Genomic DNA, 113034 nt, shown 5'->3' on the forward strand with positions numbered 1-113034 from the left:
CTGGAAAAACTCCAAAGTTGAGGAGGGGGAGCAATGCAGTGGCGTAACACATGGAGCCGATGGGGGATTGTCAGCGTTGGCCTGCACTGGCTGATGGCGGCTGCCGTCATCGGGCTTTTCGGGGTCGGCCTTTACATGGTCGATCTCGGATACATGGACCCGTTGCGCAACGTGCTGCCGGACTGGCACCGCAGCGTTGGCCTGCTGCTGGGAGCGGCTCTGGTGCTGCGGCTGCTGTGGCGGTTCGTTTCGCCCCCTCCCGCACCGGTGCCTGAACACACCAGGGTGGAGCATCTCAGCGCCCATGCCGTGCACTGGCTGCTTTATGGGCTGATGCTGGCCATGGTGATCAGCGGCTATCTGATCTCCACCGCTGATGGGCGCGAAGTGGCCGTCTTCGACTGGTTCAGCGTGCCTGCTGTCACAGGCGATGTGCAGGGCATGGAGGATCTGGCCGGTGACTGGCACCGCTGGCTGGGCTGGACCCTGATCATACTCGCGGGCCTGCACGGACTGGCCGCTCTCAAACACCACTTCTGGGATCGTGACGACACGCTGCGACGGATGCTGTGCATGAAGCTGCGTCAGTCACGCTCCCCGGACAGGCAGTAGACAACACACAGAAGGAGAACACCATGAATCACCGTACAAACCTGACCCGCAGTTTCATTGCATCAGCTGTAACTATGGCCGTTTTGGGTACCGGCCAGGCACTGGCGGCGGATCCCAGTGGCACCTATGCCTTTGACCGGGAGGGCCAGCACCAGTTCATCCAGTTCCGCATCAGCCATCTTGGTTTCAGTACCCTCTACGGGCGTTTCAATGATTTTGATGGCAGCTTCGAGTACGACGCGGATAATCCGGAAGAATCCTCGGTTCAGGTGACCGTCGACACCAGCAGTGTGGATTCCAATCATTCGGAGCGGGATAAGCACCTGCGGGAAGAGGACTTCCTGTACGTGAGCGAGTACCCGGAGGCCACCTTCGAGAGCACGTCCGTTGAGATGGAGGGTGAGGATACTGCCACGGTAACCGGTGATCTGACCCTGCGCGGCGTCACCCGTGAGATTGACCTGGAGATGGAGCTGATCAATCACGGCGAGGATCCGTGGGGCAATTACCGGATGGGGTTCGAGGGTACAACGACCCTGACACTGGAGAACTACGGGATCGACTATGATCTGGGGCCGCAGGCGGAAGAAGTGACCCTGATGCTTTCCGTGGAAGGCATACGTCAGTGACGGCGGCGTAGCCGGTCATCAGTGGCGCCTTCATTGTTTGGGCGTCGCTGGTGTCGGGTCCAGAACAGGTTCAGGAACACCAGCACACTCACCCCGAGGCTGGTAAGTCCGTACAGGCGCAGATCCACCAGAGCGCCAGCCCACATGTATTCCACTACAATGATCAGCACGAAGGTGACAAAGCCCACCATGAGTCCCTGGGCCGCAGCCCGGCGCGCAGCGCGTATTCGACTCGATGCCATAAGGGGTATCGGTTCCACCGTGATAACAGGATCGTCGCTGAAGGTGGATTCACGGTAGCCCCCGGCGCTCCCGGCCCACTATTCGGGAAATCCACTACCGCTGGTTTGGAGTCCAGCGCAAGCCTCCCTATAATGGCGCTTTGCCCGAAAGGGGCACCCACCCATGACGGAGCACAGAGGGCCTATGCCGGAATTCGAGACCACCGACGAGGGCTATGAGCGCGTCGCGCTGCGTGATTATACGGAGAAGGCGTACCTGGACTATTCCATGTACGTCATTCTCGACCGCGCGCTGCCGCACATCGGGGACGGCCTGAAGCCCGTCCAGCGTCGGATCGTCTACGCCATGTCCGAGCTGGGTCTCTCTGCGACCGCCAAGTACAAGAAGTCCGCGCGCACCGTGGGCGATGTGCTGGGCAAGTTCCATCCCCATGGCGACTCCGCCTGTTACGAGGCCATGGTGCTGATGGCCCAGCCCTTTTCGTATCGCTACCCGCTGGTGGACGGCCAAGGCAACTGGGGCAGCCAGGACGACCCCAAGTCGTTCGCGGCCATGCGCTACACCGAGGCACGGCTGGCGAAGTTCTCCGAGGTGCTGCTCAGCGAGCTGGGGCAGGGCACGGTGGACTGGCAGCCGAACTTCGACGGGACCCTGAATGAGCCCGCGACCCTGCCGGCCCGGGTGCCGCACGTGCTGCTCAACGGCACCACCGGCATCGCCGTGGGCATGGCCACGGACATCCCGCCGCACAACCTGCGGGAAGTGACCTCTGCCTGCATCCGGCTCCTGGACGACCCCGGGGCGGACGTGGATGCCCTCTGTGACCATATCCAGGGCCCGGATTTTCCGGCGGGTGCTGCCATCGTCTCCTCTCGGGAGGATCTGCGCCAGCTCTACCGTACCGGCCGCGGAACCCTGCGCATGCGGGCCCGCTGGCAGCTGGAGGGGGGCGACATCGTGATCACGGCCATGCCGCACCAGGTCTCCGGCAACCGGATCATGGAGCAGATCGCGCAGCAGATGCAGCAGCGCAAGCTGCCCATGGTGACCGACCTGCGCGACGAGTCCGACCACGAGAATCCGGTGCGGCTGGTGATCTCGCCGCGTTCCAACCGTGTGGACACCGATGGGCTCATGGAGCACCTGTTCGCCAGCACGGATCTGGAAAAGAACTACCGGATGAACCTCAACGTCATCGGTCTGGACGGCCGTCCGATGGTCCGCGACCTCCGTGGGCTGCTCTCCGAGTGGCTGGAATACCGCCATGAGACAGTACGCCGCCGGCTCGAGCACCGCCTGGGCAAGGTGACGGCCCGGCTGCATATCCTCGAGGGGCTGCTGGTGGCCTACCTCAATATTGATGAGGTCATCCAGATCATCCGCGATGAGGACAAGCCCAAGCCGGTACTGATGGACCGCTTCGGGCTCTCGGACGAGCAGGCCGAGGCCATTCTGGAACTCAAACTGCGCAATCTCGCCAAGCTCGAGGAGATGAAGATCCGGGGCGAACAGGACGAGCTGCAGCAGGAGCGCGACAGTCTCCAGGCCACCCTGGGCTCCGAGGACCGCATGCGCGAGCTGATCAAATCCGAACTCGAGGCCGACGCCGAAACCTTCGGCGACGACCGCCGCAGCCCCATCGAGGCCAAGGGCGAGGCCAAGGCCTTCAGCGAGACGGACCTGGTCTCCGGGGATCCGGTTACCGTGGTGCTTTCCGAGAAAGGCTGGATACGGGCGGCCAAGGGGCATGATGTCGACCCCAGCGGGTTCAGCTACAAGGCCGGGGACCGCTTCGCCCTGGCGGCACGCGGGCGCAACAACCAGCAGGCGCTGGTGCTTGACACCACGGGGCGCAGCTATGCCCTCAATACCCATACGCTGCCATCGGCGCGGGGCCAGGGCGAGCCGCTGACCACCCGCATCAATCCGCCCACCGGCGCCGGTTTTGCCGGCCTTATGATGGCCGGTGAGGGGCGGGTTCTGCTCAGCACCACCGCCGGTTACGGGTTTGTGACGCCGCTGTCGTCACTGGTCAGCCGCAACCGTAACGGCAAGGCCGTTCTCAACGTGCCCCAGGGCGCCGGGATACTGCCCCCTCAGCGGGTGCGCGAGGGCGACAGCGTCTGGCTGGCGGCGGTGTCCAGCGAGGGCCGCCTGCTGGTTTTCCCGCTCAGTGAACTGCCGGAACTGGCCAAGGGCAAGGGCAACAAGATGCTCGGAATTCCGCCAGCGCGCGTGAAAAGCGGTGAGGAATCCATGGTGGCGGTCACCACCTTCTCGGAGCGGGACCAGCTGGTGCTGCACGCCGGCAAGCGCCACCTGACGCTGCGCTTCAGTGATCTCGAGCACTACCGGGGCGAGCGGGGCCGGCGTGGCCACAAGCTGCCGCGCGGGCTCCAGCGGGTTGACCGTATGGAAGTGATTGAACACGACAACGCCGGGGAGGCGTCTTCAGCGGATGAGTGAACTGGTACTGATCAATGTCTCCGGGCGCGACAAGCCCGGCCTTACCTCCGAGATCACCGGCATTATGGCGCGCTTTGATGTGCGCATCCTGGACATCGGCCAGGCGGTGATCCACGACCACCTGACCTGGGGCATCCTTGCGGAGATTCCCGAGGAAAACAACGCCCCCCAGGTGTTCAAGGAGCTGCTGTTCCGTATCCATGAGCTGGACCTGCAGGTGCGCTTCGAGCCCATCACCGAGGAGGCCTACGGCGAATGGGTTCAGGGCAAGGGCCGCGGCCGCTATGTGGTCACCCTGATGGCGCGGGACATCACCGCGGACCAGATTGCGCGGGTCTCCAGTATTACCGCACAGCACGGGCTTAATATCGACAACATCGCCCGCCTTTCCGGGCGCACCAGCCTGGAGCGCAGTGACCGTATCGCCTGTGTGGAATTCTCCGTGCGCGGCACGCCCCAGGACCTGGAGGCGCTGCGCTCGGATTTCCTGCATATTGCCACGGATCTCAACGTGGACATCGCCTTCCAGGAGGACTCCATCTACCGCCGCAACCGCCGGCTTGTGGTGTTTGACATGGATTCGACCCTGATCGAGGCAGAGGTGATCGACGAGCTGGCCGCCGAGGCGGGCGTGGGCCACAAGGTGGCTGAGATCACGGAAAGGGCTATGAAAGGGGAGCTGGACTTCAGCCAGAGCTTCCGGGAGCGGGTGGCGCTTCTGGAGGGAATGGAGGAATCCGTGCTCGAGCGCGTGGCGGAACGGCTGAAGCTGACCGAGGGCGCCGAGCGGCTCATCACCACTCTGCGTAACCTGGGCTACCGCACCGCGATCCTCTCCGGCGGCTTCACCTACTTCGCGCGGCATCTGCAGCAGCGGCTCAACATCGACTATGTCTACGCCAATGATCTGGAGATCGAGAATGGTCGTGTAACCGGCGAGGTGGCCGGCCGGATTGTGGACGGTCAGCGCAAGGCCGAACTTCTGGAGCAGATCGCGGATGAGGAACGCATCCGCCTGGAGCAGGTGATTGCCGTGGGCGATGGCGCCAACGACCTGCCCATGCTCAGCAAGGCCGGACTGGGCGTAGCCTTCCGGGCTAAGCCGCTGGTTAAGGAGTCCGCCCGCCATTCCATTTCCACCCTGGGGCTGGACGCGATTCTGTACCTGCTGGGGTACCGGGAATCGGACAGGGCGCCGGACCTGGTGGCCATGAACCGGGACCAGTAGAAGCGCCCTTAGCGCTTCTCAGTCCCCCTCGCCAAAGTCGTAGTCCATATCCGGCGTCGGCGCCTGCAGGTAGTAACCCTGGATGTAGTTGACGCCCGCCTGCCAGATGGTAGCCAGCACCGAGGCACTTTCGACCAGCGGCATGACTGTTAGACGGCCCTGCTGGTGCAGGGTCTGGATCATTTCCTTCACCGTCTGGCGTGATTCCTCGTTTTTCTGGATTTCGTCGGTGTAGGAGCCGTCCAGTTTCACGTAGTCCACGTCCAGATGCTTGAGGGTGTTGAACGGATTCAGCGCGCCCCCGAAGTGGGTGATGGACAGGGAACAGTGCAGTTCACGCAGCGCGCCGCAGAAATCGCGTGCCTGCTTGAGGTAGGTGGTGGCATCGCGCTCCGCGATCTGGAAGATCAGCGAGTCCCCGGGCAGCCTTGCCGCCTTCAGGGCCACGCCCAGCCATGACGGGAAGGTCTGGTCCTGGACGGTTTCCGCGGTTACGTTCAGGAACAGCCGGGTCTCGTGCCCCTTGGAGCGGTGACTGGCCAGCTGTTTGATGGTCTGCAGGACCACCCAGCGGTCGATCTTGGCCGCCGTGTTCACTGGCCCGCCCGGGGGCAGGAAATCGTAGGGCGAGACCTCTTTGCCATGCTCATCCAGCATCCGCACAAAGGCTTCGTAGTGCTCCTCGCCCTCGCCGCGCAGGTTGATGATCGGCTGGAACAGCAGCCGGAACTGGTCGTTGTCCAGTGCCTGCTGGATGGCGTCGGCAGTGCCATCCGCACTGCCCTGGGACTGCAGCTGCGGTTCGTGGACGTTGATGCCGTTACCCGCCTCATGGCCTTCCTGCTGGCGCACCTCGTCGGCGGCGGTGTGGGCACGCCCCACCAGATCCTCCGCCTGCGGGGCGTTCTCGGTGATGGCGGCAATACCGATGCTGACCGTCAGCTGCAGGGTTCGGCCTGAAACGTCGAACAGGTGATCCTCAACGCGTTTGCGCAGCGTCTCGGCAACCTCCTTCATGCTCTCAACCGTGTCCTGGGGGCCGAGGATGCAGAAGGCGTCGTCACTGAGTCGTGCCACTACCTGGTCTTCCCGGGCACAGGCAGCGATCAGCCCGGCCATGTCACCGATCACCAGATCCGCTCCGGAAATGCCGATCTGGGTTTTCTTGTGCACGAACTCATCCAGGGCGATGTAGGCCAGTGCCGCATCCGAGCCGTCTTTCTGCACCCGGGCAATGGTCTGGGACAGCGTATCCATCAGGTGATGCCGGTTATAGAGCCCGGTGAGTACATCCTTGCTGCTGATCTCCCGCAGCTTCTCCGCCAGCTCCGCACTGTCCTGGACGGGGCGGGCCACGATCTGGATGCAGGGCTCACCGTCATAGGTGGCGGCGGAGAGTTCGGCCGTGACCTCGATGGTTTCGCCGTCCGGGCGCTCAATGGTGACGGTGAGCGGTTCCTGCGGTTCCTCCCCTTCGCGGAACTGCTTCATGGCCTCCTTGAAGTGCTGTTGGCTGCCGCTGTCAAGGGTGTCCAGAACCGGCAGGGCCAGAAGGTCGTCCGGGTCCTCATAGCCCAGCAGTTCCAGGTAGGACTGGTTGGCGTAGACGTGCAGGCCGTCATTGATATAGGCAATGGCGTCCTTGGAGCTTTCCAGCAGCAGGTGGCAACGCTGCTCCGCATCCCGCAGGTGTCCGGAGAGAGAGCGCCGCTGCCGCCGTTCACCGAGGTTGGCCAGCTCCCGGTCGATGACCTGGCGCAGCAGGGTGCTGTTGTCGAAGGGGACGGCGTCCTGGGCGCCGCGTTCCATAACGGCGCTGCGGCGTTCGCCGTCCTCGCCGGCGGCCATCAGGATGGCGGGCAGATCCTTATCCTGGCGCCGGATCTGGTCGAGGGCGTCCTCTGGCGAGGGTTCCTGCTCCGCATCCCTGATAAGCATCAGGTCCCAGGTTCCGCTGCCAAGAGCGTCCTGCAGATCTTCCGGCGACGTGACCCGGTGCGCCCGTGTTGCGCGCCCCGCGTTGCGCAACAGGCTGACAACCTGCTCCGCATCATTCTGGGAGGGGTCAAGGAGAAGCAGGTGGATGGTTTCAGTCTTCTGGGGCATGATGCCGCGCGAACTCCCTGAATTGATTGCAGGCCACAGTTTTACAGCGATTGCCAGAGTGAAGCAAAGTCATCGTCGTCACTGGTGCCGGATCGGTCTTTGCCTGATGGGCCACGGAATCGCAGCTCAAACTGACTGATGCTGCTGGTGGCGGATACACGCCGGCTGAGCTGGGCTGTTTCCTGCTCGCCGTCACGCAGCAGCGTGATGCGGTGCCCGGTCTGGAAGGGCATGCGTGGCGTCAGCAGGGTTGCCGGCTGGCCGATGGCACTCAGTTCCGGCAGCAGCAGTCCCCGCAGGAACTCACTGCCACTGCCGCTCTTGTTGTCGAGGCGCAGCGCGCAGGGCATCGCGCCAGGGCCCAGCAGTTCAATACCGAGCTGGGCACTGCGCTGACCGCCCTGGCGGATCCACCGGATCAGGGCGACGCTCCAGGGGTGATCGACATTTTCGCGCACGCCCAGGATCTCGCCAGTCTGAAGGCTGGACGGCATCTCCGCATCCCAGTTGATGCAGTAGCCGCCAGGGCTGGTGTTCTCCAGGCTGACTTCGTAAAGCGGGTAGGCATGCTCGCTGTCACCGGCCATATCGCCGCCCGAGCCCCGGAAATTGATTGGCGCATCCGGAGAGGTCATGGATTCATGGTGTCCGGCGTCGAAGGCGCTGGCCCAGGGATCATTGCGCCGCTGCGCCGCGCCCAGGAAGACGTTCTGCGACGGCTCTGTGTCCTGGCTGTCCACGAAGCGGTTGAAGGCCACCTGGCCGGCGGAAAAATAGTGTACGGAGGTCATGCCAACCGCGACCTGCAGGCTGCCGGAGCTCTCGATACGCCTGTAGGAGCGCTGGGTCAGGACCCCCAGAGCCTGGCCCAGGTGCATGAGCAGTGCATCACTGACCTTCACGGGCAGTTCAGGGGCATCCGCCGGTGGGGCGGCGTTCCGGTTGTTCGCCAGTGCGGCCAGGCCCTCCGCGAGTTCGGTGCTGTCGAAGCCGATGTGCTGCGTGGTCAGCGGTGTCCGGAGCAGGTTGCGGTAAGTCGGGGGAGCATCCTGGCCGAGATTGATCACAAAGAGCGCGTCATTCATGCCGCGCTGGAGGATCCGGGTATGGGCGGTCCAGCACTCGAACAGGCTGTAAACTTCCGCCAGCTCCTTCTGGCGAAGCTGATTCGGTCGGCAGCAGCCAAGCAGCAGCAGCCGTTTGTAGGCATCCTCAACAGTAGTCCTGCGGTGGTGCTGGTTGACGGGATCCTCGATGGCAATGCCTGTGATCTGGCGCGCGAGCGCCCAGCTGAAGATCTGGTGGGCTTCGTACCAGGTGCCACCGGGGCTGGGCGCGTACAGTTGGCTGGCCCGCAGAAGCGTGCTGCCGAGGCTGGAGATCGCCCGATGGCAGGCCTGGGCATTGGCCATCTTCTGTTTGTCCGGATTGGGCGTATCGGCGAGCTGGCTCACGACGATCTTGTAGCCCGTGGCCAGGTGGCGCTGCAGGGCCTGAGCAAGGTTGGCGACTTTGCGCTGCTTTTCCGTCAGAGCGATGGATCGCCCCAGAAAATGCTGGGACAGCTGGTCACAGATGAAGTTCAGCTGCGGGCGAAGCTGACCCAGCAGCTTCATTCTCAGGGCCGGGCTGATGTCGAGCTGGTTGAGCTCAATGGCGGCATGGTAGAGCTGGCGTGCGGACTCACCCACATTGGCGATCGGCAGCCCGTCGACCCATTCCCTGAAGGCGCGTGGGGACGCCTCACAGAAGGATAGACTGCTGAGCTTCTGTTCCGGAAGCGCGAGATCCGGCTTTCCTGCTTTGCCCGCCATTGATCATTACCGCTGGTTTCTGGGTGTCCGCTTACAATACAAGTCCAGGGTCGGGAGAATAGCAAGCGCAACAGGCTTTTGCCGTTGATTTCACAACGACTTTAAAGATTCAGGGGCTGTTTGGCAGGTTGGCCGGGGACTTCCCGCACCAGCTTCGGTACCAGAAAGCCGGGGAGCCGTTCCAGCAGGGTCCGGGTCAGTGCCCGGGCCCTTTCATCACCGGGGTCATAGTGTGCAGCGCCCGCGATGGGGTCAAACGCGTGCAGATAATAGGGGAGAACACCGCACTCGAACAGGCGCTCGCTGAGCTGCTCCAGGGTATCGGCGTCATCGTTGATCCGGCGCAGCAGAACCGCCTGGTTCAGTAGCGTGGCCCCGGCGCCGGCCAGTGCCCTCAGCGCAGCATGGACGTCGTCGTCGATTTCCGCCGGGTGGTTGATGTGCACCACGATCACCTTCTGCAGTGGTGATCCACCAAGCCAGTCCAGCAGGTCGGTATTCACCCGCTGGGGGATGACCACGGGAAGCCGGGTGTGGATGCGCAGGCGGCGCACATGGTCGATACTGGCCACCGCCGCAGCGAGCCGGGCCAGGAGCCGGTCCGGGCTGGCGAGCGGGTCGCCGCCGCTGAAGATCACCTCGTTGATCGCCGGGTCGGCATCGATCCGGTCCAGGGCAGCCTGCCAGTCGGAGCCGCCCAGCTGGTGTTCCTCATAGGGGAAGTGGCGCCGGAAACAGTAGCGGCAGTTGATGGCGCAGGCACCGGTGACCATGAGCAGGGCCCTGGAGGCGTACTTGTGTACAAGCCCTGAGGTGGCGCTGGCACTGTCGCCACTGACTTCCTCCAGTGGGTCACTCACATAGCCGGGCTGGTCCTCGCCTTCCTCGGGCAGGGGCAGGATCTGGCGCAGCAGCGGGTCGTCCGGATTGCCGGGCTCGATCCGCCGCAGCCAGGGTTCCGGCGCCCGGACCGGGAACTGGCGGTGACCGGGTGCCATGCCAGCTAGCATGGATTCCGGTAGCGCCAGGCGCTGGCACAGGGCTTCAGGCGTGGTAACGGCCTGCCCCAGCTCTTTCTGCCACCGGGGGCGGTCGCTGGCGATGGTTGTGGTTTCGACAGGCGCGTGACCGGACTGTATCATTGGCATCCCAAGTTTACTGGCAATTCGAGCGAGGCATCGATGGCGACCTATTCTACCAACGAATTCCGCGGCGGGCTGAAAGTCATGCTCGACGGCGACCCCTGCGTGATTGTTGAAAATGAGTTCGTCAAACCCGGAAAGGGCCAGGCGTTCAGCCGCGTGAAGCTGCGCAACCTGATGACGAACCGGGTCTGGGAACGCACCTTCAAGTCCGGGGAGACCCTGGAGGCGGCGGATGTGCTTGAGTTCGACATGGAGTACGTCTACAGCGACGGCGAGTTCTGGCACTTCATGAAGACTGACGGTTCCTTTGAGCAGTTCGCTGCGGACGAGCGCGCCGTGGGTGATGCCGCCAAGTGGCTCAAGGAACAGGACGTCTACACCGTCACACTGTACAACGGTGCCCCGCTGAACGTCACACCGCCGGCCTTCGTGGACCTGGAAGTGGTGGACACGGATCCGGGCGTTAAGGGGGATACCGCCCAGGGCGGCTCCAAGCCGGCGACCCTGTCCACCGGTGCCGTGGTGAACGTGCCGCTGTTCATGGAAATCGGCGAAGTCATCCGCGTGGATACCCGCAAGAACGAGTACGTCTCCCGCGTCCGCAACGGATGAGCTGGGAGCCGGGCGCCACCCCCGCGATGCTGCGCGCCCGGGCCCACCTGCTCCGGGCGTTGCGGGATTTCTTCGACACACGCGGGGTGCTTGAGGTCCAGACGCCGGTTCTGGGCCGCCATACCGTTACCGAACCCGCCATTGAGAGCCTGCCGGTGACTGTTGATGGTCTGGAAGCCTGGCTTCAGACCTCCCCGGAATACTTTATGAAACGCCTGCTGGCCGCTGGATCCGGCTCCATCTACCAGATCGGGCCGGTCTTTCGCGCAGGTGAGCAGGGCCGGCGCCACAATCCGGAGTTCACGCTGCTGGAGTGGTACCGGGTCGGTTTCGACCTGGAGGCCCTCGTTGTGGAGGTCGGTGATCTGGTGCAGGAGGTGCTGGAGAGTCCGCGTCCCCATGTCGCGGAATACCGGGAGCTGATGCAGGCGCATGCCGGTGTGGATCCATGGCGGGACGAGCCCGCCCGGCTGGCGGAACGGGCTTCAGCGGTCAGCGGCATTCCCCGGGAGCAGCTGAACCGGGGGGAGGCTCTGGATCTGCTGATGAGCGGCTGTGTGGAGCCGGCCCTGGCAGAGCAGGGCCCTGTGATCGTTCAGCATTATCCTTCCGACCAGTGTGCACTGGCAGCGGTTACCGAGGTCGGCGGTGTCCCGGTAGCACGCCGGTTCGAGCTCTATCTGGACGGGATCGAGATCGGCAACGCCTACGAGGAGCTTCTGGATGCCACGGAGCAGCGTCGGCGGTTCGAGGCGGATAATGCGCGCCGCCGCGAGGCGGGTCAGCCCATCCCAGAGCCGGACGTCAGGTTTCTGGAGGCGCTGGAGGCAGGTCTGCCTCCGTGCAGCGGTATGGCCATGGGGGTGGACCGCCTGCTCATGCATCGGACTGGAGCTGGTTCCCTGGATGAGGTGATGGCCTTTTCCCGGGAACGCCTCTGAGGCCGGGGGTCAGCTGGCGCGGAACAACGACTCGCCCATTCGAACGCTCTGCTCTGGGGTCAGTTCACCCGTCGGCTCAAAGGCGCCCCTGGGCAGCATCAGTATGACCGTGCTGCCCAGATAGAACCGGCCCATCTCGGCGCCGCGTGCCAGGTGAGGTCCATCGTGTGCGGCATGGCGGATGCTTCGCGCCCCGGGCGCAACCCGGCCTCCCCAGACCGTTTCGATGCCTGCCACGATCATGGCACCAACCATCACCACCGCCATGGGCCCGTATTCGGTACGGAACCAGGCGACCAGCCGCTCGTTGCGCGCAAAGAGCCTCGGCACATTACGGGTGGTGGCCGGGTTCACCGAGAACAGACGACCTGGGATGGTGGTGGTTGCCTCAAGGGTGCCGGTCACAGGCATATGCACCCGGTGATAGTCCTTCGGAGACAGGTAGATGGTGGCAAACCGGCCCTGCTCGAAGGCAGCCAGTTCGGGTTCGGGCCGGGCGGTCAGCTCCGCCGCGGAAAAGCTCTGGCCCTTGGCCTGGAACAGGCGCCCACGGCTGATGGTGCCGCTCTGGCTGATGGCCCCGTCTGCCGGGCAGACCAGCGTGCGCTCGTCGCCTTCGATGGGGCGGGCGTCATCGCGCAGAGGCCGGGTGAAAAAGTCATTGAAGCTGGCGTAGGCCTCCGGATCCGGGTCCGCTGCCTCGCTCATGTCCACACCATAGCGGCGGATGAAGCCATTGATCAGGCGCCGGCGCAGGGCGGGATGCCGGGAGTCCGCCACGCGTCCGGCCAGGCGTGACAGGCCGTGCTGGGGGGCCAGGTGCTGGGCGGCGATGAAGCCGCTGTCGAGCAGGGAATGCATCATTCGACGGGGGTCTCCGTGCGGTTGCCCCATTCCGCCCAGGAGCCGGCGTAGGCGCGCACGTCGTGGTATCCCAGGGCACGGGCGGCGACGTAGGTGAGCCCGGAGCGGTGATGGCTCTGGCAGTGGGTGATGACGGGTTTCGAGGGTTCAATACCGAGCGAGGTCAGGGTTTCCCGGAGCCGGTCTTCCGGCAGCAGGCGGTAGTTGCGCTCCGGGTCCATGATCTCGGTCCATTCCAGGTTGGCCGCGCCGGGTATGTGACCGGAGCGGGCCGCGGACTGGCGCTCGCCACGGTATTCCGCAGGGGCGCGTGCATCCCAGATGGCGGTGTTGCCGGCTCTGACGGCCTCGAGCACTTCTTCGAGATCCGCTGTTGTCGAGGGGTCCAGGGTGAGGGCCGGACGCGAGGATTCGGTGGCCTCTGACACCTCGGTGCTGGTTGGGTAGCCTTCGCGGATCCAGGCGATGCGCCCGCCGTTGAGAAGGCTCCAGTTGCGGTGACCCACGGACTCCAGCAGCCAGATGAAGCGCCCGGCCCAGCCGCCACCCTCATCATCGTAGGCGACCACGTGGTGCTCCGGTTTGAGACCGATCCGCCCAAGCAGCTGTTCGAGCTCCGCCTTTTCCGGCAAAAGACCCGGTACGGGTGAGGCAGCGCCCCGGGTCTCGCGGGGGTGAACGTGGATGGCACCCGGGATATGGGCTTCCGTGTAATGCTCCGGGCCGGAAAGATCCACCAGCAGCAGGTTCTCATCATGGAGGTGCTGATGCAGGGTATCCGGCTCAAGAATCATGGGAAGGGATGGCATTGGGGCCTCGGTATCGTCCGTATTCGGCCGAAGGATACCAGAGGCCCCGGGTGCGGACGAGACTATTCGATCTCGACCAGTACCTCACCGGGGGTGACCCGGTCGCCCTTGCTGATGTGCACGGCCGTCACCGACCCGGCCACCGGGGCCTTGACCTCGGTTTCCATCTTCATGGCCTCGATGATCAGCACGGGATCGCCGGCGGCGACGCTGTCGCCCTCCCTGACCACCACATCCACGATGTTGCCGGGCATGCTGGTGGTCACGTGGCCCTCCCTGGTGGCTCGGGCCCGCTGACCACCGCCCGGGGCGGACTCACCGACGGCTTCCAGTTCGATCTCTTCGGGGACACCATCGACGGTCATGTAGAACCGACGCCGGTCATCGCCACCGGGGCTTACCCCGGTCACCTGGATGTCGTAGGTCTCGCCATGGACCTGGATGCGGAACTCGGTGGGGACGTGGCCGGAGGCGTTCTCCGAGGGTGCCGGCTCCAGGACTTCCGGCTGGAGAGTGCCGTCGCGGCGCTGTTCCAGGAAGGTCCGTGCCTGATCCGGGAACATGGCGTAGGTGAGCACGTCCTCCTCGGATTCGGCGACGTCGGAGACCTCATCCTTCAGTTTGTGGAACTCGTTGGCCAGCAGGTTGGCCGGGCGTTCCTCGACCGGCTCCTCCTTGCCCACGGCACGCTGCTGCAGATTCTGGTCCACGTCGCCCGGCGCCTTGCCGTACCAGCCCTGGAGGTACTTTTTCACCTCGTTGGTGATGGTGCCGTAACGGCTGTCCGAGAGGACGTTGATCACCGCCTGGGTCCCCACAATCTGGGAGGTCGGTGTGACCAGAGGGGGATAGCCCAGCTCCTCCCGGACCTTCGGGATCTCGCGGAACACGTCCTGGATGCGGTCCAGCGCGCCCTGTTCCTTCAGCTGGTTGGCAAGGTTGGACATCATGCCCCCCGGGACCTGGGAGAGCAGGACAGTGGTGTCCACGCCGTTGTACTCGCTTTCGAACTGGTGGTACTTCTTCCGGACTTCCCGGAAGTGGCGGGCGATGCTGTCCAGCTTCTCCAGGTCCAGCCCGGTTTCGTACCCGGCGTCATGGAGTGCGGCCACTACGGACTCGGTGGGCGGATGGCTGGTGCCGCCGGCGAATGAGGAAGTGGCGGTATCCAGGTGGTCCACGCCCGCCTCCACGGCGGCCCACTGGCACATGCTGGCCATGCCCGAGGTGTAGTGGGAGTGCAGGAAGACCGGCACGTCGAAGCGCTGCTTCAGGCCGCTGACCAGCTCGGAGGTGGCGGCGGGCGTGAGCAGCCCGGCCATGTCCTTGATGGCGATGCTGTCCACCCCGAGGTCCACCATCGTCTTCGCCTGCTCCAGGAAGGCTTCAGTGCCGTGAACCGGGCTGACCGTGTAGCAGAGGGTGCCCTGGGCGTGTTTGCCGGTTTTCTTCACCGCGCGGATGCTGGTTTCCAGGTTGCGGACGTCGTTGAGCGCGTCAAAGATGCGGAAGACGTCGATGCCGTTGTCCGCCGCCTTCTGCACGAATGCCTCGACCACGTCGTCCGCGTAATGGCGGTAGCCCAGCAGGTTCTGCCCGCGCAGCAGCATCTGCAGCCGGGTATTGGGCAGCGCCTTTTTCAGCTGGCGCAGCCGCTCCCAGGGGTCTTCCTTGAGGAAGCGGACACAGGCGTCAAAGGTGGCGCCGCCCCAGCATTCCAGGGACCAGTAGCCGGCCTGGTCCAGCCACTCGCAGGCAGGGAGCATGTCCTCGGTCCGCAGGCGCGTGGCGATCAGGGACTGGTGGGCGTCGCGCAGGATGACGTCGGTGATGTGGATCTTGCGTTGGCTCATGATGTTTCTCCTGATTCGGGGCTCACAGGCCAGCCTGGGCGGCAATGGCCGCGGCGATGGCGGTGGCGACGGATTCGGGCCTGGACTTGGTGCTGTATTCGAGCAGTTCCGGATGGTTCTCGACGAAGCTGGTGTTGAACCCGCCCGCGCGGAACTCCAGGTTCTGGAGGATCTGCTGGTAGTAGGGGATGGTGGTGGTGACCCCGTAGATGCCCATGTCGTTCAGGGCACGCCGGCTGCGTTCCAGCAACTCCTCCCAGCTGAGGGCCCAGACAATGAGCTTGGCGCACATGGAGTCGTAGTGCGGCGGAATCTCATACCCCGTGTACATGGCCGCGTCCGTCCGCACCCCAGGGCCGCCGGCGGAGTAGTAGCGGCTGATGCGCCCGAAGCTCGGCAGGAAGCCGTTCTGCGGGTCCTCGGCGTTGATCCGGAACTGGGCGGCGAAGCCCCGGTAGCTGATGTCGGACTGGCTGTACGGCAGGGGCTCGCCCGCGGCGATGCGGATCTGGGTCTTCACGATGTCCACGCCGGTGATTTCCTCGGTGATGGTGTGCTCCACCTGCACCCGGGTGTTCATCTCCATGAAGTAGAACTCACCACTGTCGTCCAGCAGGAATTCCACGGTACCGGCGTTCTCGTAGCCACAGCCCTTCGCCACCCGTACGGCCAGATCGCCAAGGTACTCGCGCTGCTGCTCGGTCAGCTGTGGCGATGGTGCGAGCTCGATCAGCTTCTGGTTGCGCCGCTGCACGGAGCAGTCACGCTCGTAGAGGTGGATGGCGTTGCCCTGGCGGTCGACCAGGACCTGGACCTCGATGTGGCGCGGGTTGACGATGCACTTCTCGAGGAAGACCTCGGCACTGCCAAAGGCCTTGGTGGCCTCGGAAATGACCCGCTCATAGTTCTGGCGCAGTTCCTTCTCGCTGTCACAGCGGCGGATACCACGGCCACCCCCGCCGGAGGTGGCCTTGAGCATGACCGGGTAGCCGATGCGCCCGGCCTGGGCAACCGCGTCTTCCACGTCCTCCAGGTTGCCCTCGGAGCCCGGTGTTACCGGAACGCCGGCGCGGATGGCCGTGTTACGCGCCTCGGTCTTATCACCCATGCCGTGGATGACTTCCGAGGCCGGGCCGATGAACTGGACCCCACGATCCCGGCAGACGGCAGCAAGGGTCTCGTTCTCGGACAGGAATCCGTAGCCGGGGTGCAGGGCATCGCACCCTGTCTCCACGGCCATGTTCACCACCTGATGGGGATTGAGGTACCCGGAGAGCGGATCCTGACTGATGCAGTGGGCCTCATCGGCCTTTTTGACATGCAGCGAATAGCGGTCCGCTTCCGAGTAGATGGCGACCGCCGTGATGCCCAGCTCCTGGCAGGCGCGGGCAATACGGACGGCGATCTCGCCCCGGTTGGCGATCAGTACCTTTCTGATGGGCATTGATGATCTCCTCAGTCGAACTGGCCGTTGACAGCCTGGACGATCTCCGCGAACGAGGTTGCACGGGCCCGGCTGTCCAGCGACACCCTCAGGCGCCGCGTGAGATGACTGGCCGTGATGACGCCCCTGAGGGCAACGCTGTCGCCCTCAGGGGTATCCTCAATGACCAGCATATGCTCTTCGTGGACATCGTTGAAGGTATACACCAGGTCGCCGACCCGTGCCGCCTCCAGATCCTCGATGGTGATGGCGGGCAGGCGTCCGATGGGACGCATGATGTCGTGGATGGGCACTTCCTCCGGAGGGAGTGCCATTTCGTGGGCGCGGGACATGGCCTTGCGCCCGAGAACATCCTTGAGGGTAAGAAGCCCGATGCAGTCTTCCGCCGGGTTGAGGACCAGCTTGAGGGCGGAGTCGGCCATCCGCATACGGATTTTGGCCTCCCCGGCCTCAAGGTGGCCGTCGATCACCGGAGGACGCTGCTCGCGGAAATCAATGAGCAGTGACCTGGCGGGGGCATCGGTGCTGAGGTCCGCGTGCATCTGGGGGTGTGCAATATGCTGCGCCTCCAGCGCACGGACCGTGGGTATGGGTTGGTAGGTGCTCATGGCACACTCCTGAATCGTGATGGGACAGAATCGCCTTGTGGGCGTCGTGTCGGAACGTTCAGGCGTGGCTGGGCGGGCCCTGGGCAAGCTTCGGAAAACGGGTGAGGTGATGGCGGGCCTCGAGTACCCTCTGGGGCGTGCCGGGCAGGGCTGTCTGCTCAGTGGCAGACAGGCTGGAGGCAGGCAGCGGGTCTGTGACGTCTCCCTGTTCAGGGGTGTCGTTGCCGTCGGAGCCACTGTTGGTTGTTTCGCTGTATTCCGCAATGCTGAGCCCGAACGAGTCCAGCGCGGCAGATGGACCATGCGTGATCGCCCCCGCGCTGGTCAGGCACAGCGCCAGCAGGGTGATCAGTGTCAGTTGGACGGTGCTCGGGCGCATTGAAGGATGATTCCGGAACATGACGTTTATCAATAATACCCTACCATGCTCCGCTGCTCAGGCGCGAAACTGCTGCTGTCAGCCGCCACGCAGTTTGCGGGGGGCGCTGGTCTGGTCCAGAATTAGCGGCGGGTCGTATCCCCACCCGAGACCAGTCCAGCAGGAGTTACGCTAACCCATGCTCATCATCATCGGCGCGGTAGTGGTCACGTTCAGCGTGCTGGTCGGGTATGTGCTGCATGGGGGCAATCTGCCCGTACTGTGGCAGCCCACCGAGCTCCTGGTCATATTCGGCGCTGCTTTCGGCGCCTTTCTGATGGGCAACAGCTTCCACACCGTCAAGGCGACCTTTGCCGCCTGGCCGAGGCTCATCATGGGCACGCCTTTCAACAAGGCGTTCAACATGGATCTCCTGAGCCTGATGTATGACGTGTTCGACAAGTCCCGGAAGCAGGGCATCATGGCCATCGAGGCGGATGTGGATGACCCTGAGGAGAGCCAGATCTTCACCCGGTATCCTGCCATCATGAAGATGGAGGAACTGCTCCATTTCATTACCGATTACCTGAGAATCATGAGCACCGGCAACATGGCGGCCCATGAACTGGAAGGGCTGATGGACCAGGAGATCGAAAAGCGTGAGGAAGAGCTCAAGGAACCCGCGCACGCGGTCGGCTCCGTCGCGGATGCCCTGCCGGGGCTCGGCATCGTGGCCGCGATCCTTGGAATCATCATCACCATGGGCTATCTGGGAGGAGAGACCTCGCAGATTGGCAGCCTTATTGGCGCGGCGCTTGCTGGTACCCTGACCGGTATCTGGGCGGCGTACGGTTACGTGGGGCCAATCAGCAAGACCATGGAGCGCCAGGTCGACGAGGAGATGAAGTGCTACGAGTGCGTGAAGAACTCACTGCTCGCCACTGTCTCCGGCCAGGCACCACAGATGGCCATCGAATTCGGGCGCAAGGTCCTGCCAACCGAATCGCGGCCCAGCTTCCAGGAGCTGGATGATCATGTCCGTTCGCGCTGATACCGGCGCAGGTGATCGGGGTCGGAGGTAAGCAGTGGAAGATCGACCGATCATCGTCAAGCGCGTCAAGAAAAAGGGTGGCGGCCATCATGGCGGTGCCTGGAAAGTGGCGTTCGCAGACTTCGCCATGGCCCTTATGGCGTTCTTTCTGGTGATGTGGGCGACCAACCAGGCCACACCGGAACAGAAGGAAGACATCTCGCGCTATTTCTCCGACCCTGTTGGTTACGAGGAGGGTGGCAATCCGAACCCTGTGGATCTTGGCGGAGCGCCGGCGGTGACGCGCAATGAGGGGCCGAGTGACGTCGCGCCCGAGCCGCTGAGCCTGAACGAGGACAACGTTAAAGAGCTGGCGGAGGCCATGGAGCGTCGCCAGACCGAGCAGCTCATGCAGGAACTGGATCAGAAACTTGAGGAAAGCGAGACCCTTCAGAAGTTCAAGGATCAGCTCCTGATCGACATTACCGATGAGGGGCTGCGGATCCAGATCGTGGATCGCTCCAACCGACCCATGTTCGCCAGCGGCAGCGACGAGCTTCAGCCCTACTCCCGGGACATTCTGTTCGAACTGGCGGAGCCCCTGGCGAAGGTCTCCAACAGGCTCAGCATTACGGGCCATACCGATCGCACGCCCTTTGCCCAGACCAACGAGCAGTACACCAACTGGGAGCTGTCCGCCGACCGCGCCAATGCCGCCCGGCGCACGCTGGTGGCCGGTGGCGTTCCCGAGAGCCACATCGGCCGGATCGTGGGGCTGGCGGACTCAGTACTGTTCAACAAGGAAAATCCGCAGGCTCCCGTCAATCGCCGGATCTCGATCATTGTGCTGACCGAAGCCGCGCAGAAAGCCATCGAGGAGCGTGAGTCCAGCGATACAGCGAGTGCCGAGGATCGCGAGACCATGGCCAATGATAACTGGATGGAGCGCGCCCGGGAGAGCCAGGTGAAAGAATCCGAGGTCAACTGGTAGTCCTGCCGGCCTCGGCCTCATCCCGGATCATGAGGTAGTGTTCCATCCGCTGGGGATCCAGCTCCCCGTTTTCCACGGCTTTCTGCAGGGCACAGCCCGGTTCCTTCTCGTGCCGGCAGTCCCGGAACCGGCAATGGCCGATCCATTCCCGCACGTCCGGGAAACCGTCGATGACCACCTCCGGGTCCATGTGCCAGAGGCCGAACTCCCGTATGCCGGGGGAATCGATAATGGCGCCGCCGTTGGCCAGCCGGTATAGGCAGGCCGTGGTTGTCGTGTGGGTGCCCTCGCCGCGGCGGGTGAGGTCACCTGTGCGGATCTCGGTGCCGGGAAGCCAGCGGCGGATCAGGCTGGATTTGCCGACCCCGGACTGCCCGGCAATGATGCTGGTGACCGCGTCATCCAGCGGCTCGGGCAGGGCGCTGTCCGAGCCGTCAGAGGCTGAGGTAAGTGCCACTTCATAACCGAGGTCCTGGTAGGGAGCGAGGACTTCCTCCAGAAGCTCCATGCTGTCCTCGTCCAGCAGGTCCGCCTTGTTCAGCAGGATGACCACGGACAGCCCGTGGATCTCCGCCGCCGCCAGGTAGCGGTCCATCAGCGCCGGCTGGGGTGCCGGTGCTGGCGCGATGACCAGCACCAGCCGATCGATGTTGGCGGCCATGGTCTTGAGCCGGCCGTAGCGGTCCGGGCGCTGGAGCTCGCGCTCGCGTGGCTGTCTTGCTACGACTACGGCAGTACCGTTTTCCTCCTCGCGCCACACGATCCGGTCGCCGGCGACCAGGCCGCCCAGATTGGCTCTCGGCTGGGCACGGCGCTGCTCCCAGCCGGCCTCCACGGGATAGTCGATCAGCAGCTCGCCCCCGAAGTGGGCCACGACGGTCCCGTCATGGCCCTCCTCGCGCGCGGCGTCCTGCCACTGTTCCTGACGGGACTGGATACGGCGCTGCTGCTGGTGGGAAAGGTTGCGTTTGCGGGGCACTGGGTCTTGTCTTGATGCTGTGAGAAGATGACGCCAAACCAACAGCCTATCGGAAAAGGAGCGCCTCAGCCATGGCAGAGCAGAATGAACGGGCCCAGCGACTGATCTGGATCGACCTGGAAATGACCGGCCTGGACCCGGACAGCGACCGCATCATCGAAGTAGCCACCATCGTTACCGATGCGGACCTCAATGCCCTGGCCGAAGGCCCCGTACTGGCCGTCCACCAGTCCGATGCAGTGCTTGGGGCCATGGATGAGTGGAACACCACCACCCACGGCAATTCCGGCCTGACCCGGCGCGTGCGCGAGAGCAGCCTCACCGAGCGCGACGCCGAGCTGGAAACCATCGCCTTCCTGAAGGAGTGGGTGGACGCGCGCACCTCGCCCATCTGTGGCAACAGCATCTGTCAGGACCGGCGCTTTCTCGCCCGCTACATGCCGGAACTGGAAGCCTTCTTCCACTACCGCAACCTGGACGTGAGCACCGTCAAGGAGCTGGCCCGGCGCTGGAAGCCCGAAGCCCTGGAAGGCTTCAAAAAGAAGGGGGCGCACCAGGCGCTGGACGACATCCGCGAGTCCATTGCCGAGCTTCAGCACTATCGGAAGACGTTGTTTGAGCTGTGAATGCGATTCCGTCCGCGTTCACGTTGAAGTGCGTCCTCGCATAACTCGCTCAGGATGACGTTGTGGCTTCCAGATCCTGCAGGATCTCATCCACATGCGCTTCCGGCTTCACCTTGGCGTAGTGCCTGCGGATCACGCCCTGTTCGTCGATCAGGAAGGATTCCCGGTTCACGCCCAGCGCCGGCTTGCCGAACATGGTCTTCTCTTTGAGCAGGTTGTAGGCCTTGAGGACCTCATGTTCCGGGTCGGCAAGGATCGGGAAGTTCAGTGATTCCTTGTCCGCGAACTTGCGGTGGGACTTGACGGTATCGCGGCTGACGCCCAGGACCTGTACGCCGTGCGCCTGCAGCTCCTCAAGACGGTCTCGGAATTGCTGCGCCTCCACGGTGCAGCCCGGTGTATTGTCTCTGGGGTAGAAGTAGAGCAGCACCGTCTGGCCGCGGTAGTCCGCCAGGGAGTGTTCGTTTCCGTCCTGATCCGGAAGCCGGAAATCCGGCGCCTGTTGTCCTTCCCAGCTCATGATTCAGTGTTCCTCCGTTGGTGGTCAGGTATGGGAGCTCGGTATGGGGTCAGATCATACCTGAACGATGCCGTGTCTGCGCAGGGCCCACTGCACATGCTCCCGCACCAGCTCTGACGGGCAGTCCTCCCGTGCTCTTAGCGCCTCGATCACCGGAATGGTGCTCGGGGCATTGCCCAGCCCCACGGCCAGATTCCGTAGCCAGCCCTCGTAGCCCGCCCGCCGGATGGCGGAGCCCTCGGTGCGTTTCAGGAAGGTTGCCTCGTCCCACAGGAAGAGCTCTGCCAGGGTGCTGTTGTCCAGTCCGTGGCGGGGCTGGAAGTCGGGTTCCTCGGTGGATTCACTGAACTTGTTGAACGGGCAGACCAGCTGGCAGTCGTCGCAGCCGAAGACGCGGTTGCCCATCAGCGGTCTTAGTTCTTCCGGGATGGGGCCGTTGTTCTCGATGGTGAGGTAGGAGATGCAGCGGGCCGCGTCCAGCACATAGGGTTCCGGGAAGGCGTTGGTGGGGCAGACGTCCAGGCAGGCGGTGCAGCTGCCGCAGTGGTCGGTGGTCCAGGGCTCGTCCACCGGCAGTGGGGCGCTGGTGTAGATCTCGCCCAAGAAGAACCAGGAGCCCGCCTGCGGGTGCAGCAACAGGGTGTGCTTACCCTGCCAGCCCAGCCCTGCCTTCACGGCGATGGGCTTTTCCATCACCGGGGCGCTGTCGACGAAGGCGCGGTGGTAGTAGCCGGGTAGTGCCTCGTCGATCCACTTAGCCAGCTTCGCCAGACGCTTGCGCATGAGCTTATGGTAATCCCGCCCGAGGCTGTAGCGGGTGATGTAGGCCTTTTCGTCGTCGGCCAGGACCGCGTCCGGGGCGTCGGGCTCGGGGCGGTAATCCAGGCGGACCGCGATGATCCTTTCGGTGCCTTCCACCAGTTGCGCCGGCCTGTAGCGCTTCTCGCCGTGCTGTGCCATGTAGCTGAGATCGGCGTTCAGCCCCCTGTCCAGCCACTGGTTCAGTCGCTGGCCGGTTTCCTCCAGCTCCGTATCCGTAATGCCAACGGCCTGGAAGCCCAGTTCGTGGGCCCAGTCACGGATTTGTTCAGCGGTGGCGGTAAGATCGTTGGTCATCCGGTCCTATGGCGTTTGAGTCGGAATTTGCTATGCTTATCAGAGTTCTGTGCGGATTTCTTAAACCGCATTGTGATAACTGGTTCATTTTTGAGCGAAAATATGCCCAACCAGCCACTGCCATTGTACACCGCTGAGCAGGTACGCAACCTGGATCGAGCCGCCATCGAGGACTTCGGGGTGGACGGTTTTGACCTGATGAAGCGGGCCGGTAAAGCCGCATTCCGGCTGGCGCGCCGGCGCTGGCCGGAGGCGCGTCAGCTGCTGGTGCTTTGCGGTGGTGGCAACAACGGGGGCGATGGCTATGTGGTGGCCGGGCTGGCCGCCCAGCAGGGGATCGCCTGCCACTGTGTGGCGGTATCCAATCCCTCGAAGCTCAGCGGTACGGCGGCATCCGCCTTTGCCTTTGCCCGTGAGAGCGGCGTTGACGTCATATCATTTGAATCTCTGGACGAAGGCCAGTTCGGTGCGCTGTTGGCGGAATCGGACCTGGTTGTGGATACCCTGCTCGGAACCGGCCTTGCCGGTGAGGTCCGTGCGCCCTATGCCGGGGTGATCGATCAACTCAACGCCTCACCAGTGCCAGTGCTCGCCGTGGATATCCCGTCTGGCCTGTGCAGTGGCACGGGTCGGGTGCTGGGGACGGCCGTCCGGGCAGCGGCCACCATCACCTTTATCGGGCGCAAGGCAGGACTGTACACGGGGCGGGCGCGGGACTGCACCGGGCCTGTGAGTTTTGACGATCTTTCAGTGGATCCGGCGGTCCATGACGCGGAACCGGAACCTGCTGCGTGGCTCTGGTCGCCGGAAGCCGCGCTCACCCATCTGCCCCGGAGGCATCCCACCACCCATAAGGGCGAATGCGGTCGCGTGCTCGTCGTTGGTGGTGATGAAGGTATGGGCGGTGCCGGAATCCTGGCTGGTGAGGCGGCGCTGCGCTGCGGTGCCGGCCTGGTGTTCCTGGCAACACGGGGTGCCCATGTGCCGGCGGCACTGGCGCGACGCCCGGAAATCCAGGCGCGGGCCGTGGAGCATGGTAATGATCTGGACCCGTTGCTGGAGCGCGTGGATGTGGTCGTGGTTGGGCCCGGTCTTGGGAGCAGCGCCTGGGGGCAGCAGATGCTGCAGCGGGTGGCGGGTTTTTCCGGGCCTGTGGTCGCGGATGCGGATGCTCTGGCACTGATGCAGCAGCAGGGGGTGCCGGCGGATGCTGGCCAGTGGATACTGACGCCGCACCCCGGCGAGGCGGCCCGGTTGCTGGGGGCCAGCGTTCCGGAGGTCGAGGCCGACCGCTATCAGGCCCTGGCGACACTGGTTGAGCAGCAGGGGGCGACCGTGATTCTCAAGGGGGCCGGCAGTCTTGTGGGCGCGCCCGGGCGAACGCCGGCTGTCATCGAGGGCGGTAATCCCGGCATGGCTACGGCCGGCATGGGAGACGTCCTCAGTGGCGCCCTGGGGGCGCTTCTGGGCCAGGGTCTGGGGCCGTTCGGCGCTGCCGTTACCGGTGCCGCATGGCATGCGGCGGCTGCGGATCACGCACTGGAATGGACCGGCTCGCATGGTCTCCTGGCGGGTGACCTGACGGAGGCGTTCGGCGTGGCCACCGCTGCTGTGTTTCCGGAGGTGGAGCGTGACTGAGCCAACGGTTCTCGAGCTGCCGGATGAGCAGGCCACGGAAGCCCTGGGGGCAGCCCTGGGGCGGGCCTGTTCCACCGGCGGTGTGATCCACCTGATCGGGGATCTGGGCGTTGGCAAGACGACCCTGGCGCGCGGACTCATGCATGCGTTGGGGCATGAGGGCGCGGTACGCAGCCCGACCTTCACGCTGGTGGAACCCTATGAAGCGCTGTCGCCGAAGGTCTATCACTTTGACCTCTATCGGCTCGGTGACCCTGAGGAACTGGAAATGATGGGTATCCGCGACTACATGGAAGAAGGGGCTCTGGTTGTAATCGAGTGGCCGGAGCGTGCCGGGGGCGTGCTTCCGGCGCCGGAATGCCGGGTTGAGCTGTCGGATGCGGGCAGTGGGCGCAGCGCCCGGATTCATACGAATGATCGGATTGCCGGGGCCGCCAGGCAGGCCCTGGCCGGCAGGAGCAGCAGTCAATGAGTACCTGGATGACACGTTTTCTGGCAGGTCTGACCCTGATGGTGGCAGCCGTGGCCCAGGCCGGCACTCCGGTCGATAACGCCCGGATCTGGCCGGCGACGGATCATACAAGGCTGGTGCTTGAGACGGGCAGCTCCGTGGAACACCGGCTGTTTGCCCTGGAGTCGCCCCGCCGGCTGGTGATCGACGTGGAGCAGGCGGATCTTGAGACCGACCTCGGCGCGCTGGACCTTGATGAGACGCCCATCCGCCGTATCCGCACCGGCCGCCGGAAGAACGGCGACCTGCGCGTGGTGCTGGATATGAAGGAGGATGTGGAACCCCGCAGCTTCCAGCTCAAACCGAACCAGAAATACGGTCACCGCCTGGTCGTCGATCTCATGGATCTCGACAAGACCCGTGAGCAGGAGCAGGAAGCGGTTCTGGAAGACCAGAGCGAGAGCAAGCGCCGGAACATCATTGTGGTGGTGGACGCCGGTCATGGGGGCGAGGACCCGGGGGCCATCGGTCCCTCAGGGGTTCAGGAGAAACACGTCACCATGGAACTGTCCAGGCGGATGGTGGACCGGATCAATGCCATGGAAGGCTACGAGGCCTATCTGACCCGCAAGGACGACTATTACATCGGTCTGCGCAAGCGTACCGAGATCGCCCGGGACTATAACGCGGACCTGTTTGTGTCCGTGCATGCGGATGCCTTCCGCTCCCCGCGGCCGCGCGGTGCATCGGTCTATGCGCTGTCGACGGACGGCGCCAGTAGTGAGGCCGCGCGCTGGTTGGCGGAGAGTGAGAACAGCGCTGACCTGATCGGCGGTGTTGGCGGTGTCTCGCTCAAGGACAAGGACGAGATGCTGGCGGGCGTGCTGCTGGACCTTTCCATGACGGCGAGTATTGAGTACAGCATGGGGGTCGGGTCCAATGTCCTCGATCAGCTGGACACGGTGGGCAAACTGCACAAGTCATCTGTTGAGCAGGCGGGATTTGCGGTGCTCAAGAGCCCGGATATTCCGTCCATCCTTGTTGAGACCGGGTTTATTTCCAACCCGACGGATGAGCAACGCCTGACCCAGGCATCCCATCAGCGCCAGATTGCGGACGCGGTTGTCTCGGGTCTGGGTCGCCACTTCCGTGACTCGCCGCCACCTGGGACCCTGATCGCCCACCGTCAGGGGAGCGCAGGGGACAGGCGCGAGTATGAAATCCGGCGTGGCGATACCCTGTCGGCCATCGCCCGGCGCAATCAGGTGTCGGTGCAGAAGCTCAAGTCAGCCAACAACATCAATGGTGAGACGCTGCATATCGGGCAGGTGATCAGCATCCCCTCGTCCTGATCTGGTACCATTCCGATCATGGCAGCCATCCAGACCCTACCCCCCCGTCTCGCCAACCAGATCGCGGCCGGCGAAGTCGTTGAACGCCCGGCCTCGGTTACGAAGGAACTCATCGAAAATGCGCTGGATGCCGGCGCCTCCAGGGTTGAAGTGGAGGTGGAGCAGGGCGGGGCGCGCCTGATCCGGGTGCGCGATGATGGCGACGGTATTGCCCATGATCAGATGCCGCTGGCGCTCAGCCGTCATGCCACCAGCAAGATTCACAGCCTTGATGACCTGGAGGCGGTGAGTTCCCTGGGGTTCCGCGGTGAGGCACTGGCAAGCATCAGTTCCGTGGCGAGGCTGACGCTGACCTCCCGCGCCAGAGGAGAGACCGAGGGGTGGTGCGTGGAGGCCGAGGGGCAGGACATGCAGACTCGGGTGTCACCGGCGGCCCACCCCCAGGGCACCACCGTCGAGGTTCGGGATCTGTTCTTCAACACGCCGGCCCGTCGCAAGTTCCTGCGCACCGAGAAAACCGAGTTCAATCACCTGGAAGAGACCCTGAGGCGCCAGGCGCTGAGTCGCTTCGATGTGGGCTTCACCCTCCAGCACAATGGCCGGGCGGTGCAGTCCCTGCGGCCGGCAACCACCGAGCGTGACCGGCAGCAGCGGGTGGCCAGTCTCTGCGGCAGCCAGTTCATGGAACACGCCCTGAGTATTGATGTGGAGGCGTCGGGCCTGCGCCTGCAGGGCTGGGTGGCGCTGCCGACGTTCTCGCGCAGCCAGGCGGATCTGCAGTATTTCTTCGTCAACGGTCGCCCCATCCGGGACCGGCTGGTGGCTCATGCAGTGCGCCAGGCGTATCGCGACGTGCTCTATAACCAGCGCCATCCGGCTTTTGTGCTCTATCTGGAGGTTGATCCGGCCAATGTGGATGTCAACGTCCACCCGACCAAGCACGAGGTCCGTTTCCGAGACGGCCGCCTGGTCCATGATTTTCTGTTCCGCAGCCTGCACCGCGCCCTGGCTGAAGTGCGACCCGGCGATGACAGCACGGAGCCGGGGCAGGGTGAGGCGGGTGCCCCGGCCCCGTCCGGATCTGCTGTTGCAACGGGGGCGGCTGATGAGCCTGCGGTGAGCGGTCCGGCGCAGAGCCGGGACAGGCCCGCCAGTCCCTCGGAGACCGAGGCCCAGATGGCCTTCTACGGCGGGCTGCACCAGGGCGGCGGCCCCTCCGCCAATGCCGTGCGGGAAGCCTCGCCTACGCCCTTCATCCAGAGCCGCACCACGGCTCCCTCCACTATGCCTGAGAGCCCGGAAGGGGAAATGCCGCCACTGGGCTATGCCGTTGCCCAGCTCCATGGTGTGTACATCCTTGCCCAGAGTGCCGAGGGGATGGTGATTGTGGACATGCATGCCGCCCATGAACGCATTGTCTATGAACGCATGAAGCGCGGTGTGGCAGGGGAAGGCGTGACCTCCCAACCGATGCTGGTACCGCTGACGCTCAACGTGAGCCAGCGTGAGGCGGATCACGCCGAACAGTACGCCGACGATATGGCAACGCTGGGTCTGCAGCTGGACCGTATGGGGCCGGAGACGGTGACCGTGCGCCAGGTTCCGGCGCTGCTGCGGGACGCGGATATGGAGCAGCTGGTGCGCGATGTTCTCTCGGATCTGGTGACCCATGGCCGCAGTCAGCAGGTGGAGGCCCGCATCGAACACCTGTTGGGCACCATGGCCTGCTACGGCTCAGTACGGGCCAACCGCCAGTTGACGATCCCGGAAATGAACGCACTGCTGCGCGATATGGAGGCCACGGAGCGCAGCGGTCAGTGCAACCATGGTCGGCCCACCTGGACGCGGCTGAGCATGGGGGATCTGGATAAGCTCTTCATGCGGGGGCAGTAGCCATGGTGTGGCGGCCTCCCGCGGTTCTGGTCATGGGGCCGACGGCCTCGGGCAAGACGGACCTGGCTGTTGAACTGCGTGAGCGCCTGAATGGTGAGCTCATCAGCGTGGACTCGGCACTGGTCTACCGGGGCATGGACATCGGCACCGCCAAACCGGATGCGGCCACCCTGCGCCGGGCGCCCCATCACCTGATCGACATCCGTGATCCGGCGGAACCCTATTCGGCGGCGGAGTTCGCGGCCGATGCCAGGGCCCTGATCGGGCGCATCCGGGGAGAGGGCCGGGTGCCGATTCTGGTGGGCGGCACCATGCTCTATTTCAATGTGCTTCGCCAGGGCATGGCGAGTTTGCCGCAGGCCGATAAAGGCGTAAGGGCGGAACTGGAACATCGCTTTGACACCGAGGGGGGTGACGCCCTCTATCGTGAGCTGGAAGCTGTGGATCCGGTGGCCGCCGCCGGGCTGCATCCGAACAACCGCCAGCGACTGATCCGTGCCCTGGAGGTCTATCGCCTCTCAGGGCGACCGATATCCGCGCACTGGGCGCAGGGCGCCGGTGAGGATCAGGGTGGCGGGCTACCGGAAGGCACCGTCAGCCTCGCGCTGGCTCCGCCGCAGCGCCGCGATCTGCATGAACGGATCGAGCGCCGGTTCAGGGCGATGCTGGAGCAGGGGCTGCTGGAGGAGGTGCAGACGCTTTATGCGCGCAGCGACCTGTCCCCGGATCTGCCGTCCATCCGGGCGGTGGGGTATCGTCAGGTGTGGGACTACCTGAGCGGCGCAACCCAATATGATGATATGATTGAGCGCGCGCTGGCAGCCACCCGTCAGCTGGCCAAGCGCCAGCTGACGTGGCTTCGCAGGTGGCCGGATGCGCACTGGCTGGACAGTCAGGGCAAGGATCCGTTGGCCGATGCCTTGAAAATCGTCAAAGGCGGCACCACTGTCTCCGGTGATCCAGACACCACGCCGCATGGTATGAAAGGAACAGCGCCCGGGGATCGCCCCGGGGGCGAGCAATCATAAAAAACAGGAGCAGCCTCATGTCAAAAGGGCATTCCCTACAAGACCCTTACCTGAATTCCCTGCGCAAGGAGCGGATCCCCGTGTCCATCTTTCTGGTCAACGGCATCAAGCTCCAGGGGCAGATCGAATCGTTTGACCAGTTCGTGGTCCTGCTGCGCAACACTGTCAGCCAGATGGTCTACAAGCACGCCATTTCCACGATTGTGCCGTCGCGTAATGTGAAGGCGCCCCAGCATCCCGGTGACGAGGGCGAGGCGGTCGATCCCGAATGAGGAGCAGCACCTGATTGTTTGAGCGTCCTGAGGTCGGTGAACGGGCCCTTCTCGTTCACATTACGCTGGCGTCCGAGATGGAGCCGGAAAATCCGGATGAATTCCGCGAGTTGGCAGAGTCCGCCGGAGTGACCTGTGCAGCCGTTGTCACCGGGACCCGGAATCAGCCCAGTTCGCGCTTCTTTCTGGGCAAGGGCAAGCTCGAGGAGCTGCGTGCGACCCTGAACGCCGAGGGCGCGGACGTGGTGCTGTTCAATCACCAGCTCAGCCCCAGTCAGGAGCGTAATCTCGAGGCCGAACTCAAATGCCGGGTACTGGACCGCACCGGGGTCATTCTCGATATCTTCGCCCAGCGCGCCCGCACCTATGAAGGCAAGCTGCAGGTGGAGCTTGCCCAGCTGGAACACATGTCCACGCGGCTGGTCCGGGGCTGGACGCATCTGGAGCGCCAGAAGGGCGGTATCGGTCAGCGGGGGCCGGGTGAGACCCAGCTTGAGACCGACCGACGGCTGCTGCGCTCGCGCATCAACCAGATCAACCGCAGGCTCGAGAAGGTCCGGCGCCAGCGCGAGCAGGCGAGGCGGTCGCGTAAGCGTGCCGAGATCCCAGTGGTCTCGCTGGTGGGCTATACCAATGCGGGCAAATCCTCCCTGTTCAACCATCTGACTGATTCCACGGTGTTTGAGGCGGACCAGCTGTTCGCCACCCTGGACCCCACGGTGCGCCGTGTGAGCGTGCCGGACGTGGGCCCGGTGGTGCTGGCGGATACGGTTGGGTTCATCCGGCATCTGCCGCACACCCTGGTCGAGGCGTTCCGCGCCACTCTTGAGGAGACGGTCGAGGCCTCGCTGCTGCTTCATATCATCGACAATACCGATCCGGCCCGTGATGACACCATCCAGCAAGTTGAGTCGGTGCTGGGTGAGATCGGAGCCGGTGAAGTGCCGGTTCTGCAGGTGTGCAACAAGATTGATCTCATCCCCGGCGCGCAGCCGGGGGTGGAACGGGACGAGAGCGGTCGTCCGGTGCGCGTCTGGCTTTCAGCCCATACCGGGGCTGGCATGGAGGAGCTGCGCGACGCCGTCGCGGAGCGTCTGGCCGAAGACGTCGTCCATCGCTACGTGAAACTCTCCCCCGCGGACGGCTGGTTGCGGGCCCAGTTCTACCAGAGCGGTGCCGTGGTGGCGGAGCGCATGTCCGACAGTGGCGAGCCGGTGCTGGAGGTGCGCATGGAAGCCCGCGACTGGCACCAGCTGCTTGCACGGGCGGGCACGGACGAGAATCGGCTGGCCTGTCTCGACGGCAGTGACTGGATGGCGGTTGAGGCGGTGTAGTGCCCCCGGTTGTCGCGGCCTGTCAGAACACCTACTATTTGCATCTGTTGTGCCCGGCAGACCCGGGCCGCTGCAGCGTATAATCTCAGACGGAGAACACTATGGCCTGGAACGAACCGGGTGGTAACCGCAACAACGACCGCGACCCCTGGAGCTCGGGCAATCGCGGCGGCAACGATCAGGGGCCGCCGGACCTCGATGAGGCCCTGAAAAAGGGCCTCGACAAGCTGAACCGGCTTTTCGGCAACAAGGGCGGTTCCGGTGGCAGTGGCGGCTCGGGCAGCAGTGGTGGTCAGGGCGGTGGCGGCTTTGGCCTGATCCTCGCCGTGGTCGGTCTGCTGGTTTTCGGCTTTCTGGCCTGGCAGTCGGTCTACATCGTGGACGAGCGGGAAAACGGCGTTGTCCTGCGCTTCGGTGAGTACCACAAAACCACCATGCCAGGTCTGAATTTCAAGATTCCGCTGCTGGACGATGTCCGCATGGTCACAGTGACCGATGTGCGCTCTTTCAAGTCCACCGGTCACATGCTCACCGAGGATGAGAACATCGTCAGTGTGAATCTCGGCGTCCAGTACCGGGTTCAGGACCCCAAGAACTTTGTGCTCAATGTGCGCGACCCCAGCAGGACCCTGCAGTACGCTACGGACAGCGCCCTGCGTCACGAAGTGGGGAGTTCGACCCTGCATGGGGTGCTCACTGAGCGCCGCGCGGAGCTTGGGCAGCTGGTTGAGAAACGCCTGCAGCGTTTCCTTGATACTTACACGGTGGGCATGCAGATCCTGCGCGTGAACGTCGAGAGTACCCAGCCCCCGGAGCCGGTTCAGGAAGCTTTCCGTGATGTCCAGCGTGCCCGTGAGGACATGCAGCGCTTCGTTGACCAGGCGGAACAGTACCGTAACCGTGTGGTTCCGGAAGCACGGGGGCAGGCGGAGCGTATCCGCGAGGATGCGAAGGCCTACCGCTCCAAGGTGGTGGAAGCCGCCCGGGGTGAGACAGCCCGCTTCCTGGACGTGCTTGGTGTCTATGAGCAGGCTCCGGAAGTCACGGCCAGCCGGCTCTATATCGATACCATGCAGCAGGTGCTTACTGGAACGAGCAAGGTGGTTGTTGACATTGAGAAGGGCAATAACCTGATGATGCTGCCGCTGGATCAGATGATGAAGGGCGGTGCGAAGGCCATGGCGGATGATGCGCCGGACGGCAGTGGCTCCGGTGATGGACAGCATCAGGGTATTGGCTCCACCAATGACCGCATTGACCGGATCAGCGATCAGGTGATCGATCGCATCCGTGATCAGCAGAACAGCAATTCCGGCCGGGAGAGGCGTTAAGCATGAACACTAAGGGTCTACTGGCGATCATAGCCGGTGTCGTGGTTCTTTACCTCGTGTCGGCGACCGTCTACATCGTGCCGGAAACCCATCGTGGCGTCGTTCTGCGGTTTGGCGAACTCGTCAAGACAGGTGTGGAGCCCGGGCTGCATTTCAAGCTTCCCTGGGTTGAGACGGCAGAGGAATTCGATACGCGGATTCTGACACTCAACATCGACACCCAGCGCTATCTCACCATTGAGAAGAAGCCGTTGGATGTGGACTCCTACGTTACCTGGCAGATCATCGATGTGGCCGACTTTTACCGGGCCACCGGCGGCAGTGAGATGCGGGCTGAAGGACTTCTTGCCTCCCGTATTGAAAACGGGCTCCGGGATGAATTCGGGGTGCGTAACATGACGGAGGTCGTTTCCGGCGCCCGTGATGAGCTGATGAAGAAGATCCAGGGGAGCGTGGACGAGCTCACGCGCAAGGAGTTCGGCATCCGCGTTCAGGATATCCGGATCAAGGGGATTGAGCTCCCGGATGAAGTCAGTGAAACGGTGTATCAGCGCATGCGCACTGAGCGCCAGGCCGAGGCGCAGGAATACCGCTCCCGTGGGCGCGAACAGGCCGAGGGCGTGCGCGCTGCGGCGGACCGTAAGGTGACGGTGCTTCTGGCCGAGGCGAACCGTGAAGCCCAGGAAACCCGTGGTGAGGGTGACGGCAAGGCCGCGACCATCTACGCGGAGGCCTACGGGCAGGACCAGGAGTTCTATGAGCTCTATCGCACGCTTGAGGCTTACCGCAGCACCTTCAACAGTCGCCAGGACGTGTTCCTGATGGATTCCCAGAGCGACTTCATGAACATGCTGGACGGACCCATGGGCGGGCAGTAACACCTGCAGCCCCAGTGAACCGGAGCTTCGGCTCCGGTTTTTTTATGGGCGCGATGGGCGTAGAATCCCGGCTCTGTAACAAACCCGAACGGTGCCTGGTATTGCCATGTGGCAGGATCTGCTGACAGCTCTGGCGCTGGTGCTCATCATTGAGGGCGTCATGCCGTTTCTGTGTCCGCAGCGCTGGCAGCGGATGGTGGAAGTTCTGGCACAGATGGCGCCCTCAAGCATGCGGTGGGCGGGGTTTGCGAGCATGCTGGTGGGGGTGACCCTGCTCTATGTTGTTCGCTAGGTTCCCCCGGAACCGCTTGAAACGTTCCTGCTCAGTCAATCAATTACGGGTTCAAGCGTCATGAGTACGTCTGATCGATGGTTGCTGCCCGATGGGGTGGCCGATGTCCTGCCGCCCCAGGCCCAGAAGGTCGAGGCCCTGCGCCGCGAGCTGATGGATACCTATCGGCGCTGGGGCTATGAACTCATCATCCCCCCGATGATCGAATACCTGCAGTCGCTTCTGACCGGTACCGGCAATGATCTGGATCTGCAGACGTTCAAGCTGACGGATCAGCTGACCGGTCGGATGATGGGCGTGCGCGCCGACATGACCCCGCAGGCGGCGCGGATGGACGCGCACAGCCTGCGCCGCCCGGGTGTCACGCGCCTGTGTTATGCCGGCCATGTTCTGCATGCCCGCCCGAGCAGCATGCTGGCCAGTCGTACCCCGCTGCAGGTCGGGTGCGAGCTTTTCGGCAGCCGCAGCAGTGGCGCCGACCAGGAAATCATCGATCTGATGCTGGAGACCCTGACTGCGGCTGGCGTTGAAACGGTTCACCTGGACATCGCCCATGTGGGCATTTTCCAGTGCCTGGCGGAAGAGGCGGCCCTGGGGGGCGATCTGGAACAGCGGGTCTTTGATGCCCTGCGCCGGCGCTCCATCCCGGAGCTGGACGAGCTTCTGGGCACTGCCGAAGCCGGCTCCGCCCGCGCCATGCTGCGGGAGCTGGGCCGGCTCAGTGGTGGCGAAGGGGTGCCGGATGCCGCTCGGCAACGGCTGGCGGGAGCGCCTGCGCCCGTGCTCGAGGCCATTGACCAGCTGGAGCAGACCGCCGCCCGGGTGCGTGAGCGTCACCCCGGCGTGGCCATCGGGTTCGATTTCAGCGAACTGCGCGGCTACAACTATCACACCGGCCTGGTGTTCGCCGCCTACACACCGGGGCAGGAGGAAGCGCTCGCCCAGGGCGGTCGATACGATGCCGTGGGCGAGGATTTCGGCCGTGCCCGGCCGGCAACCGGCTTTAGTGCCGATCTGAACCGGCTTCTGGAAGCGGGGCGGCGGGCCTTCGGTGCCGGCGGGGGCGCCATCCTGGCCCCGGCTGGAACGGACGCGGCGCTGCGCCGGCGCATCAGCGAGCTGCGCCAGAGTGACACGGTCATCCAGCAGCTGGACGACGAGGCCGATGACCGGCTGCCGCCCGGCTGTGACCGCCAGCTTGTCCTGAAGGACGGTGACTGGAAAGTGGAGCCGCTGTAGCCGCAGCGGCGTGAACGTCAATCATGAGTTTGTGAACGGATCAGCGAGCCATTCATGGGTAAGAACGTCGTAGTGCTGGGCACCCAGTGGGGTGACGAAGGCAAGGGCAAGATCGTGGATCTGCTCACCGAGCAGGTATCCGCCGTTGCGCGGTTCCAGGGCGGACACAACGCCGGCCATACACTGGTGATCGATGGTGAGACCACCGCGCTTCACCTGATTCCCTCCGGGATTCTGCGCAAGCACATCACCTGCATGATCGGCAACGGTGTGGTGCTGGCACTCCAGGCCCTGCTTGAGGAGATCCGCAAGCTGGAGGCGCGCGGCGTGGATGTGCGTTCACGGCTGCGGGTCAGCGAGGCCTGCCCGCTGATCCTGCCCACCCATGAGCGCCTTGATCAGGCCCGTGAGCGTGCCCGAGGCAAGGACTGCATTGGTACCACCGGGCGTGGTATCGGCCCTGCCTATGAGGACAAGGTATCCCGTCAGGGCCTGCGCTTCGGTGACCTTGCGGATCCGGAAGCCTTCGAAAGGGGCCTGCGCCACCTGATGGGCTACCACAACTTCGTACTCACCGAGTACTACGGCGAGGAGCCGGTGGATGTGGAAGCCACCCTGGCGGATTTCCGCGCCTACGCCGAAGAGCTGCTGCCCATGGCGGCGGATGTTACGGACATGCTGCATGATCTGCGCAAGCGCGGTGAGCACATCCTGTTCGAAGGGGCCCAGGGGGCGCTGCTGGACATTGATCACGGCACCTACCCATTCGTCACCTCGTCGAACACCACTGCCGGTGGCGCGGCAACGGGCACCGGTTTCGGGCCCCAGTACATGGACTATATCCTGGGGATCACCAAGGCCTACACCACCCGTGTTGGTTCCGGTCCCTTCCCGACGGAGCTGTTCGACACCTGCGGTGAGCACCTGGCGCGCCAGGGGCACGAGTTCGGCACCACAACCGGGCGCGCCCGGCGCTGTGGCTGGTTTGACGCGGTAGCGCTGCGCCATGCCATCCAGGTGAACAGTGTCTCCGGCATCTGCCTGACCAAGCTGGATGTTCTGGACGGCCTGGACGAGGTGAAGGTCTGTGTGGGTTACATCACCCGTGAAGGACGCGTAACCCGGCCGCCGATCCGCGGCGCCCAGTACGAAGCCATTGAGCCGGTGTATGAGACGCTTCCCGGCTGGTCGGAAAGCACTTCGGGCATCACGGCCCTGGATCAGCTTCCCGAGAATGCGCGCAATTACATCCGCTTCCTCGAAGAGCAGATCGAGGCGCCCATCGACGTCATCTCCACAGGGCCGGACCGGATCGAGACCGTTACCCTGCGCCACCCCTTCAACGCCTGACTCTCAGGCCGGCTTGCGGGCCACCAGGGTGGCCCGACGGGGCGCCGGATAGCCTTCAATGGTCCGGTGCTCGTCCTCCGGATCCAGGAAATCGGGCAGTGACTGGAACTGCATCCAGTCCGTGGCGCGCTGTTCGTCCGTGGTGGTGCGCGTTACATCCACACACTCAACCTCCCGGTAACCGGCACGCTGCAGCCAGCGCTCCAGGGTGGGGACGCTGGGAATGAACCAGACGTTGCGCATGCGCGCGTAGCGGTCTTCCGGCATCAGCGTCTCGCCCATTTCGCCCTCAATCACCAGTGTCTCCAGTACCAGCTCGCCGCCGGGCTTGAGCGTGCCCTTGAGTTCGATCAGGTGGTCGATGGGCGAGCGCCGGTGATAGAGCACCCCCAGTGACAGGGTGGTATCGAACAGCTGGAGCTGGTGGGGCAGGTCCTCCAGCCGCTGTGGCAGCAGGTGGGCATGTGGATCACCCAGGTAGGTACGCACCGCCTGGAACTGCATCAGGAACAGCATGCCGGGGTCGATGCCGACCACCCTCTGGGCCCCGGCTCCCAGGATGCGCCAGCAGTGGTAGCCGGAACCGCACCCAACATCCAGTACGGTACGGCCGCGCAGGTCACTCAGACCGGGCCGGACCCGTTCCCACTTCCAGTCGGATCGCCACTCGGTGTCGATATGGGTCCCGAAGAAATCGAAGGGCCCCTTGCGCCAGGGCATCAGGCCCCGCAGCCCCTGTTCAAGCTGCTCCCGTTGGGCCTCCGTCAGGGGCTCGGGTGTTGTGAGCGTGACCGTCGGTTGATCGAGGTCCGCTTCGGCGCCGGGGATCCGGGGAAGCTGATTGAGCGCCGCCATCCAGCGCGGCAGGTCGCCGTGCGGGTGGGTCTCGAAGACGCTGGTCAGGCGCTGTTGCAGCTGCTCGTGCCACTCTGTTCGGCCGCTGTCGCGCAGCCAGTCCAGCAGGTTGGCGTATTCGCTGCGCCAGTCAAAGTCCGTGCTCATGCCGTCGCCTCCGGCGCAATGGCGAGGATGGAGACAAAGTTCAGCGACTGGTGCCAGAGCGTGACCTGCTCAAAGCCGGCCGCTTGCAGCCGCTGGCGGTGCGTCGCTATGGACTCGGGGATCAGCACTTCTTCCAGCGCGTTGCGTTTGCGGCTGATCTCCATCTCGGAATAGCCCTGGGCACGCTTGAAGTCCAGGTGCAGCTCCTCCAGCAGTGACTGCTCGGCGGCATCCGCGAACGCCACCTTCTCCGAAAGCACCAGGGCGCCGCCCGGTGTCAGGGCCTGGCAGAGGCGCGCCAGAAGCGCGTCCCGGTCCTCCGGGGGCAGGAACTGGAGGGTGAAGTTCAGGGCCACCACGCTGGCGGGCTGGTAGTCGATGTCGCGGATGTCGGCGCACTGGAGAGCCACCGGCAGCTGGCCGTCGTCCAGGGCAATGTAATGGCGGCAGCGCTCGACCATGGAGGCAGCGTTGTCGACAGCCACAATGCGGGCGCCATGGACTTTCACGCTGTGGCGCATGGCCAGGCTCACGGCCCCCAGTGAGCACCCCAGATCATAGAGCGCCGTGTCCGGCCGTGCGAAGCGCGCGGCGATCACCCCGATCATGGGCACAATGGTGGTGTAGCCGGGCACAGAGCGCCGGATCATGTCCGGAAAGACGCGTGCGACCGCCTCGTCAAACCGGAACGGGTCATCGGAGGCGCTGGCGCCGGCATACACGGCATCGGTTTCGGTATCGAAGCGACCGGTTGGATCATTCATGGTGCGGTTTCCGTTGTTCGTGGGCGCTGTCAGGGCCCGGGTGGCCGGACCGGTGGCTGCTGCAGGCTGGCGAGCTGTTCGCGCAGCATCAGAATATGGTCGGACCAGAATCGTGCCTGGCCGAACCAGGGGAAGTGCATGGGGAAGGTGGGGTCGTCCCACCGCCAGGCCAGCCAGGCGGCCTGGTTGATCAGTCGCATGGTGCGAAGAGGCTCAATGAGGTGGCATTCCGCCGGGTTGAACTGGTTGAACTGCTCGTAGCCCTCGATGAGCTCTCCCAGCTGCCAGCGCTGCTCCTCGGCGTCGCCACTGAGCATCAGCCAGATGTCCTGGACAGCCGGGCCCTGACGGGCGTCGTCAAAGTCCACGAACAGCAGCCGTTCCTCGCGCATCAGGATGTTGCCCATATGGCAATCCCCGTGCAGCCGCTGGATCGTCACCTCGCCGGCGCGCTCCTGGCAGGCGCGGATGGCATCGAGCAGATCCGGGATCAGGCTGCGGTAGGCCGCCACCAGATCGTCCGGCACAAATCCGGCATCCAGGACATAGCGCTGCCCCTCATCAATCACCCGGACCGGGTCAATGGTGGGGCGGTGCTGGAAGTCCCTGCGCGCGCCAACCTGATGGATGCGCCCGAGCCACTGGCCAATGCGGAACAGTGTGTCCGGAAGCGTGATGTCCGGGGCCTGGCCGCCGCGCTGGGGGTAGAGCGCCAGCGTGAAACCGCCGTAGTCCGCCAGGTAGCCGCCGCCGGGCATGGGGAGCGCACCAACCGCCGGGATCTCGGCGGACTCCAGCTCGGCCACAAATCCGTGCTCTTCCTCCAGCTGCGGTCGGGACCAGCGTCCCGGGCGATAGAACTTGGCGATCAGCGGCTTCTGGTCCTCAATCCCGACCTGGTAGACACGGTTCTCATAGGAATTAAGCGGGAAGAGTCGGCCGTTAACCGCGTAGCCACAGGCCTCTACCGCATCGAGAACCAGGTCGGGGGTGAGGTGCTGGTAGGGGTGCGCCATCGTCTCCATGGGTCAGCTGCCTGTCGCGGGGTTGATGGGGGCCGCGTGACCGGGGGTGCGACGGGTCTCCATGTTATTGAGGTAGTACCAGTTCTCGTCCAGCTCCCAGCGTACCCGGCGGATGCTGCCCGAGGCGGTGACGGTCTCACTTGCCCGTGCCTGAAGGCGGGCGTACTCCTGTTCAGCGCGGCGGAATTCGCGGCTGGTTTCCGGTATCCGGCGCAGGTCAGGGAACAGTTCCCGCATGGCCTGGGCGGTGTCCACACGGGGCGAGCGAAGTGTGCTCATGACGGCCGTGTCTCCTTCCACGCGCAGCACGCGGAAAGGATAGGGGTAGTCCGCCAGCGCGGACTGTTCGCGCAGCGTTTCATTGAGTTCCATCACGGTATAGCCGCGCCAGCCCAGCCAGCTTACAAACAGGGCTGCCACGATCATGACCGCAATGAACTGGCGGATGTCCGACATACTTCCCCCGCTGAAATGGCCAGGTCACCAGTATAACCGCTTGGGCGTTTCAATCAGAGTCCCGGCTGGTATCCTTTGCCCATGGATTCAGAACAGGTTGATGCGGTCGTCATTGGTGCGGGGGTTGTGGGGCTGGCCGTGGGGCGGGCCCTGGCCAGGGCCGGACACGAGGTACTGGTGCTTGAGCGCCACGCTCTCCCCGGTGAGGAGGTCTCCTCGCGCAACAGCGAAGTCATCCACGCGGGCATCTACTATCCGCCGGGGTCGCTCAAGGCGGAGCTGTGCCGTGAGGGCCGGGACCGGCTGTACGCTTTCTGCGAGCGTCGCGCTGTCCCCCACCGGCGCTGCGGCAAGTGGCTGGTTGCCACCGGTGAGGCTGAAATTCCCGCCCTGGAGCGACTGCGCCGCAATGCCGCGGACAACGATGTGGTACTAGAGTGGCTCAGCACCCGTGAAATCGCCCGGGAGCCGGGGCTTCACGCGGCGGCCGGGCTGGCGTCCCCGATGAGCGGCATTGTGGATTCCCACGCCTTTATGCAGGCTCTGCTCGGGGATATGGAAGCCCATGGCGGCTGGCTGGTGCGCCAGGCGCCGGTGGAGCGGATTGAAACCGTGCAGGGGCGCCACCGCGTCCAGGTGGGCGGCGATGCACCCTGCGAACTCAGCGCCGCCATCGTGGTTAATGCCGGTGGGTTGGGTGCTGTGCCCGTTGCCCGGCGATGGGAAGGGATGCCTGCAGAGGCTGTGCCGCGCCAGTGGTTCGCCAAGGGCCACTACTTCGCCTACAGCGGCCGTCACCCCTTCCAGCGCCTGATCTACCCGTTGCCGGCTGCAGGTGGGCTTGGCGTGCACCTGACCCTTGATATGGCCGGTCAGGCCCGGTTTGGGCCGGACGCGCACTGGGTGGATGCCCTGGAATGGTCCGTGCCGGAATCACTGGCTGCCACTTTTGCCGACGCCGTCCGCCAGTGGTGGCCCGGGCTGGACCCCGCGCGCCTGACGCCCGCCTATGCCGGCATCCGTCCCCGCATTCACGGCCCTGACGACAAACCGGCGGATTTCATGATCCAGGGGCCGGGGGAGCACGGCCTGGCCGGGGCGGTGAATCTGTTCGGTATTGAGTCCCCGGGGCTCACTGCTTCCCTGGCGCTCGCCGACCGTGTGCTCCAGCAGCTGTACTGACGCCTAGGGTGTTCTTGCCAGTGCCCAGACCTCCAGGCGTTGCACTCCCGCCCGGCGCAGGCAGTGCCCCATGGCCTCCGCTGTCGCGCCGGTGGTGACCACGTCCTCGATCAGGGCGACATGCTCCGGAAGGGGCGCGCTGCCGGCAACGAAGAAAGCCTCCCTGAGGTTGCGCCGTCGCTCGGAGCGCGACAGGCTGGCCTGGGCACGATAGCCGCCATGGCGCTGGAGCCGGCCGGGCAGCACCGGTATCCCTGTGGAGCGACCGAGCCAGTCCGCCAGCTCCGCCGTCTGGCTGAAGCCGCGCTCGCGCAACCGTTCCGGATCCATGGGCGCCGGAATCAGGGCCAATGGTCGCGGCTCGGGCATGCCAGCGGCCCGCAGCCAATTGCGGGCCAGAGCGGCGCCCTGGGCGCGTGTGCCGTGGTACTTGTAGTTCTGGATCATGCGGTCCACGGGGCACTCGTAGCGCCAGGGAATGCGGCTCCGGTCCTGGGGTGGGTCGGTGCGCTCGCATTGCCGGCACAGGCTTGCTCCGCGTTCCCCAATGGACAGTGGCAGGGCGCAGCGCCGGCAACAGGGACCTGTTGCCGGAAGGTCAAGAAGGCATGCGTGGCAGAGTCCGCCGCCCTGGTCCGGGCCCAGGCAGATGACGCACCGGCTCAGCCTGGGGCGGGTTGTGTTCACCCTGTTAACCATCAGGGTTGCTCTGGTTGACAGCCGTCTGGCCATCCTTATCATGGTTTCCATTCCGTCTGGACACCTCCGTGTGGCAGACCATTGATCAGCAGGATAAGGACACCAGTATGACCACTTCCGATGCCATCCGTCACGACTGGACCCTGAAGGAGGTCCGTGAACTTCTGGATATGCCGTTCAACGACCTGGTCTTCCGGGCCCAGCAGGCGCACCGCCAGTGGTTTGATCCCAATGAAGTGCAGGTTTCAACCCTGCTCTCCATCAAGACCGGTGCCTGCCCCGAGGACTGCATGTACTGCCCGCAGAGTGGCCATTACAACACCGGTCTCGAAAAAGAGAAGCTGATGCAGGTCGAGAAGGTCCTGGAGCAGGCGAAAGCGGCCAAGGAAACCGGTGCAACCCGCTTCTGCATGGGCGCGGCCTGGCGCAGCCCCACGAAGAAGGATCTGCCGCACGTGCTGGAAATGATCCGTGGCGTGAAGGACATGGGGCTCGAAACCTGCATGACCCTGGGCATGCTCACGGAGGACCAGGCCGGTGAGCTGGCGGAAGCAGGGCTTGATTACTACAACCACAACCTCGACACCTCCGAGCGCTACTACAACCAGATCATCACCACCCGGACCTACCAGGACCGTCTGGATACCCTGGAGAACGTGCGTAATGCGGGCATGAAGGTCTGCTGCGGCGGCATCATGGGTATGGGCGAGGATGAGGATGACCGGGCAGGGCTGCTGCTGCAGCTGGCCAACCTGCCGGATCACCCGGAAAGTGTGCCCATTAACATGCTGATCAAGATTCCGGGTACACCGCTGGAAGACGTCGAGGACCTCGATCCGTTCCAGTTCGTGCGTACCATTGCCGTGGCGCGCATTCTCATGCCGAAGAGCCATGTCCGCCTGTCCGCGGGGCGTGAAGAGATGAACGACCAGATGCAGGCACTGTGCTTCATGGCCGGCGCCAATTCCATTTTCTACGGCGATCAGCTGTTGACCACGGAGAACCCGCAGGCCGAGCAGGACAGGGCGCTGTTCCGGCGCCTTGGCATCGTGCCGGAGCCGCTGGCCACGGACCGTTCGGACGAGGACGAGGTCGACGAGCTGACCCGCCGCATGGAGCAGGAGCGCCAGAGTGCCCTGTTCTACGACGCGGCCAATGCCTGATTACAGCGCCGAGCTCGAAACACTGCGGCAGCAGGGGCTGCTGCGGGATCGCCGGGTTCTGGATTCCGCCCAGGGCCCGGAGATTGTTGTGGATGGCCGCAGCATGCTGGCCTTCTGCAGCAATGACTACCTCGGGCTTGCCAACCACCCCGGTGTGATTGAGGCGCTCACAGACGCAGCCCGTGAACACGGGGTGGGCAGCGGTTCCTCGCATATGGTGAATGGTCACCACCGGCTCCATCAGGAGCTCGAAGAGGCACTGGCGGCACATACCGGCCGGGAAGCGGCGGCGCTGTTCTCCACGGGGTATATGGCCAATCTCGGTGTCACTGCCGCCATGGCCGGGCGCCATGACGTGATCCTGCAGGACCGCCTCAACCACGCCTCACTGCTGGACGGTGCCCGTCTCGCGGGTGCCCGCCTGAAACGCTATACCCACGCCGACACCAGCGCCGCCGCCCGGCTTCTGGAGGCGGAGTCGCGCTGTGCGCTGGTGGCAACGGATGGGGTTTTCAGCATGGACGGCGACCTGGCACCGCTGGACGGTCTGTCCGCGCTGTGCCGGGAGCAGGGTGTGCCCCTGATGGTGGACGACGCCCATGGTCTGGGCGTGCTGGGCAGCAAGGGCGGCGGTATCGCCGAGGTCCGCGGTCTTGACCAGTCCGCAGTGCCCATACTGGTGGGCACACTGGGCAAGGCACTGGGTGTTGGTGGCGCTTTTGTTGCCGGCTCACGTGAATTCGTGGATTACCTGGTGCAGAAAGCGCGCACCTATATCTACACCACCGCCATGCCGCCGGCGATGGCGGCCGCAACCCGGCGCAGCCTGGAACTTTGTCGGGAAGAGGGCTGGCGGCGTGAACGCCTGGCGAAGCTGGTGGCGTGGTTCCGGGATGAGGCAACCGCGCTCGGCTACCGGCTGATGGAGTCCTGGACGCCGATACAGCCCCTGATCGTGGGGCCATCGGACCGTGCCATGGCCCTGAGCGGGGCACTGGCGCGGCGGGATATTCTGGTGCCGGCGATCCGTCCGCCCACGGTTCCCCAGGGTGAAGCGCGTCTGCGCCTGACCTTCAGCGCCAGCCATACGGATGAACATATGGAGCGGCTCCTGGAGGCGCTCAGGGCGGCGCGCAGCGAAACGGGGGCGGCATGACCAGGGCGGTTGTTGTCGGCGGCTGGGGTATCCCGGCGGAGGCGCTGCGGCCACTGCTGCCCGCTGAGGTGGAGCCCGTGCTGCTGGAGCCGGCACGGATGGCGATCGGGCATCAGGATCTGGAATCCGCGCTGGACGCTGTTATGGCCCGTGTTCCCTCGGGAGTGCCCTGGCTGGGCTGGTCCCTGGGCGGACAGGTGGCCATGGCGGCCCGTGAGCGCTTTCCTGGAAAGGTGAGCGGTGTGGTGACCCTCTGTTCGACTCCCCGCTTTCTGGAGGGGTCGGACTGGTCCGTGGGTATGGCGGATGCCGACTTCCGTGGTTTCCGGGAGGGTATGCGGGTGGATGTGGAGCAGACGCTCGGTCGTTTCTGCGCCCTGGTCAGCCAGGGCAGCGCATCTCCCCGGCAGGTACGCCGTGAACTCCAAGCCCTGGATTGGCCGGAGCTGACCCTGGACTACCGGCAGGGTCTTTCAGACAGTCTGGAGTGGCTTGCCCGGCTCGATCAACGGGCGCTCTGGCAGCAGGCAGGGGCATGGGCACAGCACCTGTTCTGCGGGCGTGATGCGCTGGTCAGCGGGGCGGTACCGGAAACACTTGGCCTGGCCGGTGAACGCTGTCATCTGGCGGCTGAATCCTGCCACTGGCCGGCTTCCGCCGCTGGGGCAACGGATTGGATCAGCGGGGCTATGGAGCAGGTGGCACCATGAATGCGCGGCAGTTCAACCAGGTCAGTCGCCAGCGCGTATCCGATGACTTCGGCGCGGCCGCTGAGAGCTATGACGCGGCGGCACGGCTGCAGCAGCGCGTGGCGCTGGATCTGCTGGCCCGCATGGAGGCTCCGAGCGGTGGTGTGGGACTTGATCTGGGCTGCGGTACCGGTTTCAGTCTGCCGGAGCTGGAGCGCGAGCTGGCCCCCGAGGAACTGATCGCCGCCGACCTGTCTCCCGGAATGGTCGATTATGCCCGGGCGCACCGGGGCGTGGATGCGCGCTGGCTCGTGGCTGATGCCGCGAATGTGCCGCTGGCCCCGGGCAGCCTGGATTGGATCCAGTCGAGCCTGATGATCCAGTGGTGCGAGGACACCGGTGCCGTTGCCCGGGAGATGGCAAGACTGCTTAAGCCCGGGGGCGGGGCCCATCTCGCGACCCTGGTGGACGGAACCCTGACCGAACTGGAATCCGCGTGGGCGGAGGCCGATCCCGGCCGTCGCCACGTCAATCGTTTCCTGACCCGGGCGGAGCTGGAGGCGCGGCTGGCCGAGGGCTTTGAGAGGGTGACTGTTGATGTTGAACCGCTGGTACTGTGGTACCCGGATGTCATGGCGCTGCTGGGAGAGCTCAAGACCCTCGGGGCCCGCTACAAGGATGAACACCGCCACCGGGGTGCGCTCGGCCCCGGGCGCCTGAGAGCCATGCGCCGCGCCTATGACCGCCACCGGGATTCCCGGTATGGTGTGCCCGCAACCTGGCAGGTGGCTTTTGCGCACCTGACCGGCCCCAGGCAATAACCGGAACCTTCCATAACGCCCATGCCACGACAATCCTACTTCATCACAGGTACTGACACGGACTCCGGCAAGACGGTGGTCACGGCTGGCCTGCTGCGCCTGGCAGCCCGCAATGGCCTGCGTACCCTGGCCATGAAGCCCCTGGCTTCCGGCTGTGAGCAGACCCCTGAAGGCCTGCGCAATGCCGATGCCCTGGCGCTGTCACAGGCCATGACCGAGTCCATGCCCTATGAGTCGGTGAACCCGGTGGCGCTGGAACCGGCAATCGCGCCCCACGTAGCCGCCCGGGAAGCCGGGCGCCGGGTCAGTGCCGAGCGCCTGGCGGGGTTCTGTCGGGGTGCCATGATGCGCCCTGCGGACCTGTTCCTGGTTGAAGGCGCCGGTGGCTGGCGTGTGCCGCTCAATGACCATGAAACCTGGGTGGATCTGGTGAGCGATCTCCAGTTTCCCGTCATCCTGGTTGTCGGATTGCGCCTGGGCGCCATCAACCACGCGCTGCTCAGTGCCGAGCTGATCCAGCGTGACGGCTGCCGCCTGGCGGGGTGGGTGGCCAATCGCTGCACTCCCGAGCCCATGGCGCGGGAAGATGAGACGTTCGAGACGCTCTGCGAGCGCATGCCGGCGCCGTGCATGGGGCGTGTGCCCTGGCTGGCTTCGCGGGATCCCACCGCCATGGCGGAAGAGGCCTCCCGGCACCTTTCGCTGCCCCTGCCTGGAGCGTAAACAGGCCTGCTCCGTCTGTTTGAATTTTAAACACTGCTGTGGTGTAATGTTCATGAACGTTCTGGGCGGGAGGTGTGCCCATGATCAGTAATGCCCTGTCCATTGGTGTGAACGGTGTTCAGGATGCCCAGCGCGGCATGCAGGATGCGGCCAGCCGTATTGCGCGTTCGGGAACCACAGAGGCGCCTCCCCGGGAAGCCGCTGCTCCTGATGGTGCTGGTGCCGTCGAGGACAGCCTGGCGGGCTCCATCGTGGATCTGAAGGTCAACCAGCGGAATGCCGAGGCTTCCATTGAAGTGGTTCGGACAGCGGACGAGATGGTAGGGACGCTGCTCGATGAACGTGCCTGACCCCGGAATGGAATCGCCGTGCAGCTTACGTCCATCCAGCCCGCGATCAGCAACGCCGGCGGCGCTGTAACACGAAGCGCCGCACCTCCCGGCACGGCCTCAGGCAGCGTGCCGCAGACCAGTACGCCCAGCAACAGCACGTCACCCTCCTATTCCCGGGCAACTGTCAGCCCAGCAACACCTGCCGGCCCGACAGGTCCATCCAGGCCAGCATCTCCCTCCTCGCGTGGTGAGAGCGGTAGCAGTGGTGTCCAGGTCTCCATCAGTGAACAGGCCCGCCGGCAGAGCCCGGAGGAGGGGGATCGTTACGCCCGGGGCGCGGGCGAGGAGGCTTCGCCGCAGCGCCCGGCACGTCCCCGCGGTGAGGCAGGGCCGGAACCCGGATCGGAGAACCGCCAGGGTGAGCGGCGGCAGCCGGAGCAGGGCTCTGAGGGGCCATCAGCGGAGCAGCAGACGGCCGCTCAGGAGCTGAGAGGCCGGGACCAGGAAGTGCGCCAGCATGAACAGGCGCATCAGGTCGTGGGTGGCCAGTACGCCGGGGCGCCTACCTACACCTACCAGCGCGGACCGGATGGCCAGCTCTATGCCGTCGGCGGGCAGGTCTCCATTGATACCAGCCCCATCCCTGATGACCCGGAAGCCACCATCAGCAAGATGCAGACGGTGCGCTCGGCCGCGCTTGCCCCGGCTGAGCCATCGCCCCAGGATATCCGGGTCGCCCAGGAGGCAACCCGTCAGCTTCTTCAGGCCCAGTCGGAGCTGCGCTCGTCCCGCCAGGAAGAAAGTGAGAGTGACAATAACCGGGTGCAGACCACTCCGGAAACGGAAGCTTCCGCTTCTGATCGTCCCGGCAGGGATGATGCCCGCATCAGCCTCTTCCGTGACGTGGAGGAACTACCGTCCACAGAGGCCGCTACCGCCACCGATCCAGGCTTCCGCGCCACAGCCTGAACGCCCCTCGTAAAATGCTTGTACCGCAGTGTATCTCCCTTGACATGGGACCCACTCCAAACGTATGTTTCAAACAGCCGTTTAATTGCATGAACCGAGGTACGAGCCATGCCCCAGTACAAAGCACCGCTGCGTGATATCCAGTTTGTCATGAATGAATTTCTGGATGCCGAAACGCACTACCAGCAGATCCCCGGCGGCGAAGAAGCCACGCCGGATATGGTCGATGCCATCATCCAGGAAGGTGCCAAGTTCTGTGAGCAGGTGCTGTCGCCGCTGAACCAGACCGGTGACCAGGAGGGCTGTCGCCTGGAAAACGGCGAGGTGAAGACGCCGACGGGCTTCAAGGAAGCCTATAAGCAGTACATCGAAGGTGGCTGGCCGTCCATGACCAGCGACGTTGAACTTGGCGGCCAGGGCCTGCCGAACTCGCTGTCCATGGTGATGAGTGAGATGGTGGGTACCGCCAACTGGTCCTTCGGCATGTACCCGGGGCTCAGCCACGGCTGCATCTCCACGCTGGAGGCGCATGGCTCTGATGAGCAGAAGCAGACCTTCCTGCCGAAGATGATCAGCGGCGAATGGACGGGCACCATGTGCCTGACCGAGTCCCACTGCGGCTCCGATCTGGGGATTATCCGGTCCAAGGCCACGCCCAATTCCGATGGCAGCTATGCGATTACCGGCGAAAAGATCTTCATTTCCGCCGGCGACCATGACATGGCGGAGAACATCATCCACCTGGTACTGGCGAAGCTGCCGGATGCGCCCAAGGGCACCAAGGGCATCTCCGTGTTCGTGGTCCCCAAGTTCATCCCCGACGCCAATGGCAACCCGGGTGAACGCAACAATGTGTCTGTTGGTTCCATCGAGGAAAAGATGGGCATCCATGGCAACGCCACCTGTGTGCTGAACTTTGACGGTGCGACCGGCTACCTGATCGGTGAAGAGCACAAGGGGCTGGGCTACATGTTCACGTTCATGAACATCGCCCGTATCGGTACGGCCATCCAGGGGCTGGCGTCTGCCGAACTGTCCTTCCAGGGCGCGCTTGAGTACGCTCGCGAACGCCAGGCCATGCGCTCACTGTCCGGCCCGAAGAATCCGGAGGGCAATGCGGATCCGATCATTGTGCACCCGGACGTGCGCCGGATGCTGATGACCCAGAAAGCGCTGGCCGAAGGTGGCCGCGCGATGATCTATTACGCGGCCCAGCAGGCGGACATCACCACCCGCAGCGAAGATGCTGAAGCGCGCAAGGAAGCCGACGAACTGCTGAGCTTCCTGACACCGATCGCCAAGGCCTTCCTGACCGAGACTGGTATCGAAGCCGCCAATCTGGGAATGCAGGTCTACGGTGGTCACGGCTACATCTCCGAGTGGGGCATGGAGCAGATCGTACGGGATGCACGCATCGGCGCCATCTACGAGGGTACGACAGGCATCCAGGCGCTCGACCTGCTGGGTCGGAAGGTACTTATGACCCAGGGTGAGTCGCTCAAGCGCTTCACCAAGAAGGTGCACCTGTTCTGCAAGGAGCATGGCGACAATAAGGAGCTGGCTGAGTTCATCGAGCCACTGGCGGCGTTCAACAAGGAGTGGGGCGACCTGACCATGAAGCTCGGCTCGGCCGCCATGAAGGATCGCGAGGAGGTCGGGGCGGCGTCCTACGACTACCTGATGTACTCCGGTTACGGTGTGCTGGCCTATCTCTGGGCCGAGATGGCCGAGGTTGCCCAGCGCAAGCTCCAGGAGGGCACCTCCGAGGAGGCGTTCTATCAGGCCAAGCTCCAGACCGCACGCTTCTACTTCCAGCGCATGCTGCCGCGGGCCAGGGCCCACGCCGATGCCATGGTCAGTGGTGCCGGTAACCTGATGGAGATGCAGGAAGAGCATTTCGCCTTCTGAACCGTTAGTATCCGGTAAGCATGAAAAGCCCGCCCTGTGCGGGCTTTTCTGTCAGAAATCCCGGGGTAGAATAGGCCCCGCCAGACGTTCAAAGTGAGGATCAATCCATGGCTGACTACAAGGCTCCCCTGCAGGACATGCGGTTCCTGCTCAATGAGATCTTCGACGCACCGGGGCAGTGGGCTTCCCTGCCCGGACTCAGCGAAAGCGTGGATCCGGAGACGGCGGATGCCATTCTGGAAGAAGCCGGCAAGATCGCAGCAGGGACGCTCGCCCCCATCAACCAGAGTGGCGATGAGCAGGGCTGTCAGTGGAAGGACGGCGAGGTGACCACGCCTGACGGTTTCAAGGAGGCCTACCAGACCTTCGCCGAAGGCGGCTGGGTCGGCCTTGGTGGTGATCCCAACTACGGCGGCATGGGCATGCCCAAGAGCCTGGTTGGGCAGGTCGAGGAGATGATGCAGGGGGCCAACATGGCCTTCGGCCTCTGCCCCATGCTGACTGCCGGCGCATGCCTGGCGCTGCATGCCCACGGCAGTGAGGAGCTCAAGGAGAAGTACCTGCCGAAGATGTACGATGGCACCTGGTCCGGGGCCATGGATCTGACCGAGCCCCACGCCGGCACGGATCTGGGCATTATCCGGACCAAGGCGAAGCCAAACGATGATGGTTCCTACAGCATCTCAGGCACCAAGATCTTCATCACCTGGGGTGAGCACGACATGGCGGAGAACATCATCCACCTGGTGCTCGCCAAGCTGCCGGACGCCCCGGCGGGACCCAAGGGCATCTCGCTTTTCCTCGTGCCGAAATACGAAGTGAATGAGGACGATTCCCTGGGCGCGCGGAACAACGTCTCCTGCGGGTCACTGGAGGAGAAGATGGGCATCCACGGCTCCGCGACCTGTGTCATGAACTACGATGATGCCCGTGGCTGGCTCGTGGGCGAGCCCAACAAGGGCCTGATGGCCATGTTCACCATGATGAACTATGAGCGTCTGGGTGTGGGCATCCAGGGTGTGGGCGCGGCGGAAGCTTCCTACCAGCACGCCCTGGCCTACGCCCGCGAGCGCATCCAGAGCCGCTCGCCCAACGGGCCCCAGAACCCCGACAAGCAGGCGGATCCCATCATCGTGCACCCGGACGTGCGCCGGATGCTGCTGAAGATGAAGGCGCATACCGAAGGCAGCCGTGCTTTTATCACTTACGTAGCCCAGTGGCTCGACCAGGCCAAGTTCGCCGAAGACCCGGAAGCGAAGGAGAAAGCCGATGGCATGGTGGCGCTGCTGACGCCGGTGGCCAAGGCCTTCCTGACCGACCGGGCGCTGGATACCTGTGTGATTGGTCAGCAGGTCTACGGCGGTCATGGCTACATCCGTGAGTGGGGCCAGGAGCAGCTGGTGCGTGATACCCGCATCACCCAGATCTACGAGGGGACCAACGGCATCCAGGCCATGGACCTGATGGGGCGCAAGGTGGTCGGTAATGGCGGTAAGTTCTTCGAACTCTTCGCGAACGACGTGGCCGACTACATCAATGCGAACCAGGATGATCCGGCAGTGGCCGACTACATCCAGCCCCTGGCGGCGGCTCTTGAGCGTCTTTCCGATGTGACCGAGAGCGTCATCAAGGCAGCGGATGGCAATCCGGCGGAGATCGGTGCGGCCGCAGTGGACTACCTGGATCTGTTCGGCCTCACCGCCGAAGCCTATCTGTGGGTCCGCATGGTGCAGGCGGCCGCGCCCAAGGCGGAGAACGATACTTCCGGCTTCTATACCGGCAAGCTCAAGACCGCGCGCTTCTTCTTCGACCGCATCCTGCCGCAGTCGGTTGCCCTGACGGAGTCCATCCGCAACGGCGGCGACAGCATGATGGCGTTCGACGAGGCCGAGTTCGGCTAGGCGGAGAGCGTCTCCACCAGGGCGGCAAGGGCGGACCAGGGCGGCATGGCCGGGTCCTGGCCCTTGCTGGCCCGGTCCACCTGCCGGGCCTGTTCCCAGGCCCTGCTGATCGATTGGCTGCTGTGCCGGCGTGAGGCCTTTTCCAGGGCCTTTCTCAACGGCGGCTGGCGCACTCCGTTGTGCTTGAACCAGGTGGCGGCATTGCTGCCCTGACGCAGGCTGTGCTGCAGGCTGGCAAGGTGCTTCAGGTCACGCTGGAGCACACCCAATACGGCCAGTGTGCTGGTTCCTTCCTCCTCGAGACGCCGCAGCATCTGCAGGGCGTGACCCCGGTTACCGGACAGCGCCTCGGCGCTCAGCTCGAAGGCGTTGTAACGGCTGCTGTCCTCAACACCCCCAATCGCAACGGCGTCATCCACCGGTTCATCCCCGGCGACCACCCTGAGCCGTTCCAGCTCCTGGTGGGCGGCCAGTAGGTTGCCCTCCAGGCGCTCGCTGAGCTGGGCCACGGCGTTGCGGGTGAGCTTCAGGCCCATGGTTTCGGCGCGGCGTGAGAGCCAGCGGGGGAAGTCCGCTGGATCCACCGGCCAGACCGGAACGTGGAGGCCGACCTTCTGCCAGTTGCGGAACCAGGCCTTGCTGGTCTCGCCGCTGTCCAGGCGTGGGCCAGACACAATCAGGATGACGTCCTCCGGGGGCGCCTTGGCGAAGGCTTCCAGAACCTCGCGACCCTTGCCGGGCTTGCCACTGTGCAGGCGCACCTCGATGCGACGGCGGCTGGCGAACAGCGACAGTGCCTGGGTCTCGTCGTGGACCTGCTGCCAGTCGAACTGCGGGTCCGTCTGGAAGACCGTGCGTTCCTCGTAGCCTTCTGCAACGGCCCGTTCGCGGATGCGGTCGCAGGCTTCCTGGACCAGGAGGGGCTCATCACCGGTAACCAGGTAGCCGGCATCCAGGCGCTTGGCCAGCTGATTCGGGAGCTGTTCCGGGGTGACCTTCATTCGTCCGTGTCCGTACTGCTTTCGTGCTCGGAGCGGATCCGGCGGATACGCTCCTCGGTGAAGGGCATCAGCCGGCGGGTGACCTGTTGCACCAGCTGGTCCTGGAGAAGGCCTTCGATACCCTGCTGTTCCCGCTCTCCGGCCAGCACCTGCTGCTCATCCGCCTGGTAGAACTCACGGGCACTCAGTTCGGTATCCGCCAGAAGGGGAATGCCGTCCCTGGTCGTCAATTCCACCGCTATGCGGGCACTGAGTTCGTATTCGCTGGCGGCTGCCCGGTCATCCAGGGCGCTGGTCCGCCGTTCCTGCTCGTAACCGCTGAGCGTCAGGCGGTATTCCGGTGTCTCGCCGTCTTCCGCCAGCAGGTTGTACAGGCCCAGACGCTCGCGGGCGCCTGAGCAGACGGAGGTGGGGACGCCCTCGCCACAGGACAGCGTTAAAGGCGCCAGTGCATCCGGTACCAGGGCGCTGCCCCGGAGCTGGAAGCCACAGGCGCTGAGAACCGTTGTCAGCATGAGTACGGTGATGGGTTTCCAGGCGACCTGGGGCATGATCTCCTCCGGACCGGGTCAGTTGGCGACCACGTTCACAAGCTTGCCGGGAACCACCACCACCTTGCGAATGGTCTTGTCCTCGATGAAGCGCTGGACGTTGTCATCCGCAAGCGCCAGGGCCTCGAGCTGGTCCCGGTCGGCCTCGGCGTCCGCCTGGATGCGCGAGCGGAGCTTGCCGTTGACCTGCACCACCAGCTCAATGCTGTCCTGTTTCATCAGGTTCTCGTCGGCTACGGGCCATTCAGCGTCGACAACGGCGGTTGTGTAGCCAAGGGCCTGCCACAGTTCATGGGTGATGTGGGGGGCCACAGGCGCCAGCACCAGAACGGCTGTTTCCAGCACCTCCTGCATCACCGCCCGGTCGCCGTCATTGCGGATCTCAAACCGTCCGGCGTCGTTGAGCAGCTCCATTACGGCGGCAATGGCCGTGTTGAAGGTCAGGCGTCGGCTGAAGTCGTCGCTGACCTTGGCAATGGTCTGATGCGTCTTGCGGCGCATGCCCTGCTGGGCTTCATCGGGGTCGCCCGGCATGGCCCCGTCTGTGCCGCCGTCACTCACGTGCTGGTGCACCATCCGCCAGAGCCGGCGCAGGAAGCGGTGAGCGCCTTCCACACCGCTGTCGGACCACTCCAGCGACTGCTCCGGCGGGGCCGCGAACATCATGAACAGGCGCACGGTGTCGGCACCGTACTCGTCGATGATGGCCTGGGGATCGATGCCGTTGTTCTTGGATTTGGACATCTTGGTCACGCCACCGGGGTGGACAGGCTCGCCATCCGCCTTGAGCGTGGCGCTGACCACGTTGCCTTTGCCATCGTACTCCGCGTCCACATCCTGCGGTGAGAACCACTCTTTACCGCCGTTGTCCGTCTCGCGGTACCAGGTTTCGGCCAGCACCATGCCCTGGCACAGCAGGCGGTTGAAGGGCTCATCGCTGTTGACCAGGCCGACATCGCGCAGCAGCTTGTGGAAGAAGCGCGCGTAGAGCAGGTGCAGGATGGCGTGTTCAATACCGCCAATGTACTGGTCCACGGGCAGCCAGTAGTTGGCCGCTTCCGGGTCCAGCATGCCGTCGTCCTTCCAGGGGCTGCAGAAGCGTGCGAAGTACCAGGAGGACTCCATGAAGGTGTCGAAGGTGTCCGTCTCGCGGAAGGCGGGCTCACCGTTGTAGGTGGTCTTTGCCCACTCGGGATCGGTCTTGAGCGGCGACTGGACGCCGTCCATGGTCACGTCCTCGGGCAGTGCCACTGGCAGGTCGCTTTCCGGTACCGGGGCTGACTCACCGTTTTCGAGGGTGAGCATGGGGATGGGCGCGCCCCAGTAGCGCTGGCGGGAGACGCCCCAGTCGCGCAGGCGGTAATTGGTCTTGCGCTTACCGATGCCGCGCTTTTCCAGATCCTCGGCGATGGCCGCGAAGGCCTCGTCGGAGCTGGTACCGGTGTAGGGGCCTGAGCCGGTCAGCAGCCCCTTCTCGGTGAAGGCCTCCACATAGGTGTCCACGTCGCGGCCGTCGCTGGGGCTGATGACCTGGCGGATGGCGATGCGGTACTTGCGGGCGAACTCGTGGTCGCGCTCGTCGTGGGCGGGCACCGCCATCAGAGCGCCGGTGCCGTATTCGTGGAGCACGAAGTTGGCAACGTAGACCGGGAGGCGCTCGCCGGTCAGCGGGTGGAGGGCATACAGGCCCGTCTCCACGCCTTTCTTCTCCATGGTTTCCACATCGGCGGTGGAGGCAACGGTGTGGCGGCACTCCTCCACGAACTCGGCCACCTCGCGGGAACGCTCAGACGCCTTCTCCGCTACCGGGTGACGTGCGGACACCGCCATGTAGGTCACGCCATAGAGGGTGTCCGGACGGGTGGTATAGACCCGCAGGGTTTCGGAACCGTCCTCCATCTGGAAGTCGAGCTCGACCCCTTCGGAGCGGCCGATCCAGTTGCGCTGCATGGCCTTGACCTGTTCCGGCCAGCCCTCGAGCTGATCCAGGTCGTCCAGCAGTTCATCGGCGTAGTCGGTGATCTTGACGAACCACTGGGGAATCTCTTTCTGTTCGACCACAGCTCCAGAGCGCCAGCCGCGGCCATCCACCACCTGTTCGTTGGCGAGTACCGTCTGGTCCACCGGGTCCCAGTTGACGGTGGCGTTCTTCTTGTAGACCAGGCCCTTTTCATAGAGCTTGGTGAAGAACCACTGCTCCCACTGGTAGTACTCAGGATCGCAGGTCGCCAGTTCCCGGTTCCAGTCGTAGCCGAAGCCCAGGCGCTTGAGCTGGGTCTTCATGTGTTCAATGTTCTGCCGGGTCCAGGCGGCGGGGGCGGTGCGGTTGCTGATGGCCGCGTTCTCCGCCGGCAGCCCGAAGGCATCCCAGCCCATGGGCTGCAGCACATTCTTGCCCTGCATGCGCTGGAAGCGCGAGATCACATCACCGATGGTGTAGTTGCGCACATGCCCCATGTGCAGCTTGCCGCTGGGGTAGGGGAACATGGAGAGGCAGTAGTACTTGGGCCTGCCGGGTTCTTCCCGTACCGCGAAGACATCGTTGGACTCCCAGTACTGCTGGGCGTTGCGCTCGACGGCGTCGGGGCGGTAATGCTCTTCCATGGGTCGGTGCCTTATGCTCTCGGATCGAAAATGGCTGTTGCATCGGGAAAGGGCTCATTCTAGCGTAGAGAGAAGGTGACAGGTAGGCATGCCGACTTCCAACCCATCAGCAGGAGAAAACAGTGGCCGATAAGCAGCGCCCCCGTCTCAGTGACGGTGCCGAGACCGCCTACAACCGCATGCTTGAGCGGGTGGAGTCCCGCCTCGCGGAAGCGGAGGAACGAACCTGGGAGCAGCTCCAGCAGGAAATTGAGGAAGCGGTTGAGTTTGAGCAGGAGGTGGCGGAACTCACCCGTGATGAGCTGAATCTGCTCGCCGCTTACCTGCGTCGGGATCTCTCCCATCTGCTGGGCTTTGTTTCCAGTACCGGCGACGGTGTGGCGGAGTGGCTGCGCACGGACCTGGAATGGATCGAGGACTGGCTGGTGGAGCGGCTGCTGTCCATAGCCGATCCCACCCGCCTGGATACCCTGGAGCTCCAGCAGAAGCTTCAGAACACGGACGCGGATCACTATTTTGCAGGCGAGCTCGCCATGGCGGGTGTTCTGCGCTGTCTGAACTGCGGTCACATGCGGACACTGGCTGAAACAACCCGCCTGGAGCCCTGTGAGCGGTGTGAATCCCATTACTTCGAGCGGATTACGGCGCACACGCCGGATGTGGAGCCTGGCACAGGCTGAGCACGCGGCCTTTGCTTGATTTTTCGAACTATCCCAGAATGAGTGGCGGTTCAAACCATTCATTCCGGGAGGTTGCCCATGCCGGTCGCTGTGACCGTTTTTATCCTGATCGTGGCCTTTGTTGCAGGGTCAATGATCTATGTGTACCGATTCCGTGGCCAGGAGCGCTATAAGAGCGTTGGTGAGTACTGGCGCAAGGGCTGGCCGATCTTCAGTCCGCTGAACTGTCTGCTCTATCTCTTCACCGAGAAACGGGCGCGGGCCCCCATCATGGATCGGGATCAGTTCCCGGAACTGCAGGTGATCCAGGACAACTGGGAGACCATCCGCCGTGAGGCGGTGGGGCTTTATGAGGATCGGGTCTTCGACCAGACCAGTGACCCGGAATCCAGCGCCTACTACGACATCGGTTTCCGCACCTTTCAGAAGTATGGGTGGAGCAAGTTCTATATCAAGTGGTATGGGACCAAGCACAACTCCGCCCAAGCCTCGTGCCCGGAGACCCTGAAGATCCTCGATCAGGTGCCGTCGGTGAACGGGGCCATGTTCTCGATCCTCCCGGTGGGCTCACAACTGACCCGGCATGCGGATCCGGTGGCCTGCTCGCTGCGCTATCACCTGGGGCTGTCCACGCCCAACGATGACCGCTGCTACATCAATATTGATGGCCAGGACTATTCCTGGCGCGATGGCGAGGACCTGATCTTTGACGAAACCTACCTCCATTACGCCCACAACGATGCCAAACAGTATCGCCTGATCCTGATGTGCGATGTGGAGCGGCCCACATGGTTGCTCGGGAGTGTAATCAACGTCTTCTACAAGGGGCTGATGCGGCTGACCGTGGTGCCCAATATGGATGGCGACCAGCGTGGCTTCGCCAACAGCCTGTTCGCGCGGATCTCGCCGGCACTGGCCCGGGTGCGGGAACTGAAGAAGACCAACCGGCGTCAGTACAAGGCGCTGAAGTACTCCGTGAATACCCTTCTGGCCCTGGCGCTCGGTGGCGTGATTCTCGGTGGGCTGGTGGCGATTGACGGGCTGGTGGCTTCGATCGCCTAGGCCGTATTGCGCTTCCCGCGCTGGCGGCCGAACACGATCATCACGGCCGCCAGCGTTATGACCGGCCATGAACCGGTAGCCATGAAGGGCGTGGTGCCGGTTACCGGCTGGATTTCCCCCTTCAGAACATCCCGCTCATAGTGCCGGGCCCGGGCGCGGATCCGGCCTTCGCGGTCCACGATGGAAGTGATCCCGTTATTGGTTGCGCGCAACAGTTCCCGGCCGGTTTCCAGTGCCCGCATGCGGGCGATCTGGTGATGCTGGAAGGGGCCGAGTGAACGCCCGAACCAGGCGTCGTTGCTCACTGTCATCAGGAATCCTGTTTCAGCTGTGTTGCGGGCGACGAAGTCCGCGTAGGCGATCTCATAGCACACGGCCGGATGGGTGCTGGTGTCGTCGAAGTTCAGTGGTGACTGGTTTTCCGGGCCCGGACGGAAGACCGACATGGGCAGGTTGAAGAACTCGATGGTGCCGCGTAGCAGTGATTCCAGCGGCACGTATTCACCGAATGGCACCAGCCGCTGCTTGTGATAGGTTCCCTGGCCGGGGCCCACTGTCATCAGGCTGTTGTGGAAGACCGGCTCCGCGTAGTGTGGGCTGTTGCCGTACCAGGGCAGGCCAGTGACCAGCGTCGTGCCGGTCTCGAGTGCGCGGCTTTCCAGTGCATCCAGAACCTGGGCCGCCTGCCCCTGGGTGGCGGGCAGTGCGGTTTCCGGCCAGAGGATCAGATCCCGGCCCCAGAGCGGCTCGGTGAGCTCCCGGTAGATCCGGATCTGCTTCCGGAGCATGTCCGGATCCCATTTGTCATGCTGGGAGATATTGCCCTGGACGGCGGCGACCGACAGGGGCTCGCCTTGCGGCTGGGTCCACGCCACCAGGCTGAGCAGCGGCGCCAGCAGCCAGGGCAGTATGGCGGCGGCCACGAAGCCGGCGGGCAGCCAGCGGGGGCCGCTGCGGTAATGGTGCCAGGCGGCGACCAGCAGGGCGGCTGTGACAGCTGTAACAAAGGTGACGCCGTGTACGCCAAGGACCGGTGCCCATGGCGCCAGGGGACCATCCACCTGGGCGGTGCCGGCGTAGAGCCAGGGGAAGCCGGTCAGAAGCCAGCCACGCACCCAGTCCATCAGGACCCAGACGGCCGGGAACAGCCACAGGCTGCGCCCGGTGTGAGTGCCCGCGAGCCGGCCCCAGCACCAGAAGGCGATGGCCGGGAACAGCGCCAGTCCCATGGCGAACAGCAGCGTCATGATCGCGGCCAGCGGCGCGGCCGTCATGCCGTATTCGCTGATGCTGACGTAGACCCAGGAGGCGCCGCTGCCGAACAGCCCCAGGCCGAGGAACCAGCCGTCCCGGAACAGGGGCTTCGCCTCCCGGCCGCTGCACAGAAGCAGGATCAGCATAAGGGACAGCAGCGCAGCGGGCCACAGATAGAAGGGGGCAAACGCGAGTGTCTGGAGCGCGCCGGTGGCCACCAGCGCGGGAATACGGAAAAGGCGGTTCTGGATCATGGCGCGTCCCGCGTCATGCGATGGGTTTGACCTGGATCAGGCGGATCTTGCGGTTATCGGCGTTCAGCACCTTGAACCGGAAACGGTCCACGGTTGTGGTTTCACCACGCCTTGGCAGGCGGCCGAACTCCTTGAGCATCAGGCCACCGATGGTGTCGAAAGCTTCCTGGTCCAGATCCGTGCCGAAGAATTCATTGAACTCATCGATGGGCGTCTGGGCCTTGACCGCGTAGATGCCGTGTTCGCGCTCGCGGATGCGATCGTCATCATCAACGTCGTGCTCGTCCTCGATGTCGCCGACGATCTGTTCAAGCACGTCCTCAATGGTGATCAGCCCAGCCACACCTCCGTATTCGTCGACCACAATGGCCATGTGGTTGCGGTTTTCCTTGAACTCCTTGAGCAGCTGGTTGCAGCGCTTGCTCTCGGGCACGACAGTGGCCGGGCGCAGGATCTCTCGGATGCTGTCGCGGGTCAGGTTGTTGCGCAGGGCCAGTGGCAGCAGATCCTTGGCCAGGAGGATGCCGACGATCTCGTCCGAGGTATCGCCGATGGCCGGGAAGCGCGAGTGGGCGGATTCGATGACCTCGCTGATGTAAGAGGAGGGGTCGGCGTCGGCCTTGACCGTCACCATGCGCGAGCGTGGAATCATGATCTCTTCCACGCGCATGTCCGTCACCTGCATGGCACCCTCGATGATGCTCATGGCATCGCTGTCGATCAGCTGCTGAAACTCCGCGTCGCGCAGAACGCGCAGCAGATCTTCGGGGGTGCGGGGATCACTCGAGAAAGCCTGGGATAATCGCTCCAGCCAGGAGTTTTTTGTCTGGCCGTTGGATGAGTCGTCGCTCATGGGGTCCTTTCCGGATTGCTGTTCGCGGGATGCTACCGATAGGGGTCGGGAAAACCAAGCTCGGCAAGGAGATGCACTTCAAGATTCTCCATGGTTTCTGCCTCGTCTGGGTCCTGATGGTCGTAACCCTGCAGGTGAAGCATGCCATGAATCAGCAGGTGTGCCCAGTGGGCTTCAGGCGTCTTGCCCTGCTCACGGGCTTCCCGTTCGACGACCCCGGCGCAGATGACGAGATCTCCGAGCAGGGCCAGCTCCACCCCGGGGGGCGCCTCGAAGGGGAAGGAAAGCACGTTGGTCGGATAATCCTTTCCCCGGTACTGGTGATTCAGCTCATGGCCTTCCGGCTCGTCCACGATCCGGAGGGTCACTTCGGTTTCGCCGTCCCCCTGCCAGCCCTGTTCCGCCCAGGTTTCGAAATCCGCCTGGGCGGGCAGCCCCGTGAGCCGGGTTGCCAGTTGCAGATCCAGCGTTACGCGGTTCATGCGTTGCGGTCGTCCCAGTCGTCGTAGGCTTCCACGATGCGCTGAACCAGCGGATGGCGCACTACGTCCTCGGCGCCGAAGTAGGTGATACCAATGCCTTTGACCTCCCGCAGCACACGCAGGCAGTGTTCCAGGCCGGAGTGCTGGCCGCGCGGCAGGTCGATCTGGGTGATGTCGCCGGTAATGATGGCGGTGGAACCAAAGCCGATGCGCGTGAGGAACATCTTCATCTGTTCCCGCGTGGTGTTCTGGCTTTCGTCCAGGATGATGAAGGAGTTGTTGAGGGTGCGCCCGCGCATGAACGCCAGCGGTGCAATCTCGATCACACCGCGTTCGATCAGCCTGTTCACCTGCTCGAAGCCGAGCATCTCGTAGAGGGCGTCATAGAGCGGCTTGAGGTAGGGATCGACTTTCTGGGAAAGATCCCCCGGCAGGAAACCCAGCTTTTCACCGGCCTCGACCGCTGGGCGGACCAGCATGACCCGCTTGACTTCCTCGGCCTGGAGGGCCTCCACGGCACAGGCCACGGCGAGCCAGGTTTTGCCCGTGCCAGCCGGGCCCACGCCGAAGTTGATGTCATGGGTGCGGATGGCATGTACGTAGCGCTGCTGGTTCTCGCCCCGGGGCTGGATCTTCAGGCGGGGTGTTTCGATGACCTGCTGGGCGCCGTCATAGCCGCTGGTCTCGGGCAGGCGCTCAAAGCCGGATTCGCGGATGAACAGGTGCACCGTGTCCGGGCTGATGTCATCACTGGCCTCGGTTTCCCGATAGAGGTGTTTGAGCACTTCCATGGCCGCTGTTGCGGCCTCGCCGTCACCGGTGATCCGGAAGTGGTGCCCCCGGTAGCCGATGCGCACGCCCATGCGTTTTTCGATATGCTTGAGGTGTTCGTCGAACTGACCGCAGAGCGCGGCCAGACGTTCCGTGTCGGCGGGTTCCAGCTGGAATTCTCGGGTGTCGGCGCTCAATCGGGCCTCGGCTCAGTAGCGGTTGTCGTCAATCATGACGCCGCGCAGTGAATTCGGCAATGCCTCGGTAATCTCGACGTCCACGAAGGAGCCGACCACGCCGGGCACATCGGTGCGGAAGTTGACGACCCGGTTGTTCTCGGTCCGACCCTGGTATTCACCGGGATCTTTCTTGGACACGCCCGTGACAAGGATGCGCTCGGTGTTGCCGACCATCTTGCGGCTGATGTCCATGGCCTGCTGGTTGATGCGGTCCTGCAGGATCGCCAGGCGTTCTTTCTTGACCTCTTCCGGGGTATCGTCCGGCAGGTCCGCCGCCGGGGTGCCGGGGCGGGCGCTGTAGACAAAGCTGAAGGACACATCGAAGCCCACGTCGTTGATCAGCTTCATGGTGTCTTCAAAGTCCTTTTCGGTTTCACCGGGGAAACCGATGATGAAATCCGAGGACAGGCTCAGGTTCGGACGGATGCGGCGCAGCTTGCGGATCTTGGATTTGTACTCCAGGGCCGTGTGGCCACGCTTCATCAGCGCCAGGATCCGGTCCGAGCCCGCCTGTACCGGCAGGTGCAGGTGACTGACCAGCTCCGGAACCTGCTCGTAGACGTTGATCAGCGCATCCGAGAACTCCACAGGATGCGACGTGGTGAAGCGGATCCGGTCGATGCCCTCGATGTCCGCCACCCAGGTGATCAGCTCGGCCAGGTCCATGGTGTCGCCGTCCAGGGTTTCCCCGTCGTAGGCATTGACGTTCTGGCCGAGAAGATTCACTTCCCGCACGCCCTGGCTGGCGAGGTCCCGGACCTCTTCAAGGACGTCCTCCACCGGGCGGCTCAGCTCTTCGCCCCGGGTGTAGGGCACCACGCAGAAGGAGCAGTACTTGCTGCAGCCTTCCATGATGGACACAAAGGCGGAAGGGCCATCCACGCCTGGCCCGGGCAGTTGGTCGAACTTCTCGATTTCGGGGAAGCTGACGTCCACCACGCCGACGCCGCCCTCGCTGTCCGCCTTGGTGATCATCTCGGGCAGGCGGTGCAGGGTCTGGGGGCCGAAGACCATGTCCACGTAGGGCGCCCGGTCGATGATGGCCTGACCTTCCTGGCTGGCGACGCAGCCGCCGACGCCGATGATGGCGTCCGGGTTGTTTTTCTTCAGTTTTTTCCAGCGGCCGAGCTGGTGGAAGACCTTTTCCTGGGCCTTTTCACGGATGGAACAGGTGTTGAGCAGCAGAATGTCCGCGTCGTCGGCGGTGTCGGTCAGCTCCACCTCGTGACTCTCGCGCAGGAGGTCGATCATGCGCGATGAGTCGTATTCGTTCATCTGGCAGCCGTGGGTCTTGATGAAGAGTTTCTTTCCCATGGTTGGCGGCGTTCTGTCTGGTTGGAAGATCGGCGATTATAACGCCTGCGGTCTGGTTCTGTCACAAACCAACGAGTCAGTCAGAGGCGTCGTCCAGATAGCTCTGGAGCTGTTCTTTAAGACTCCGGGGGACCTGGGTGATGATCAGGGCATCGCGGTCGCGGTCGTAGTGGACCGCCTGGTTCACCAGGTCGGAGGAGAACGACAGGCTCAGGCCGTTGCCCTTGCCGGCGATGCGGACCAGTTTGCGGACCTTGCGCCGGTCCGGGTGCAGGACCTGATCCGGCCCCACGGCCTGGGATTCGGCCACATGCTCGGCAAACCGCTCCGGCTGGCTGTCATCGATGTAGCTGGAAAGGGCCGAGAGAGGCACCGGCTCGCCCAGCGCCTCCTGCTCATTGCAGAACTCGAACGCCTTGTGGCGCACGCTCTGGGCGTCTTCCGGCTCCGTCTGCTGCTGGGCGAACGACTCCACCGCCTCCAGGAAAGTGCGGGTCTCCGCTTCCACGTCCACTTCCTGCTGGAAGCCCACCAGGCGCGCGAAGCACTTTCCGATCTCGCCCGTTCCGCGGCCCTGGAGCACCGTCAGGTAGTTCTCTGAGCCGGACTCGCCGCGCCAGTCCTCCAGCTCAACACGCGCCGCCAGGTTCAGGCGGGAGCGGCTGATGGTTTCGGTGGGGGTGAGCTCCAGGTTCGGGTCCAGGGTGAAGACCGGGTCCATCTCCAGGGCGAAGAGGTACAGCACCTCGCCGTCGGCCAGGGATTCGTGGACGATAAGCAGCGGGCGCTCGGGGTCGGTGTCCGCGCGGGTGATCTCGTCCTGCCACTGGCCCAGAAGCTGGTCCGTGAAGGCCTCAAAGCCCTGCTGGCCGTCCAGGTAGTTGCCGAGCCACCCGCGGATGGGGTGGCTGCCAAGGTCGTCTGAAAAGCGGCCATAGGCCTTGCCGGGGCGGCTGTTGAACAGCTTTTTGAGCTGGCGGTGCAGGGCTTCGTAGTCACCACCCGGCTCGGCCATCGCCTCTCCGGCGTTGGCCCGGGCCGGCTGCCCGCCGCCGGGCAGTGTGGCTCGCATCAGCCTGAGCTGCTGAATGGCCATGGGTCAGCCCTGCAGCCGCTGTTCCCGACGCAGTGTCTGCAGCAGTTCCTGCACGGCCTTGCTGATGCCGGCGTCATTGTCGGCACTGACACTGTAGTCCGCCGGTGTGCCGCTTATACCGGCCGTGAGCACGATCAGGCCCTGGCTGCGCAGTACATCGGCCATGCTGCCACGGTCTTCCTCGGAGTCCGTATTGGTGTTGTCCAGCACGACGCCGGTCTTGCCCACGTCGAACAGGCTGCGCTGCAGGGCTGTGGCCAGCTTGTCTGCTGCTTCGCCGCCGCAGTCGATCACCAGCGGTTTCTGGTCGAGCCGGCGTTGCCATTCCTCGATAGTGACCGGGTTCATCAGGCCTTCGGCGTCGCTGGCGGTGCTCTTGATCATGCCCGCACCGATGGTGATGTTGGTCAGGCGGTCGATGATGATGAACGCCCCGGTGGAGCCGCAGTTCGGGTAGGGGTCAAAGGCCAGCGGGTGGCTGACGGCGAACTCGCACAGGCCGATCTCGTTCAGGCCCAGCTCGCTGCCTTCCTGCTGTTCCAGGGTATTCACGTCCGTCTTGTAGTGCACCCGGCGCATGGCGCCAGAGGTGTAGCGTGGCCCCTGCTTGATGTCGTACTGGCGGCCCGGTGCCAGCGGCTGGTCAGTCATCCAGACCACGTTGGCGTTGAAGGCGGTGGCCACCTCGGGCATGTTGCCGGCGTGTACCAGCATGTCACCGCGGCTGACGTCGATCTCGTCCTTCAGGGTCAGGGTAACGGCCTGATCGATATGGGCTTCGTCCTGATCCCCTTCAAAAGTGACGACCCGGTCCACGCGGGTGGAGCGGCCCGAGGGCAGGGCAACCACTTCGTCGTCCGGCTTCACAACGCCACTGGCGATGGTGCCGCAGAAGCCCCGGAAGTCGAGGTTCGGGCGGTTCACGTACTGGACCGGGAAGCGGAAATGCTCGAAGTCCTTGTCGTGGGAGATCGGGACGGTCTCCAGCACCTGCATCATGGGCTTGCCGTCGAACCAGGGCATGTTCTCGCTGGGATAGACGACATTGTCGCCCTCGAGCGCGGAGATGGGCACAAAACGCACGTCTTCCAGGCCGAGGTTGCCGCAGAAGTGCTGGTACTCCTCCCTGATTTCATTGAAGCGCTGCTCGCTGTAGTCGACCAGGTCCATCTTGTTGATGGCGACGACCACGTGCTTGATGCCCAGCAGCGAGGCCAGGAAGGAGTGGCGCTTGGTCTGGGTCAGCACCCCATGACGGGCGTCGATCAGGATGACCGCGAGCTGCGCATTGGAGGCGCCTGTGGCCATGTTGCGCGTGTACTGCTCATGCCCGGGCGTATCGGCCATGATGAACTTGCGCTTGGCGGTGGAGAAGTAGCGGTAGGCCACGTCAATGGTGATGCCCTGTTCCCGCTCGGCCTGCAGGCCATCGACGAGCAGCGACAGGTCCAGTTTCTCGCCGGTGGAGCCCACCTTGGAGCTGTCGGACTCCAGCGCTGCCAGCTGGTCTTCGTAGATCATGCTGGTGTCGTGCAGCAGGCGGCCAATGAGGGTGCTTTTGCCGTCGTCCACGCTGCCGCAGGTCAGCAGCCGCAGAAGTTCCTTCTGTTCGTGCTGCTTGAGGTAGGCGTTGATGTCGGTGCCGATCAGGTCTGACTGATGTGACATTGGATCTTGTCTCCGAAAACCGGGTTGGGCGCGCTTAGAAGTAGCCTTCCTGTTTCTTCTTCTCCATGGAGCCGGCGCTGTCGTGGTCAATGACTCGACCCTGGCGCTCGGAGCTGCGTGTCAGCAGCATCTCCTGGATGATCTCGGGCAGCGTGTCCGCCTCGGACTCGATGGCGCCGGTCAGCGGGTAGCAGCCCAGGGTACGGAAGCGCACGGACTTCATTTCGGGCTCTTCGCCCGGCTCCAGCGGCATGCGGTCGTCGTCGACCATGATCAGGGTGCCGTCGCGCTCGACCACGGGCCGGGGCTTGGAGAAGTACAGCGGCACGATCTCGATGTTCTCGAGGTGGATGTACTGCCAGACGTCCAGTTCGGTCCAGTTGGACAGCGGGAAGACGCGGATGCTCTCGCCCTTGTTGATCTGGCCGTTGTAGATGTTCCACAGCTCCGGGCGCTGGTTCTTCGGGTCCCAGCGATGGTTCTCGTCCCGGAAGGAGTAGACGCGCTCCTTGGCCCGGGATTTCTCTTCGTCCCGGCGGGCCCCGCCAAAGGCGGCGTCGAACTTGTACTTCTCCATGGCCTGCTTCAGCGACTGGGTCTTCATTACATCGGTGTGCTTGGCACTGCCGTGACTGAAGGGGCCGATTCCCTGTTTCACGCCTTCCTCGTTGATGTGGACGATCATGTCGAGATCGTACTGCTCGGCCATACGGTCCCGGAACTCGATCATTTCCTTGAACTTCCAGGTGGTGTCCACGTGCAGCATCGGGAAGGGAATCCGGCCGGGCCAGAAAGCCTTGCGGGCCAGGTGGAGCATCACGGAGGAGTCCTTGCCGATGGAATAGAGCATGACCGGGTTGTCGAACTCGGCTGCCACTTCCCGCATGATGTGGATGCTTTCCGCTTCCAGCTGTTTGAGGTGCGTGAGGTTGTATTGGGTCATCGCGCTCTGTACCGCTGTTGACTCGGAATGGAACCGCTTCTTATAACAAACGGCTTCAACTGAACGAGGAATTATACCAGAGCGTGAGGGTGAGGAAGAAGGGTCCGTTCAGACGCCGGCCGAAAGCTGTTCATTGATGTAGTGATCGAGCATCGGGACGGCGTCTTCCTCGAACTCAGCGAAGGACATGCCCACATGAAAGCAGTCGCGGGCAATGCGCCGCACTGTCACCACGTCGCAGCGGGCCCGGATGCAGGTGCTTTCGGATTCGCCTACGGGAATGGTGAACGCCACCTGAACCGGAATGGCCATCTGGGGGGCCACGGGCTCGCCGTTGGGGACCAGCTTGTCCAGTGTTTCGGGGGTGCACTCAATCTGGAGACCGGCGCGTGAAAGGTTGTTGATGGTGCAGCTGGGCAGGGCCTCGCCACCACGCTCAACGAATACTTCCAGGTTCACCGGAATGCGGTGGTAGTGGCGCAGGTTGGGGCGCCCGGTGAAGCCGGCGGATGAGGACAGTGCTGACATGAGTCAACCCCGATTGACGCGATTTGACTCAAAGCGTAGCCCTTGTACGCGGATTATACAAATCCCGGCCAGCGCAGGCTGTTGCCTCCCCTGTTACGGAATGTAGCCTCCTACCCTTTAGTGTCGAGCCGCTGCTGCAGGATCTCGTTCACCTGTGCCGGGTTGGCCTTGCCCTGCGAGGCCTTCATGACCTGGCCGACCAGAGCGTTGAACTTCTTCTTCTGCTTTTTGGCCACTTCCTCGCCAAGATAGTCGTCCACCATGGCCTGGTTGTCCGCCAGCACCTGATCCACCAGCGCTTCAATCTCGCCGCTGTCCGAGACCTGCTTGAGGCCCTGCTGCTCGATGATGTCGTCCGGGCTGCCTTCGCCGTTCCACAGGGCCTCGAACACCTGCTTGGCGAGCTTGCCGGAGATGGTGCCGTCCTGGACGCGCAGGATCAGGGTGGCAAGGTCACCGGCCCCGACGGGGCAGTCCTGGATCTCGACCTCGTTCTGGTTCATAAGTCGGGCCAGTTCGCCCATGATCCAGTTGGCGGCCTGGCGGGCATCACCGCTGCCCCTGGCGACCTGCTCGAAGTAGTCTGCCAGCGCCTGGCTCTGGACCAGGGGCGCGGCTTCGTCCGCGTTCAGCTCATACTCGGTGACGAAGCGGGCCTGCTTGGCGTCCGGCAGCTCCGGCAGGCCGTCGCGGATGGCGTTGATATAGGTATCATCGATCTCCACTGGCAGCAGGTCGGGGTCGGGGAAATAGCGGTAGTCGTTGGCGAACTCCTTGGTCCGCATGGAGCGGGTTTCATCCCTGTCCGCGTCGTACAGCCGGGTTTCCTGCTGGACTTCACCGCCATCCTCGATCAGCTCGATCTGGCGCTCCACCTCGGTGTTGATGGCTTTTTCCACGAAACGGAAGGAATTGACGTTCTTGATCTCGCTGCGGGTGCCGAATTCGGTCTGGCCTTTCGGGCGCACTGAGACGTTGCAGTCGCAGCGCATGGAGCCCTGGGACATGTCGCCGTCGGAGATGCCTAGATAGGTGACGATGGCGTGGATCTTCCGCAGGTAGGCTGCAGCTTCCTCGGCGCTGCGCATGTCCGGTTCGGAGACAATCTCAAGCAGGGGCGTGCCGGCGCGGTTGAGGTCGATACCGGACTGGCCCTGGAAGTCTTCGTGCAGGGATTTGCCCGCATCTTCCTCAAGGTGGGCGTGCTCGATGCCGATGGTGCGCTCACTGCCGTCGGACAGGTTCACGCTGACTTCGCCCTTGCCCACGATGGGGTGGTACATCTGGCTGATCTGGTAGCCCTTGGGCAGGTCGGCGTAGAAGTAGTTCTTGCGGTCAAAGACGGAGCGGTGCGCGATGTTGGCGTTGACGGCCAGGCCGAACTGCACGGCCATGCGCACGGCGCCTTCGTTGAGCACGGGAAGCATGCCGGGCATGGCCAGGTCGACGGCGCTGGCCTGGGCGTTGGGTTCGGCGCCGAAGGCGGTGCTGGCGCCGGAGAAGATCTTGGATTGGGTGGCGAGCTGTACGTGGACTTCCAGCCCGATCACGGTTTCCCATTGCATTGTCTTAAACCCCGTTAGGTGCCACTTGCTGGTGCCAGTCCGTCACCTGCTGGAAGCGGTGGGCGGCATTGAGCATGCGCGCTTCGTCGAAATAGTTGCCGATGATCTGCAGCCCCACTGGCAGGTTGTTCACCATGCCGCCGGGTATGGACATGGCTGGCAGGCCTGCCAGGTTGGAGGCGATGGTGAAAACGTCCTCCAGGTACATGTTGATCGGGTCGTCGGTCTTGTCGCCCTGGGCAAAGGCCGGTGAGGGCGACGTGGGGCCCATGATCAGGTCGACTTCATTGAAGGCGTCGGTGAAATCCTGCTGGATCAGGCGACGGACTTTCTGGGCCTTGAGGTAGTAGGCGTCGAAGAAGCCGGCCGAGAGGGCGTAGGTGCCGACCAGGATGCGGCGTTTGACTTCTTCGCCGAAGCCTTCCGAGCGCGAGCGCAGGTAGAGGTCGTTGAGGTCCTGCGGGTTCTCGCAGCGGTGGCCGTAGCGCACGCCGTCGAAGCGTGAGAGGTTGGCGGAGGCTTCCGCGGGCGCGATGACGTAATAGGCAGCTACGGCCAGGTGCGAGTGGGGCAGGCTGATCTCTTTCACCGTGGCCCCGAGGTTCTCGTATTCGCGCACGGCGTTGCGGACCTGTTCCGCCATCTCCGGTGACAGCTCATCCGAGAAGTATTCCTTCGGCAGGCCGATGCGCAGGCCGCTCAGGTCGTTGTCCAGGCTGGCGCAGTAGTCCGGCACTTCGCGGTCCAGGCTGGTCGAGTCCTTGGGGTCGAAACCGGCCATGGTGTTGAGCATCAGGGCCGCGTCCCGGGCGTCGCGGGTGAGGGTGCCGGCCTGGTCCAGGCTGGAGGCGAAGGCAATGATGCCGTACCGGGAGATGCGGCCATAGGTGGGCTTGAGACCTGTGAGGCCGCACAGCGCTGCAGGCTGGCGGATGGAGCCGCCGGTGTCGGTGGCGGTGGCGGCGGGCACCAGGCGTGCCGCCACCGCCGCGGCGGAGCCGCCGGAGGAACCACCGGGGACAAGGCCGTCACCCCAGGGGTTGGTCACCGGGCCGAAATAGCTGGTCTCGTTGGACGAGCCCATGGCGAACTCGTCCATATTGGCCTTGCCCACGCAGACTGCGCCGGCGTCGTCCAGCTTCTGGGCCACGGTTGAGTTATAGGGCGGCGCGAAGTTTTCGAGCATGCGCGAGCCGCAGGTGGTGAGCAGGTCCTCGGTGCAGAAGATGTCCTTGTGCGCGAAGGGAATACCGGTCAGAGGGCCTGCCCGACCCTCTGCACGGGCCTGGTCGGCTGCGCGGGCCTGTTCAAGGGCGCGCTCTTCCGCGACGGTGATGAAGCTGTTGTAGCGTCCGTCGTGGGCCCGGATGCGCTCCAGGGTTTCGCGGGTCAGCGCTTCGCTGGTGGTTTCGCCCGCCTCGAGTGCCCGGGCCAGTTCGGAAAGGGTGCTGGTGTGCATGGCGGCGCTTACTCCACTACCCGCGGAACCAGGTAGAGGCCATCCTGGGTTTCAGGAGCCACGGCCTGGAACCGTTCGCGCTTGTTGGTTTCGGTTACTTCATCCGGGCGCAGCCGCTGGGTGGCGTCCAGCGGGTGGGCCATGGGGGTGATGCCGTCGGTGTCCGAGGCCTGGAGCTGGTCGACCATGCCGAGGATGTCGCTCAGCTTGCCCTCGAGGGCTTCCTTCTCGGAGTCCTCAAGCCGGATGCGCGCCAGCCAGGCCACCTGTTCGATCTTGTCTCTGGAGATGCTCATGCCGTTTCCTTCCCTTCGGAGCGCGGGATGATAGCAGATGCAACGTTGATCCGAACCCCCTAGAGCGGGATGCGTACGCGCAGGTTGCCGCCACCAAAGGCGGCGCTGTGCAGCTCTACTGTGGGGTTCAGTGTGAGCTGGGCGCCGTTGCCCGGCGACCAGGTGAATGGCAGTGAGACCTTGGCATAGGTGCCGTCATGGTCGGTGCGCCGGCGGTCGATGCCCTGGATGGATTCGCCGTCCACGTGGCTGACGAACAGCTCCGGGGCGAAATGCCAGTCCGCGGATAGCGGGGCTGTCAGGCCCGCGAACACCAGGTGCTCGTCCCGGCTGGAAAGCTGCTGCGCCCCGCCGATCAGGGCGCCCTTTTCGGACAGGCTCAGGAATTCCCCGCCCAGGCGCCATTGGCTGACGGGGTCGCCGCCCAGTGTCAGTGCGATCCGGCTGCGCCAGGCGCGCCTTTCCATGGTTGCTGACCGGTTGCTGGTGGTGGCGTTTTCGTGGCGATTGGTGGCCAGGCCTTCCGTCAGCCAGCGCAGCCGGCTCCGTTCACTGAGGCGGTACTGGATACTGGCGCCACCCTGCAGGGATTCATCCCGGAAGCGACGCTCCAGTGACGGGATTTCCAGTTCCGTTTCCGGTGACGCGCTGATATAGCCGCGCAGGGTGCTGTCGGAGGACGGGTGCCATTCGCCGGCGCTGAACAGGGTGATGGGTTCGCTCAGGTACTGGCCTTCATCCTGTTTGCTGTTGAACAGGTACTCCGGGAGAACCACGGCGAATCGCGCCGCGTTTCCGGCGTCATCCTGCCAGCCCAGTTCCGGCTGGAGGTCGATGCGGGATTTGTCCCCGCGCACATCCGCCATCAGTCGCGCCTGGAAGCCGCCGCCCGGATGCACGCCAATGCCTATAAGGTTGCGGGTGTAGCGCCCGTCAAAGTCCTCGCTCCGCCGGAATCGGTACTGGAAGTCCAGCGTTCCTTCATCGTCGAATTGCCGGGTGACCTTGACGCTGGCATCCAGGAAAAGCTCTCTGGTACGCGTGCTTCCGCCCGTACCTTCAATGTGGTCGCGGGGTACTGGGGCCGCATGGAACTCGGAGGCTCTGGCCGTGAAGCTGTTGCGCTGGATGAAACTTTCGTCATTGTACTGGAAGGTGCGCCCCTGCAGGACGCGCTCCTGGCGGAATGGCTGTGGTTCCATGACCAGGGTGTCACCCCAGAAAGCGGTCGCTGAGCCGGGTACTGCCAGCAACAGCAGGGCAGCGGATCTGATGGTTGGTCCGGTTCGTCGGGCTGCCAGAGGCTGCGACATGACGTCCACTGTTGTTTATGAAACAGGCATTATTCCATTGCTGCCTGGCCGCTCACAATGCCGGTTGTCTTGCCTGAACCCCCCGCCACTGCTAAAGTTCCGGCATCCAAGAGGTTTCGCCACGCAACGGGGAGGGCGAGGCCAGCCATCGAATCCGTAAAGCCAGGTTGAAACAGCACCGATGCTCAAGAAACTCAGAGGCGCGTTCTCCAGCGATCTGTCCATTGATCTGGGGACCGCCAACACGCTCATCTTTGTCCGCGGCCGCGGCATCATCCTGGATGAGCCTTCCGTTGTTGCGGTCAGCACCTCCAACGGGCAGAAGAAAGTCGCTGCCGTGGGCAGTGAGGCCAAGCGCATGCTGGGCCGGACTCCGGGCAACATCAAGGCCATCCGCCCGATGAAGGACGGGGTGATCGCGGATTTCGTGGTCACCGAGAAGATGCTTCAGCACTTCATCCACAAGGTACACGAGAACAGCTTCATCACCCCGAGTCCGCGGGTTCTGGTCTGTGTGCCCAGCAAGAGCACCCAGGTGGAGCGCAAGGCGATCCGCGAATCCGCCCTCGGTGCCGGTGCCCGGGAGGTGTTCCTGATTGAGGAGCCCATGGCGGCCGCGATTGGCGCGGGGCTCCCGGTGGAGGAAGCCAGCGGTTCCATGATTGTGGACATCGGTGGGGGCACCACCGAGATCGCGATCATCTCGCTCAACGGCATCGTCTATGCGGAATCGGTGCGCGTTGGCGGTGACAAGTTCGACGAAGCCATTGTCACCTATGTGCGCCGCAACTACGGGAGCCTGATCGGGGACTCCACTGCCGAGCGCATCAAGCATGAGATCGGCTGTGCCTATGAAGGGCTGGAAGTGCGCGAGATCGATGTGCGCGGGCGTAACCTCGCCGAGGGCGTGCCGCGCCAGTTCACGCTCAACAGCAACGAGATCCTGGAGGCACTGCAGGAGTCGCTGTCGCAGATTGTTCAGACGGTCAAGAGCGCGCTTGAGCAGTCGCCGCCCGAGCTGGCTTCCGATATTGCGGAGCGCGGCATTGTTCTGACCGGTGGCGGTGCGCTTTTGCGTGGCCTCGACAGCCTTCTGAGCGAGGAAACCGGCCTGCCCGTGGTGGTGGCGGAAGATCCGCTGACCTGCGTGGCACGGGGTGGTGGCAAGGCGCTCGAGCGTATCGACAAGAGCGGCGTGACCATGTTTTCCCAGGACGACTGACAGAGTCGCCACCGGTTCCGGTTGAATCGCAAGAAGACCCGCCGCTGCCGTCCCGGCGCCAGCGGCGGCTGTCGTTCTGAACGGGGGACGGTCCATCAACACGCTTTTCACGCAAGGCCCACTCATTGGTCCCAGGCTGCTGCTGGTGGTGCTCCTGTCTGGAGTGCTGGTCGGCGCGGACCTGTATCTGCCCTATGGCGACCGGGTGCGCAGCTGGCTCATGACCGGCCTGACGCCGGTCTACTGGCTGGGGCACGCGCCGGACCGATTCCTTGAGTGGATGGGGGATCTGACGAGCAGCCGCTCCGATCTGCTGCAGGAGAATGAGGCCCTGGAGTCCCGCCTTCTTGTGCTGGAGCGCCGCGCCCAGCGCTACACCGCCCTTGCCGCGGAGAATGCCCGCCTGCGGGAACTCCTGAACGCTTCTGAACAGCTGGATGACAGGGTGCTCGTTGCCGATGTGGTCGGCGTGACACCGGACCCACTGACCCATGAGATCATCCTGAACAAGGGCGAGTCCGATGGGCTGAGCAAAGGTCAGGCGGTGCTCGATGCCCATGGCCTCATGGGGCAGATTGTGCATACCAGTGCCCACGCCTCCCGCGCCATCCTGATTTCCGACAACAGTCATGCGGTTCCCGTGGAGATCAACCGTAATGGGCTGCGTGCGATCATGTTCGGCACAGGGGAGCATGATCGCATGGAACTTGCTCATGTGCCGGATACCGCCGATGTCGAGGTGGGGGATCTGCTGGTCAGCTCCGGGCTGGGCGGACGTTTCCCCCAGGGGTATCCGGTGGCGCGGATCAACAGCATCAAACACGACCCGGGCGAGCCCTTTGCCCGGGTTGAGGCCCGCCCCATGGCCAGGCTCAACAGCAGCAGCCAGGTGCTGGTGGTGTTCAGCGGTGGCTCGGTCAGCGGCGGGGACACGCCATCACCGGCGACTGGGGAGGAGGACTGAGCATGGAGCACCGTTCGGTCAGTTACCCGGTGGCTATCCTGAGTGCTCTTGTTGCCCTGGTTGGCACCATCTCGCTGTTCCCGCAGCAGATCGGGCACTGGCGGCCGGAATGGATCGGGCTGGTTGTGGTCTACTGGGTGCTGCGTGCGCCACAGACCTTCGGCATTGTGCTGGCCTGGTGTCTGGGGTTGCTTGTGGATGTGCTGCGGGCGGATATTCTGGGTATGAATGCGCTGGCCATGGCCCTGATCGCCTTAATGGTGCTGGCCGCCCATCAGCGGCTGAAGCTGTTCCCCCTGGCGCAGCAGTCGCTCGTGGTTTTTCTCATGATCGGCCTGGCGCACATGGTGGTGCATTTCCTGCACCAGTTGCTGGGGCAGGCGGGCGGCGGATTTGACTATCTGCTTCCCGCGGTTACCAGTGGTCTCATATGGCCGGTCTTCCGGGGCTTCTGGGATTTCGTGAATCGTAAGCTGGAGTAAAACGAATGAGCAGCCCAGCCTTCCAGTCACTGGTACTGGCCTCCGCATCACCGCGCCGCCGTGAGCTTCTGGATCAGATCGGGATCCGGCATGAGGTTGCCCCGGTCGATATCGATGAAACGCCCGGCCAGCATGAGGCACCGGATCTGTACGTGCTGCGGATGGCCAGGCAGAAGGCGCTGACCTGTCAGGCGGGGTGGCATGATGCCGGACGCCTTTTCCTGGGCGCGGATACAGCCGTGGTCATGGACGGCCGCATACTGGGCAAGCCCGCCAATGCCGGGGAAGCCCGGGCCATGCTGGCACGCCTGTCCGGGCGCGAGCACCAGGTGATGAGCGGTGTGGCGCTGACCGGACCCCACGCTGTCCGTGAACGGGTGGTTGCCTCACGGGTACGGCTGCGCCCGCTGTCCAGCGCCGAGATTGATAACTATGTGGCGACAGGCGAACCAATGGACAAGGCCGGAGCCTTCGCGGTCCAGGGGCGAGGGGCAGCGCTGGTCTCGGAGCTGTCCGGCAGCTATACCGCTGTGGTGGGGCTGCCTCTGGAGGCGGTCACAGACCTGCTGCATCAGGTGGATCAGCCCGTGCATCAGTGGTGGGTGACGTCTGATGAGTGAAGAGATCCTGATCAACGTTACCCCCGTCGAGACCCGGGTGGCGCTGGTGGAAAACGGGATGCTCCAGGAAGCCTATGTGGAGCGGACCCGCAACAAGGGCATTGTTGGCAATATCTACAAGGGTAAGGTGGTACGGGTGCTTCCGGGCATGGAGGCAGCCTTTGTGGATATCGGGCTGGAGCGGGCTGCATTCATTCATGCCTCGGATGTGGCCGAACTCGGTGGTGACAGCGACAGCAGCGCGCCACGCACCGTTCCGGACATCCGTTCGCTGCTGCGTGAGGGTCAGTCGATCATCGTGCAGGTGACCAAGGACCCGATTGGCACCAAGGGCGCACGCCTGACCACTCACCTCTCCATCCCGTCGCGCTATCTGGTCTACATGCCGGCCATGTCCCATATTGGGATTTCGCAGCGAATCGAGGATGAAACCGAGAGAAAACGTCTGCGTGATCTGATCCAGTCGGTGGCGCGGGACTATGAGCTGGATGCCGGGGGCTACATTGTCCGTACTGCCGCCGAAAGTGTGGGTGAGGACGATATCCGGCGGGACATGGACTACCTCAACCGCCTGTCCACGTCCATCATGGAAGGCGCCCGTGATGTTCAGGCCCCGGGGGTGATCTACGAGGATCTGCCGCTGTTCATCCGGACGGTGCGGGACCTGGTGCGGGTCCAGACGGAGAAGATCCGTATCGATTCGCGGGAAAGCTGCGAGAAACTGCTGGCGTTCGCGGACCGGTTTGTCGAGCAGCTGCGCGAAATGATCGAGTTCTATCCCGGCGAGCGCCCTCTGTTCGATCTTTACAGTGTCGAGGATGAGATCCAGAAGGCGCTGAGCCGCCATGTGCAGCTCAAATCCGGCGGTCATGCGCTGATTGACCAGACTGAGGCCATGACCACCATCGATGTGAATACCGGCGCCTTTGTCGGTCACCGCAATCTCGAAGAGACCATCTTCAAGACCAACCTGGAGGCGGCCCGCGCCATCAGCCGCCAGCTGCGACTGCGTAACCTCGGCGGCATCATCATTATCGATTTCATCGACATGGCCGACCTGGAGCACCAGCGCCAGGTGCTGCGCATGCTCGAGAAGATGCTGGAGCGCGATCATGCCCGGACCAAGATCACCGGCGTTTCCGAGCTGGGGCTGGTGGAGATGACCCGCAAGCGCACCACCGAGAGCCTGGGGCAGCTGCTGTGCGAACCCTGCCCGGTCTGCAATGGACGAGGCTTTCTCAAGACACCGGAGACGGTCTGCTATGAGATTTTTCGCGAGATCATGCGGGTCAATCGTGCCTACGATGTGGAGGGGCTGCTGGTGATGGCCTCGCAGAGCGTGATCGACCGTCTTCTGGACGAGGATTCGGATAACGTTGCGGACCTCGAGACCTTCATCGGCAAGACCATCAAATTCCAGGTTGAGCTCGTCTACAGCCAGGAGCAGTACGATGTGGTCCTGCTCTAGCGCCACAGCCTGTCTGCCCCGGGGTTGCGGTTTATGAACAGGGCCGCATCGGGGGGTGTCCGCCCGGTGCTGTGGGCACTACTCAACCGTCTGGTAACGGTCGTCTGGATCAGCGCCCTGACGCTGCTGATGCTTGCCGCGCTCTACGTCGGCCTGGGCCGCCAGGTCATGGCGAATCTCCATCATTTTGAAGCCGAGATAGAAACAGCGCTGACTCAGGTGCTGGGCAGGCCTGTGCATCTCAGTGACCTGAGTGGTGACTGGCAGGGGCTGGATCCCGTTCTCCGGGTTGGGGAAATGGCGGTCGGAGAGAAGGGCCGGGCGGATGCTTCACTGGGGCAGCTGAAAATGCGCCTCGACAGCTGGGCCTCGCTGGTGCGTCTGCGCCTGGTGTTCCGCGAACTCCGTGCCAGTGGTGCCGAGGCGACACTGGTGCAGCAGTCTGATGGCGGGGTCGCCGTTGCCGGCCTATGGCAGCCATCCGAAAGTGGCGACGAGCCCCGGGGGCCGGCGGATGCCGCGTCGGATGCGCTGGCTGCACTGGATGGTCATCTGGGCGAATGGATCGATCAGGCGGGGCGGCTTCTGTCCGATCCCGTTGTGACGCTGACGGATCTGCGACTGCGCGTCGAGCCGACTTCCGGGGAGCCTGTATCACTCAGTGTTCCGGCAATGGACGTGCGCTTTGAGGACGGTCTGTTTTCCGCCAGTGGGCACCTGGTCGGGGGCGGCGATGACCGCCGGCGCATCGGCGCCTTTGCTCTGGAGGGACGGCACCTTCTGAGCAGCGGGTTTACTGGGGACCTCTTCCTGGATCTGGACTCCGCCGGCATTTTCAATAACCTGCTTACCCCCTATGAATGGCGGGGGCTGGCTGTTGAGTCGCTCAATGCCCGGGCCGAGACCTGGCTGAAGTTCAGGCGGGCCCAGCTCCAGCGCGTAAGGATGTCATTGCGGCTACCTGAGCTCGGTCTGGCATCGCCAGTGGCTCCTGTGGCCCGGCTCAGGGATCTGAGCGCGGATCTGCTGTGGCGGCACACGGACGCGGGCTGGCTTCTGGAGACGCGCGGCTCGGCCTTTCGCTGGGGCGAACAGGAAGCCGGCGCGTTCTCCGCCCGAGCGGAACGCACCAGTGCTGGCCTGACAGTGGCCGCACAGGGCCTGGATCTGGGGGCGGCCAGCTCGCTGGTGCGCCACAGCGGCCTGTTGCCGAAAGAAGAGCAGGAGCGCCTGGCCGGCCATGATCCCACAGGCCTGATGGAGCATCTTGAAATCACCGTCCCCGACAACGGCGACTGGCGGCTGCGGGGTGCTTTCAAGGATATTGCTGTGGCGGCTGTCGAAGGGGCCCCTTCTGGCAGCGGGCTGGACGGCTACCTTGAGACCGGCCCCCGGCAAGGTCGAGTGACCCTTGAATCCGGCCCGGCCCGTATCGGATTCCCGGAGCTGTTCCACACGGACTGGCGTTTCCAGCGCCTTGCCGGTCGCATCCACTGGTCACGTCGCAGTGATGGCTGGGAGGTGGCCGCACGGCGTCTTGTCGGGCGGCATGAGGGTATGGATGCCTCCGGTGGATTCCGGCTGCGGCTGCATGAAGGCAGCACGGATACGCTGTCACTGCGGGTCGGCATTGCTGGCGGCAGAACCGGCATGCTGGGCCGCTTTGTACCCCGGAAACGGGTGCCTCCGGAACTCTATTCCTTCCTTACCGAGGCCGTAGGCAGGGGCACCGTGACCCGTGGGTGGTATTACGGTCATGGGGATATCGGAGGTGATGATGCCGATGAAACTGCCCGTGATCGTGCCTTCACCTCCAGTATGGCGTACCGCTTCCGGGATACTGAGCTGACCTACGATCCTGAGTGGCCAGCACTCGAGGGCGCTGCCGGGCAGGTGCGGGTGCAGGGTGACGAGGGCCATATCCGGCTGGATGAAGGTGTGGTGGCCGGTGTTGAGCTTGAGCCCAGTCAGATCCGGGTAACGGATGAGGAAGGGGAAGGGGAAGGGCTGCGCGTGGATGTGGATACCGCGGCCCGTCGCGATGGCGAGCTGCTTACGGAGCAGTGGCGCAACAGTCCCCTCGCAGAGGTTGCCGGTGACTGGCTGGGAGACCTCCGTGTGACCGGCTCCAGCCATGTCGACCTGTCGCTCAGCCTGTGGCCGGGGCAGGCGCGGGATCCAAAGATGGATCTCCGGTTTGCCCTGTCCGATGGTCACGTGCGCTTCGCTCCGGCAGCGCTTGAGTGGCGGGATGTGAACGGGCCCATCCGGTTCTCCACGGATGACGGATTCGGCAATACGGACCTGGATGCGCGCTTCATGGGCGAGCCGGTGACGCTGCAGGTCCGCGATGGTCCGAAGCAGGCCCCGGTCTTCCGCCAGCAGGGGCGTCTGGCGGTGCCAGGGCTGGCGGAGTGGCTGGGAGAGCCGCTTCCCAGGGTAAGCGGCCGGCTCGACTACAGTGCGGCCTTTCGGCCCACGGAAGGCCCTTCCCTGCGGCTGGATGGCGATCTTGCGGGCCTCGTTCTGGACTGGCCGGCACCGTTCAGCAAGGAAGCCGGTGATGACCACAGTCTGACAACCCAGGTTGACTTCGGTGGTGCGGATTCGGAGGCCGTGCGCATTGAGGGGGACTGGGAGCCACTGGGTGCGTTCCGGTTGGTGGTGCGTGACGGGGTCGTGGAGCGCGGGCGCATTGGTCTGGGTGTGCGCCGCACGGAGCTTCCGAAAGAGCCGGTGCTCAGCATCACCGGTAATCTGCCGGGGGCTGACCTGAAGCAGTGGTGGCGGGCCATGGCTGACGTTCCGGCAGGGGAAGAGGCGGCCGCTGGCCAGGGCGCTGCGCCGGAAAGGTTTGACCTGCCTCCGCTCAGGGTCGAGCTGGGTATTGGTGAGCCGCGTTTCAGTAACTGGGCTCTGTCACCGCTTCGCATCCTGGCGGAGGCTGACTTGCGGGGCGGTTGGCAGGTGCGACTGGATTCGGACTGGATCAGTGGCACCGTCGGGAATGGCGGTGAGCGGGCACTGGCGGTGGATCTCGATCATCTGGTGCTTCCGGAAACGGCGCCTGACGGCGGGGAAGCGCCAGAGCTGGACAGTGGCACACTGAGCAGTGGGGCCCGGGACTGGCCCGACATGGGTATACGCATCGGCCGTCTTGTTGTCGGCGACCGTCGGCTGACGGATCTGTCGCTGATGCTGGTGCCGGATGGCAGCCGTATCCGCGTGGATCCACTGGCATTTACCATGGGGGATCTGGTCGTGGATGGGAATCTGACCTGGCAGCCGACGGCCAACAGTGGTGTCACCGAATTTTCTGGCACCCTGGATGGCGGTGATCTCAAAGGGCTCGAAGCGCTGATCGGTCGAACCATGGTTCCGATCAGCAGCCAGCGGACCGAGGCCTCACTGAACATGGCCTGGCCCGGCGGACCCACGGATTTCAGCCTGTCCGGTCTGCGCGCGGCCATGGACTTCCGGCTTGAGGATGGCATCATTGATCAGGACATTGAGGGTGCGCGTGTGTTCAGGGTGTTTGGCCTGCTGAACACGGATACGCTCTGGCGGCGCCTGCAGCTGGATTTTTCGGACGTCTATGAGTCCGGTGTCCCGTTTGATCATATCGAAGGGGAAGTGCTGATCCACGAGGGTCGCCTGATCTTTGATCCGGCTGTGTCGATCCAGGCGCCCTCCGGCGGTTTCCGTATGAGCGGCGAGGCGGATCTGATCAGTGAGGCACTCGATATGCGCCTGGTGGTGGTGCTGCCGGTTACCCAGAATCTTCCTCTGGCGGCGGTTCTGTTCGGCTATGCGCCCCCCATTGGAGGTGCGCTTTTCGTGCTCGATAAGGTGTTTGGGGGTATCCTGAGTCGGGTTACCAGTGCCACCTACACCGTGGAGGGCACCTGGAGCAACCCGGAGGTTGAACTCCGCAATCTGTTTGACACGGAGTCGGATCTGGAAAGCTATGAACGGCCCGAGGTGGGTGTGGAAGCCCCCGAAAGGCCTGCAGGGGAGATCAAGCGATGACGGCATCCGTATCGGTAGCGGCCATTCAGATGGTCAGTGGTTTCGAGGTGGAACAGAATCTGGTGCGCGCCCGCGAGCTGCTTGAGCAGGCGGCTGAGGACGGGGCTCGCGTAGCGGTGCTTCCAGAGAATTTCGCGGCCTTCCAGAACCGACGGCTGGCCGAGCTGGGGCAGTCCGAGGCGCGCGGGGAGGACGGCTCCATCCAGTCCTTTGTGGGTCGCGAGGCCGCACGCCTGGGCCTCTGGATCGTGGCCGGTTCCCTGCCCATGGGCACCCGTCCGGATGGCACCGTGGTGCCCGATGGCCGTGTGCGCGCCGCGTGCATGGTCTGGAACGATCAGGGCGAGCGGGTGGCCCGCTACGACAAGATCCATCTGTTTGATGCCATGGTGGGGGATTCCCAGGGCCGCTATCAGGAGTCGGATCTGTTCGAACCCGGCGATGAGGTGGTGACCGTGGATACTCCGGCAGGACGGCTCGGCATCAGCATCTGCTATGACCTGCGCTTTCCGGAACTTTACCGCCGGCTGAGGGAGGCAGGCGCGGAATGGGTGGTGGTGCCGTCCGCCTTCACCCACCGGACCGGTGAGGCGCACTGGGAGCCGCTTCTGCGGGCCCGTGCGATTGAGGATCAGGTCTGGATCTGTGCCCCCAATCAGGGCGGGCAGCATGATGAGCGCCGGCAGACCTGGGGCCACTCCATGATCATTGATCCCTGGGGCAGCGTGGTTGCCGAGCGCTCCGAGGATGGGCCGGGTGTGGTCAGTGCGGTCCTGGACCGCGACCAGCTGGCCAGAACCCGCAGCGCCATCCCGGTATGGGAGCATCGGCGCCTCTAGTCGAGGCGGATCTTCTCCCGGTTGTCACTGACGGTGGCCGGGCCGATGCCGTCCACTTCCTCAAGGTGCTCGGGGGTGGTGAATTCACCCTGCTCCTTGCGCCATGAGACAATGGCGTCCGCCTTGGCCGGGCCAACACCATGGAGGGCCTCGGCGAGGACTTCCGCGCTGGCGGTATTGACGTTGACCGTTTCGGTCTCTTCCGCGGCATCCTGTGCCATGGCCGGCGTGACTGCCAGAACCAGGGTGAGCGCCAGCAGGCGGGTGGTTGCGGAAACGATTCCTTTCATCGTGATGTGCTCCTGTCTGTTCGCGATTGGGGAGGGAACAGAACAGACCCGGAGATGACGGTGCGGGGTGATTGAGGTGGTCCAGACGGGCGGCTTCCCTGCCACCCGAACTGCACCGGCCCTGCCCGACTCCCTGGGCGCTGTCCGTCCCTTTGACCAGGTGCCTCCTGCACCGCATTGCGTCCCTGCGACTGCCTATTCTAGTCAGATCCGTTTCCGGGGAAATAGGACATCGCCCATACACCGTGTAAGCGATTTCCTACAGCTGCTCGCCCTCGTCAATGCGCTCACGCAGGTAGCGGTAGAGACGTCGGCGCGGGCTGTTGCGGTCCCCGCTGTCCGACTGCCTGGCCGCATTACGGATCAGCTGGCGCAGGTGCTGGACATCGGTCTGTGGGTAACGGTCCATGAACTCGGTCAGCGCCGGCTTGCCTTCATGGATCAGGCGCTCACGCCAGCGTTCAGCCATGTGCAGGCGGCGGGTGTGCTCCGGGGTGCCGGCGGTCTGTCCGGCCGCGGCCCGGCGCAGGGCCTGCTCGTCCTCCTCGAGGATCTGGCGGCCCAGGTAGAGGGTCTGGCGACGGCGCGGGTCGCCTTCCGGCAGGTGCCGGACTTCCAGGAGTCCTTCAATGAGGGCGCTGGAGGCGGGCAGCTGGTGGATGCGCTCCTCGGGCAGGGCGGCCAGGGCCGCCGCCAGATCGCGCAGCTCATGCATCTCGCGTTTCGCCTGGCTTTTGCTGGGCAGCTCTTCCTGCGGTTGCCCTGGGGTATCAGCGTCGCTCATTCGTCCTCGTCAAAACGGTTGTTGATCAGTTCCACCAGCGCGTCCCGGGCGTCGGTCTCGTCCGCGCCCTCGATGATCAGGTCAATGTCCGTGCCACAGCTGGCTGCCAGCATCATCACCGACATGATGCTCTTGCCGTCCACTTCCCGCCCGTCACGCCCCAGCTGGATACTGCTTTCAAACTGTTCGGCGCAGCTTACAAGTTTGGCGGCGGCGCGGGCATGCAGGCCCAGTTTGTTGATGATGGTGATGGATTCTCGGATCATTGGGTTTCCGCTGTGTTCAGGGCGTCGGTTGCGCGTGGGGCAGTTCCGTGTGCCGGACCTGGACGGTGCTGAAGGCCTGGCGCAGGTGCGCCGCCAGCTCCTCGGCCATGTAGACCGAGCGGTGCTGGCCGCCGGTGCAGCCGATGGAGATTGTCATGTAGGAGCGGTTCACCGTGTGGAATTCCGGCAACCAGCGGTCCAGAAACCCCTTGATATCCTCGAGCAGGGTCGTGGTGCCGGGCTGGCCGGTCAGGTATTCACGGATCGGGGCATCCAGCCCGGTATAGCCGCGCAGGGATTCGTCCCAGAAGGGATTGGGCAGGCAGCGCACATCGAAGACGAAATCCGAGTCGATGGGCACCCCGTGCTTGTAGCCGAACGACTGGATCAGAAGGGCCATCTGCTGTTCGTCCCGCCCCACGATCCGCTCGCGTACCATGTCGCGCAGCTCGTACATGGAGCGTTCGGTGGTGTCGATGTGCAGGTCCGCAAGCCGCGCGATGGGTTCCAGCAGGGCTTTCTCGTCCTGGATGGCCTCGGACAGCGAGCGCCCCGGTGTGCTCAGGGGGTGCTTGCGGCGGGTCGCGTGGAAGCGCTGCAGCAGCATGCTGTCCGCCGCGTCCAGATAGATGACCTCCACCCTCAGGTCCGGGTGCTGGAGCTGGCGGTAGAGGTTCTCGAAATCGGCAATGTCCGCGGAGAGATTGCGGGCGTCAATGCTGACGGCGATGTCGCTCTGCTGCTCGTCCGATTCCAGCGCCTTGCGCGTCAGCGGCTGCAGCAGTCCGATGGGCAGGTTGTCGATGCAGTAGTAGCCGAGGTCTTCCAGCACATGGAGCGCTGTGCTCTTGCCGGAGCCCGAGCGGCCGCTCACGATGGTCAGTTTCACAGCCCGATCTCCCGCTGGCTGGATGGGTCGGCGTTACGGCGATGCCTTTTCGCTGGCGACAATCAGGTCATAGAGTTCCTGCGAGTCCTGGCACTGGCGCAGGCGCCGGCACAGGCCGCGGTCATTGAACTTCTCTGCCAGCTGGCTGAGCAGCTCAAGGTGCTCACTGGTGGCATTCTGCGGCACCAGGAGCACGAACAGCAGATCCACCGGCTCACTGTCGATGGCATCGAAGTTGATGGGTTCATCCAGCGTCAGCAGCGCGCCCACCACGCGCTTGCAGTCCTCGAGCCGGCAGTGCGGAATGGCGATGCCCTGTCCGATGCCGGTGCTGCCGAGGCGCTCCCGCGCCACCAGATTGTTGAAGATCTGGTTCTCCTCAAGCTCCGGGTAGTGCAGGGCCACCCTTTCGGCAATGGTCTCGAGGATGCGTTTCTTGCTGGTCCCCGGAACACCGCAGAGGGCCAGTTCCGGGGCAAGGATGGATTCAATGGACAGTGATGAATGGACCATGGATACCGCTTGGGATCAGCGGGTGGCCGCACCGTGCATGCGTTCCACCTGCTTTTCCTTATGTTTGAGAATTTGCCGGTCAAGCTTGTCCACAAGCTGATCGATCGCCGCGTACATATCGTCGTGCTGGGCCTTGGCGTTGATTTCGCCCCCGGTTACATGGAGCGTGGCTTCGGCGGTCTGTCGCTGTTTGACCACCGACAGCGTCACCTGGGTGTTGCTGATCTGGTCGGTGTGTCGCTCAAGTTTGTCCATCTTGCTCCGGACATAGTCCTTGAGGGCTTCAGTCAGCTCGATGTGGTGACCTGAAATGTTGAGTTGCATAGTCCGCTCCTGTTTCCGGTTCGGCCCGGCCACCGGAAGGTGGCCATCATACAGGCGTCAGACCCTCTAGACGAGACGTTTGCGTTCGTTCGAGGGTGGAATGTGCATCGCCTCGCGGTATTTCGCCACCGTGCGGCGTGCCACATTGATGCCCTGATCACTGAGTATAGTCGCTATACGGTTGTCGCTCAGCGGTTTTCGGCTTTCCTCCTCATTGATGAGTTTGCGGATCATGGCACGGATGGCTGTGGACGAGCACTCGCCGCCTTCGTCCGTGCTCACGTGGCTGGAAAAGAAATACTTCAGTTCGTAAATGCCCCGCGGGGTGTGCATGTACTTCTGGGTGGTGACGCGGGATATGGTGGACTCGTGCATTTCCACCGCCTGGGCGATTTCGGAGAGGATCAGCGGCTTCATCGCTTCCTCGCCCTCTTCAAAGAACCTCTGCTGATGATCGACGATCTGGGAGGCGACTTTCAACAGGGTTTCGTTACGGCTCTGAAGGCTCTTGATGAACCACTTGGCCTCCTGGAGCTGGTCGCGCAGATAGGTGTTGTCCCTGCTGCTGTCGGACTGGCGGATGAGTGACGCATAGAGGCTGTTCACCTGCAGCCGGGGCGCGATCTCCGGGTTGAGTTCGATCTTCCAGCGCCCTTCCTGGCGGGTGACGATCACGTCCGGGACCACGTATTCGGTTTCTTCCTCGCCGATGGCATCCCCGGGGCGGGGGTGCAGGCTCTGGATCAGCCCCAGGACCTCCTTGAGCTGCGCTTCGCTGAGCCGGCTGCGGCGCATCAGCTGGCGGTAGTCACGGCTGCCGAGCAGCTGGATGTAGTGGCTGATCACCAGCCGTGCCTGCTTGAGCCAGGGAGTGTCCGTGGGAAGCTGATTGAGCTGGATCAGCAGGCACTCGCGCAGGTCCCGTGCGGCCACCCCGGGCGGGTCGAAGTGCTGCAGCCGGTGCAGGACCGCTTCGACCTCGTCCATCTCCAGTGGATCCTCATCGTCCGGCGCGCTCAGACCCTGGTGGATCTCTTCGAGGCTCTGGGTCAGATAACCGGTATCGTCGATGCCATCCACCAGGGCGTGGGCAATGGCGCGGTCGCGCTCGGACATGGGGGTGAGGTTGAGCTGCCAGTGCAGGTGATCCTGGAGAGTCTCGCCACGGCTGTTGCGGCTCTCAAAATCCGATTCGCCGCCTTCATCCTCGGGGCGTGAGCTGGCGGGCGAGGCGGGGGCGGTCTGGTAGACGTCGTCCCAGGCGGTGTCCACGGGCAGGTTGTCGGGGATTTCGCTGTTGTCCTGCCAGTTCTCGTTCTCCCAGCTCTCGGGCTCGGCGCCGGCGGTTTCCCGTGATTCGTCTTCCTGCGATCCCTCTGACTCACCGGATTCGCGGCCATCTTCCCTGCTGTCACTGTGTTCACTGGTGTCAGCGGTTTCGCTGTCGTCAGTCCCGGCTTCAGCTTCCGCTTCGGCTTCCTCGGCGGTTTCAAGCATGGGGTTGGATTCCAGCTGCTGCTGGATCTCCTGCTGCAGGTCGAGTGTGGAGAGCTGGAGTAACCGTATTGCCTGCTGAAGCTGGGGCGTCATCGTGAGCTGCTGGCCCATCTTCAGCTGCAGGGACGCTTTCATGACCATCGACTGCTTTCCCGTTACCGATTGTCCCGCATTTACGTAACCTTAATCCGGCCTTGTAGTAGCCCGGCAGGGATTTTGCTTAATGTCTTTTCAATCGAGTGTACAGGCCAATCAGGCGGGGCGACAACGGTTTTGGTGGGACCATGTCACAGACGGAATTCGTCGCCCAGATAGACTTCCTTGACCTGCTGGTTGGCGAGGATGTCCTCGGAGGTGCCGGAGGCGATGATGTGGCCTTCGCTGACGATATAGGCGGTTTCGCAGATGTCGAGCGTCTCGCGCACGTTGTGGTCGGTGATCAGGACACCGATGCCCCGGTCACGCACCTGGCGCACGATCTGCTTGATGTCGCTGACCGAGATCGGGTCCACGCCGGCGAAGGGTTCGTCCAGCAGGATGAAGGCCGGCTCCACCGCCAGCGCACGGGCGATCTCGGCGCGGCGGCGCTCACCGCCGGAAAGGCTCATGCCCAGGCTGTTGCGGATGTGGCTGATGTGGAACTCACGCAGGAGTGACTCCATGCGTTCCTCACGTTCGGCCTTTGTGAGGTCGCTGCGGGTCTGCAGGATCGCCATCAGGTTCTGCGCCACGGTCAGGCGCCGGAAGACCGAGGCTTCCTGTGGCAGATAGCCGATACCGGCACGGGCGCGGCCGTGCATGGGCAGGTGGGTGACGTCGCGGTCATCGATGCGGATGCGGCCCCGGTCATGGGGAACCAGGCCCACGATCATGTAGAAACAGGTGGTCTTGCCGGCGCCATTGGGCCCGAGCAGCCCGGCGATCTGACCACTCTGGATGCTGAGGGAAACGTCCATCACCACCGGGTGGCGGCGGTAACTCTTGGCCAGGTTCAGCGCTTCCAGTCTCGCCATGGGGTCCGCTCAGTTGCTGTTGTCGTTGCCGCTGTCGCGGCCGGGCTGGATGGTCATTTCAACCCGGTCATCCGCGTCGTCCTCGGAGCTGGAGGCGGTGACCACCCTTTCGGCTACGTCGTACACGATCCGGTTGCCCCGGAAGGTGTCGCCCTGCTGCCGGATGAAGGCCTCGTTCTCAAAGGTGATGCGTTCTTCGTCGGCCCGGTAGATGATGGTCCGGCCCTCGGCGTAGACGGCCGGGCCCTGTTCGGTTTCCGGTTGCTCGTAGGTGGCGGGGTCGCCGGTGGCTACCATCCGGTTGAGGCTCTGGGCCCCGCCCCTGTAGAGAACCACTCTGTCCGCCGTCAGAAGGGCTTCGCCCTGGGTAACCCGGACACTGCCGGTATAGGTGGCGGTTCCTTCCTGGTCATCCAGGCGGGCATTGTCGGATTCAACCCGGATGGGCTTGTCGGAATCCAGATTGAACGCATACAGGGGCAGTGACAGGCTGCTCAGAAGCAGCCCTGCCAGAAACCGCCAGGCGTTTCGGGTGCGTGCCGGGTTGGTCATGAGCAGGCTGTGCCTCCTGTGCGTCAGCGGTTGAAGTACCGGCTGCGGACATCATTCTCGAGCCTGACCGCGCGTTCGTCGATCCACCCCGTCATGCCGACGGCATGGGTCACGCTGCTGCGGTCGATCAGGGTCACCGGCGCATCAGTCTGCACAATCCGTTCGTTGTTATCCAGCGTCATCCGTTCGCTGAGGATCAGCACATCTCCGCGCTCGGTGCTGCTGTGGCGGGCCCGTACATCCTTCTCAAGCATGAGTTTGGCCACATCTGGCCGGTAAAGCCCGGTACGTGAACGCACGAACCAGGGAGCGCCGCCGTTGCGGGCCATGAGCATGGCACGGGGGCGCTCCATGGTGACCCGGTTCTCATCCTGGAACTGTTCAGCCCGGCGGGTGCGGATGCGTGACTTGAGGCGGCCTTCACTGTCGAAGGCGCGGAAGGTGGCGTTGACCACGAAGCCATCCGGCTTCTGTGGGCCGCGCAGGTCGGTGGCCGTGGTGTCGCGGATCGGGTCATCCTCCTGGAGCACCAGCAGGGCGAGGCCCAGGAGCACGACGCCGACAATGCCCCAGAGGGCAATGGAGCGGTCCCTCAGCCAGGCCAGCAGCATCCAGTCGGGCAGTCTCATGGCGCACGGTACCCGTCAACCAGTTGATCCAGTACCCCACGGCACGCCAGAAGCCATTCGCAGACCTCGCGGATGGCACCACTGCCGCCGGGGGCAGTGGTGCACCAGTCCGCCGACCCGCGCACCGCGGCGCAGCCGTTGGGCACGCTGATGCCGATGCCAGCTGCCTCGATGGCGGCAAGATCGGGCAGGTCATCGCCGACATAGGCAATGGCGTTCAACGGTATTGAGGTCCGTTCAGAGAGTTCGCGGAGTGCGGTCAGTTTGTCCGTGCGGCCCTGGATCAGATAACCGATGTCGAGGTTTCTGGCTCTGGCCTCTGTCAGTGGCGATGTACGGCCCGTGATGAAGGCGGTGATCAACCCCTGCGTCTGGATCAGCCGCAGGCCCTGACCGTCGAGGATGCTGAAGGCCTTGAGTTCATCGCCGCTGGCGGCAAAGTAGAGGCTGCCGTCGGTCAGCACGCCGTCCACGTCCATGGCCAGCAGCTGGATCGTGGCGCCGCGCTCGTTCAGGGGTGCCGTCATTCCGTTCTCCTAGACCACGCCCGCGCGCAGCAGGTCGTGCATGTTGAGAGCGCCTACCAGCCGCAGCTCCGAGTTGGTCACCAGAAGGCCGTTGATCTTGCTGTCCTCCATGACCTTGAGTGCCTCGGCGGCCAGGATGTTCTCGCTCACCGTCCGACAGTGGCTGGTCATGACATCCCCGATGGGGGTGCTGTGGATGTTCACGCCCTGATCCAGCGTCCGGCGCAGGTCACCGTCCGTGAAGATGCCGATGACCCGGTCGCCGTCATCCACCACGGCGGTCATGCCCAGCCCCTTGCGCGAGACCTCCAGAAGCGCCTCGCCGAGGGGCGTATGCTGCGTTACGCGCGGCAGGGCGTCGCCGGTGTGCATCAGGTCCGAAACCTTGAGCAGCAGCCGCCGTCCGAGCGAGCCGCCGGGATGGTAGAAGGCGAAGTCCTCGGCGCCGAAACCGCGCGCTTCCAGCAGTGCGACCGCCAGAGCATCGCCCATCACCAGTGTGACCGTGGTGGAGGAGGTTGGCGCCAGATTCATGGGGCAGGCTTCCTGCTCCACGGCAATATCCAGATTGGCATGGGCCTGGCGGGCCAGCTGGGAGTCGGCTTTGCCGGTCATGCTGATCAGCGAGGCGCCCTTGCGCTTGATCAGCGGCAGGATGGTGACCAGTTCGCCGGTGCTGCCGGAGTTGGAGATGGCGATGACCACGTCTTCGCCCGTGATCATGCCCAGATCACCGTGGCTGGCTTCCCCGGGGTGCACAAAGAATGCGGGTGTACCGGTGCTGGCCAGGGTCGCCGCGATCTTGGTACCGATATGGCCGGATTTGCCCATGCCGGTGACCACCACGCGCCCCTTGCACTGCAGGATGAGCTCGCAGGCATGGCTGAACTGCTCGTCGATGCGCGGCAGCAGGGCGTCGATGGCATCGCGCTCCAGGGTGATGGTGCGGCGGGCCGATTCCTTGAGTGCGTCCGAAGGCGCCATGGTTCTCCTCAGAGTGCTGACAGCGTTGCCGCCGGCACCGGCGTATCACCGGTTACCAGAAGGGCAACGTAGCCGATGTAGAATGCCAGCAGTATACCACCTCCGATCCGGCTCAGCCGCCCCTGGCGGTGGTAGACGATGGCCAGCCCCGCCAGCAGAAGGGTGACCGCCACCATGGCCCCGTAGTCCCGCGTAATGGCATCGCTGTTCAGCGGGATGCCGGCGACCAGAGCGGGCACCGCCAGCACCAGCAGAAGATTGAACAGATTGGAGCCGATCAGGTTACCCATGACCATATCGTGACGCCCCTTGAGAGCGCTGGCGATGCTGGCGGCGAGCTCGGGCAGGCTGGTGCCCACGGCGACCACGGTCAGGCCCACCACCAGCTCGCTCACGCCCAGCGTCAGCGCCAGTTCAACAGCGCCCCAGACCAGCAGCCGCGAGCTGGCCAGAAGCAGGATAAGCCCGCCGGTTATCTGCAGGGTCAGAAAGCCGGTTGAGCGGTTCTCGTGGGGTTCCGGCATCTCCTCGGCCAGCATGCTGGCGGCCTGGCCATAGCGCACCAGCACGGTGAATGCCACAGCCAGAATGCCAAGCATGAACAGGCCATCCCGGGCGCTCAGGTGATCGTCCTGGAACAGCAGCCAGGTGCCAATGGTCACGATGGCGAGGAGAGGCAGTTCGATGCGCCGCGTGGGGCGTGCCAGCGCGACCGGGGCAAGGAGGGCTGTAATGCCGAGAACCAGCCCCAGGTTGGCGATGTTCGAACCTATGGCGTTGCCCACGGCAATGTCGCCCGCATCCGTAATGGCGGCGACCACCGAGACCAGTACTTCCGGGGCCGAGGTGCCGAAGGCCACCAGCGTCAGCCCGATCAGCATCGGACTCATGCCCAGGCGCCGTGCACTGTCGATGGCGCCGGTGATGAACTGATCAGCGCTCCAGATCAGCAGGGTCAGACCGGCCAGGATCGCGAGCAGGGCAGTGACCATGATGTAAGGCTCCGTGGGTTGTGGGCAGCAGATTGGCGTCGTACTGTATCGGCTGGCCGGATCTTCGTACAGCCGGGGAGCCGGGAGGATGATCCGGGAGGCCGGGCAGGAGAGACGATTCCATTGCATATGCAGCGTCTGGTGTTCTTTGCCCTGGGCAGTGTCGCCACGCTGGCCCTGCTGCTGGTCACAGGGTGGCTGGCGCCGCCCGGCGGCAGTGAGCGGGCGGATAACGGCGGGCACTACACCCTCTACGCCGAGTTCGCGGATGCTGGCACATTGAAACCGGGTGCCCGTGTTGCGCTGGCCGGGGTGACCGTGGGCGAAGTGGCTGACGTACAATTGAATGCGCGTGGTTACCGGGCAAAGGTACGGATGCGCATTGACCAGAGCCTCGATCACCTGGCCATCGACAGCGTCGCCATCATCATGACCGCAGGGCTTCTCGGCGAGCAGTATATTGAGATCTCCCCCGGAGGCCACCCGGAAACGCTCTCGGATAATGACTATATCGAGGATACACAGTCGGCAATGAGGATTGAGACACTGATCCGTCGACGCATTGCCAGGCCACGCTGAACGTGGCGGTACCGCTGCAGCACAGAGGAGGACGCAGTGAACAGAATCCGAACCCTGACCCCCATTACCCTGCTGGTGGGTTTCATTATCGCGCTGCTGGCAGCGCCCCTGGCCACGGCCCAGTCCAAGGAGGAACAGCTGCGGGAGTACGTGCGCGAGAACAGCATCCGCCTCGTGGATCAGCTGAATGAAATCCGTGAGCTCTATAACTCGGACCGTGAAGCCTTCTATGAGGCCATGGATGACGCCCTGGGTGAGTTTGTGGCCTTCCGGCGCGTGGCTGCCCGGGTCATGGGCAAGTACGCGCGGCAGGCGAGTCCGGAGGAGCGCGATGAGTTCGTGCGGGCCTTCCGCCGCAGTCTTTACGACGCCTATGGTGGCGCCGCGGTCAGCATCGACAGCAGCGATTTCGAGCTGGAAGTCGACAGCGTCAAGATCAATCCCCGCCATGAGGACCGTGCCACGGTGAATCTCTCCATCATTACCAACTCCGGTGAGCGCTACGGCGTGGCCTACTCCATGTATAAGCCGGAAGACGGCAATTGGCAGGTCGAGAACGTCATTGTTGAGGGCATCAACATGGGGCTGGCCTTCCGCGACCGGTTCGAGCAGGAAATGCGGGCCGCTGAGGGCGACGTAAGCAAAGTCATCGATGAATGGTCTGCTGATGTGGGCGACATCGAGGGGCTTGAGGACGCGGTCGAGCAGGAGAAGGCCAAAGACAACGGGTAGGCGGCGGCTCCGTACACAACGTGTCAAGCACCCGTCATCTGGGCTATAATCGCGCCCCCGGCGCGGTGTCCGCGTCGGCGACAGTAACCGCCGGAGACAACGGGAGTTCGGATGCAGGCTGAAGATGTTCAGAAACGGCTCGTGGAAGCGCTGCCGGAGTGCGAGATTGAGGTTCAGAACGACGGTAACCGTTTCCTGGTTGTCGCTGTTGGCGAGCGCTTCGCCGATCTCAACCGCGTGAAGCGCCAGCAGCTGATCTACGGGGAGCTCGAGGATCTGCTGGCGGAAGGCACAATCCATGCCCTGACCATCCGCGCCATGACGCCGCAGGAATGGCAGGCGCGCCAGAGTCAGTGAAGGCGGCCCAGAGCCCCGGGAGCATAACGTGGACAAACTGCTGATTCAGGGCGGCCAGCCGCTGCACGGCGAGATCCGGATCTCCGGCGCCAAGAACTCGGCCCTGCCGATACTGGCCTCAACCCTGCTGGCGGACGGCAAGGTGAGCGTGGGCAACCTGCCGCACCTGCACGACGTGACCACCATGATCGAGCTGCTCGGTCACATGGGGGTTGAGCTCATGATCGACGAGCGCATGAGCGTTGAGGTGGATTCGACCACCATCAACAACCTCACCGCGCCCTATGAGCTGGTCAAGACCATGCGGGCCTCCATCCTTGTGCTGGGGCCCATGGTGGCCCACTTCGGCGAGGCCCATGTATCGCTGCCCGGTGGCTGTGCCATCGGTACCCGCCCGGTCAACCTGCATCTTCAGGGGCTGGAGCAGATGGGCGCCGAGATCCAGGTCGACAGTGGCTACATCCACGCCTATGCGCCGCAGCGGCTCAAGGGGGCCCATATCTTTCTTGATACGGTCACCGTCACGGGCACCGAGAACCTGATGATGGCGGCGGCGCTGGCGGATGGTGTCACCATTCTCGAAAATGCGGCGCGCGAGCCGGAGGTGGTGGATCTTGCCGACTGCCTCAATGCCATGGGTGCGGATGTGCGCGGGCAGGGAACAGCTACCATCGAGATCCACGGCGTGGAGCGGCTGAACCCCTGTCACTATGATGTGCTTCCGGACCGTGTCGAGACCGGCACCTATCTCACGGCGGCTGCCGCAACCAAAGGCCATGTGCTGCTCAAGGACACCCGTGAGGACATCCTGGAGGCCGTGCTGATCAAGCTGAGGGAAGCTGGGGCTGAGGTGAACACCGGGGCCGACTGGATTGAACTCAACATGCACGGGCAGCGCCCCAGGGCGGTCAACCTGCGGACGGCTCCCTATCCGGCCTTCCCGACGGACATGCAGGCCCAGTTCGTGGCCATGAACGCAGTGGCCGACGGCATCGGGTCGGTGACGGAAACGGTTTTCGAGAACCGCTTCATGCACGTCCAGGAGCTGATCCGCATGGGCGCTGATATCGGCCTGGAAGGCAACACCGCCATCGTGCGTGGCGTTGACCGGCTCACAGCCGCGCCGGTGATGGCCACGGACCTGCGTGCCTCAGCCAGTCTGGTGATTGCCGGACTGGTGGCTGAGGGCGAGACCATGGTCGACCGCATCTATCACATTGACCGGGGTTACGAGTGCATCGAGGAGAAGCTCCAGCTGCTCGGCGCCACCATCCGCCGGATGCCCTCGTGACCTCCGCAGACACTGACGGGACTATGTCGGAACAGCTGACCATTGCCCTTTCCAAGGGCCGTATTCTGGAAGAGACACTGCCGCTGCTCGCCGGGGCGGGTATTGAGCCCGAAGAAGACCCGGAGAAAAGCCGTAAGCTGGTCTTTGAAACCACCGTGCCGGGCGTGCGGTTGCTGATCATCCGCGCCACGGATGTGCCCACCTACGTGCAGTACGGGGGAGCGGACATGGGCGTGGCCGGTAAGGATGTGCTCATGGAGCACGGCGGTGACGGCCTCTACGAGCCCCTGGATCTGGCCATTGCCAGGTGCCGCCTTATGACCGCAGGCGTGGCCGGCCAGGCCGTGCCCGAGGGCCGTGTGCGCGTGGCCACCAAGTTCACTCGTCTGGCGCGCGAGTACTACGCGGCCCAGGGCAAACAGGCGGACATCATCAAGCTCTACGGCGCCATGGAGCTGGCGCCGCTTCTGGGGTTGGCGGATGAGATCGTGGATATTGTTGATACCGGCAACACCCTGAAGGCGAACGGCCTGGAGCCGCGCGAGACCATCGCGGACATCAGTTCCCGGGTCGTGGTCAGCCGTGCCTCCATGAAGATGAAGCACGCACGGATCCAGCCGATCCTGGATCGCATGGGCGAGGCCGTCGCCCGCAGGCAGACGCAGTGAGAGTAAAGGCATGAGTGAACTGTCCATTAACCGGCTCAATACCGCTGACCCGGACTTCGAGGTGGCACTGCGCCGCCATACCGAGTGGGAGGAAGGCGTCGACACCAGCGTGCGCCAGACCGTGGCCGAGATCCTGAAACGGGTGCGCCAGGAAGGCGATGCGGCGGTGCTGGAATACACCGCGAAGCTGGATAGCCTCAGCGTGGCGTCCGTGAACGAACTGGAAGTGCCGCGTGAGCGCATCGACGCCGCCATGCACGCCATCACGGATGAACAGTTCCAGGCGCTGGAAACGGCTGCTGACCGGATCCGGCGCTACCACCGCGAGCAGCTGCCGCAGGACTGGTCCTATGAGGAAGCGGACGGTACCCGCCTCGGCCAGCGGGTGCTGCCAGTGGACCGTGCCGGCCTCTATGTGCCCGGTGGTAAGGCGGCCTATCCCTCCTCGGTACTGATGAACGCCATCCCGGCGAAGGTGGCGGGCGTCGAGGAGATTGTCATGGTGGTGCCGGCGCCGGGCGGCGAGCTGAATGACCTGGTACTGGCCGCTGCTCGGGTAGCCGGCATCGACCGCATCTACACCCTGGGAGGCGCCCAGGCGGTGGCGGCACTGGCCTACGGCACCGAAACGGTGCCGGCGGTGGACAAGATCGTGGGGCCGGGCAATATCTACGTGGCCGAGGCCAAGCGCGAGGTCTTCGGGCGCGTGGGCATCGACATGGTCGCCGGTCCGTCCGAGATCCTGGTGATCGCTGACGGCCATACGGACCCGGACTGGGTCGCCATGGACCTGTTCTCCCAGGCCGAGCACGACGAGCAGGCCCAGGCGATCCTGGTCTCGCCGGACGCGGATTACATCGCACGGGTTGAAGCGAGTATGGCGCGCATGCTGCCGGAGATGGAGCGGGCGGAGATCATCCGCCAGTCGCTGGCCGATCGCGGCATACTGATCCAGTGCGCCTCTCTGGAAGAGGCGGCCCGGGTAAGCAACCTTGTGGCTCCTGAACACCTTGAGCTGTCGCTCGCCGATCCGGAGGCACTGCTGCCCCAGATCCGCCACGCGGGCGCCATCTTTATGGGCTCCTGGGCAGCCGAGGTGATGGGGGATTACTGCGCGGGCCCCAACCACGTACTGCCCACCAGTGGCACTGCCCGCTTTTCGTCCCCTCTGGGCGTCTATGACTTCCAGAAACGCTCCTCCGTGGTGCACTTCTCGGCGGCAGGCGCGGATCGCGCCGCCCGCTGTGCCTCCGTGCTGGCCCGGGGCGAGGGGCTGACGGCGCACGCACGCTCGGCCGAATACCGTATCCGCGACTGAGGAGCGACCATGAGCCGGTTCTGGAACGAACGGCTGCAGCAGCTCACCCCCTATGTACCGGGTGAGCAGCCGCAGATGACCAATCTGGTCAAGCTCAATACCAACGAACATCCGTTCGGGCCCGGTGAGGCGGTCACGCAGGCAATCCGCGAGGCCGCGGATGAGCGTCTCCGCCTGTACCCGGATCCGGACGCCACGCAGCTGCGCCAGGCCATCGCGGACTGGTTCGGTCTGGAGGTCTCACAGGTGTTCCCGGCGAACGGCTCCGATGAGGTGCTGGCGTTCATCTTCCAGGGCCTGTTCCGGTCGGGCGAGCCGGTGCTGTTCCCGGACATCAGTTATAGCTTCTACCCCGTCTACTGCGGGCTCTACGGTCTGGAGAGCCGCACCGTGGCGCTGGATGAGCAGCTGCGGATCCCGGTGGAGGGCTTCCAGCCGCCCAACGGTGGTGTGATCTTCCCGAATCCCAACGCGCCCACGGGCCGTTTCCTGGATCTGGAATCCATTGAGCGTATCCTCGTGGCCAACCCGGACCGGGTGGTGGTAATCGACGAGGCCTATGTGGATTTCGGCGGTGAGAGCGCTGCCCGGCTGATCCCGGATCACCCCAACCTGCTGGTTACCCAGACCCTGTCCAAGTCGCGGTCACTGGCCGGGCTCAGGGTGGGGTATGCAATGGGCCAGCAGCACCTGATCGAGGGGCTGGAGCGGATCAAGAACAGCTTCAATTCCTATACCCTGGATCGGCTGGCGCAGGCCGGTGCCATTGCGGCTTTCCGGGATGAGGCGGGGTTCCAGGCCGGGCAACAGGCGGTCATCGAGCAGCGCGAACGGCTCAATGCTGGCCTGGAAGCGTTGGGTTTCGAGGTGGTGCCCTCCAGGGCGAATTTCGTTTTCTGCCGCCATCCGGCGGTCAGTGGCGCTGAGCTGGCGGCGCAGTTGCGTGAGCGTCACATCATTGTGCGCCACTTTGATAAACCACGGATCGAGCAGTATCTGCGGATTACCATCGGTACGGGCGATGAGATGACGGCGCTGCTGACCGCCCTTGATGACATTCTCAACAGTGGCGAGGTGACGGCATGAGCGCACCACGGCGGGATGAACTTGTCGCGACCATGGACCAGTGGCTGCGTCCGGAGCTGTTCCGGGACTACTGCCCCAATGGCCTCCAGGTGGAGGGGCGTGACCGCGTGCGTACGGTCATCTCCGGAGTAACCGCCAGCCAGCGCTTTCTGGAGCAGGCGATTGAAGCTGGCGCCGACATGGTGCTGGTGCACCACGGCTATTTCTGGAAGGGCGAGGATCCGTGCATCCGGGGTATGAAACGGCGGCGGATTGAGCATCTTCTCAGCAACAACGTTTCGCTGGTCGCCTATCACCTGCCGCTGGATGCGCACCGGGCCATGGGCAACAACGCTTGCCTGGCGCGCACACTGGGCGCTTCCGATGGCGCGCCGGTTTCGGACGACCCCTGCGAGCTGATGTGGGCGGGAAATCTGGATGAACCGATGACACCGCAGGCGCTGGCTTCACGGCTGGAGTCGCGCCTTGAGCGGGCGCCGCTGCCTGTTGAAGGCGGCCCGGAGCTGATCCGGCGGATGGCCTGGTGCAGTGGCGGTGCCCAGGGCATGATTGACCGGGCTGCCGCTCTCGGGGCGGATGCCTATCTTTCCGGCGAGATCTCGGAGCCGACGGTCCACAGCGCTCGGGAGCAGGGGCTTCACTACTTTGCGGCGGGGCACCACGCCACGGAGCGGGACGGAGTGCAGGCACTGGGTGCGGCACTCGCCGAGGCTCACGGTATTGAGCACCGCTTCATCGAGGACCCGAGTCCGGCGTAGCCGGGCTCGGGGGAGTCGGGCTCAGGTGGCTGAGCTGCGGCTGCCGTTTTCCGACTCTTCCTTCTTAAGGCCGAAATCCTCAGAGAGCATGCCGTTGTCGTTGCGCGTGTTGCGCGGGGCATAATCCCGCGGAGGCTCCACGCCGCCCTCATCGTCAGTGGGGCCCTTGTAGCTCAGCTGGTGGTCACGCTGGACCTGCTCCAGCTCTTCGCGGGCATCGGTTTCTGTGCACAGGCGTGAAGCCCCCTTGGCAAGGTGCTCATGCACTTCCCGATAGGAATCATTGAGCCGCCGGAAGAGTTCCGCCGTCTCCATGAAGTGTTCATTCACCTGCGCCTGATAGCGGGTGTGCTCGTTCTGAAGCGCGTCGAGCTGCTGGGCGAGCCGGCGTTGGCGCACATTACGTCCGCCTGTTGAGCGTGCAATAACCCAGCCCAGAGCGAGGCCGATCACCAATGCCGCAATACCGACAGCGAGCATGGACTCCATAGTACGATCCTTCTGTTGCCTGGAAGGCGCTGGTCTGTGACCAGCCGTAACGCGATCATGGTATGACAAAGCGCGCCCCGGCAACAGTCCCGACCATAGTGGGATTTTGAGGGCGGCGCAAAAATCCGGATAATGCCCTCCTCAAATGGCAGTCGTGAGGCACGCATGAGCGCCAGTGACGCAACACCATCCGCGGGGCCGCTGGCCCGCTACCGCGAGGATCAGGATCACGCCGGCTTCCAGCGCGACAGCGCCCAGGAGACCGCTATCCAGAACCTCCAGTCCCTGTATGAGAAGCTTGTGGCCGCCGAGGCTGGGCGTAACCGGGCTGGCAAACGGCTGATGCGCAAGCTCCGGCGCGGGCGTGAGGAACCGGTCACCGGGCTGTATTTCTGGGGTGGGGTTGGTCGCGGCAAGACCTACATGATGGACCTGTTCTACGACTCATTGCCGTTCGAACGCAAACTGCGGGTCCACTTCCACCGCTTCATGCAGCGGGTCCACCGGGAACTGGCGGAGCTGGAGGGTTACAGCGATCCGCTGGACACCATCGCCGAACGGTTCGCGGCCGAGTGCCGGGTCATCTGTTTTGATGAGTTCTTCGTCTCCGAAATCGGAGACGCCATGATTCTGGCGAACCTGCTCGATGGGCTCTTCCACCGGGGCGTGACCCTGGTCTGCACCTCCAACATTGAGCCGGACGGCCTGTACTGGAACGGCCTCCAGCGCGCCCGCTTCCTGCCGGCCATTGACCTGCTCAACCGCTACACGAAGGTGCTGAACATCGACGGTGGGGTGGACTATCGGCTGCGGACCCTGGAGCAGGCCCAGCTGTTCCACACCCCGCTGGGGCCGGAGGCGGAAGAGAGCCTGCTCAAGAGCTATGAAGAGCTGGCGCTGACCGGTGGTGACCAGGGGCAGGGCCTGGAGATCAACGGGCGTATGATCCATGCGCGGCGCCATGCCGATGACGTGGTCTGGTTCGACTTTCAGGAGCTCTGTGACGGGCCCCGAAGCCAGAACGACTACATCGAGCTGGCCCGGGAGTTCCACGCCGTCGTCCTCTCGAACGTGCCGGTGATGGGCGCGGACTCGGACGACCGCGCCCGTCGTTTCATCAACCTTGTGGATGAGTTCTACGACCGCTGCGTCAAGCTGATCATCTCCGCCGAGGCGCCGATCCCGGATCTCTACACCGGGAGCAACCTGGCGTTCGAGTTCGAGCGCACTGAATCACGTCTGCTGGAGATGCAGTCCCACGATTACCTGGAACTGCCCCACAAAGCCTGACACGCTCAGTCGCACAGCTCGAGGGCCACGGCCGTGGCCTCGCCGCCACCGATGCACAGTGAGGCTATGCCCCTTCGACCGCCGGTGCGCCTCAGCGCGTGGATCAGGGATACGATCAGACGCGAGCCGGTGGACCCGATGGGGTGACCCTGGGCGCAGGCGCCGCCGTGGATGTTCACCTTCTCCGGGGCCAGCCCCAGATCATCCATCGCGATCATGGACACCACCGCAAATGCCTCATTGATCTCGTAGAGGTCCACGTCCTGGGTTGACCAGCCGGTGCGTTCCAGAAGGCGCTGGATCGCACCCACCGGCGCCAGAGTGAATTCGGAAGGGTGGCGGGAGAAGGTGGCATGCCCGAGGATGCGCGCAAGCGGCTGCGAGCCATGGCGCTCCATGGCCGCTTCGCTCATCAGCATGAGCGCTGAGGCACCGTCCGAGATGGAGGAGGCGTTGGCCGCGGTAATGGTGCCGTCCTTAGCGAAGGCCGGGCGCATGGAGGGGATCCGGTCAATGTTGGCCTGGCCGGGCTGCTCGTCGTTACTGACGGTCGTTTCATTGCCCTTGCGGTCGGTCTGGGTGATCGGAACCATCTCAGCGTCCAGCCAGCCATTGTCGATGGCGGCGTTGGCCCGCTCCAGAGAGCGGATCGCGAAGGCGTCCATGGCCTCCCGGGAATAGCCCAGCCGATCCGCCGTCTCCTGGGCGAACTCACCCATGAGGCGATCGGTCTCCGCATCCTGCAGTCCGTCCATGAACATATGGTCCTGAGGGGACCGGCCGGGGCCCATGCGGTAACCCCGGCGGGCGTCGGTCATAAGGTAGGGCGCATTGGACATGCTCTCCATGCCACCGGTCAGAACCACCTCCGCACTGCCGGCGCGGATCAGGTCGTGCCCGAACATGGTGGCCTTCATGCCGGAGCCGCAGAGCTTGTTGACGGTAGTGGCCCCGGCGCTGTCCGGCAGGCCGCCGTCCCTCGCTGCCTGGCGAGCTGGGCCCTGACCAGTGCCTGCAGGCAACACATTGCCCATCACCACTTCCTCGACAGCATCTGCGCTGAGCCCCGAGTCCGCGAGGACGGCACGAACGGCTTCGGCGCCCAGGGCAGGACTGCTGAGAGGGGAGAGTGCCCCAAGGAAGCCGCCCATCGGGGTGCGGCGGGCGGCGGTGATGTAGATGGAAGGGTCGTGCATAAAATTGCCTCTTGGATCAGTCTGCGGGTGTGATTTATTGCAATTCCGTGAAGCAGTCCACGAAACGCAAAATCAGCCACCGGAAAGTTGGTGGATCTGTGATTTTGTGTCTATATTGCATGTGAACTTGTGGTAATTCCATTACCCGGGTAGCGATTCAGTGACAACGGAGAAGCGTTTCGATGACAAAAAGAACACAACAGTGGCAGAAGCGAGCTCGCCTTCCCCTCGCCGTCGCCATCGCGGCGGGTATGTCGGCTCCGGCGGGTGCCTTTACCTTCAATTACGGTGAAGTGGAAGGGGCGTTTGACACCAGTCTGACGGCTGCGGCTGGCTGGCGGGTGGAGAGCCAGAACAAGGATCTGATTGGTCAGGGAAACCTGGGGATTCCAGCAGGCTCCACGACTGGGGCGTCTACTACAAACTACGACGACGGCAACCAGAACTTCGATTCCGGAGACACCTACTCGGAGCGGGTCAGTGGCACGAGTGAGCTATACTTGAACTACGCGCCGCGGGGGGAGTATCTGTCCAGTGTCGGCACCTTTGTGCGCGGCAGGTACTGGTACGATTTCAAGACCAAGGACGATGATTTTGATTACGAAATGAGTGAGGGTGGTAAGGACGATGCTTCAGGAGCCGAATTCCTGGACGCCTATGTCTGGACGGACTGGAATGTCGGAGAAGTGCCCGTCACGGTTCGTTACGGGAACCAGGTCATCAACTGGGGTGAGAGTACCTTCATTCAGGGAGGTATCAACGCTACCAACCCGATCAACGTCAGTGCTATCCGGGCCCCGGGGGCTGAAATCCGTGATGCGCTGCTGCCGGTTGAGGCACTCTATACGTCGATTGGTCTGACACAGAATATAACTGTCGAGGCTTACGCCCAGTTCGACTGGGATGAGACCCGGCTCGAGGACTGCGGGACATTCTTCTCAACAAATGATTTTACGGCCAATGACTGTAATACCATTTATCCTAGTGGAGGCACAGATCAGAAGACCTTGCCTGATAGCGGACCTACAGTAATTAATCGCGCTGGCACTAATGAGCCTGATGGTGACGATCAGTACGGTGTGGCCTTACGCTGGTATTCGCCGAGTCTGGGTAATACAGAGTTTGGAGCCTACCATGTCCGTTATGACAGCCGTTTGCCCTATATAAGCGGTCAGATTGCATCCCAGCAAAAGTTGGCCGTAGGCAGTTTCTTGCCAGATTATTCCGTGGACTACCCTGAAGACATTAAACTTTATGGCTTGAGCATGAATACGAATGTTCCCGGTGGGTGGTCTATAGGGGCTGAGTACAGTTTCCGTGAAAATATGCCCTTGCAGTGGAACGCTTTTGAATTGCTCAATGGTGGCGTTCTGGCCGGACAAGAAGCGGCCGGAGCCCCTGCTGCAACCCTTCCCGCTGGGGCCTCTAAGTTCTATCAACAGAGAAAATCTGAAGGATTGGCCATTACGCCGGGGAATGAGATCCCAGGTTACGACCGCTTCAAGGTCTCTCAGGCTCAAACGACCTTCATTAAGTTTTTTGACCGGGTTCTTGGGGCAAGCCGGTTGAGTTTTGTCGGTGAGGTCGGCATGACCTATGTGCACGATCTTCCGGAGAAGTCTGAGGCCCGCTACGGTCGTTCAGGGATCTACGGGATCGGTGACTATGAAGCACTGAATGGAGCTGTGACATGTAGCTCTGGTCCACTTGCTAATATCAACCCCAGCAACTGCACCAATGATGGCTTCGTCAGCGATTTCGCCTGGGGCTATCGCATGCGCGGCACGCTGACCTACAACAACGCCTTCATGGGCGCGACGCTGAAGCCGTCCCTTTCCTGGTCACACGACGTGAACGGTTTTGCGCCTGCTCCGGGCGGTGCCTTCAATGAGGGCAACAAGGCGGTCGGTCTGGGTCTTGCTGCGGAATACCGCAACAACTACGAAGCGGCGATCAACTACACCAACTACTTTGGTGGTGATTACAACACCCGCGAGGACCGGGACAACATCACGGCCAGCGTGACGTATTCGTTCTGATCCGTGAGAGTGTGTGAAGAAACAAAGCTGTACCACCAACGTCTAGCGAGGTAGACGAGCGATGAATTTTCGAAAGAACGTACTGACAGGGAGCATTGTCTCCCTGGCGCTGGCAGCCGCACCGGCCCTGGGCGCGGTCTCCGAAGAGGAGGCCGCGAAGCTGGGCAACGAGCTTACGCCCATCGGTGCCAAGAAAGCTGGCAATGGCGACGAGATCCCGGCCTGGGATGGCGGGCTGACGACGCCGCCGGACAACTATGAAGGGAACCACTACCTGGATCCCTTCCCGGAGGATGAGCCGAAGTTCGTGATCGACCAGAGCAACGTGGACGAGTACAAGGATCGTCTCTCACCAGGTCAGGTGAAGATGATCAACGAGTACGAAGACTACAAGATGCCGGTCTACAAGACCCGCCGCACGGCGGCTCTGCCGGAGCGGGTCTACGAAAAGGCAAAGGAGAACGCCACCAATACCACTCTCGTTGAGGGCGGTAATGGTCTCGAGAACTTCGATACGGCGGTGCCTTTCCCGATTCCGGAAAACGGTCTTCAGGTGATCTGGAACCACATCACCCGCTATCGTGGCGGTGCGGTAAACCGGAACGTCCATCAGGCCGTGCCCCAGGAGAATGGCGATTATACGCCGATCCACTTCGATGAGGAGCTGACCTGGCAGACAGCGCTTGAGGACTACGAGCCGGGCGAGGATTCCAACGTCCTGTTCTACTTCAAGCAGGCGATCCGCTCGCCTTCCCGCCTGGCCGGTAACGTACTGCTGGTGCACGAGACCATTAACCAGGTGAAGGAGCCTCGCCGGGCCTGGGTCTACAACGCGGGTCAGCGCCGGGTGCGCCGGGCGCCGCAGGTGGCCTATGACGGGCCGGGTACAGCCGCGGACGGCCAGCGCACCTCGGATAACCTGGATATGTTCAATGGCGCACCGGACCGCTACAACTGGGAGCTGAAAGGGAAGAAGGAAATGTACATTCCCTATAACGGCTACCGGCTGGATGATCCGTCCCTGAGCTATGATGAGCTGCTCCAGGCGGGCCACATCAATCAGGACCACGCGCGCTATGAACTGCACCGTGTATGGCATGTGACCGCCACCCTCAAGGATGATGAGCGCCACATCTACGCCAAGCGTGACTTCTACTTTGATGAGGACACCTGGGCGGCTGCCGTTGTGGACCATTACGACGGCCGTGGTGAGCTCTGGCGTGTGGCCGAGGGTCATACCATGCAGTTCTACGATGAGCGTGTCCCCTGGTACGCCTTCGAGACGCTGTATGACACGCTCAATGGCCGCTATCTGGTACTGGGTCTGACCAATGAAATGGACGACCCCTACGAGTTCGGCATTGAGCGGCAGTTCCGGGATTACACACCGAGCGCCCTGCGCCGCGCGGGCCGCCGTTGATCCCACGCCGGCTACAGGCTGGCAATGGAAACAGAAAGCCCCGCTTCGGCGGGGCTTTTTAGTATGTGAGTGGTGAGAGCGGAGCTCAGGATGGATTGGCGGTTTCCTGTTCCTTCATCCGGTCAACCAGCTCATCCTTGTTCTTCCAAAGCTCACTGATCCACTTCTGGAATTCGATCCGGAACTCGCGGTCGTTCTGGTAATCCCGCCCCAGGAACTGCTCCGGAATCCGCTTCTCATCAACCCGTATGATCACACGGCGTGTGCGCCCGCTGAGATAGCCCCAGATGCCACCCGGGCCATCTGGATAGACGATGGTGATGTCGAGCATGATGCTCATCAGGTTGCCCATGGCGCCCAGCACAAAACCGGTGCCACCGGAGCGGGGTTTGAGCAGGTTGCGGTAGGGGGAGTTCTGCTGCTCATGCTTTGCCGGGGTGAAGCGGGTGCCTTCCATGAAGTTGAATACCGCAACCGGCGTGTACTCGAACTTCTCACAGGCTTTGCGGGTGGTCTCCAGGTCTTTGCCCCTCAGATGGGGCTTTTTCATGAGCTGCTGCTGCGTATAGCGCTTCATGAAGGGAAAATCCAGAGCCCACCAGGCAATGCCGAGCAGTGGTACCCAGATGAGCTCCTTCTTCAGGAAGAACTTCATGAGAGGGATACGACGGTTGAGCACCACCTGGGTTACCAGGATGTCCGCCCAGGACTGGTGGTTGCAGGTGACGAAGTACCACTGGTTCCGGCTCAGGTTGGCATTGAGCTCAACGTCCCACTCGATGCGGTTGAGCAGGCGCATGAACAGCCCGTTGTTCTCGATCCAGACGAAGGCGATGGCATTGAGCCCCCGTGTGCACAGCTTGCGTACCGGCGTGATCGGAATGATCAGCTTGAGGATGGCAAGCAGGAGCAGAAGGGGGTACAGAACCAGGGTGCTGAGAAGGATCAGCAGAACACAGAGTGTGCCCTTGAGCGGTGCAGGAAGGAAATCCAGCATGTTGGCGACCGTCTGTCCGGTGAATGGGTTACTCGCGACGGACGCCATTATACATTGGCAGTGCGCCCTGCCAATTTTTCAGTGAACAGCTGTTATCTCAGTTGCTGAACCGCTCCCTGTAATCGCTGATCAGTGCATCCAGCTTCTCAAGAGGGTTCTCTGCCGCTGACAGCGCCTGTTGACGCTGATCGTAATCCGAAAGGTTATTGACGCGGATCATACTGCGGATTTCTTCCACGTACGCCTGTCCACGTTCGGAATACGACTGCAACCCGCCCGCGAGATTGATGCCGTCGGGGAACCGGTTCTCGTTCAGTAATGCAAGCCGGCGTTCCCTCAGGTTCTGGTAGGCGTTGTGGCGATTGAGGTTGGTGAGATAGGCCCGGATGGAGCGGTAAGGCGACTTGAACACCTCCACCTCATGGGTCATTCCCGCCGGGCGGCTGTTCGGGACCAGGCCGCAGCCGGGGTTGAAGCACCATTGGCCGAACAGGTTGTTGCCCTGGGTGGCGAAACGGCTGGTGCCCCAGGCGGATTCATTGGCGGCCTGCGCCAGTACCAGTGACGGCGGAATGATGTGCATCCGGCGCTCAAGACCACTGACCAGATCCTCTGTCGTCTCACCATCAACCCGCAGGCGTGTGGCGCGGGTGGTGAGCCATTTCCGTTCTTCCTCGTTCAGCTCCGGCTTGTTGCTGAGCTGTTCCAGGTAGTCCCGGGCAGCCTGGATCCGCAGGTTGGCCAGGGCAATACGGGGGAAGAGGTAGCCGAAGAAGGCGTCCTTCTTCTCGGAGACGACGCTGTACTGGGTGAAGTCCGGCAGGGGAGCCGTCGCCCATCCTGGGATGGCATCAGTGTCCAGAAGTTGCGGTTCGGAAACCTTCGGCGTGGGCCGTTCAAACTCCACCTGGCTGGCAATAAAGCCGGCGGCCAGACCACCTACCACAAGAACAGCCACCAGAATCAGGGCTGGTACGGGACGAGATTCCATCAATACCTCCGCGTTTAGATACAGCTACGCGGAGGGCTGGAGTTCGGATCAGTTGGGGCACCCCTCCGCGCTGTCGTCCCTGAATCCTAACAGGAATCCTACGGATTCGTTAGATTTGGTGATCATGACGAGGGTGTCGCCGCTGTCTGCGGCGAAACCACGGATTTCCCTCTCTGGAGAACCATTACACGAATAAATCGTGAAACCGGGTGTGGCGCTTGAATCCATTGCGCAATCAAGTTCTCCTGTGGCGAAGTTCCTAGCCACATCAAATTGAGAACTGCCGCTCTCGTAGTCGGTTCTGTGGCCTTGGAGGTTGATTTGGGGGCCTCCTGTACCTGAGGTATCGATACATGCATTTTCATGCTGGATCAGCGCTTCGGAGCTGCCGGTATCTTCAACACTGAATCCTGTCACCCGGTATTGGGTATTGTCCTGAATCTCAGCGGTGGTGTCTGCCTGGCGCGCAATTCTCAAAAGGTCGCCCGCGTCAGTGTCGTTGCGATCATCCCGGCGTGTTGAGAACGCCATCCAGGTTCCTTTCGGGCTTATTGCGCCATTGGGAACTCTGGGAGTAGTTCCAGGATCCTGAGAATCACTGTCATAGTTGAGGAACAGGTTCCCTTTGAATTTTCCATCGGAATTGACTGTTTCGAATTGATCCTGTCTGGTTATCTCAAATTCTTTGTACGGGGATGCTATCGGTGAAGATGGAATAGTCCACTCTTCTACTTCTGTTTCTGAGCCTGAGCCTGAGCCTGAGTTGAAACCCCAATTACCAATCGTCGCGCGAGCAAACGTAAGAGAGCCGTCATTGGGGTTCGCTTTCAGTTCAAAACCTGCAAATACATAATTTTCGGTTGGTTCTGTGTAACTGCCGGTCTGTTGAAGGTCGAATTCGATTCCAGCTATAGCCTGTTCTTCAAGTAGGTGGCTGCGCTCGTAATCTTCCTCTGAACTTCCAGTCAGCTCTATCCCACGGGCGCCCATGAAATAGCTACTGAAAAGTGCAGAGGGTTCCTTCATGGTGCCGCTAAAGCCCGCCTCAAAAAGGTCTGGGTTAGGTGCCCAGCCGATGGTTCTCTCGTCACTGGTAGTGTCAATGGTCTGGAAAAGTGGGCGGAAACTCACCAGGTTACCGTTTTTGTATCGGTAGAGGCGGTTGGTACCCGTACCGTAGCTGCTGAAAACACTGTCTAGATTCGATACTCCCCAGCTACTCCGCTTATAGGGGGAGTCGATCCGGGCGGCAGAGAAATCGAAGTTGAGTGGAATATCATCAGGGGCATCAACCCCACTTATGGACAGGAAGGGATATATGAAGCTCGTGCCTTCACTGTTGGTACTCTGTGCCCTGCTCGTTGTATGTGAGGCCCAATAACCAGTGTTGTTGTCCTCAAGGTCATGGGTAAGGCTGACCCCATACTGCACGGTGTTGAAAGTCTCGCTGATCTGACTGTTCTCGTCGCCCTTGAATTCAGCTGGGTCATGAGTGAGGTATCTGCGGGCATCCCTGAGAAAAGTAGCAAAATCCTCCCGTTCATTCAGCGCACTGGCATTGATTTCAAAGTTCTGAATCCTGTCGGCCAGTGGCGCCCAGCGAATCGTATAGGGGCATCGTGTATTACTGCATTCGTTGATGTAATCGATCTCGTCTGGATCAAGTTCCTTAACAATGTCACTGATCAGACGGTCCGAGAATGGATTGACGAAGACGTGACCGCAGGACGTGGCTATTGGTGCACGGTGTTGTTCACCATCAGGAAGTGTTGCCCTTATGAATACTTCTATATCCTGCGGTATTCCATCAGGAAACGTCAGGATGTAATCGTCACCCTCCGTTCTGGAATTGAATGTATAGGTACTTCCGTTGACTGATTCAACGCGGAATGACGCATCTGTTGTTTTGCTGAGCTCACGCTTGAGGTCAGAGCTTGACGGGCTGGGTGTCTCGACACTCACCAGCAGTTCATTGTCGTCGAGGCTGCGGGTGTTACTGCAGCGCGAGGGCGCGCCGCGATCCTGAAAATCCGGGGGCGGCTTTACGCCAAAGGAATTCTCATCGCTCACGGATGGATCCCCACTGCCGCATGCGGTCAGTGCCAGGGCGCTCAGGGTGAGCAGGGGATAAAACAGGCGGGTACGCATCTAACCCTCCGGGCTGGTCCCGTAAAACACGATTGTTCTACGAGTCTAAACCAGCGCCGGAGGCCCTGCCGTGAACCATTCCGGGTTCTTCAGAAGAGGATGCGCATGCCGCCGATCAGGCCTTCTTCAAAACGGTAGTCGTCGTCACCGCGGGTATCGAGATCCGCGCCCACGTAGCGGTAGCCGGCAAAGATCTCGGAGTTGCGGATCAGTCGATAGCTGACGGTGGCATCGGTATGGCGCATGCCGTCCGCATCCCCGTAGGAAAGAATCGATGGGGAGAGGTAGAGGCTGCCGCCAACGGAAAGCCCGGGAACCTCCGGGATGTTCATACGGGCAAAGACCCCTGGCGCAGTGGCGCCGCCGTCGATGTCACGGTCGCCGTCATCGAAGTACATGTTGCGCACACCCAGGCCCACGGTCATGGGGATGTTCTGGATAGCGGTGCGGCCCTGGGCGTGCAGATCGAGCGTTGCCAGATGGCGGCTGCCGTCATGATAGGTGTAGCCCACGCCACCGCCGAGCTCCTCACTGGCGTCGGTGAAGCTGTATTCACCCCGAACGGAATCGTTGCTCAGGCTGAGGTCCAGGCTGTCCGCATGGGTTGTGCCGGCAAACGCGGTGAACAGGGCGGCGCCGAGGCAGGTGGTGCGGATCAGTCGGTTGTATCGCATAGGGGCTAGTGCTCCTGTCAGTGACCATGGTGACTCAGGGGGTCATGATAGTGTCACCGGGTCCGTTCCACAATTACGCCTTTTCAAGGCGTTCGACGACACAGGTACCGTTCGCTACCAGCCAATGGACATCGAGGTCGTACAGGCGGAGTGCATAACGCCGTTCCGGATCATCCCGGTGGTAGGCGGGGCGCGGGTCCTGGTTGAGGACCTCGCGGATGAGATCGCGCAGCTCCGGATAGTCCCACTGGATCTGCTGTAATCGGTGCTCCGCTTGCGGACTGAATCTTACAGGCAGAGTGGCGGCCGGTGGTTCGCTGGCCCAGGCGCCCGTGGCCGCTTCCGGGGCATCGCACCAGGGCAGGAAGGGTTTGATGTCGAGCACGGGGGTGCCATCCACCAGATCGATCTCGCTGATCGCCAGACACAGTTCCCCGTGGCGCCGGGTGAGGCCCTGGTTTCGCACCAGTGACAGGCCAAGGCGGTTGGGTCGGAAGGGAGAGCGGCTGGCAAAGACGCCGACCCGGGTGTTACCGCCGAGTCTGGGGGGTCTGACCAGTGCTGAGGGTGCCTGATCCGCCGGGACCTGATGGAACAGAAAGCTGATCCAGACGTGGGAAAAATCCTCGATCCCCCGGAAGGCCTCCTCGGTGTTCCAGGGGGGGCTGAGAACCACCTCGCCCCGGGCGTGTGGGCAGAGGGACGGCTGGCGGGGAACGCCGAATTTGTCCGGAAAACAGGAGCGGACCGTGCCAATGGGCGTGACGCCATAATCGCTGTTCACTGGAGATCTCCGCTGCTTGAGAAGAACATTTCGATGCGGAAGGTCAGGCTGGCTTCAGGCTGGAAGTCCTCTTCGCGACGGTAACGCAGGGAGGGGATGATTTCGCCGTAAAGCCAGTCATCATGAAGGCGCTTGCGGTAGAGCATGTCCGTGAAGTATTCGGTGCGGGCCCAGTTATTGAAGGTGTCTCCCAGAACGCCAAACCGCAGGCGCACGAAGTGCCGGTTGCGGTAGCGGCGCTGCAGGCGGAAGATCTGGGCCATCTCGAATCCACGTTTGCGGTGGACCCAGCGCACCTCTGATGATGCCCGGAACCGCCAGTGGGGGCCAAGCGGGCGGTGAACCCCGAACCATGACCGGGAGATCCAGCCTTCCTGGAGGTACCAGAACACCCGTTGATCCACGCGCAGCCGCCATTCTCTGGAAAGCTGCCAGTCAGACCAGGTGCGTGCCCGGGCAAAGAACTCCAGTGGCATGTGCAGCCGGGCGCCCACATCAGTGCTGGCGTTCCAGCGCTCGGAAAGAGGCGACAGAAAACGCAGGGCACCGGCTGTAAAGCTGTTCTCATCCGCCTCTTCCGGCGTCAGCGTACCCCGCTGCTGCTGCTCGGATAGAGGGGCCAGATCATTGGCATCGCTTTCCACAATGATACGGAATTTTTCTTCAGAGGTGGGCACATCGAGCTTGAAGCGGGCTTCCGGCTCAAAGCCCATTTTCCCGTCCTCGGTATAGCGGTTGAAGGCGCCCAGCCGCAGGTAGCTGTCGTTATCCTGATCCACCCAGGTCTGGCCGGAAAGGGTCTGGTCAATACCCTGGCCCAGAGCCTCGACATGGCGCGAATGGATGCGGCGTCGGCGCACCACCCAGTGGCCGGCCTGGTCGAGCCAGGTGTCTTTGGGTTTCAGGTAGCGGGGGCCGTCCCAGTCGAAGAAGTCCGCAGGAAGCTCCTCAATGTCCACCCGGGGCGGTGGCTCCGGCTTCGCGGGTGGGGCCAGGGTGGCCCAGGTGGGTTCCAGACTGCCGAGCGCGAGACAGCTGGTGCCGATCAGGGAACGGATCCAGCTCACGGCATCAGCAGCCCCAGGCCGATGGCGGTGTAGAGGCCCATCAGGCCGATTGAGAGCGCGGAGAAAGCGCCGGTTTCCGATCCCATCTCAAAGGCGCGGGTGGTGCCCACACCATGGCCGATCATGCCCATGGCGCAGCCTTTGGCGGCGGGGTGCGTGACGCCGGTGATGCGCAGTACTGGCCCGCCGCAGGCGGCCACAAGAATGCCGGTGACCATAACGAATCCGGTCGCCAGCGGAGGGTAGCCGCCGATGGATTCGGTCACGGAGATCGCCATTGGGGTGGTGATGGACTTGGTGGCCATGGACATCAGGGTGGCGTGGTCCGAGCCGGTGAGCCAGAGCAGGCCGGTGGCGCTGCCCGCTGCCACAACGCCGCTGACGGCCAGTGTGACCATCAGGGGCAGCAGGTGGCGGCGAATGAGGCCAAGGTTCTGGTAAAGCGGCAGCCCCAGGGCCACGGTGACGGTGCCAAGCATGAAGTGGATGATACTGGCACCCTCCATGTAGGTGCCGTAATCGAGATCCAGCACCAGCAGCGTGGCCCCCACGAGGGCGATGCCGGAAACCACGGGCTGAAGGAAGCTGGGCTTGCCGGTGATCCGGTACAGGCCATGGCCGGCGAGATAGGCCAGCAGGGTCAGGGTAATGGCGAAATGGGGCGAGTTCAGTAGGGTGCTCATCGGCTTAGCCACTGCATGAGATGGGCGGTAGTCACGAATGCGATCAGGGTGCCCAGGGTCAGTGCCAGGGTGATGCCCAGGGCCTGCTCCATGAGCAGTGCGCCCAGGGTCACGATGCCGGCGCCCGCGGGGATGTAGAACAGTGCCATATGGGTGAGCAGCTGACGGGCGGCTTCGCGCTCCGGGTCATAGCCTCCGCCCGTGATCACCAGATACAGGAAGAACAGCACCATGCCGGAAATCGGTCCGGGCAATGGCATGCCCGGAATCTGCTCCAGTGCCAGGCCGGCGAGCTGGAACAACAGAATAATGAGCAGGCCGGTGACGATGCTGCCCTTCATGAAAGAGTGTCCCCGGAAATCTCGGCGGCCATGGCAAGCAGATGCTGGTGCAGGCCTGCGACCTCCTCTTGGACGCGATCCAGAGGCTGGTCGTTGTCGATCACATTGCCGGCTGCCCGGAGCCGCTCTTCCCGGGGCATCTGAGCGGCAATGATGCGCTCCACCTGGGTCCGGTCATTGCCATCACGGTTCATGGTGCGCTGGATCTGGGTCTCGTTGCTGACATCCACCACTACAATGTGCTGGCAGAGTCTGTACTGATCCGTTTCCAGAAGAAGTGGCGAAACCAGCATCTGGTAGGGGGAGTCAGCCTCGCTCAGGTAGTGCTTCAGGCGTTCGGCAATACGTGGGTGCAGCAGCGCCTCAAGCCACTGGCGTTCGCTGTCATCGCTGAACACACGCTGGCGCAGGGCGGCCCGGTCCAGGGTGCCGTCCTTCTGGAGAATGGCATCGCCAAAGTGCTCCCGGATGGCTTCCAGCGCCGGTTCGCCGGGCTCAACCACCTCGCGGGATACATCGTCAGCGTCGATCACGAAGATGCCGTGCTCACGGAACAGGTCGGCCACGGTGCTCTTGCCGCTGCCAATGCCTCCGGTCAGGCCAACCACAAACATGTCAGACCCTCATCAAGGACAGCCATAGATCCAGCAGTTCCGGCCCGTACCAGAGTGCGATCACGCCCGCGGCGGCGAGGTAGGGGCCGAAGGGGATCGGAATATTGCGATCATGCCCACGTATGGCGATCATCGCAATGCCCACCACGGCACCCACAAGGCTGGAGAGAAGAATGATGGCCGGCAGCATGGTCCAGCCCAGCCAGGCACCGAGGGCGGCCAGCAGCTTGAAATCCCCATGGCCCATGCCTTCCTTGCCGGTCAGAAGGCGGAAGAGATGGTAGACACTCCAGAGACTGAGATAGCCCGCCACGGCCCCCCAGAAGGCGGCTTCGAGCCCAACCTGGCCCAGCCCCAGGGCGCTGGCCACAAGCCCGGCCCAGAGCAGTGGGAGGGTGATGCTGTCTGGAAGCAGGGTGGTTTCCAGGTCGATGACCGTCAGGGCAAGCAGTGCCCAAACGAGTGGAAGGGCAATCAGTGCCTCGACGCTGGTGCCCAGGATGAGCACGGTAAGCACTGAAAGCACTGCCGTCAGCGCCTCGATCGCCGGGTAGCGCACGGAGATGCCGGTGCCGCAGTTCCGGCAGCGCCCGCGCAGGAAGAGCCAGCTGAGTACCGGGATGTTGTCGATGGCCCGGATCGTATTACCGCATTCCGGGCAATGCGAGCGAGGATAGGAAAGCCCGTAGGAGCGGCCACGGCCGCGATCAGTATCCTGCTCAGTACCGGGTTGGGCGGAATCGCGGCCTTGGCCGCTCCTGCCAGGTTCCTCGGCGAACAGGGCTTCGCATTCCTGGCGCCAGGCCTGTTCCATCATCCGCGGCAGGCGCAGGATCACCACATTGAGGAAGCTGCCCACGCACAGCGAGACGCCCACCACCGCTGGCCACAGGAGCCAGGGTGTACTGAGAATGATCTGTATCAGGTTCTGCAAGACCGGATCCTTGGTTGTTATCCCTAGATGGCAGAGCCCATCTGGAAGATGGGGAGGTACATCGCGATGATCAGGCCGCCCACAAGAATACCGAGAACGGACATGATTACCGGCTCCATGAGTGAGGTCAGGTTATCGACCAGGTCATCCACAACGGCCTCGTAGTGGTCGGCGACCTTGCCGAGCATCTCGTCCAGGTTACCGGATTCCTCGCCGATGGAGGTGAGCTGGATGGCCAGTACCGGAAACACCCCTGTCTGGCGCATGGCGGTCTGCAGCTGGGTCCCGGAGGAAACTTCATCTTTGACCTGGAGGATGGCATCCCGGTAGACGGCGTTGCCGGTGGCGCCGGAAACGGAATCCAGGGCATCGACCAGTGGCACGCCTGCGGCGAAGGTGGTGGAAAGAACCCGCGCAAACTTGGCCACGGCGGACTGGTCAAGGATCATGCCCACAACAGGGAGCTTGAGCACGTACTTGTCCACGGCATCCGAAAAGCGCGGGGACCGTTTCTTGGCTGTCCGGAACCCGAAGACCGTACCGATTATGCCGATCAGCACGGCCCACCACCAGGCCTGGAGCCATTCGGACATTCCGATCACCATCTGGGTAAAGGCGGGCAGGTCCGCGCCAAAGCCCTGGAACAGGGATTCGAACTGCGGCACCACCTTCACAAGGAGGATGGCCGTAACGATGACTGCCACGATGATGATGGAGATCGGGTAGGTCATGGCCTTCCGGACCTTGCGCTTGAGGTTCTCGGTCTTCTCAAGGTAGGTCGCGACCCGGTCCAGCATGCTCTCCAGCGCACCGGCAGCCTCACCGGAATCCACCAGGTTGCAGTAGAGATCGTCAAAGTACTTCGGGTGCTGGCGCAGGGCGTTGGCGAAGCTGTTACCCGACGCCACATCGTTACGGA

Annotated in this window: 109 protein-coding genes and 2 pseudogenes (1 of these 111 only partly in view); 51 read left to right on the plus strand and 60 right to left on the minus strand. The window is 63.4% G+C overall.

Annotation, left to right across the window (positions count from 1 at the left end; genetic code table 11):
* The first annotated feature begins 33 nt into the window (after positions 1-33).
* Positions 34-612 carry a cytochrome b gene (locus F3089_RS12105; protein WP_151441057.1) on the plus strand — a complete coding sequence of 193 codons (579 nt, stop codon included), beginning with the start codon at positions 34-36 and terminating at the stop codon, positions 610-612.
* Between the two features lie 23 nt (positions 613-635).
* The gene (locus F3089_RS12110) at positions 636-1241 is read left to right on the plus strand and encodes a YceI family protein (protein WP_225741749.1); all 606 of its coding nucleotides are present in this window, start codon (positions 636-638) and stop codon (positions 1239-1241) included.
* Here F3089_RS12110 and F3089_RS12115 read toward each other — a convergent pair.
* Positions 1235-1483 carry a hypothetical protein gene (locus tag F3089_RS12115; protein WP_151441058.1) on the minus strand — a complete coding sequence of 83 codons (249 nt, stop codon included), beginning with the start codon at positions 1481-1483 and terminating at the stop codon, positions 1235-1237. The two genes, F3089_RS12110 and F3089_RS12115, sit on opposite strands and share 7 nt — an antisense overlap.
* Before the next feature lie 184 nt (positions 1484-1667).
* Here F3089_RS12115 and parC point away from each other — a divergent pair, with 184 nt between their 5' ends.
* Positions 1668-3950 (plus strand): DNA topoisomerase IV subunit A, encoded by a 2283-nt coding sequence (parC, locus tag F3089_RS12120; RefSeq protein ID WP_151441161.1) that lies wholly within the window; start codon positions 1668-1670, stop codon positions 3948-3950.
* Positions 3943-5178 carry a phosphoserine phosphatase SerB gene (serB, locus tag F3089_RS12125; protein WP_151441059.1) on the plus strand — a complete coding sequence of 412 codons (1236 nt, stop codon included), beginning with the start codon at positions 3943-3945 and terminating at the stop codon, positions 5176-5178. The genes parC and serB overlap by 8 nt, the downstream gene beginning before the upstream one ends.
* A gap of 18 nt (positions 5179-5196) precedes the next feature.
* On the opposite strand, the gene F3089_RS12130 is transcribed toward serB, so the two are convergent.
* The 3 genes from F3089_RS12130 to epmB form a co-directional block, all read right to left on the minus strand.
* On the minus strand, positions 5197-7284 hold the full coding sequence (locus F3089_RS12130; RefSeq protein WP_151441060.1) for an EAL domain-containing response regulator: 2088 nt from the start codon (positions 7282-7284) through the stop codon (positions 5197-5199).
* A gap of 41 nt (positions 7285-7325) precedes the next feature.
* Positions 7326-9098: a cyclic-di-GMP receptor FimW-related protein gene (locus tag F3089_RS12135; RefSeq protein ID WP_151441061.1), complete on the minus strand. Its 1773-nt coding sequence runs from the start codon at positions 9096-9098 to the stop codon at positions 7326-7328.
* A gap of 101 nt (positions 9099-9199) precedes the next feature.
* On the minus strand, positions 9200-10240 hold the full coding sequence (gene epmB / locus F3089_RS12140; protein ID WP_192497369.1) for an EF-P beta-lysylation protein EpmB: 1041 nt from the start codon (positions 10238-10240) through the stop codon (positions 9200-9202).
* 39 nt (positions 10241-10279) lie between these two features.
* Between epmB and efp the strand changes: the two genes are divergently transcribed.
* Both efp and epmA read left to right on the plus strand, forming a co-directional pair.
* Positions 10280-10855, plus strand: coding sequence for an elongation factor P (efp, locus tag F3089_RS12145; protein ID WP_151441063.1), 576 nt, complete (start codon positions 10280-10282; stop codon positions 10853-10855).
* Complete coding sequence (gene epmA, locus F3089_RS12150) at positions 10852-11796, plus strand: EF-P lysine aminoacylase EpmA (protein WP_151441064.1); 945 nt, start codon at positions 10852-10854, stop codon at positions 11794-11796. Before efp ends, epmA begins: the two co-directional genes overlap by 4 nt.
* Positions 11797-11805: 9 nt before the next feature.
* Here epmA and asd read toward each other — a convergent pair whose 3' ends face one another.
* The 6 genes from asd to F3089_RS12180 form a co-directional block, all read right to left on the minus strand.
* The gene (gene asd / locus F3089_RS12155; protein ID WP_225741750.1) at positions 11806-12660 is read right to left on the minus strand and encodes an archaetidylserine decarboxylase; all 855 of its coding nucleotides are present in this window, start codon (positions 12658-12660) and stop codon (positions 11806-11808) included.
* Entirely contained in the window at positions 12657-13469 is an 813-nt protein-coding gene (locus F3089_RS12160) for a sulfurtransferase (protein ID WP_151441065.1), read from the minus strand. The genes asd and F3089_RS12160 overlap by 4 nt, the downstream gene beginning before the upstream one ends.
* Positions 13470-13531: 62 nt before the next feature.
* Positions 13532-15322 (minus strand): sodium-extruding oxaloacetate decarboxylase subunit alpha, encoded by a 1791-nt coding sequence (gene oadA / locus F3089_RS12165; RefSeq protein ID WP_151441066.1) that lies wholly within the window; start codon positions 15320-15322, stop codon positions 13532-13534.
* A 22-nt stretch (positions 15323-15344) separates the two neighbouring features.
* On the minus strand, positions 15345-16766 hold the full coding sequence (locus F3089_RS12170; protein WP_151441067.1) for an acetyl-CoA carboxylase biotin carboxylase subunit: 1422 nt from the start codon (positions 16764-16766) through the stop codon (positions 15345-15347).
* Between the two features lie 11 nt (positions 16767-16777).
* Positions 16778-17374 carry a CBS domain-containing protein gene (locus tag F3089_RS12175; RefSeq protein ID WP_151441068.1) on the minus strand — a complete coding sequence of 199 codons (597 nt, stop codon included), beginning with the start codon at positions 17372-17374 and terminating at the stop codon, positions 16778-16780.
* A 58-nt stretch (positions 17375-17432) separates the two neighbouring features.
* The gene (locus F3089_RS12180; RefSeq protein ID WP_151441069.1) at positions 17433-17753 is read right to left on the minus strand and encodes a hypothetical protein; all 321 of its coding nucleotides are present in this window, start codon (positions 17751-17753) and stop codon (positions 17433-17435) included.
* Between the two features lie 178 nt (positions 17754-17931).
* Between F3089_RS12180 and motA the strand changes: the two genes are divergently transcribed.
* Positions 17932-18783 carry a flagellar motor stator protein MotA gene (motA, locus tag F3089_RS12185; RefSeq protein WP_151441070.1) on the plus strand — a complete coding sequence of 284 codons (852 nt, stop codon included), beginning with the start codon at positions 17932-17934 and terminating at the stop codon, positions 18781-18783.
* 34 nt (positions 18784-18817) lie between these two features.
* The gene (gene motB / locus F3089_RS12190) at positions 18818-19753 is read left to right on the plus strand and encodes a flagellar motor protein MotB (protein ID WP_151441071.1); all 936 of its coding nucleotides are present in this window, start codon (positions 18818-18820) and stop codon (positions 19751-19753) included.
* Here motB and rsgA read toward each other — a convergent pair.
* Complete coding sequence (gene rsgA, locus F3089_RS12195) at positions 19743-20732, minus strand: ribosome small subunit-dependent GTPase A (RefSeq protein ID WP_151441072.1); 990 nt, start codon at positions 20730-20732, stop codon at positions 19743-19745. The two genes, motB and rsgA, sit on opposite strands and share 11 nt — an antisense overlap.
* 71 nt (positions 20733-20803) lie before the next feature.
* Between rsgA and orn the strand changes: the two genes are divergently transcribed.
* A complete protein-coding gene (orn, locus tag F3089_RS12200; RefSeq protein WP_151441073.1) occupies positions 20804-21358 on the plus strand; it encodes an oligoribonuclease in 555 nt (184 codons plus the stop codon).
* Between the two features lie 49 nt (positions 21359-21407).
* Here the strand turns inward: orn and bcp are convergent, their stop codons facing one another.
* Both bcp and queG read right to left on the minus strand, forming a co-directional pair.
* Positions 21408-21878 (minus strand): thioredoxin-dependent thiol peroxidase, encoded by a 471-nt coding sequence (gene bcp, locus F3089_RS12205; RefSeq protein WP_151441074.1) that lies wholly within the window; start codon positions 21876-21878, stop codon positions 21408-21410.
* Between the two features lie 54 nt (positions 21879-21932).
* Complete coding sequence (gene queG, locus F3089_RS12210; protein ID WP_151441075.1) at positions 21933-22994, minus strand: tRNA epoxyqueuosine(34) reductase QueG; 1062 nt, start codon at positions 22992-22994, stop codon at positions 21933-21935.
* Positions 22995-23096: 102 nt separating this feature from the next.
* On the opposite strand from queG, the gene F3089_RS12215 reads away from it, so the two are divergent.
* The 12 genes and pseudogenes from F3089_RS12215 to F3089_RS12270 all read left to right on the plus strand — a co-directional run bounded on the left by F3089_RS12215 (position 23097) and on the right by F3089_RS12270 (position 36052).
* A complete protein-coding gene (locus F3089_RS12215; protein ID WP_151441076.1) occupies positions 23097-24632 on the plus strand; it encodes an NAD(P)H-hydrate dehydratase in 1536 nt (511 codons plus the stop codon).
* Positions 24625-25104, plus strand: a complete 480-nt coding sequence (tsaE, locus tag F3089_RS12220) for a tRNA (adenosine(37)-N6)-threonylcarbamoyltransferase complex ATPase subunit type 1 TsaE (protein WP_151441077.1) — start codon at positions 24625-24627, stop codon at positions 25102-25104. Before F3089_RS12215 ends, tsaE begins: the two co-directional genes overlap by 8 nt.
* Complete coding sequence (locus F3089_RS12225; RefSeq protein ID WP_151441078.1) at positions 25101-26435, plus strand: N-acetylmuramoyl-L-alanine amidase; 1335 nt, start codon at positions 25101-25103, stop codon at positions 26433-26435. The genes tsaE and F3089_RS12225 overlap by 4 nt, the downstream gene beginning before the upstream one ends.
* A gap of 18 nt (positions 26436-26453) precedes the next feature.
* Complete coding sequence (gene mutL / locus F3089_RS12230; protein WP_151441079.1) at positions 26454-28328, plus strand: DNA mismatch repair endonuclease MutL; 1875 nt, start codon at positions 26454-26456, stop codon at positions 28326-28328.
* 2 nt (positions 28329-28330) lie between these two features.
* A pseudogene (gene miaA, locus F3089_RS12235) lies at positions 28331-29263 on the plus strand (tRNA (adenosine(37)-N6)-dimethylallyltransferase MiaA); the annotation flags it as partial.
* A gap of 110 nt (positions 29264-29373) precedes the next feature.
* Positions 29374-29628 (plus strand): RNA chaperone Hfq, encoded by a 255-nt coding sequence (gene hfq / locus F3089_RS12240; RefSeq protein ID WP_077530587.1) that lies wholly within the window; start codon positions 29374-29376, stop codon positions 29626-29628.
* A gap of 14 nt (positions 29629-29642) precedes the next feature.
* Positions 29643-30962, plus strand: a complete 1320-nt coding sequence (gene hflX, locus F3089_RS12245; RefSeq protein WP_151441081.1) for a ribosome rescue GTPase HflX — start codon at positions 29643-29645, stop codon at positions 30960-30962.
* A gap of 101 nt (positions 30963-31063) precedes the next feature.
* Positions 31064-32293, plus strand: a complete 1230-nt coding sequence (gene hflK / locus F3089_RS12250; RefSeq protein ID WP_151441082.1) for an FtsH protease activity modulator HflK — start codon at positions 31064-31066, stop codon at positions 32291-32293.
* Positions 32294-32295: 2 nt separating this feature from the next.
* Positions 32296-33171, plus strand: a complete 876-nt coding sequence (hflC, locus tag F3089_RS12255; RefSeq protein WP_151441083.1) for a protease modulator HflC — start codon at positions 32296-32298, stop codon at positions 33169-33171.
* A gap of 106 nt (positions 33172-33277) precedes the next feature.
* Complete coding sequence (locus F3089_RS12260; protein WP_151441084.1) at positions 33278-33463, plus strand: DUF2065 domain-containing protein; 186 nt, start codon at positions 33278-33280, stop codon at positions 33461-33463.
* Between the two features lie 60 nt (positions 33464-33523).
* Positions 33524-34702, plus strand: coding sequence for an ATP phosphoribosyltransferase regulatory subunit (locus tag F3089_RS12265; protein ID WP_151441085.1), 1179 nt, complete (start codon positions 33524-33526; stop codon positions 34700-34702).
* Positions 34703-34756: 54 nt separating this feature from the next.
* Positions 34757-36052: an adenylosuccinate synthase gene (locus F3089_RS12270; protein WP_151441086.1), complete on the plus strand. Its 1296-nt coding sequence runs from the start codon at positions 34757-34759 to the stop codon at positions 36050-36052.
* 3 nt (positions 36053-36055) lie between these two features.
* Here the strand turns inward: F3089_RS12270 and cmoB are convergent, their stop codons facing one another.
* Genes cmoB through F3089_RS12290 form a run of 4 tightly spaced genes read right to left on the minus strand, consistent with a single transcriptional unit; the run spans position 36056 to position 39299 of the window.
* On the minus strand, positions 36056-37054 hold the full coding sequence (gene cmoB / locus F3089_RS12275) for a tRNA 5-methoxyuridine(34)/uridine 5-oxyacetic acid(34) synthase CmoB (protein ID WP_151441087.1): 999 nt from the start codon (positions 37052-37054) through the stop codon (positions 36056-36058).
* Complete coding sequence (gene cmoA / locus F3089_RS12280; protein ID WP_151441088.1) at positions 37051-37818, minus strand: carboxy-S-adenosyl-L-methionine synthase CmoA; 768 nt, start codon at positions 37816-37818, stop codon at positions 37051-37053. The genes cmoB and cmoA overlap by 4 nt, the downstream gene beginning before the upstream one ends.
* A 29-nt stretch (positions 37819-37847) precedes the next feature.
* Positions 37848-38843 (minus strand): serine/threonine protein kinase, encoded by a 996-nt coding sequence (locus F3089_RS12285; protein ID WP_151441089.1) that lies wholly within the window; start codon positions 38841-38843, stop codon positions 37848-37850.
* Between the two features lie 3 nt (positions 38844-38846).
* Positions 38847-39299 carry a hypothetical protein gene (locus F3089_RS12290; protein WP_151441090.1) on the minus strand — a complete coding sequence of 151 codons (453 nt, stop codon included), beginning with the start codon at positions 39297-39299 and terminating at the stop codon, positions 38847-38849.
* An 81-nt stretch (positions 39300-39380) separates the two neighbouring features.
* On the opposite strand from F3089_RS12290, the gene F3089_RS12295 reads away from it, so the two are divergent.
* Positions 39381-40481, plus strand: a complete 1101-nt coding sequence (locus tag F3089_RS12295) for an NAD(P)/FAD-dependent oxidoreductase (RefSeq protein ID WP_151441091.1) — start codon at positions 39381-39383, stop codon at positions 40479-40481.
* A gap of 3 nt (positions 40482-40484) precedes the next feature.
* Here the strand turns inward: F3089_RS12295 and F3089_RS12300 are convergent, their stop codons facing one another.
* Positions 40485-41180 (minus strand): ComFC family protein, encoded by a 696-nt coding sequence (locus tag F3089_RS12300; RefSeq protein WP_151441092.1) that lies wholly within the window; start codon positions 41178-41180, stop codon positions 40485-40487.
* Between the two features lie 107 nt (positions 41181-41287).
* Between F3089_RS12300 and bioB the strand changes: the two are divergent.
* The 9 genes and pseudogenes from bioB to F3089_RS12345 form a co-directional block, all read left to right on the plus strand.
* Positions 41288-42239: pseudogene (gene bioB / locus F3089_RS12305) on the plus strand (biotin synthase BioB); the annotation flags it as partial.
* Between the two features lie 96 nt (positions 42240-42335).
* Positions 42336-43499, plus strand: coding sequence for an 8-amino-7-oxononanoate synthase (gene bioF, locus F3089_RS12310; protein WP_151441094.1), 1164 nt, complete (start codon positions 42336-42338; stop codon positions 43497-43499).
* Entirely contained in the window at positions 43496-44209 is a 714-nt protein-coding gene (locus tag F3089_RS12315; protein WP_151441095.1) for an alpha/beta fold hydrolase, read from the plus strand. Before bioF ends, F3089_RS12315 begins: the two co-directional genes overlap by 4 nt.
* Positions 44206-45009, plus strand: a complete 804-nt coding sequence (gene bioC, locus F3089_RS12320; protein WP_151441096.1) for a malonyl-ACP O-methyltransferase BioC — start codon at positions 44206-44208, stop codon at positions 45007-45009. The genes F3089_RS12315 and bioC overlap by 4 nt, the downstream gene beginning before the upstream one ends.
* 21 nt (positions 45010-45030) lie before the next feature.
* Positions 45031-45732: a dethiobiotin synthase gene (gene bioD / locus F3089_RS12325; RefSeq protein ID WP_151441097.1), complete on the plus strand. Its 702-nt coding sequence runs from the start codon at positions 45031-45033 to the stop codon at positions 45730-45732.
* An 80-nt stretch (positions 45733-45812) separates the two neighbouring features.
* On the plus strand, positions 45813-46082 hold the full coding sequence (locus F3089_RS12330; RefSeq protein ID WP_151441098.1) for a flagellar hook protein FlgE: 270 nt from the start codon (positions 45813-45815) through the stop codon (positions 46080-46082).
* Between the two features lie 18 nt (positions 46083-46100).
* Complete coding sequence (locus F3089_RS12335) at positions 46101-47033, plus strand: putative metalloprotease CJM1_0395 family protein (protein WP_225741751.1); 933 nt, start codon at positions 46101-46103, stop codon at positions 47031-47033.
* 108 nt (positions 47034-47141) lie between these two features.
* Positions 47142-48941 (plus strand): acyl-CoA dehydrogenase C-terminal domain-containing protein, encoded by a 1800-nt coding sequence (locus F3089_RS12340; RefSeq protein ID WP_095618315.1) that lies wholly within the window; start codon positions 47142-47144, stop codon positions 48939-48941.
* A gap of 107 nt (positions 48942-49048) precedes the next feature.
* Entirely contained in the window at positions 49049-50842 is a 1794-nt protein-coding gene (locus tag F3089_RS12345) for an acyl-CoA dehydrogenase C-terminal domain-containing protein (RefSeq protein ID WP_151441099.1), read from the plus strand.
* Here F3089_RS12345 and holA read toward each other — a convergent pair.
* From holA to leuS, 3 genes are read right to left on the minus strand one after another with little or no spacing between them, the layout of a single operon-like run.
* The gene (gene holA, locus F3089_RS12350; RefSeq protein ID WP_151441100.1) at positions 50839-51843 is read right to left on the minus strand and encodes a DNA polymerase III subunit delta; all 1005 of its coding nucleotides are present in this window, start codon (positions 51841-51843) and stop codon (positions 50839-50841) included. The two genes, F3089_RS12345 and holA, sit on opposite strands and share 4 nt — an antisense overlap.
* Positions 51840-52394: an LPS-assembly lipoprotein LptE gene (locus tag F3089_RS12355; protein WP_151441101.1), complete on the minus strand. Its 555-nt coding sequence runs from the start codon at positions 52392-52394 to the stop codon at positions 51840-51842. The genes holA and F3089_RS12355 overlap by 4 nt, the downstream gene beginning before the upstream one ends.
* An 18-nt stretch (positions 52395-52412) precedes the next feature.
* A complete protein-coding gene (gene leuS / locus F3089_RS12360; protein WP_151441102.1) occupies positions 52413-54998 on the minus strand; it encodes a leucine--tRNA ligase in 2586 nt (861 codons plus the stop codon).
* Between the two features lie 122 nt (positions 54999-55120).
* Here leuS and F3089_RS12365 point away from each other — a divergent pair, with 122 nt between their 5' ends.
* On the plus strand, positions 55121-55678 hold the full coding sequence (locus tag F3089_RS12365) for a zinc ribbon-containing protein (RefSeq protein WP_151441103.1): 558 nt from the start codon (positions 55121-55123) through the stop codon (positions 55676-55678).
* A 78-nt stretch (positions 55679-55756) separates the two neighbouring features.
* Positions 55757-56740: an aspartyl/asparaginyl beta-hydroxylase domain-containing protein gene (locus tag F3089_RS12370; protein WP_151441104.1), complete on the plus strand. Its 984-nt coding sequence runs from the start codon at positions 55757-55759 to the stop codon at positions 56738-56740.
* On the opposite strand, the gene lnt is transcribed toward F3089_RS12370, so the two are convergent.
* The 13 genes from lnt to F3089_RS12435 all read right to left on the minus strand — a co-directional run bounded on the left by lnt (position 56737) and on the right by F3089_RS12435 (position 70664).
* Positions 56737-58248 carry an apolipoprotein N-acyltransferase gene (gene lnt, locus F3089_RS12375; RefSeq protein WP_151441105.1) on the minus strand — a complete coding sequence of 504 codons (1512 nt, stop codon included), beginning with the start codon at positions 58246-58248 and terminating at the stop codon, positions 56737-56739. The two genes, F3089_RS12370 and lnt, sit on opposite strands and share 4 nt — an antisense overlap.
* Before the next feature lie 13 nt (positions 58249-58261).
* Positions 58262-59101 (minus strand): CorC family transporter, encoded by an 840-nt coding sequence (locus F3089_RS12380; protein ID WP_151441106.1) that lies wholly within the window; start codon positions 59099-59101, stop codon positions 58262-58264.
* Positions 59102-59133: 32 nt separating this feature from the next.
* Positions 59134-59583 carry an rRNA maturation RNase YbeY gene (ybeY, locus tag F3089_RS12385; RefSeq protein ID WP_151441107.1) on the minus strand — a complete coding sequence of 150 codons (450 nt, stop codon included), beginning with the start codon at positions 59581-59583 and terminating at the stop codon, positions 59134-59136.
* The gene (locus F3089_RS12390; protein WP_151441108.1) at positions 59580-60551 is read right to left on the minus strand and encodes a PhoH family protein; all 972 of its coding nucleotides are present in this window, start codon (positions 60549-60551) and stop codon (positions 59580-59582) included. The genes ybeY and F3089_RS12390 overlap by 4 nt, the downstream gene beginning before the upstream one ends.
* A gap of 12 nt (positions 60552-60563) precedes the next feature.
* Complete coding sequence (gene miaB / locus F3089_RS12395) at positions 60564-61907, minus strand: tRNA (N6-isopentenyl adenosine(37)-C2)-methylthiotransferase MiaB (RefSeq protein ID WP_151441109.1); 1344 nt, start codon at positions 61905-61907, stop codon at positions 60564-60566.
* Between the two features lie 76 nt (positions 61908-61983).
* Positions 61984-63003, minus strand: coding sequence for a nucleoid-associated protein (locus F3089_RS12400; RefSeq protein WP_151441110.1), 1020 nt, complete (start codon positions 63001-63003; stop codon positions 61984-61986).
* 3 nt (positions 63004-63006) lie between these two features.
* Entirely contained in the window at positions 63007-64671 is a 1665-nt protein-coding gene (gene cysN / locus F3089_RS12405; protein ID WP_151441111.1) for a sulfate adenylyltransferase subunit CysN, read from the minus strand.
* A gap of 34 nt (positions 64672-64705) precedes the next feature.
* Positions 64706-65614 carry a sulfate adenylyltransferase subunit CysD gene (cysD, locus tag F3089_RS12410; protein WP_151441112.1) on the minus strand — a complete coding sequence of 303 codons (909 nt, stop codon included), beginning with the start codon at positions 65612-65614 and terminating at the stop codon, positions 64706-64708.
* A 108-nt stretch (positions 65615-65722) separates the two neighbouring features.
* Positions 65723-66142: a PilZ domain-containing protein gene (locus tag F3089_RS12415; protein WP_151441113.1), complete on the minus strand. Its 420-nt coding sequence runs from the start codon at positions 66140-66142 to the stop codon at positions 65723-65725.
* A 110-nt stretch (positions 66143-66252) separates the two neighbouring features.
* Positions 66253-67707 carry an Asp-tRNA(Asn)/Glu-tRNA(Gln) amidotransferase subunit GatB gene (gatB, locus tag F3089_RS12420; RefSeq protein ID WP_151441114.1) on the minus strand — a complete coding sequence of 485 codons (1455 nt, stop codon included), beginning with the start codon at positions 67705-67707 and terminating at the stop codon, positions 66253-66255.
* Positions 67708-67711: 4 nt separating this feature from the next.
* The gene (gatA, locus tag F3089_RS12425) at positions 67712-69166 is read right to left on the minus strand and encodes an Asp-tRNA(Asn)/Glu-tRNA(Gln) amidotransferase subunit GatA (RefSeq protein ID WP_151441115.1); all 1455 of its coding nucleotides are present in this window, start codon (positions 69164-69166) and stop codon (positions 67712-67714) included.
* An 8-nt stretch (positions 69167-69174) separates the two neighbouring features.
* Complete coding sequence (gatC, locus tag F3089_RS12430) at positions 69175-69462, minus strand: Asp-tRNA(Asn)/Glu-tRNA(Gln) amidotransferase subunit GatC (protein WP_151441116.1); 288 nt, start codon at positions 69460-69462, stop codon at positions 69175-69177.
* A 59-nt stretch (positions 69463-69521) separates the two neighbouring features.
* Positions 69522-70664 (minus strand): hypothetical protein, encoded by a 1143-nt coding sequence (locus F3089_RS12435; protein WP_151441117.1) that lies wholly within the window; start codon positions 70662-70664, stop codon positions 69522-69524.
* Positions 70665-70956: 292 nt separating this feature from the next.
* Between F3089_RS12435 and F3089_RS12440 the strand changes: the two genes are divergently transcribed.
* The 7 genes from F3089_RS12440 (at position 70957) to F3089_RS12470 (ending at position 80399) form a co-directional block, all read left to right on the plus strand.
* Positions 70957-71997: a rod shape-determining protein gene (locus F3089_RS12440; protein WP_095618296.1), complete on the plus strand. Its 1041-nt coding sequence runs from the start codon at positions 70957-70959 to the stop codon at positions 71995-71997.
* 94 nt (positions 71998-72091) lie between these two features.
* Positions 72092-72961 carry a rod shape-determining protein MreC gene (mreC, locus tag F3089_RS12445; protein ID WP_151441118.1) on the plus strand — a complete coding sequence of 290 codons (870 nt, stop codon included), beginning with the start codon at positions 72092-72094 and terminating at the stop codon, positions 72959-72961.
* A gap of 2 nt (positions 72962-72963) precedes the next feature.
* Positions 72964-73443, plus strand: coding sequence for a rod shape-determining protein MreD (gene mreD / locus F3089_RS12450; protein ID WP_151441119.1), 480 nt, complete (start codon positions 72964-72966; stop codon positions 73441-73443).
* 5 nt (positions 73444-73448) lie between these two features.
* Complete coding sequence (locus F3089_RS12455; protein WP_151441120.1) at positions 73449-74063, plus strand: Maf family protein; 615 nt, start codon at positions 73449-73451, stop codon at positions 74061-74063.
* Complete coding sequence (gene rng, locus F3089_RS12460) at positions 74056-75531, plus strand: ribonuclease G (RefSeq protein ID WP_151441121.1); 1476 nt, start codon at positions 74056-74058, stop codon at positions 75529-75531. Before F3089_RS12455 ends, rng begins: the two co-directional genes overlap by 8 nt.
* A gap of 66 nt (positions 75532-75597) precedes the next feature.
* Positions 75598-79560 carry a YhdP family protein gene (locus tag F3089_RS12465; RefSeq protein WP_192497370.1) on the plus strand — a complete coding sequence of 1321 codons (3963 nt, stop codon included), beginning with the start codon at positions 75598-75600 and terminating at the stop codon, positions 79558-79560.
* Positions 79557-80399 (plus strand): carbon-nitrogen hydrolase family protein, encoded by an 843-nt coding sequence (locus tag F3089_RS12470; RefSeq protein ID WP_151441123.1) that lies wholly within the window; start codon positions 79557-79559, stop codon positions 80397-80399. Before F3089_RS12465 ends, F3089_RS12470 begins: the two co-directional genes overlap by 4 nt.
* Here F3089_RS12470 and F3089_RS12475 read toward each other — a convergent pair.
* The 13 genes from F3089_RS12475 to F3089_RS12535 all read right to left on the minus strand — a co-directional run bounded on the left by F3089_RS12475 (position 80396) and on the right by F3089_RS12535 (position 89659).
* A complete protein-coding gene (locus tag F3089_RS12475; RefSeq protein WP_151441124.1) occupies positions 80396-80689 on the minus strand; it encodes a ComEA family DNA-binding protein in 294 nt (97 codons plus the stop codon). The genes F3089_RS12470 and F3089_RS12475 overlap by 4 nt on opposite strands.
* Before the next feature lie 259 nt (positions 80690-80948).
* Entirely contained in the window at positions 80949-81473 is a 525-nt protein-coding gene (yjgA, locus tag F3089_RS12480) for a ribosome biogenesis factor YjgA (protein WP_151441125.1), read from the minus strand.
* Positions 81470-81739: an HPr family phosphocarrier protein gene (locus F3089_RS12485; RefSeq protein ID WP_151441126.1), complete on the minus strand. Its 270-nt coding sequence runs from the start codon at positions 81737-81739 to the stop codon at positions 81470-81472. The genes yjgA and F3089_RS12485 overlap by 4 nt, the downstream gene beginning before the upstream one ends.
* A gap of 16 nt (positions 81740-81755) precedes the next feature.
* Positions 81756-82628 carry an RNase adapter RapZ gene (gene rapZ, locus F3089_RS12490; protein ID WP_151441127.1) on the minus strand — a complete coding sequence of 291 codons (873 nt, stop codon included), beginning with the start codon at positions 82626-82628 and terminating at the stop codon, positions 81756-81758.
* A gap of 33 nt (positions 82629-82661) precedes the next feature.
* On the minus strand, positions 82662-83141 hold the full coding sequence (gene ptsN / locus F3089_RS12495) for a PTS IIA-like nitrogen regulatory protein PtsN (RefSeq protein WP_151441128.1): 480 nt from the start codon (positions 83139-83141) through the stop codon (positions 82662-82664).
* Positions 83142-83156: 15 nt separating this feature from the next.
* Entirely contained in the window at positions 83157-83465 is a 309-nt protein-coding gene (gene hpf, locus F3089_RS12500; RefSeq protein WP_077530637.1) for a ribosome hibernation-promoting factor, HPF/YfiA family, read from the minus strand.
* A gap of 66 nt (positions 83466-83531) precedes the next feature.
* The gene (locus F3089_RS12505) at positions 83532-85103 is read right to left on the minus strand and encodes an RNA polymerase factor sigma-54 (protein WP_192497371.1); all 1572 of its coding nucleotides are present in this window, start codon (positions 85101-85103) and stop codon (positions 83532-83534) included.
* 146 nt (positions 85104-85249) lie between these two features.
* The gene (gene lptB, locus F3089_RS12510) at positions 85250-85975 is read right to left on the minus strand and encodes an LPS export ABC transporter ATP-binding protein (protein WP_151441130.1); all 726 of its coding nucleotides are present in this window, start codon (positions 85973-85975) and stop codon (positions 85250-85252) included.
* A 9-nt stretch (positions 85976-85984) separates the two neighbouring features.
* Complete coding sequence (gene lptA / locus F3089_RS12515; protein WP_151441131.1) at positions 85985-86527, minus strand: lipopolysaccharide transport periplasmic protein LptA; 543 nt, start codon at positions 86525-86527, stop codon at positions 85985-85987.
* Between the two features lie 23 nt (positions 86528-86550).
* Complete coding sequence (lptC, locus tag F3089_RS12520; RefSeq protein WP_151441132.1) at positions 86551-87156, minus strand: LPS export ABC transporter periplasmic protein LptC; 606 nt, start codon at positions 87154-87156, stop codon at positions 86551-86553.
* Positions 87153-87683, minus strand: coding sequence for a KdsC family phosphatase (locus tag F3089_RS12525; protein ID WP_151441133.1), 531 nt, complete (start codon positions 87681-87683; stop codon positions 87153-87155). Before F3089_RS12525 ends, lptC begins: the two co-directional genes overlap by 4 nt.
* Positions 87684-87692: 9 nt before the next feature.
* Positions 87693-88667, minus strand: coding sequence for a KpsF/GutQ family sugar-phosphate isomerase (locus tag F3089_RS12530; RefSeq protein WP_151441134.1), 975 nt, complete (start codon positions 88665-88667; stop codon positions 87693-87695).
* A gap of 8 nt (positions 88668-88675) precedes the next feature.
* Positions 88676-89659 (minus strand): calcium/sodium antiporter, encoded by a 984-nt coding sequence (locus F3089_RS12535; protein ID WP_151441135.1) that lies wholly within the window; start codon positions 89657-89659, stop codon positions 88676-88678.
* Positions 89660-89788: 129 nt separating this feature from the next.
* Here F3089_RS12535 and mlaD point away from each other — a divergent pair, with 129 nt between their 5' ends.
* The 8 genes from mlaD to F3089_RS12575 all read left to right on the plus strand — a co-directional run bounded on the left by mlaD (position 89789) and on the right by F3089_RS12575 (position 96448).
* The gene (gene mlaD / locus F3089_RS12540) at positions 89789-90238 is read left to right on the plus strand and encodes an outer membrane lipid asymmetry maintenance protein MlaD (protein WP_225741753.1); all 450 of its coding nucleotides are present in this window, start codon (positions 89789-89791) and stop codon (positions 90236-90238) included.
* A 36-nt stretch (positions 90239-90274) separates the two neighbouring features.
* The gene (locus F3089_RS12545) at positions 90275-90970 is read left to right on the plus strand and encodes an MlaC/ttg2D family ABC transporter substrate-binding protein (protein WP_225741752.1); all 696 of its coding nucleotides are present in this window, start codon (positions 90275-90277) and stop codon (positions 90968-90970) included.
* Between the two features lie 111 nt (positions 90971-91081).
* Positions 91082-91327, plus strand: coding sequence for a BolA family protein (locus F3089_RS12550; protein WP_077530645.1), 246 nt, complete (start codon positions 91082-91084; stop codon positions 91325-91327).
* A 28-nt stretch (positions 91328-91355) separates the two neighbouring features.
* Positions 91356-92618 carry a UDP-N-acetylglucosamine 1-carboxyvinyltransferase gene (gene murA, locus F3089_RS12555; protein ID WP_151441137.1) on the plus strand — a complete coding sequence of 421 codons (1263 nt, stop codon included), beginning with the start codon at positions 91356-91358 and terminating at the stop codon, positions 92616-92618.
* Positions 92619-92641: 23 nt separating this feature from the next.
* Positions 92642-93286 carry an ATP phosphoribosyltransferase gene (gene hisG / locus F3089_RS12560; protein WP_095618276.1) on the plus strand — a complete coding sequence of 215 codons (645 nt, stop codon included), beginning with the start codon at positions 92642-92644 and terminating at the stop codon, positions 93284-93286.
* A gap of 10 nt (positions 93287-93296) precedes the next feature.
* On the plus strand, positions 93297-94604 hold the full coding sequence (gene hisD, locus F3089_RS12565) for a histidinol dehydrogenase (protein ID WP_151441138.1): 1308 nt from the start codon (positions 93297-93299) through the stop codon (positions 94602-94604).
* Between the two features lie 9 nt (positions 94605-94613).
* Positions 94614-95690 (plus strand): histidinol-phosphate transaminase, encoded by a 1077-nt coding sequence (gene hisC / locus F3089_RS12570; RefSeq protein WP_151441139.1) that lies wholly within the window; start codon positions 94614-94616, stop codon positions 95688-95690.
* A complete protein-coding gene (locus tag F3089_RS12575) occupies positions 95687-96448 on the plus strand; it encodes a Nif3-like dinuclear metal center hexameric protein (RefSeq protein WP_151441140.1) in 762 nt (253 codons plus the stop codon). Before hisC ends, F3089_RS12575 begins: the two co-directional genes overlap by 4 nt.
* Before the next feature lie 21 nt (positions 96449-96469).
* Here F3089_RS12575 and F3089_RS12580 read toward each other — a convergent pair whose 3' ends face one another.
* Positions 96470-96937, minus strand: coding sequence for a Z-ring associated ZapG family protein (locus tag F3089_RS12580; RefSeq protein ID WP_151441141.1), 468 nt, complete (start codon positions 96935-96937; stop codon positions 96470-96472).
* A gap of 165 nt (positions 96938-97102) precedes the next feature.
* On the opposite strand from F3089_RS12580, the gene zapE reads away from it, so the two are divergent.
* Positions 97103-98227 carry a cell division protein ZapE gene (zapE, locus tag F3089_RS12585; RefSeq protein WP_151441142.1) on the plus strand — a complete coding sequence of 375 codons (1125 nt, stop codon included), beginning with the start codon at positions 97103-97105 and terminating at the stop codon, positions 98225-98227.
* Positions 98228-98232: 5 nt separating this feature from the next.
* Here the strand turns inward: zapE and F3089_RS12590 are convergent, their stop codons facing one another.
* The gene (locus tag F3089_RS12590) at positions 98233-99423 is read right to left on the minus strand and encodes a thiolase family protein (RefSeq protein ID WP_151441143.1); all 1191 of its coding nucleotides are present in this window, start codon (positions 99421-99423) and stop codon (positions 98233-98235) included.
* A gap of 182 nt (positions 99424-99605) precedes the next feature.
* Between F3089_RS12590 and F3089_RS12595 the strand changes: the two genes are divergently transcribed.
* Positions 99606-101462: a DUF1302 domain-containing protein gene (locus tag F3089_RS12595; protein WP_151441144.1), complete on the plus strand. Its 1857-nt coding sequence runs from the start codon at positions 99606-99608 to the stop codon at positions 101460-101462.
* 61 nt (positions 101463-101523) lie between these two features.
* Complete coding sequence (locus tag F3089_RS12600; RefSeq protein ID WP_151441145.1) at positions 101524-102882, plus strand: DUF1329 domain-containing protein; 1359 nt, start codon at positions 101524-101526, stop codon at positions 102880-102882.
* An 85-nt stretch (positions 102883-102967) separates the two neighbouring features.
* On the opposite strand, the gene yihG is transcribed toward F3089_RS12600, so the two are convergent.
* The 11 genes from yihG to F3089_RS12655 form a co-directional block, all read right to left on the minus strand.
* The gene (gene yihG, locus F3089_RS12605; RefSeq protein ID WP_151441146.1) at positions 102968-103879 is read right to left on the minus strand and encodes a 1-acylglycerol-3-phosphate O-acyltransferase, YihG family; all 912 of its coding nucleotides are present in this window, start codon (positions 103877-103879) and stop codon (positions 102968-102970) included.
* Positions 103880-103976: 97 nt separating this feature from the next.
* Positions 103977-104870: a glucosaminidase domain-containing protein gene (locus F3089_RS12610; protein ID WP_151441147.1), complete on the minus strand. Its 894-nt coding sequence runs from the start codon at positions 104868-104870 to the stop codon at positions 103977-103979.
* A gap of 48 nt (positions 104871-104918) precedes the next feature.
* Entirely contained in the window at positions 104919-107018 is a 2100-nt protein-coding gene (locus F3089_RS12615; RefSeq protein ID WP_151441148.1) for a hypothetical protein, read from the minus strand.
* Between the two features lie 89 nt (positions 107019-107107).
* Positions 107108-107692, minus strand: a complete 585-nt coding sequence (locus F3089_RS12620) for a YfaZ family outer membrane protein (protein ID WP_151441149.1) — start codon at positions 107690-107692, stop codon at positions 107108-107110.
* 73 nt (positions 107693-107765) lie between these two features.
* Positions 107766-108476 (minus strand): tRNA (N6-threonylcarbamoyladenosine(37)-N6)-methyltransferase TrmO, encoded by a 711-nt coding sequence (tsaA, locus tag F3089_RS12625; RefSeq protein WP_151441150.1) that lies wholly within the window; start codon positions 108474-108476, stop codon positions 107766-107768.
* Positions 108473-109543, minus strand: coding sequence for a hypothetical protein (locus F3089_RS12630; protein WP_151441151.1), 1071 nt, complete (start codon positions 109541-109543; stop codon positions 108473-108475). Before F3089_RS12630 ends, tsaA begins: the two co-directional genes overlap by 4 nt.
* Positions 109540-110226 carry an LrgB family protein gene (locus tag F3089_RS12635; protein ID WP_151441152.1) on the minus strand — a complete coding sequence of 229 codons (687 nt, stop codon included), beginning with the start codon at positions 110224-110226 and terminating at the stop codon, positions 109540-109542. The genes F3089_RS12630 and F3089_RS12635 overlap by 4 nt, the downstream gene beginning before the upstream one ends.
* Complete coding sequence (locus F3089_RS12640) at positions 110223-110567, minus strand: CidA/LrgA family protein (RefSeq protein WP_151441153.1); 345 nt, start codon at positions 110565-110567, stop codon at positions 110223-110225. Before F3089_RS12640 ends, F3089_RS12635 begins: the two co-directional genes overlap by 4 nt.
* Positions 110564-111181 (minus strand): dephospho-CoA kinase, encoded by a 618-nt coding sequence (gene coaE, locus F3089_RS12645; RefSeq protein ID WP_151441154.1) that lies wholly within the window; start codon positions 111179-111181, stop codon positions 110564-110566. The genes F3089_RS12640 and coaE overlap by 4 nt, the downstream gene beginning before the upstream one ends.
* Before the next feature lies 1 nt (position 111182).
* Positions 111183-112115 (minus strand): prepilin peptidase, encoded by a 933-nt coding sequence (locus tag F3089_RS12650; RefSeq protein WP_286202764.1) that lies wholly within the window; start codon positions 112113-112115, stop codon positions 111183-111185.
* A gap of 23 nt (positions 112116-112138) precedes the next feature.
* On the minus strand, positions 112139-113034 hold the 3' portion of the coding sequence (locus F3089_RS12655) for a type II secretion system F family protein (RefSeq protein ID WP_151441155.1). The gene runs 322 nt beyond the window's last position; 896 of the gene's 1218 nt are visible here — the last part of the coding sequence; its start codon lies beyond the right edge, outside the window; the stop codon is at positions 112139-112141.

The sequence above is a fragment of the Halospina sp. K52047b genome, from assembly GCF_008709855.1.
Taxonomy (GTDB): domain Bacteria; phylum Pseudomonadota; class Gammaproteobacteria; order Pseudomonadales; family Oleiphilaceae; genus Halospina; species Halospina utahensis_B.

Excerpts from the sequence above, each read along its gene's own strand:
- hisC (WP_151441139.1), top strand. The coding sequence starts at position 94,614 with ATGAGCCGGTTCTGGAACGAACGGCTGCAGCAGCTCACCCCCTATGTA.
- F3089_RS12525 (WP_151441133.1), bottom strand. The coding sequence starts at position 87,683 with ATGACGGCACCCCTGAACGAGCGCGGCGCCACGATCCAGCTGCTGGCC.
- yihG (WP_151441146.1), bottom strand. The coding sequence starts at position 103,879 with ATGCTGGATTTCCTTCCTGCACCGCTCAAGGGCACACTCTGTGTTCTG.
- F3089_RS12285 (WP_151441089.1), bottom strand. The coding sequence starts at position 38,843 with ATGGAGACGATGGCGCACCCCTACCAGCACCTCACCCCCGACCTGGTT.
- ptsN (WP_151441128.1), bottom strand. The coding sequence starts at position 83,141 with ATGGTCCATTCATCACTGTCCATTGAATCCATCCTTGCCCCGGAACTG.
- lptC (WP_151441132.1), bottom strand. The coding sequence starts at position 87,156 with ATGAGACTGCCCGACTGGATGCTGCTGGCCTGGCTGAGGGACCGCTCC.
- F3089_RS12370 (WP_151441104.1), top strand. The coding sequence starts at position 55,757 with ATGCCGGTCGCTGTGACCGTTTTTATCCTGATCGTGGCCTTTGTTGCA.
- F3089_RS12470 (WP_151441123.1), top strand. The coding sequence starts at position 79,557 with ATGACGGCATCCGTATCGGTAGCGGCCATTCAGATGGTCAGTGGTTTC.
- bioD (WP_151441097.1), top strand. The coding sequence starts at position 45,031 with ATGCCACGACAATCCTACTTCATCACAGGTACTGACACGGACTCCGGC.
- F3089_RS12225 (WP_151441078.1), top strand. The coding sequence starts at position 25,101 with ATGAGTACCTGGATGACACGTTTTCTGGCAGGTCTGACCCTGATGGTG.
- F3089_RS12330 (WP_151441098.1), top strand. The coding sequence starts at position 45,813 with ATGATCAGTAATGCCCTGTCCATTGGTGTGAACGGTGTTCAGGATGCC.
- hflC (WP_151441083.1), top strand. The coding sequence starts at position 32,296 with ATGAACACTAAGGGTCTACTGGCGATCATAGCCGGTGTCGTGGTTCTT.
- oadA (WP_151441066.1), bottom strand. The coding sequence starts at position 15,322 with ATGAGCCAACGCAAGATCCACATCACCGACGTCATCCTGCGCGACGCC.
- F3089_RS12130 (WP_151441060.1), bottom strand. The coding sequence starts at position 7,284 with ATGCCCCAGAAGACTGAAACCATCCACCTGCTTCTCCTTGACCCCTCC.
- mreD (WP_151441119.1), top strand. The coding sequence starts at position 72,964 with ATGGAGCACCGTTCGGTCAGTTACCCGGTGGCTATCCTGAGTGCTCTT.
- F3089_RS12620 (WP_151441149.1), bottom strand. The coding sequence starts at position 107,692 with ATGCGATACAACCGACTGATCCGCACCACCTGCCTCGGCGCCGCCCTG.
- F3089_RS12640 (WP_151441153.1), bottom strand. The coding sequence starts at position 110,567 with ATGAAGGGCAGCATCGTCACCGGCCTGCTCATTATTCTGTTGTTCCAG.
- mlaD (WP_225741753.1), top strand. The coding sequence starts at position 89,789 with ATGCAGCGTCTGGTGTTCTTTGCCCTGGGCAGTGTCGCCACGCTGGCC.
- F3089_RS12340 (WP_095618315.1), top strand. The coding sequence starts at position 47,142 with ATGCCCCAGTACAAAGCACCGCTGCGTGATATCCAGTTTGTCATGAAT.
- miaB (WP_151441109.1), bottom strand. The coding sequence starts at position 61,907 with ATGGGAAAGAAACTCTTCATCAAGACCCACGGCTGCCAGATGAACGAA.
- F3089_RS12175 (WP_151441068.1), bottom strand. The coding sequence starts at position 17,374 with ATGAGCACCTACCAACCCATACCCACGGTCCGTGCGCTGGAGGCGCAG.
- F3089_RS12110 (WP_225741749.1), top strand. The coding sequence starts at position 636 with ATGAATCACCGTACAAACCTGACCCGCAGTTTCATTGCATCAGCTGTA.
- F3089_RS12180 (WP_151441069.1), bottom strand. The coding sequence starts at position 17,753 with ATGCGCCCGAGCACCGTCCAACTGACACTGATCACCCTGCTGGCGCTG.
- F3089_RS12290 (WP_151441090.1), bottom strand. The coding sequence starts at position 39,299 with ATGTCGGACATCCGCCAGTTCATTGCGGTCATGATCGTGGCAGCCCTG.
- zapE (WP_151441142.1), top strand. The coding sequence starts at position 97,103 with ATGAGCGCCAGTGACGCAACACCATCCGCGGGGCCGCTGGCCCGCTAC.
- F3089_RS12270 (WP_151441086.1), top strand. The coding sequence starts at position 34,757 with ATGGGTAAGAACGTCGTAGTGCTGGGCACCCAGTGGGGTGACGAAGGC.
- F3089_RS12550 (WP_077530645.1), top strand. The coding sequence starts at position 91,082 with ATGCAGGCTGAAGATGTTCAGAAACGGCTCGTGGAAGCGCTGCCGGAG.
- F3089_RS12485 (WP_151441126.1), bottom strand. The coding sequence starts at position 81,739 with ATGATCCGAGAATCCATCACCATCATCAACAAACTGGGCCTGCATGCC.
- F3089_RS12215 (WP_151441076.1), top strand. The coding sequence starts at position 23,097 with ATGCCCAACCAGCCACTGCCATTGTACACCGCTGAGCAGGTACGCAAC.
- F3089_RS12115 (WP_151441058.1), bottom strand. The coding sequence starts at position 1,483 with ATGGCATCGAGTCGAATACGCGCTGCGCGCCGGGCTGCGGCCCAGGGA.
- F3089_RS12575 (WP_151441140.1), top strand. The coding sequence starts at position 95,687 with ATGAGCGCACCACGGCGGGATGAACTTGTCGCGACCATGGACCAGTGG.
- F3089_RS12380 (WP_151441106.1), bottom strand. The coding sequence starts at position 59,101 with ATGAGCGACGACTCATCCAACGGCCAGACAAAAAACTCCTGGCTGGAG.
- F3089_RS12590 (WP_151441143.1), bottom strand. The coding sequence starts at position 99,423 with ATGCACGACCCTTCCATCTACATCACCGCCGCCCGCCGCACCCCGATG.
- holA (WP_151441100.1), bottom strand. The coding sequence starts at position 51,843 with ATGAAGGTCACCCCGGAACAGCTCCCGAATCAGCTGGCCAAGCGCCTG.
- F3089_RS12535 (WP_151441135.1), bottom strand. The coding sequence starts at position 89,659 with ATGGTCACTGCCCTGCTCGCGATCCTGGCCGGTCTGACCCTGCTGATC.
- F3089_RS12435 (WP_151441117.1), bottom strand. The coding sequence starts at position 70,664 with ATGGAACCACAGCCATTCCGCCAGGAGCGCGTCCTGCAGGGGCGCACC.
- F3089_RS12600 (WP_151441145.1), top strand. The coding sequence starts at position 101,524 with ATGAATTTTCGAAAGAACGTACTGACAGGGAGCATTGTCTCCCTGGCG.
- lptA (WP_151441131.1), bottom strand. The coding sequence starts at position 86,527 with ATGACCAACCCGGCACGCACCCGAAACGCCTGGCGGTTTCTGGCAGGG.
- F3089_RS12400 (WP_151441110.1), bottom strand. The coding sequence starts at position 63,003 with ATGGCCATTCAGCAGCTCAGGCTGATGCGAGCCACACTGCCCGGCGGC.
- F3089_RS12635 (WP_151441152.1), bottom strand. The coding sequence starts at position 110,226 with ATGAGCACCCTACTGAACTCGCCCCATTTCGCCATTACCCTGACCCTG.
- queG (WP_151441075.1), bottom strand. The coding sequence starts at position 22,994 with ATGACCAACGATCTTACCGCCACCGCTGAACAAATCCGTGACTGGGCC.
- mutL (WP_151441079.1), top strand. The coding sequence starts at position 26,454 with ATGGCAGCCATCCAGACCCTACCCCCCCGTCTCGCCAACCAGATCGCG.
- F3089_RS12530 (WP_151441134.1), bottom strand. The coding sequence starts at position 88,667 with ATGGCGCCTTCGGACGCACTCAAGGAATCGGCCCGCCGCACCATCACC.
- lnt (WP_151441105.1), bottom strand. The coding sequence starts at position 58,248 with ATGATCCAGAACCGCCTTTTCCGTATTCCCGCGCTGGTGGCCACCGGC.
- hfq (WP_077530587.1), top strand. The coding sequence starts at position 29,374 with ATGTCAAAAGGGCATTCCCTACAAGACCCTTACCTGAATTCCCTGCGC.
- F3089_RS12160 (WP_151441065.1), bottom strand. The coding sequence starts at position 13,469 with ATGCCATCCCTTCCCATGATTCTTGAGCCGGATACCCTGCATCAGCAC.
- ybeY (WP_151441107.1), bottom strand. The coding sequence starts at position 59,583 with ATGAACCGCGTAACGCTGGATCTGCAACTGGCAACCCGGCTCACGGGG.
- F3089_RS12300 (WP_151441092.1), bottom strand. The coding sequence starts at position 41,180 with ATGGTTAACAGGGTGAACACAACCCGCCCCAGGCTGAGCCGGTGCGTC.
- efp (WP_151441063.1), top strand. The coding sequence starts at position 10,280 with ATGGCGACCTATTCTACCAACGAATTCCGCGGCGGGCTGAAAGTCATG.
- coaE (WP_151441154.1), bottom strand. The coding sequence starts at position 111,181 with ATGTTTGTGGTTGGCCTGACCGGAGGCATTGGCAGCGGCAAGAGCACC.
- F3089_RS12615 (WP_151441148.1), bottom strand. The coding sequence starts at position 107,018 with ATGCGTACCCGCCTGTTTTATCCCCTGCTCACCCTGAGCGCCCTGGCA.
- F3089_RS12170 (WP_151441067.1), bottom strand. The coding sequence starts at position 16,766 with ATGCCCATCAGAAAGGTACTGATCGCCAACCGGGGCGAGATCGCCGTC.
- F3089_RS12355 (WP_151441101.1), bottom strand. The coding sequence starts at position 52,394 with ATGCCCCAGGTCGCCTGGAAACCCATCACCGTACTCATGCTGACAACG.
- hisG (WP_095618276.1), top strand. The coding sequence starts at position 92,642 with ATGTCGGAACAGCTGACCATTGCCCTTTCCAAGGGCCGTATTCTGGAA.
- orn (WP_151441073.1), top strand. The coding sequence starts at position 20,804 with ATGGCAGAGCAGAATGAACGGGCCCAGCGACTGATCTGGATCGACCTG.
- F3089_RS12580 (WP_151441141.1), bottom strand. The coding sequence starts at position 96,937 with ATGGAGTCCATGCTCGCTGTCGGTATTGCGGCATTGGTGATCGGCCTC.
- leuS (WP_151441102.1), bottom strand. The coding sequence starts at position 54,998 with ATGGAAGAGCATTACCGCCCCGACGCCGTCGAGCGCAACGCCCAGCAG.
- F3089_RS12135 (WP_151441061.1), bottom strand. The coding sequence starts at position 9,098 with ATGGCGGGCAAAGCAGGAAAGCCGGATCTCGCGCTTCCGGAACAGAAG.
- epmB (WP_192497369.1), bottom strand. The coding sequence starts at position 10,240 with ATGATACAGTCCGGTCACGCGCCTGTCGAAACCACAACCATCGCCAGC.
- F3089_RS12295 (WP_151441091.1), top strand. The coding sequence starts at position 39,381 with ATGGATTCAGAACAGGTTGATGCGGTCGTCATTGGTGCGGGGGTTGTG.
- F3089_RS12265 (WP_151441085.1), top strand. The coding sequence starts at position 33,524 with ATGAGTACGTCTGATCGATGGTTGCTGCCCGATGGGGTGGCCGATGTC.
- asd (WP_225741750.1), bottom strand. The coding sequence starts at position 12,660 with ATGATGCATTCCCTGCTCGACAGCGGCTTCATCGCCGCCCAGCACCTG.
- epmA (WP_151441064.1), top strand. The coding sequence starts at position 10,852 with ATGAGCTGGGAGCCGGGCGCCACCCCCGCGATGCTGCGCGCCCGGGCC.
- gatB (WP_151441114.1), bottom strand. The coding sequence starts at position 67,707 with ATGCAATGGGAAACCGTGATCGGGCTGGAAGTCCACGTACAGCTCGCC.
- rng (WP_151441121.1), top strand. The coding sequence starts at position 74,056 with ATGAGTGAAGAGATCCTGATCAACGTTACCCCCGTCGAGACCCGGGTG.
- serB (WP_151441059.1), top strand. The coding sequence starts at position 3,943 with ATGAGTGAACTGGTACTGATCAATGTCTCCGGGCGCGACAAGCCCGGC.
- cysD (WP_151441112.1), bottom strand. The coding sequence starts at position 65,614 with ATGACCCAATACAACCTCACGCACCTCAAACAGCTGGAAGCGGAAAGC.
- F3089_RS12455 (WP_151441120.1), top strand. The coding sequence starts at position 73,449 with ATGAGCAGCCCAGCCTTCCAGTCACTGGTACTGGCCTCCGCATCACCG.
- F3089_RS12440 (WP_095618296.1), top strand. The coding sequence starts at position 70,957 with ATGCTCAAGAAACTCAGAGGCGCGTTCTCCAGCGATCTGTCCATTGAT.
- cmoA (WP_151441088.1), bottom strand. The coding sequence starts at position 37,818 with ATGAATGATCCAACCGGTCGCTTCGATACCGAAACCGATGCCGTGTAT.
- motA (WP_151441070.1), top strand. The coding sequence starts at position 17,932 with ATGCTCATCATCATCGGCGCGGTAGTGGTCACGTTCAGCGTGCTGGTC.
- F3089_RS12610 (WP_151441147.1), bottom strand. The coding sequence starts at position 104,870 with ATGGAATCTCGTCCCGTACCAGCCCTGATTCTGGTGGCTGTTCTTGTG.
- hflK (WP_151441082.1), top strand. The coding sequence starts at position 31,064 with ATGGCCTGGAACGAACCGGGTGGTAACCGCAACAACGACCGCGACCCC.
- F3089_RS12260 (WP_151441084.1), top strand. The coding sequence starts at position 33,278 with ATGTGGCAGGATCTGCTGACAGCTCTGGCGCTGGTGCTCATCATTGAG.
- cmoB (WP_151441087.1), bottom strand. The coding sequence starts at position 37,054 with ATGAGCACGGACTTTGACTGGCGCAGCGAATACGCCAACCTGCTGGAC.
- F3089_RS12475 (WP_151441124.1), bottom strand. The coding sequence starts at position 80,689 with ATGAAAGGAATCGTTTCCGCAACCACCCGCCTGCTGGCGCTCACCCTG.
- gatA (WP_151441115.1), bottom strand. The coding sequence starts at position 69,166 with ATGCACACCAGCACCCTTTCCGAACTGGCCCGGGCACTCGAGGCGGGC.
- cysN (WP_151441111.1), bottom strand. The coding sequence starts at position 64,671 with ATGTCACATCAGTCAGACCTGATCGGCACCGACATCAACGCCTACCTC.
- bcp (WP_151441074.1), bottom strand. The coding sequence starts at position 21,878 with ATGAGCTGGGAAGGACAACAGGCGCCGGATTTCCGGCTTCCGGATCAG.
- bioF (WP_151441094.1), top strand. The coding sequence starts at position 42,336 with ATGCCTGATTACAGCGCCGAGCTCGAAACACTGCGGCAGCAGGGGCTG.
- lptB (WP_151441130.1), bottom strand. The coding sequence starts at position 85,975 with ATGGCGAGACTGGAAGCGCTGAACCTGGCCAAGAGTTACCGCCGCCAC.
- yjgA (WP_151441125.1), bottom strand. The coding sequence starts at position 81,473 with ATGAGCGACGCTGATACCCCAGGGCAACCGCAGGAAGAGCTGCCCAGC.
- hpf (WP_077530637.1), bottom strand. The coding sequence starts at position 83,465 with ATGCAACTCAACATTTCAGGTCACCACATCGAGCTGACTGAAGCCCTC.
- parC (WP_151441161.1), top strand. The coding sequence starts at position 1,668 with ATGCCGGAATTCGAGACCACCGACGAGGGCTATGAGCGCGTCGCGCTG.
- F3089_RS12415 (WP_151441113.1), bottom strand. The coding sequence starts at position 66,142 with ATGTCAGCACTGTCCTCATCCGCCGGCTTCACCGGGCGCCCCAACCTG.
- hisD (WP_151441138.1), top strand. The coding sequence starts at position 93,297 with ATGAGTGAACTGTCCATTAACCGGCTCAATACCGCTGACCCGGACTTC.
- gatC (WP_151441116.1), bottom strand. The coding sequence starts at position 69,462 with ATGAGCATCTCCAGAGACAAGATCGAACAGGTGGCCTGGCTGGCGCGC.
- F3089_RS12595 (WP_151441144.1), top strand. The coding sequence starts at position 99,606 with ATGACAAAAAGAACACAACAGTGGCAGAAGCGAGCTCGCCTTCCCCTC.
- F3089_RS12505 (WP_192497371.1), bottom strand. The coding sequence starts at position 85,103 with ATGGTCATGAAAGCGTCCCTGCAGCTGAAGATGGGCCAGCAGCTCACG.
- F3089_RS12315 (WP_151441095.1), top strand. The coding sequence starts at position 43,496 with ATGACCAGGGCGGTTGTTGTCGGCGGCTGGGGTATCCCGGCGGAGGCG.
- F3089_RS12105 (WP_151441057.1), top strand. The coding sequence starts at position 34 with ATGCAGTGGCGTAACACATGGAGCCGATGGGGGATTGTCAGCGTTGGC.
- bioC (WP_151441096.1), top strand. The coding sequence starts at position 44,206 with ATGAATGCGCGGCAGTTCAACCAGGTCAGTCGCCAGCGCGTATCCGAT.
- F3089_RS12345 (WP_151441099.1), top strand. The coding sequence starts at position 49,049 with ATGGCTGACTACAAGGCTCCCCTGCAGGACATGCGGTTCCTGCTCAAT.